At 60.5% G+C, this 114,689-nt stretch carries 102 protein-coding genes, 2 tRNA genes and 1 other RNA gene (1 of these 105 only partly in view); 46 read left to right on the forward strand and 59 right to left on the reverse strand.

Features of this window, described 5'->3' with window-relative positions; translation table 11 throughout:
• The 3 genes in view from ilvC to BLT85_RS12220 are tightly spaced (at most 48 nt apart) and all read right to left on the reverse strand, a layout consistent with a single transcriptional unit that may run on beyond the window.
• Nucleotides 1-497: the 5' end (the start) of a ketol-acid reductoisomerase gene (ilvC, locus tag BLT85_RS12210; protein ID WP_093395156.1), read on the reverse strand. The gene continues 520 nt to the left of window position 1, outside the view; only the first 497 of its 1,017 coding nucleotides appear in the window; its start codon is at nt 495-497; its stop codon lies beyond the left edge, outside the window.
• Between the two features lie 48 nt (nt 498-545).
• Nucleotides 546-1,037, reverse strand: coding sequence for an acetolactate synthase small subunit (gene ilvN, locus BLT85_RS12215; protein WP_093395159.1), 492 nt, complete (start codon nt 1,035-1,037; stop codon nt 546-548).
• Nucleotide 1,038: 1 nt separating this feature from the next.
• Nucleotides 1,039-2,763 (reverse strand): acetolactate synthase 3 large subunit, encoded by a 1,725-nt coding sequence (locus BLT85_RS12220; RefSeq protein WP_093395161.1) that lies wholly within the window; start codon nt 2,761-2,763, stop codon nt 1,039-1,041.
• A gap of 433 nt (nt 2,764-3,196) precedes the next feature.
• Here BLT85_RS12220 and BLT85_RS12225 point away from each other — a divergent pair, with 433 nt between their 5' ends.
• Nucleotides 3,197-3,628, forward strand: coding sequence for a DUF4124 domain-containing protein (locus BLT85_RS12225; RefSeq protein WP_093395164.1), 432 nt, complete (start codon nt 3,197-3,199; stop codon nt 3,626-3,628).
• A gap of 7 nt (nt 3,629-3,635) precedes the next feature.
• Here the strand turns inward: BLT85_RS12225 and BLT85_RS12230 are convergent, their stop codons facing one another.
• The 3 genes from BLT85_RS12230 to mrcB are packed head-to-tail and all read right to left on the reverse strand — an operon-like array spanning nt 3,636 to nt 6,977.
• Nucleotides 3,636-3,968 carry a YqcC family protein gene (locus BLT85_RS12230; RefSeq protein ID WP_231701476.1) on the reverse strand — a complete coding sequence of 111 codons (333 nt, stop codon included), beginning with the start codon at nt 3,966-3,968 and terminating at the stop codon, nt 3,636-3,638.
• The gene (locus BLT85_RS12235; RefSeq protein ID WP_093395167.1) at nt 3,965-4,633 is read right to left on the reverse strand and encodes a tetratricopeptide repeat protein; all 669 of its coding nucleotides are present in this window, start codon (nt 4,631-4,633) and stop codon (nt 3,965-3,967) included. The genes BLT85_RS12230 and BLT85_RS12235 overlap by 4 nt, the downstream gene beginning before the upstream one ends.
• A 19-nt stretch (nt 4,634-4,652) precedes the next feature.
• On the reverse strand, nt 4,653-6,977 hold the full coding sequence (mrcB, locus tag BLT85_RS12240; protein ID WP_093395170.1) for a penicillin-binding protein 1B: 2,325 nt from the start codon (nt 6,975-6,977) through the stop codon (nt 4,653-4,655).
• 122 nt (nt 6,978-7,099) lie between these two features.
• Here mrcB and BLT85_RS12245 point away from each other — a divergent pair, with 122 nt between their 5' ends.
• From BLT85_RS12245 to BLT85_RS12255, 3 genes are all read left to right on the forward strand, one after another.
• A complete protein-coding gene (locus BLT85_RS12245; RefSeq protein WP_093395172.1) occupies nt 7,100-8,644 on the forward strand; it encodes a bifunctional aminoglycoside phosphotransferase/ATP-binding protein in 1,545 nt (514 codons plus the stop codon).
• A gap of 173 nt (nt 8,645-8,817) precedes the next feature.
• Nucleotides 8,818-9,093, forward strand: coding sequence for a TfoX/Sxy family protein (locus BLT85_RS12250; RefSeq protein WP_093395175.1), 276 nt, complete (start codon nt 8,818-8,820; stop codon nt 9,091-9,093).
• Nucleotides 9,094-9,271: 178 nt separating this feature from the next.
• Entirely contained in the window at nt 9,272-10,069 is a 798-nt protein-coding gene (locus BLT85_RS12255; RefSeq protein WP_093395177.1) for a cyclic nucleotide-binding domain-containing protein, read from the forward strand.
• A 159-nt stretch (nt 10,070-10,228) separates the two neighbouring features.
• On the opposite strand, the gene BLT85_RS12260 is transcribed toward BLT85_RS12255, so the two are convergent.
• Genes BLT85_RS12260 through BLT85_RS12270 form a run of 3 tightly spaced genes read right to left on the reverse strand, consistent with a single transcriptional unit; the run spans nt 10,229 to nt 12,885 of the window.
• Nucleotides 10,229-11,086 carry a ChaN family lipoprotein gene (locus BLT85_RS12260; RefSeq protein WP_093395179.1) on the reverse strand — a complete coding sequence of 286 codons (858 nt, stop codon included), beginning with the start codon at nt 11,084-11,086 and terminating at the stop codon, nt 10,229-10,231.
• 7 nt (nt 11,087-11,093) lie between these two features.
• Entirely contained in the window at nt 11,094-11,855 is a 762-nt protein-coding gene (locus BLT85_RS12265; protein ID WP_093395182.1) for a heme ABC transporter ATP-binding protein, read from the reverse strand.
• Entirely contained in the window at nt 11,848-12,885 is a 1,038-nt protein-coding gene (locus tag BLT85_RS12270) for a FecCD family ABC transporter permease (RefSeq protein ID WP_093395185.1), read from the reverse strand. Before BLT85_RS12270 ends, BLT85_RS12265 begins: the two co-directional genes overlap by 8 nt.
• Before the next feature lie 86 nt (nt 12,886-12,971).
• On the opposite strand from BLT85_RS12270, the gene BLT85_RS12275 reads away from it, so the two are divergent.
• Nucleotides 12,972-13,310 carry a Rieske (2Fe-2S) protein gene (locus BLT85_RS12275; RefSeq protein ID WP_093395188.1) on the forward strand — a complete coding sequence of 113 codons (339 nt, stop codon included), beginning with the start codon at nt 12,972-12,974 and terminating at the stop codon, nt 13,308-13,310.
• Nucleotides 13,311-13,316: 6 nt separating this feature from the next.
• Here the strand turns inward: BLT85_RS12275 and sfsA are convergent, their stop codons facing one another.
• Together sfsA and BLT85_RS12285 are read right to left on the reverse strand one after the other, a co-directional pair.
• A complete protein-coding gene (gene sfsA, locus BLT85_RS12280) occupies nt 13,317-14,018 on the reverse strand; it encodes a DNA/RNA nuclease SfsA (protein ID WP_093397733.1) in 702 nt (233 codons plus the stop codon).
• Entirely contained in the window at nt 14,018-15,196 is a 1,179-nt protein-coding gene (locus BLT85_RS12285) for a pyridoxal phosphate-dependent aminotransferase (protein ID WP_093395191.1), read from the reverse strand. The genes sfsA and BLT85_RS12285 overlap by 1 nt, the downstream gene beginning before the upstream one ends.
• Nucleotides 15,197-15,419: 223 nt before the next feature.
• On the opposite strand from BLT85_RS12285, the gene dksA reads away from it, so the two are divergent.
• The 11 genes from dksA (at nt 15,420) to BLT85_RS12340 (ending at nt 29,285) form a co-directional block, all read left to right on the forward strand.
• A complete protein-coding gene (gene dksA, locus BLT85_RS12290) occupies nt 15,420-15,860 on the forward strand; it encodes an RNA polymerase-binding protein DksA (RefSeq protein ID WP_093395194.1) in 441 nt (146 codons plus the stop codon).
• A gap of 62 nt (nt 15,861-15,922) precedes the next feature.
• Nucleotides 15,923-16,810, forward strand: coding sequence for a tRNA glutamyl-Q(34) synthetase GluQRS (gluQRS, locus tag BLT85_RS12295; protein WP_093395197.1), 888 nt, complete (start codon nt 15,923-15,925; stop codon nt 16,808-16,810).
• A gap of 104 nt (nt 16,811-16,914) precedes the next feature.
• Nucleotides 16,915-17,091 (forward strand): hypothetical protein, encoded by a 177-nt coding sequence (locus tag BLT85_RS12300; RefSeq protein WP_093395200.1) that lies wholly within the window; start codon nt 16,915-16,917, stop codon nt 17,089-17,091.
• Nucleotides 17,081-20,023: a sensor histidine kinase gene (locus BLT85_RS12305; protein WP_093395203.1), complete on the forward strand. Its 2,943-nt coding sequence runs from the start codon at nt 17,081-17,083 to the stop codon at nt 20,021-20,023. The genes BLT85_RS12300 and BLT85_RS12305 overlap by 11 nt, the downstream gene beginning before the upstream one ends.
• 25 nt (nt 20,024-20,048) lie before the next feature.
• Entirely contained in the window at nt 20,049-21,470 is a 1,422-nt protein-coding gene (locus BLT85_RS12310) for a sigma-54-dependent transcriptional regulator (RefSeq protein ID WP_093395206.1), read from the forward strand.
• Between the two features lie 757 nt (nt 21,471-22,227).
• Nucleotides 22,228-23,604, forward strand: coding sequence for a polynucleotide adenylyltransferase PcnB (locus BLT85_RS12315; RefSeq protein ID WP_093395209.1), 1,377 nt, complete (start codon nt 22,228-22,230; stop codon nt 23,602-23,604).
• Nucleotides 23,604-24,107, forward strand: a complete 504-nt coding sequence (gene folK / locus BLT85_RS12320) for a 2-amino-4-hydroxy-6-hydroxymethyldihydropteridine diphosphokinase (RefSeq protein WP_093395211.1) — start codon at nt 23,604-23,606, stop codon at nt 24,105-24,107. The genes BLT85_RS12315 and folK overlap by 1 nt, the downstream gene beginning before the upstream one ends.
• Before the next feature lie 97 nt (nt 24,108-24,204).
• Nucleotides 24,205-24,999 carry a 3-methyl-2-oxobutanoate hydroxymethyltransferase gene (gene panB, locus BLT85_RS12325; RefSeq protein WP_093395213.1) on the forward strand — a complete coding sequence of 265 codons (795 nt, stop codon included), beginning with the start codon at nt 24,205-24,207 and terminating at the stop codon, nt 24,997-24,999.
• Between the two features lie 3 nt (nt 25,000-25,002).
• A complete protein-coding gene (gene panC, locus BLT85_RS12330; protein ID WP_093395215.1) occupies nt 25,003-25,854 on the forward strand; it encodes a pantoate--beta-alanine ligase in 852 nt (283 codons plus the stop codon).
• A 207-nt stretch (nt 25,855-26,061) separates the two neighbouring features.
• Nucleotides 26,062-28,002, forward strand: a complete 1,941-nt coding sequence (gene acs, locus BLT85_RS12335) for an acetate--CoA ligase (protein WP_093395217.1) — start codon at nt 26,062-26,064, stop codon at nt 28,000-28,002.
• Between the two features lie 101 nt (nt 28,003-28,103).
• Nucleotides 28,104-29,285 carry an acetyl-CoA C-acetyltransferase gene (locus tag BLT85_RS12340; protein ID WP_093395219.1) on the forward strand — a complete coding sequence of 394 codons (1,182 nt, stop codon included), beginning with the start codon at nt 28,104-28,106 and terminating at the stop codon, nt 29,283-29,285.
• Between the two features lie 15 nt (nt 29,286-29,300).
• Here BLT85_RS12340 and BLT85_RS12345 read toward each other — a convergent pair whose 3' ends face one another.
• From BLT85_RS12345 to BLT85_RS12395, 11 genes are all read right to left on the reverse strand, one after another.
• The gene (locus BLT85_RS12345; RefSeq protein ID WP_093395221.1) at nt 29,301-29,693 is read right to left on the reverse strand and encodes a DUF2784 domain-containing protein; all 393 of its coding nucleotides are present in this window, start codon (nt 29,691-29,693) and stop codon (nt 29,301-29,303) included.
• 14 nt (nt 29,694-29,707) lie between these two features.
• Nucleotides 29,708-30,130 (reverse strand): lysozyme inhibitor LprI family protein, encoded by a 423-nt coding sequence (locus BLT85_RS12350; RefSeq protein WP_157718178.1) that lies wholly within the window; start codon nt 30,128-30,130, stop codon nt 29,708-29,710.
• Between the two features lie 48 nt (nt 30,131-30,178).
• Nucleotides 30,179-30,835, reverse strand: a complete 657-nt coding sequence (locus BLT85_RS12355; RefSeq protein ID WP_172829832.1) for an MOSC domain-containing protein — start codon at nt 30,833-30,835, stop codon at nt 30,179-30,181.
• Nucleotides 30,836-30,894: 59 nt separating this feature from the next.
• On the reverse strand, nt 30,895-31,254 hold the full coding sequence (locus BLT85_RS12360; RefSeq protein ID WP_093395227.1) for a DUF1622 domain-containing protein: 360 nt from the start codon (nt 31,252-31,254) through the stop codon (nt 30,895-30,897).
• Between the two features lie 98 nt (nt 31,255-31,352).
• The gene (locus BLT85_RS12365) at nt 31,353-32,342 is read right to left on the reverse strand and encodes a methyltransferase (RefSeq protein WP_093395229.1); all 990 of its coding nucleotides are present in this window, start codon (nt 32,340-32,342) and stop codon (nt 31,353-31,355) included.
• Nucleotide 32,343: 1 nt separating this feature from the next.
• Nucleotides 32,344-33,789: an iron-containing redox enzyme family protein gene (locus BLT85_RS12370; RefSeq protein WP_093395231.1), complete on the reverse strand. Its 1,446-nt coding sequence runs from the start codon at nt 33,787-33,789 to the stop codon at nt 32,344-32,346.
• Between the two features lie 122 nt (nt 33,790-33,911).
• Nucleotides 33,912-34,448: a DUF421 domain-containing protein gene (locus tag BLT85_RS12375; protein ID WP_093395233.1), complete on the reverse strand. Its 537-nt coding sequence runs from the start codon at nt 34,446-34,448 to the stop codon at nt 33,912-33,914.
• Nucleotides 34,438-35,337, reverse strand: a complete 900-nt coding sequence (locus BLT85_RS12380) for a cation transporter (protein ID WP_157718179.1) — start codon at nt 35,335-35,337, stop codon at nt 34,438-34,440. The genes BLT85_RS12375 and BLT85_RS12380 overlap by 11 nt, the downstream gene beginning before the upstream one ends.
• 86 nt (nt 35,338-35,423) lie before the next feature.
• Complete coding sequence (locus BLT85_RS12385) at nt 35,424-36,143, reverse strand: substrate-binding periplasmic protein (protein ID WP_093395237.1); 720 nt, start codon at nt 36,141-36,143, stop codon at nt 35,424-35,426.
• A gap of 117 nt (nt 36,144-36,260) precedes the next feature.
• On the reverse strand, nt 36,261-36,794 hold the full coding sequence (thpR, locus tag BLT85_RS12390) for an RNA 2',3'-cyclic phosphodiesterase (protein ID WP_093395239.1): 534 nt from the start codon (nt 36,792-36,794) through the stop codon (nt 36,261-36,263).
• A complete protein-coding gene (locus tag BLT85_RS12395) occupies nt 36,794-37,063 on the reverse strand; it encodes a hypothetical protein (protein ID WP_093395241.1) in 270 nt (89 codons plus the stop codon). Before BLT85_RS12395 ends, thpR begins: the two co-directional genes overlap by 1 nt.
• 289 nt (nt 37,064-37,352) lie before the next feature.
• Here BLT85_RS12395 and BLT85_RS12400 point away from each other — a divergent pair, with 289 nt between their 5' ends.
• The gene (locus BLT85_RS12400) at nt 37,353-37,940 is read left to right on the forward strand and encodes a hypothetical protein (RefSeq protein WP_093395243.1); all 588 of its coding nucleotides are present in this window, start codon (nt 37,353-37,355) and stop codon (nt 37,938-37,940) included.
• Nucleotides 37,941-37,977: 37 nt separating this feature from the next.
• On the opposite strand, the gene BLT85_RS12405 is transcribed toward BLT85_RS12400, so the two are convergent.
• The 16 genes from BLT85_RS12405 to rlmE all read right to left on the reverse strand — a co-directional run bounded on the left by BLT85_RS12405 (nt 37,978) and on the right by rlmE (nt 53,879).
• Entirely contained in the window at nt 37,978-38,661 is a 684-nt protein-coding gene (locus BLT85_RS12405) for a thiol:disulfide interchange protein DsbA/DsbL (protein WP_093395245.1), read from the reverse strand.
• A 117-nt stretch (nt 38,662-38,778) separates the two neighbouring features.
• Nucleotides 38,779-40,887, reverse strand: coding sequence for a polyribonucleotide nucleotidyltransferase (gene pnp, locus BLT85_RS12410; protein WP_093395247.1), 2,109 nt, complete (start codon nt 40,885-40,887; stop codon nt 38,779-38,781).
• 84 nt (nt 40,888-40,971) lie between these two features.
• Nucleotides 40,972-41,241 carry a 30S ribosomal protein S15 gene (gene rpsO / locus BLT85_RS12415; protein WP_093395250.1) on the reverse strand — a complete coding sequence of 90 codons (270 nt, stop codon included), beginning with the start codon at nt 41,239-41,241 and terminating at the stop codon, nt 40,972-40,974.
• A 125-nt stretch (nt 41,242-41,366) separates the two neighbouring features.
• Nucleotides 41,367-42,287, reverse strand: coding sequence for a tRNA pseudouridine(55) synthase TruB (gene truB, locus BLT85_RS12420; RefSeq protein WP_093395252.1), 921 nt, complete (start codon nt 42,285-42,287; stop codon nt 41,367-41,369).
• Nucleotides 42,288-42,289: 2 nt separating this feature from the next.
• On the reverse strand, nt 42,290-42,676 hold the full coding sequence (gene rbfA, locus BLT85_RS12425) for a 30S ribosome-binding factor RbfA (RefSeq protein WP_093395254.1): 387 nt from the start codon (nt 42,674-42,676) through the stop codon (nt 42,290-42,292).
• 93 nt (nt 42,677-42,769) lie between these two features.
• Nucleotides 42,770-45,286 carry a translation initiation factor IF-2 gene (gene infB / locus BLT85_RS12430; protein WP_093395256.1) on the reverse strand — a complete coding sequence of 839 codons (2,517 nt, stop codon included), beginning with the start codon at nt 45,284-45,286 and terminating at the stop codon, nt 42,770-42,772.
• Nucleotides 45,287-45,346: 60 nt separating this feature from the next.
• Nucleotides 45,347-46,828, reverse strand: a complete 1,482-nt coding sequence (nusA, locus tag BLT85_RS12435; RefSeq protein WP_093395258.1) for a transcription termination factor NusA — start codon at nt 46,826-46,828, stop codon at nt 45,347-45,349.
• 51 nt (nt 46,829-46,879) lie between these two features.
• The gene (rimP, locus tag BLT85_RS12440) at nt 46,880-47,335 is read right to left on the reverse strand and encodes a ribosome maturation factor RimP (RefSeq protein ID WP_093395260.1); all 456 of its coding nucleotides are present in this window, start codon (nt 47,333-47,335) and stop codon (nt 46,880-46,882) included.
• Between the two features lie 114 nt (nt 47,336-47,449).
• A tRNA-Met gene (locus BLT85_RS12445) sits at nt 47,450-47,526 on the reverse strand.
• Between the two features lie 101 nt (nt 47,527-47,627).
• A tRNA-Leu gene (locus BLT85_RS12450) sits at nt 47,628-47,712 on the reverse strand.
• Between the two features lie 13 nt (nt 47,713-47,725).
• Nucleotides 47,726-48,112, reverse strand: a complete 387-nt coding sequence (gene secG, locus BLT85_RS12455) for a preprotein translocase subunit SecG (RefSeq protein WP_093395262.1) — start codon at nt 48,110-48,112, stop codon at nt 47,726-47,728.
• The gene (gene tpiA / locus BLT85_RS12460; RefSeq protein WP_093395265.1) at nt 48,112-48,870 is read right to left on the reverse strand and encodes a triose-phosphate isomerase; all 759 of its coding nucleotides are present in this window, start codon (nt 48,868-48,870) and stop codon (nt 48,112-48,114) included. The genes secG and tpiA overlap by 1 nt, the downstream gene beginning before the upstream one ends.
• Nucleotides 48,871-48,936: 66 nt before the next feature.
• On the reverse strand, nt 48,937-50,283 hold the full coding sequence (gene glmM / locus BLT85_RS12465) for a phosphoglucosamine mutase (protein ID WP_093395268.1): 1,347 nt from the start codon (nt 50,281-50,283) through the stop codon (nt 48,937-48,939).
• 30 nt (nt 50,284-50,313) lie between these two features.
• Nucleotides 50,314-51,165 (reverse strand): dihydropteroate synthase, encoded by an 852-nt coding sequence (folP, locus tag BLT85_RS12470; RefSeq protein WP_093395272.1) that lies wholly within the window; start codon nt 51,163-51,165, stop codon nt 50,314-50,316.
• Between the two features lie 5 nt (nt 51,166-51,170).
• Nucleotides 51,171-53,117: an ATP-dependent zinc metalloprotease FtsH gene (gene ftsH, locus BLT85_RS12475; protein WP_093397736.1), complete on the reverse strand. Its 1,947-nt coding sequence runs from the start codon at nt 53,115-53,117 to the stop codon at nt 51,171-51,173.
• Between the two features lie 141 nt (nt 53,118-53,258).
• Nucleotides 53,259-53,879 (reverse strand): 23S rRNA (uridine(2552)-2'-O)-methyltransferase RlmE, encoded by a 621-nt coding sequence (rlmE, locus tag BLT85_RS12480; protein WP_093395275.1) that lies wholly within the window; start codon nt 53,877-53,879, stop codon nt 53,259-53,261.
• A 79-nt stretch (nt 53,880-53,958) separates the two neighbouring features.
• Here rlmE and yhbY point away from each other — a divergent pair, with 79 nt between their 5' ends.
• Complete coding sequence (gene yhbY / locus BLT85_RS12485) at nt 53,959-54,273, forward strand: ribosome assembly RNA-binding protein YhbY (protein ID WP_093395278.1); 315 nt, start codon at nt 53,959-53,961, stop codon at nt 54,271-54,273.
• A gap of 21 nt (nt 54,274-54,294) precedes the next feature.
• On the opposite strand, the gene BLT85_RS12490 is transcribed toward yhbY, so the two are convergent.
• From BLT85_RS12490 to carA, 4 genes are read right to left on the reverse strand one after another with little or no spacing between them, the layout of a single operon-like run.
• On the reverse strand, nt 54,295-54,717 hold the full coding sequence (locus BLT85_RS12490; protein WP_331456721.1) for a DUF4149 domain-containing protein: 423 nt from the start codon (nt 54,715-54,717) through the stop codon (nt 54,295-54,297).
• A complete protein-coding gene (gene greA / locus BLT85_RS12495) occupies nt 54,714-55,187 on the reverse strand; it encodes a transcription elongation factor GreA (RefSeq protein ID WP_093395282.1) in 474 nt (157 codons plus the stop codon). Before greA ends, BLT85_RS12490 begins: the two co-directional genes overlap by 4 nt.
• A 2-nt stretch (nt 55,188-55,189) precedes the next feature.
• Nucleotides 55,190-58,405, reverse strand: a complete 3,216-nt coding sequence (carB, locus tag BLT85_RS12500; protein ID WP_093395285.1) for a carbamoyl-phosphate synthase large subunit — start codon at nt 58,403-58,405, stop codon at nt 55,190-55,192.
• A gap of 24 nt (nt 58,406-58,429) precedes the next feature.
• Nucleotides 58,430-59,566: a glutamine-hydrolyzing carbamoyl-phosphate synthase small subunit gene (carA, locus tag BLT85_RS12505; RefSeq protein ID WP_093395288.1), complete on the reverse strand. Its 1,137-nt coding sequence runs from the start codon at nt 59,564-59,566 to the stop codon at nt 58,430-58,432.
• Nucleotides 59,567-59,890: 324 nt separating this feature from the next.
• Here carA and BLT85_RS12510 point away from each other — a divergent pair, with 324 nt between their 5' ends.
• Entirely contained in the window at nt 59,891-60,652 is a 762-nt protein-coding gene (locus BLT85_RS12510; RefSeq protein ID WP_093395291.1) for a hypothetical protein, read from the forward strand.
• 59 nt (nt 60,653-60,711) lie between these two features.
• On the opposite strand, the gene dapB is transcribed toward BLT85_RS12510, so the two are convergent.
• The 4 genes from dapB to grpE all read right to left on the reverse strand — a co-directional run bounded on the left by dapB (nt 60,712) and on the right by grpE (nt 65,358).
• Nucleotides 60,712-61,515, reverse strand: a complete 804-nt coding sequence (gene dapB / locus BLT85_RS12515; protein WP_093395294.1) for a 4-hydroxy-tetrahydrodipicolinate reductase — start codon at nt 61,513-61,515, stop codon at nt 60,712-60,714.
• Nucleotides 61,516-61,526: 11 nt separating this feature from the next.
• Nucleotides 61,527-62,663, reverse strand: a complete 1,137-nt coding sequence (dnaJ, locus tag BLT85_RS12520; RefSeq protein WP_093395297.1) for a molecular chaperone DnaJ — start codon at nt 62,661-62,663, stop codon at nt 61,527-61,529.
• A 103-nt stretch (nt 62,664-62,766) separates the two neighbouring features.
• Nucleotides 62,767-64,689 (reverse strand): molecular chaperone DnaK, encoded by a 1,923-nt coding sequence (dnaK, locus tag BLT85_RS12525; RefSeq protein WP_093395300.1) that lies wholly within the window; start codon nt 64,687-64,689, stop codon nt 62,767-62,769.
• An 87-nt stretch (nt 64,690-64,776) separates the two neighbouring features.
• Complete coding sequence (gene grpE / locus BLT85_RS12530) at nt 64,777-65,358, reverse strand: nucleotide exchange factor GrpE (protein WP_093395303.1); 582 nt, start codon at nt 65,356-65,358, stop codon at nt 64,777-64,779.
• Nucleotides 65,359-65,546: 188 nt separating this feature from the next.
• Between grpE and recN the strand changes: the two genes are divergently transcribed.
• The gene (gene recN, locus BLT85_RS12535) at nt 65,547-67,214 is read left to right on the forward strand and encodes a DNA repair protein RecN (RefSeq protein ID WP_093395306.1); all 1,668 of its coding nucleotides are present in this window, start codon (nt 65,547-65,549) and stop codon (nt 67,212-67,214) included.
• Nucleotides 67,215-67,338: 124 nt separating this feature from the next.
• Here the strand turns inward: recN and fur are convergent, their stop codons facing one another.
• The gene (fur, locus tag BLT85_RS12540) at nt 67,339-67,743 is read right to left on the reverse strand and encodes a ferric iron uptake transcriptional regulator (protein WP_093397742.1); all 405 of its coding nucleotides are present in this window, start codon (nt 67,741-67,743) and stop codon (nt 67,339-67,341) included.
• A 94-nt stretch (nt 67,744-67,837) separates the two neighbouring features.
• Between fur and BLT85_RS12545 the strand changes: the two genes are divergently transcribed.
• Entirely contained in the window at nt 67,838-68,281 is a 444-nt protein-coding gene (locus BLT85_RS12545) for an outer membrane protein assembly factor BamE (RefSeq protein ID WP_093395309.1), read from the forward strand.
• A 30-nt stretch (nt 68,282-68,311) separates the two neighbouring features.
• Here BLT85_RS12545 and BLT85_RS12550 read toward each other — a convergent pair whose 3' ends face one another.
• The 3 genes from BLT85_RS12550 to BLT85_RS12560 are packed head-to-tail and all read right to left on the reverse strand — an operon-like array spanning nt 68,312 to nt 70,467.
• Nucleotides 68,312-68,629: an RnfH family protein gene (locus BLT85_RS12550; RefSeq protein ID WP_093395312.1), complete on the reverse strand. Its 318-nt coding sequence runs from the start codon at nt 68,627-68,629 to the stop codon at nt 68,312-68,314.
• The gene (locus BLT85_RS12555) at nt 68,622-69,056 is read right to left on the reverse strand and encodes a type II toxin-antitoxin system RatA family toxin (protein ID WP_093395315.1); all 435 of its coding nucleotides are present in this window, start codon (nt 69,054-69,056) and stop codon (nt 68,622-68,624) included. Before BLT85_RS12555 ends, BLT85_RS12550 begins: the two co-directional genes overlap by 8 nt.
• Before the next feature lie 7 nt (nt 69,057-69,063).
• Nucleotides 69,064-70,467 (reverse strand): sodium-dependent transporter, encoded by a 1,404-nt coding sequence (locus tag BLT85_RS12560; RefSeq protein ID WP_093395318.1) that lies wholly within the window; start codon nt 70,465-70,467, stop codon nt 69,064-69,066.
• Between the two features lie 115 nt (nt 70,468-70,582).
• Between BLT85_RS12560 and smpB the strand changes: the two genes are divergently transcribed.
• Together smpB and ssrA are read left to right on the forward strand one after the other, a co-directional pair.
• The gene (gene smpB, locus BLT85_RS12565) at nt 70,583-71,065 is read left to right on the forward strand and encodes an SsrA-binding protein SmpB (RefSeq protein ID WP_093395322.1); all 483 of its coding nucleotides are present in this window, start codon (nt 70,583-70,585) and stop codon (nt 71,063-71,065) included.
• Nucleotides 71,066-71,250: 185 nt separating this feature from the next.
• Nucleotides 71,251-71,607: a transfer-messenger RNA gene (gene ssrA, locus BLT85_RS12570) on the forward strand.
• 145 nt (nt 71,608-71,752) lie between these two features.
• On the opposite strand, the gene BLT85_RS12575 is transcribed toward ssrA, so the two are convergent.
• Entirely contained in the window at nt 71,753-73,831 is a 2,079-nt protein-coding gene (locus BLT85_RS12575; RefSeq protein WP_093395325.1) for an acyltransferase family protein, read from the reverse strand.
• A 506-nt stretch (nt 73,832-74,337) separates the two neighbouring features.
• Between BLT85_RS12575 and rfaH the strand changes: the two genes are divergently transcribed.
• The 18 genes from rfaH to BLT85_RS12665 all read left to right on the forward strand — a co-directional run bounded on the left by rfaH (nt 74,338) and on the right by BLT85_RS12665 (nt 93,747).
• Entirely contained in the window at nt 74,338-74,841 is a 504-nt protein-coding gene (gene rfaH / locus BLT85_RS12580) for a transcription/translation regulatory transformer protein RfaH (RefSeq protein WP_093395328.1), read from the forward strand.
• A gap of 282 nt (nt 74,842-75,123) precedes the next feature.
• Nucleotides 75,124-75,597: a hypothetical protein gene (locus BLT85_RS12585; RefSeq protein ID WP_093395330.1), complete on the forward strand. Its 474-nt coding sequence runs from the start codon at nt 75,124-75,126 to the stop codon at nt 75,595-75,597.
• A gap of 57 nt (nt 75,598-75,654) precedes the next feature.
• A complete protein-coding gene (locus tag BLT85_RS12590; RefSeq protein WP_093395333.1) occupies nt 75,655-76,845 on the forward strand; it encodes an outer membrane beta-barrel protein in 1,191 nt (396 codons plus the stop codon).
• A 123-nt stretch (nt 76,846-76,968) separates the two neighbouring features.
• Nucleotides 76,969-77,538: a polysaccharide biosynthesis/export family protein gene (locus tag BLT85_RS12595; RefSeq protein WP_093395336.1), complete on the forward strand. Its 570-nt coding sequence runs from the start codon at nt 76,969-76,971 to the stop codon at nt 77,536-77,538.
• Nucleotides 77,539-77,540: 2 nt separating this feature from the next.
• A complete protein-coding gene (locus BLT85_RS12600; RefSeq protein ID WP_093395339.1) occupies nt 77,541-79,766 on the forward strand; it encodes a GumC family protein in 2,226 nt (741 codons plus the stop codon).
• A 37-nt stretch (nt 79,767-79,803) separates the two neighbouring features.
• Nucleotides 79,804-80,532, forward strand: a complete 729-nt coding sequence (locus BLT85_RS12605; protein ID WP_231701478.1) for a tyrosine-protein phosphatase — start codon at nt 79,804-79,806, stop codon at nt 80,530-80,532.
• A gap of 74 nt (nt 80,533-80,606) precedes the next feature.
• Nucleotides 80,607-81,356, forward strand: a complete 750-nt coding sequence (locus tag BLT85_RS12610) for a hypothetical protein (RefSeq protein WP_157718180.1) — start codon at nt 80,607-80,609, stop codon at nt 81,354-81,356.
• A 2-nt stretch (nt 81,357-81,358) separates the two neighbouring features.
• Nucleotides 81,359-82,750 carry an undecaprenyl-phosphate glucose phosphotransferase gene (locus BLT85_RS12615; protein ID WP_093395345.1) on the forward strand — a complete coding sequence of 464 codons (1,392 nt, stop codon included), beginning with the start codon at nt 81,359-81,361 and terminating at the stop codon, nt 82,748-82,750.
• Between the two features lie 100 nt (nt 82,751-82,850).
• Nucleotides 82,851-84,203, forward strand: coding sequence for a UDP-glucose dehydrogenase family protein (locus tag BLT85_RS12620; protein ID WP_093395348.1), 1,353 nt, complete (start codon nt 82,851-82,853; stop codon nt 84,201-84,203).
• Entirely contained in the window at nt 84,190-85,581 is a 1,392-nt protein-coding gene (locus BLT85_RS12625; RefSeq protein ID WP_231701479.1) for a lipopolysaccharide biosynthesis protein, read from the forward strand. Before BLT85_RS12620 ends, BLT85_RS12625 begins: the two co-directional genes overlap by 14 nt.
• A 31-nt stretch (nt 85,582-85,612) precedes the next feature.
• The gene (locus BLT85_RS12630; protein WP_093395351.1) at nt 85,613-86,770 is read left to right on the forward strand and encodes a glycosyltransferase family protein; all 1,158 of its coding nucleotides are present in this window, start codon (nt 85,613-85,615) and stop codon (nt 86,768-86,770) included.
• A 60-nt stretch (nt 86,771-86,830) separates the two neighbouring features.
• Nucleotides 86,831-87,955, forward strand: coding sequence for a GDP-mannose 4,6-dehydratase (gene gmd / locus BLT85_RS12635; protein ID WP_093395354.1), 1,125 nt, complete (start codon nt 86,831-86,833; stop codon nt 87,953-87,955).
• 2 nt (nt 87,956-87,957) lie between these two features.
• Nucleotides 87,958-88,932 carry a GDP-L-fucose synthase gene (fcl, locus tag BLT85_RS12640; RefSeq protein WP_093395357.1) on the forward strand — a complete coding sequence of 325 codons (975 nt, stop codon included), beginning with the start codon at nt 87,958-87,960 and terminating at the stop codon, nt 88,930-88,932.
• A gap of 1 nt (nt 88,933) precedes the next feature.
• The gene (locus tag BLT85_RS12645) at nt 88,934-89,398 is read left to right on the forward strand and encodes a GDP-mannose mannosyl hydrolase (RefSeq protein ID WP_093395360.1); all 465 of its coding nucleotides are present in this window, start codon (nt 88,934-88,936) and stop codon (nt 89,396-89,398) included.
• Between the two features lie 114 nt (nt 89,399-89,512).
• Complete coding sequence (locus BLT85_RS12650; RefSeq protein WP_093395363.1) at nt 89,513-90,787, forward strand: hypothetical protein; 1,275 nt, start codon at nt 89,513-89,515, stop codon at nt 90,785-90,787.
• Complete coding sequence (locus tag BLT85_RS12655) at nt 90,750-91,523, forward strand: glycosyltransferase (RefSeq protein WP_093395366.1); 774 nt, start codon at nt 90,750-90,752, stop codon at nt 91,521-91,523. The genes BLT85_RS12650 and BLT85_RS12655 overlap by 38 nt, the downstream gene beginning before the upstream one ends.
• 50 nt (nt 91,524-91,573) lie before the next feature.
• Entirely contained in the window at nt 91,574-92,323 is a 750-nt protein-coding gene (locus BLT85_RS12660; protein WP_093395370.1) for a WecB/TagA/CpsF family glycosyltransferase, read from the forward strand.
• The gene (locus tag BLT85_RS12665) at nt 92,320-93,747 is read left to right on the forward strand and encodes a mannose-1-phosphate guanylyltransferase/mannose-6-phosphate isomerase (protein ID WP_093395373.1); all 1,428 of its coding nucleotides are present in this window, start codon (nt 92,320-92,322) and stop codon (nt 93,745-93,747) included. The genes BLT85_RS12660 and BLT85_RS12665 overlap by 4 nt, the downstream gene beginning before the upstream one ends.
• A gap of 92 nt (nt 93,748-93,839) precedes the next feature.
• Here BLT85_RS12665 and BLT85_RS12670 read toward each other — a convergent pair whose 3' ends face one another.
• Entirely contained in the window at nt 93,840-94,898 is a 1,059-nt protein-coding gene (locus tag BLT85_RS12670) for a glycoside hydrolase family 5 protein (protein WP_093395376.1), read from the reverse strand.
• Between the two features lie 188 nt (nt 94,899-95,086).
• Here BLT85_RS12670 and BLT85_RS12675 point away from each other — a divergent pair, with 188 nt between their 5' ends.
• On the forward strand, nt 95,087-95,875 hold the full coding sequence (locus BLT85_RS12675) for a WecB/TagA/CpsF family glycosyltransferase (protein WP_093395379.1): 789 nt from the start codon (nt 95,087-95,089) through the stop codon (nt 95,873-95,875).
• A 9-nt stretch (nt 95,876-95,884) separates the two neighbouring features.
• Here the strand turns inward: BLT85_RS12675 and BLT85_RS12680 are convergent, their stop codons facing one another.
• Both BLT85_RS12680 and BLT85_RS12685 read right to left on the reverse strand, forming a co-directional pair.
• Complete coding sequence (locus tag BLT85_RS12680; protein ID WP_093395381.1) at nt 95,885-97,261, reverse strand: O-antigen ligase family protein; 1,377 nt, start codon at nt 97,259-97,261, stop codon at nt 95,885-95,887.
• A gap of 136 nt (nt 97,262-97,397) precedes the next feature.
• A complete protein-coding gene (locus BLT85_RS12685) occupies nt 97,398-97,619 on the reverse strand; it encodes a hypothetical protein (RefSeq protein WP_093395384.1) in 222 nt (73 codons plus the stop codon).
• 88 nt (nt 97,620-97,707) lie between these two features.
• On the opposite strand from BLT85_RS12685, the gene ggt reads away from it, so the two are divergent.
• The 3 genes from ggt to BLT85_RS12700 are packed head-to-tail and all read left to right on the forward strand — an operon-like array spanning nt 97,708 to nt 101,192.
• Complete coding sequence (gene ggt, locus BLT85_RS12690; protein ID WP_093395387.1) at nt 97,708-99,474, forward strand: gamma-glutamyltransferase; 1,767 nt, start codon at nt 97,708-97,710, stop codon at nt 99,472-99,474.
• Between the two features lie 33 nt (nt 99,475-99,507).
• Nucleotides 99,508-100,512 carry an amidoligase family protein gene (locus BLT85_RS12695; RefSeq protein WP_093395390.1) on the forward strand — a complete coding sequence of 335 codons (1,005 nt, stop codon included), beginning with the start codon at nt 99,508-99,510 and terminating at the stop codon, nt 100,510-100,512.
• The gene (locus BLT85_RS12700) at nt 100,509-101,192 is read left to right on the forward strand and encodes a gamma-glutamyl-gamma-aminobutyrate hydrolase family protein (RefSeq protein ID WP_093395393.1); all 684 of its coding nucleotides are present in this window, start codon (nt 100,509-100,511) and stop codon (nt 101,190-101,192) included. The genes BLT85_RS12695 and BLT85_RS12700 overlap by 4 nt, the downstream gene beginning before the upstream one ends.
• Here the strand turns inward: BLT85_RS12700 and recD are convergent.
• The 3 genes from recD to recC are packed head-to-tail and all read right to left on the reverse strand — an operon-like array spanning nt 101,168 to nt 110,350.
• On the reverse strand, nt 101,168-103,237 hold the full coding sequence (gene recD, locus BLT85_RS12705; protein WP_093395396.1) for an exodeoxyribonuclease V subunit alpha: 2,070 nt from the start codon (nt 103,235-103,237) through the stop codon (nt 101,168-101,170). The genes BLT85_RS12700 and recD overlap by 25 nt on opposite strands.
• The gene (gene recB, locus BLT85_RS12710; RefSeq protein ID WP_172829833.1) at nt 103,227-106,898 is read right to left on the reverse strand and encodes an exodeoxyribonuclease V subunit beta; all 3,672 of its coding nucleotides are present in this window, start codon (nt 106,896-106,898) and stop codon (nt 103,227-103,229) included. The genes recD and recB overlap by 11 nt, the downstream gene beginning before the upstream one ends.
• The gene (recC, locus tag BLT85_RS12715; RefSeq protein WP_093395401.1) at nt 106,868-110,350 is read right to left on the reverse strand and encodes an exodeoxyribonuclease V subunit gamma; all 3,483 of its coding nucleotides are present in this window, start codon (nt 110,348-110,350) and stop codon (nt 106,868-106,870) included. Before recC ends, recB begins: the two co-directional genes overlap by 31 nt.
• Before the next feature lie 241 nt (nt 110,351-110,591).
• Here recC and BLT85_RS12720 point away from each other — a divergent pair, with 241 nt between their 5' ends.
• The gene (locus BLT85_RS12720; protein ID WP_157718181.1) at nt 110,592-112,073 is read left to right on the forward strand and encodes an OmpA family protein; all 1,482 of its coding nucleotides are present in this window, start codon (nt 110,592-110,594) and stop codon (nt 112,071-112,073) included.
• A 45-nt stretch (nt 112,074-112,118) separates the two neighbouring features.
• Here the strand turns inward: BLT85_RS12720 and BLT85_RS12725 are convergent, their stop codons facing one another.
• Both BLT85_RS12725 and BLT85_RS12730 read right to left on the reverse strand, forming a co-directional pair.
• Entirely contained in the window at nt 112,119-113,357 is a 1,239-nt protein-coding gene (locus tag BLT85_RS12725; RefSeq protein WP_093395407.1) for a saccharopine dehydrogenase family protein, read from the reverse strand.
• Between the two features lie 44 nt (nt 113,358-113,401).
• A complete protein-coding gene (locus BLT85_RS12730) occupies nt 113,402-114,499 on the reverse strand; it encodes a carboxynorspermidine decarboxylase (RefSeq protein ID WP_093397751.1) in 1,098 nt (365 codons plus the stop codon).
• Nucleotides 114,500-114,689: the final 190 nt, after the last annotated feature.

Below are 114,689 nucleotides of genomic sequence, written 5' to 3' on the forward strand. Positions count from 1 at the left end.
GAAAGGGCCAGATTCTTGGCATTGCCGGACGCGTCCTGGAAGATTGCAATCAGGTCGGGAATACCGCCACCCTTGACGAACTCGGAACGAACGGTGTGACCCGGCGCCTTCGGCGCGATCATGATCACGTCGAGATCCTTGCGCGGCACGATCTGGTTGTAGTGGATCGCGAAACCGTGAGCGAATGCCAGCGTGGCGCCCTGCTTCAGGTTCGGCTCGATCTCATCCCTGTACAACTGCGACTGGAACTCGTCCGGAGTCAGGATCATGACGACGTCAGCGGCGGCGACAGCTGCCGGCACGTCACTGACCTTCAGACCATGGTTTTCCGCCTTGGCAACGGATGACGAACCCGGGCGCAGGCCAACGGTGACATCTACGCCGGAGTCTTTCAGGTTGCAGGCGTGAGCATGGCCCTGCGAGCCGTAACCGATAACGGCTACTTTCTTGCTCTGGATGAGGCTCAGGTCGCAATCTTTATCGTAATAAACGTGCATGTAATTCCCCTGTTACTGTGCGGGCCCACCCGGGCCCGTGCTGGCAGATTAAATACTCAGGACCTTCTCGCCACGCGCGATGCCTGAAACCCCGGTACGGACAACCTCGAGCACTGTCGTCGGCCCGATCGCTTCGATGAAGCTGTCGAGCTTGTCCGACGTGCCGGCGAGCTGCACGGTATAAACACTGCTGGTGACGTCAACGATCTGGCCACGGAAGATGTCGGTGGTGCGCTTGACCTCGGCGCGTTGGGCGCCGGTAGCTTTGATTTTCACCAGCATCAACTCGCGCTCAACGTGTGCGCCCTCGGACAGATTCACCAGCTTGACCACCTCGATTAGCTTGTTCAGATTCTTGGTGATCTGCTCGATGACTTCGTCCTGGCCGATTGTGGTCAGAGTCAAGCGCGACAGCGTCGGATCTTCGGTCGGCGCCACGGTCAGCGTCTCGATGTTGTAGTTGCGCTGGGAGAACAACCCCACGACACGAGACAGGGCACCTGGTTCGTTTTCCAGAAGTACGGAAATGATGTGTCTCATATCAGGTGCGCTCCGTCTTGCTCAGCCACATGTCACGCATCGAACCGTCCTTGATCTGCATCGGATAGACGTGCTCGCTTTCATCGACGCGAATGTCCATGAATACGAGGCGCTTTCGATTGGCGAACGCTTCTTCCATCGCCGGCTTGAGGTCCTCAAGCTTTTCGATTCTCATCCCAACATGACCGTAAGCGTTGGCAAGCTGGATGAAATCAGGCAGCGATTCCATGTACGAATGCGAGTAGCGACTGCTGTATTGCATATCCTGCCATTGCCGAACCATGCCGAGGGCCTGGTTGTTCAGGCAGATGATCTTGACCGGCAGGTCATACTGCAGACAGGTCGACAACTCCTGGATGTTCATCTGGATGCTGCCTTCGCCCGTGACGCAGGCAACTTGCGAATCGGGATAGTGGAGCTGGACGCCCATGGCAGCCGGCAGACCAAAGCCCATGGTGCCGAGACCACCGGAATTGATCCAGCGATTGGGCTTCTCGAACGGATAGTACTGGGCGGCAAACATCTGATGCTGACCGACGTCCGAAGTGACGTATGCGTCGCCCCGAGTGACTTCGTACAGCGTTTCGATAACCGACTGCGGCTTGATGATCGAACCGTCGCCCTTGTCATACGAGAACAGACCGCGACTACCGCGCCATTCCTCGATCTGCTTCCACCAACTGCTCAACGCTTCCTTGGAAGGACGCAGCTGGAACTCCCGACAGGTGGCGAGCATCTCGGTGAGAACATTGTCGACCGGGCCTACAATCGGCACATCGGCACGGATGGTCTTCGAGATCGAAGCCGGATCGATGTCGATATGAATGATCTTGGCGTTCGGGCAGAACTTGCTCGCGCCGTTGATTACCCGGTCATCGAAACGTGCTCCGACAGCCAGAATGACGTCGCTATGATGCATCGCGACGTTGGCCACATAGCTGCCATGCATACCCAGCCACCCGACGTACTGCGGATCAGTCCCTGGGAATCCACCCAGACCCATCAGCGTGTTGGTAACAGGTACGCCAAGCTCCCGGCCCAGATCCGTAAGTTGTGCCGCAGCCTGCCCAAGGATGACGCCGCCGCCCGCATAAATGATCGGGCGCTTGGCCTCGGCAATGAGATCCAATGCTTTGCGAATCTGACCGGAGTGACCGCGCACGGCAGGGTTGTACGAGCGCAGCTTGACCTTCTTCGGGTAGCTGTACTCGAACTTCTCCGCCGGATTGGTCATATCTTTGGGGATGTCGATGACTACCGGACCGGGTCGACCGGTCTCCGCGATATAGAAAGCCTTCTTGATGACTTCCGGAATTTCGCGCGGATCCTTGATGATAAAGCTGTGTTTCACGATAGGACGGGAAACGCCGACCATGTCGGTTTCCTGAAACGCATCGGTGCCAACCGCAGTACTAGGTACCTGGCCGGAAATGACCACCATGGGAATGGAATCCATGTAGGCGGTCGCGATCCCGGTCACGGTATTCGTCGCGCCCGGACCCGACGTCACCAGCACGACGCCGGCTTTACCGGACGCACGCGCGTAACCGTCAGCCATGTGCGCCGCAGCCTGCTCGTGACGCACCAGAATATGCACGACGTCGTCCTGGCGGAAGATCGCATCATAGATGTGCAGAAGGGCACCGCCCGGGTACCCGTAGATATATTTAACCCCTTCGTCACGCAGTGAGCGGACGACCATCTCAGCGCCGGATAAAAGCTCCACTTTTGAATCACCTCTAGCATGCCACCCGCCTGGCGGGCAGCAGAGTACCTGTTTACTGCTCGGCAGAGCATTGGCAACGGTGGTCGCCATGCATCAGCTTGACTACGTGCATCGGAGGCTGAGTTCCACGGGTTACCGGAACCGCCTCACCCAGCGCGAGGTAGCGCGTGCGGGTGCCAGGCCAGGAGTGGGCGGGGTCTCGCCTCCTGGAGTGAGCAACAAAGCTGGCTACCTCGGATGCCGTGTGGGCTCCGACGACAGCGGGCTTTTGTGAACCCCGAATTGTTTACACTCGGACAAGACAAGTCAAGCGAGTTAGACAAAAGCATGACTTGCTCTGCAGGCCCCGCAGCGCCGTATACCGGCAACGCGCCGTTTCGATATAGTAGGTCCACTTCAGCCATCGGACGCCCGAAACAGGGACGGGGACACCATGTACAGATTAATCATCGCGCTGACACTGACGCTGTCGGCCACGCACGGCATAGCCGAAACCATGTACCAATGGACAGATGACAAAGGTGGACGTCAGTTCGGTCAGCATCCGCCGGCGGATCGTGCTTATCAGCGCGTGGACATTCGTGCGGCGCCTTCTCCGGGCGCTCAAATCCGCAGCGCCGCGCAGCCAGTGACAGAGAAGAGCGAACCTGCGCCCGCAGACGAGAACGCGAGCAAAAGGGAACAGGAAGCCAAACGACAGGACACCTGCGCCAAGCTTCGCGAGAATCTCGTGACCCTGAGCAACAATCCGCGCCTGAGCCGCAAGAACGAGGCTGGCGAGGTTGAGCGAATCGGGGAAGAAGAGCGGCAGACAATGATCGCCGAAGCGAAGCAGAACCTCGCGACCTACTGCCAGAACGACTGACCGAGCGTCAGGCCAGTCGCGAGGCCAACCGGTCGATATCGCCAAGCACCTCGATCAACCGGTATCGCTGCCGACCCAGATGGGCGAAGGCTTCTTCGCCCATAGGCTGGATGTTGCAGGCGCCAGGCATTCCCTCGCCTTGCTCGATGATCTCGACCATTCGCGGGATGAAGATCCATTGCAACCACTGATCGAAGCTGAGCGTATCGACGCAGAAGGGAGCGCTGCTCGACAACTGCTGCGCCGAAGGGGAATCACCCTGCCACATCGCCGCCATTCGCAGTTCCTGCTCAAGCGACAGAATGGCATCGGCCAGTTCGTGCCAGGTACGATCTATCACGAAGTGACCCGGGCACGTTGGCGAGCTTCGGCAGCACCTGCCGCATTACCCTGACGCTCTCGTGCCTGAGCGATCAGCTCCCATAGTCCAGCCTGCAATGTCGGGCGCCCCGCAGCGTAGCTCAAGCCACGCTGCGCCAGCTGTTCAGCCTGCGCGGCGTCGCCTTGCGACAGCCTTACCTGCGCCAGCCGGTAGAGCACCTGCGGCTCGCGTGGAGCAATCCGCATTGCCCGCTCCAGGCTCGCCGAAGCACTACCCAGATCCCCGCGCCCTTCCTGCTCGCGGGCAACCGTGAGCAACGCCAAGACCGGGCCATCCAGCTGCTCGTCTGCCTGCAAACCTCCGGATTGCGGCTGGCTCGGCGCGCCAGCAGGCACCTGAGGCGCATTGCCCTCACGAAGCGGTGGCTGCGAGTCGAGCGGGTAGGACTCGATCGCACGCGAGCCACCGGCCTCGTCAGGCACCATCACGACGACACCGCCGTCGGCGGGCCGGGACTGAGCCGGACTGGGTTGCTGCTGAGGCGTGCGGCCGGCGCCGACCCGCAGCTCCTCATTGGAGACCGCCCTGCCGGCGTCCGTCACCGGAACCGAACCACCAGTACCTGCGCAACCGGCCATGGTCATCATCAAACCAGCCAATGCCGCGATTCGTCTGCAATCCATGTTCATCTTCCTCGTCATGTCACTCAAGCCAGCCGCGAATCGTGTCCATCACCCGGTTGGCCCCTTCTTTAACTGCTTCGGTATCGATCAGCGATCTGCAACCCGGGCCGGGCAACGGCGCATAACCCGCTCGAAACGCGACCTGGACACTGCCGTCACAACTCGGGTCGCTGCCTTCTCCAGTAGAAGGATCGACCCATGCCAGCTCGACGCCTTCAGGCCGTGCGGTCGACAGCGACTGCGGATGCGCCTGTCCCATGAAAGCTGCCCACACCTGTAGCGCTCCGGTAGCCCCCGTAAGACGCGTTTGACCATTATCGTCACGACCTATCCAGGCGACTGCCAGCAGATCGTCGGAAAAACCGGCGAACCAGCTGTCCCGCAAATTGTTGGTCGTTCCTGTCTTGCCGGCCACGCGTATATCCGAGGGGATGTAATTATAGGCCGATCGCCCGGTGCCTTCGGTCATGACCCGCATCATCGCTTCGCGAATCAGATAGATAGAGGCCGAGTCGAACCGCTGCTGCACTTCGAACGGGTAGCGCTTGAGCGGCTCCCCATCCGTGGCAAGCACGTTGCGGATGGCCCGCAACCGCGTGCTGAAACCACCGTTCGCCAGTGTCTGGTACATATCCGTCACCTGCATCGGCGTCATCGCTCCGGACCCCAGCAGCATCGCGGGATAAGCCGGCCAGCCATGCTGCACGCCCATGCGCTCGACCGTGCGCAATACCTGCGGCACGCCTACTTCGATACCCAGACGGACCGCTGCCTGATTGTAGGAACGACTGAGGGCCTCATGAAGCGGGACCAGCCCATGGCTTTGCCGATCATAATTTTGCGGTGTCCACTTCACGCCCGGCTCAGCGTCGATCGTAATCGGCGAATCATCGATCGGCGTGATCAGTGAGTACTTCGCCGGCTGCTCCAGCGCGGTCAGGTAGATAGCTGGCTTGACCAGCGAACCGATCGGACGCGATGCGTCCAGGGCTCGGTTGAAACCGGTGAAGCGCGGGTTGCTGCCACCGACCAGGGCGAGCACCTCGCCAGTTTGCGAGCTGGTGACGACCATCGCACCTTCGAGCGGCACGTCCTTGGTAGCCGGCCCGATCCGTTTGAGTGTGCCTACCACGGACTCCTCTGCCTTGCGCTGCAATAGCGGGTCGAAGCTGGTGAAGATGCGCAAGCCCTCGCTAGTCAGGTCCTCGTCACGATAGTCGTCGCGCAACTGGCGCTTGATCAGGTCCATGAACGCCGGATAATTGGTATTGGCCATGGTTCCGCGAGCGGCGACGTCCAGTGGCCGAGCCTGGGCCTGCTGGGCTTGCTGTTCACTGATCATGCCCTGCTCGGCAAGCATCTGCAGCACCAGATCCCGGCGTGTTTTCGCCCGTTCGGGATGGCGCCGAGGGTTGTAGTACGAAGGACCCTTGACCATGCCGACCAAGAGCGCGACCTGATGCACCTCCAGCTCCTGGAATGGCTGGCCGAAGTAGTACTGGCTCGCCAGACCGAAGCCATGCACGGCGCGATTGCCATCCTGTCCGAGGAAGACTTCGTTCAGGTAGGCCTCGAGAATTTCCTCCTTGGAATAGTGAAGCTCCAGAAGGATCGCCATGATCGCTTCGCGCGCCTTGCGCACCAGGCTGCGCTCGTTGGTCAGATAGAAGTTCTTCACAAGCTGCTGGGTCAGCGTGCTGCCGCCCTGCACCACGTCCCCTGCCGTCAGGTTGACGTAGGCCGCCCGCGCTATGCCTTTCGGCGACACCCCGAAATGCTGGAAGAACTCGCGATCCTCTACCGCCACCAGCGCTTCGACAAGATACGGCGGAGTCTGGTCCAGGCGAATGAGAATCCGGTCTTCGTTATGCGCGGGGTAGATGCCGCCAATCATCAACGGCTCAAGTCTGGCCATGACCAGATCACCGCTGCCATCCAGCGCCGCGACGCGCTGGCCGTCGAACCGTACACTGATGCGCTGCGCCGGCTCGACGCCTTCGTAAAAATGGAAGCCGCGCGTGTGCACATCCACTCGACCGCCGCCAACCGCCATCTGACCCGGCGCGCGCACGCTGCTGACCGAGCGGTAGCCGAGCGCCGTGAGTTCAGTGACGAAGTCGTCACGACTCAGATTCTGGCCTGCGTACAGTTCAAGCGGACGCGCAAATACTTTGGCCGGCACGGCCCAGCGCTTGCCTGAGAACTTTTCTTGCACCACCGCATCCAGATAGATCACCAGACCGGTCAGCAGTACCAGAGCAACCAGCCCGAGCTTGATCAGCCATCCGCGCGAGCGTTTCCAGAAGCCAGACTTGCGGGCACGTACCTTGCGTTTCTTTCCCATAATGTCCTACATGATTCCTGACGTTTCGCCCGCGGCTCAGTTGACCGGCTCCGGGGTGAGGTTGGCCTGGCGGCTGCCAGGCTTCATAATGCCCGGATTGCCAGCCCAAGCAAGGATACACCGTGAGCCAGACCCTGTTGAACGCACTGCAAGACCCTGCTCTGTTCGATCACCCGGTGACCGGATTCACTGTGATGGAAACCCATATATCCTGGGTGCTGCTGACCGGCGATTACGTGTACAAGATCAAGAAGCCGGTCGACTTCGGGTTCATCGATTATTCCACGCTCGATCGCCGTGCCCATTTCTGCGAAGAAGAGGTCCGACTCAACCGTCGCCTTGCGCCCGAACTCTACCTCGGCGTGGTGCCGGTCCGGGGCAGCGAGTCGGAGCCATCCCTGAGCGGCGATGGACCGATCATCGAGTACCTGGTCAAGACCCGCCAGTTTCGCCAGGATGACCTGCTCGGCAATAAACAGCGAGCCGGTAAGCTGCAACCCCAGCATATCGACAGCCTCGCAGCCAAACTGGCGGCGTTCCACAGCCAGGTCAATCGCGCCCCGGTTGAATCGTCATGGGGCGCACCAGATCAGCTTCATGCCCCGGTCGCTCAGAATTTCGAGCAGATTCGCCCGCTACTGAGCGATGCCGGGGATCTGGAACAACTCGAGCAGCTCGAACTGTGGGCGCATACTACCTTCGAGAGACTGATTCCCCAACTGGCACAACGTAAATCGGAAGGATTCGTTCGCGAATGTCACGGCGACATCTATCTGGACAACGTGACCCTGGTGGACGGCGAAGTGACGCTCTTCGACTGCATCGAGTTCAATGAAGCGTTTCGCTGGATCGACGTGATGAGTGATGTGGCGTTCATGGCCATGGACCTGGAAGATCGAGGTCTGCGCGGACTGTCGCAGCGCTTCGTCAACGCCTACCTCGAACAGACCGGCGACTATGCCGGGTTGCTGGTGCTGGATTACTACAAAGCCTATCGTGCCATGGTACGGGCGAAGGTGGCATTGCTTCGGCTGACCCAGCCGGGAGTCAGCGACGTCGAGCGCGAACAGACCATGCAGCGCTACCGTGGCTACGCTCACCTGGCCGAGCGCTATACCAATATTCCGCAACGTTTTGGCCTGCTGACCGTCGGCGTATCAGGCTCGGGCAAAAGTACGCTCTCCGCAGCCCTGGTCGATGAGTTTGGCGCCATCCGCCTGCGCTCGGATGTCGAACGCAAGCGTCTGTTCGGCGACGGTAAGCCTGCGGCAGTACCAGACCTTTACTCCGCCAGCGCAACCGAGCAGACCTATGACCGCCTCGGCACGCTGACCTCGACCATTCTTGCCGCCGGTTATCCGGTCATTATCGACGCGACCCACCTCAAGGCCGGGCAGCGCCATGCGATGCGCGACCGTGTAGAACTTCAGGGAGCACCTTGCCTGATGCTGCACTGCCAGGCGCCGATCGAGGTTATCGAATCCTGGATCAACGAACGGCAGACCGAAGGCAGCGACCCCTCCGACGCCGATATTGACGTGGTGAAAGCGCAGCTGGAACAGTTCGAGCCATTTACGGCCGACGAACAAAGCTGCTGTCTGGAAGTACGTACTGACCGGCCCGATAGCGTTGGAAAGCTGCTCATCGACCTGCGCAGGAAGCTGTAACTTTCCAGCGACTGTACGGAACAGTCGCTGGACACTACACTGGCTCCGGGAACCAATAAAAAGAAGCCCGACCATGTGCCAACTTATCACCAGCCGGCTGACTCGCCGGCGCTCCGTCATTGCGGCCTTGCACGCCGGTCCGCAGCCCCTCGCCCGCTGCGCGCGAGGTGCTCATGAGTGATGAACTCCTCGAATTGCGAAACCTCGGCAAAACCTCAGCACAGTGGTTGCACGCCACCGGCATTCACAGCCGCGCGGAACTGCAGCGACGGGGCCCCGTAGGTGCCTATTGCGCGGTACGCGCCCGCGGCTTTCGGGCCTCGAAGTCGCTGATGTTCGCGATCGCTGGTGCTTTGCAGGATGTTCACTGGAATGATCTTGATCCCCGATACAAGGCCGAACTGCTGACACAATTGCAGAGCCAGGAGCAGCTCCAACGCAGCGGATAGTGACGCAGATCACACTCGACGAGAATCGTTGTGCGAGGTTGGCAGGCGCTACATTTTCCGTTGGCGGGAACCAGCCGCACTGCAGTATTGTATGCAGGTCGCCGAAGCCTCCCAGCAGGCTGCGCCAAGCTCGGCTTGCGCCAGGGTGAATCAGGACAATTCAAAAGGAATTCAGGATATGTACCTTTTAGGTGACCAGCCCCCCTACGCGGAAAAACTGATCAGCACACTGCAACGCATCCCCGAGCAGTTGCTGGATGGCCTCGAGCCCTGTGACAAGCTGTTGCAGCTGGATTCAGTCGATGATCTCTATGCAACGATCAGCAGCACCCGTCTGTATCTGCTCAAGACCGGACTGCTTCATGCACTGATCGAAGGCAAGCCGCTGTTCTACATGCAGGAAGGCGATCTGATCGGACTCCGCCAGGGGCTGAACACCGCGCCCTGCGTGTACACCAGCGATGAACCGTTGGAGTTGATCCCTTATGATCGGGAAGCGCTGTTCAAGCACATTCACGCTAACAGCCAGCGCCAGGAGCAGTTCACCCAGTATATCCTCGGCCAGGCGGCGCTGATGTCCGATGCGCTGGCTCACAACAAGCCGGCCGAGATCCGGCCTGTCACCGGCTTCCAGCATTTTGCCCCGGGGGTCGAGCTGATCCGCCAAGGTGACGAAGCCGATCACGTGTTCATCATTACCGAAGGTCACGCTGAAGCGTTCGTCGAAGGCATCAAGGTCGGCGACGTGCAAAAGGACGAGATTTTTGGCGCCATGGCGCTGTTCACCAGAGAGAAGCGCTCCGCGACAGTGATCGCCAGCACACCCACTACCGTCATGATGATCCCCAAAGACCAGTTCCTCGCTCTGATGCAGAGCAATCCGCGAATTGCCCACAGCCTTATCGAAAGCATGGCTCGCCGGATCGACCTGATGAACAAGGAACTGACGCACTACAAGCAACTGGCGCAAAAATAATCGGTCGATTGCCTTGACATGCAAATGATAACGATTACTATTAACACAAGTCATCGCGAGATGGCTTGGATAACGGATTGTCGCGAGGCAAGCGGTTATCTCCTCATCAGGCTAATCACGGATTAGGCCCGCTCACTGAGCGGGCCATTTTTTTGCCCGTTACCAACCCTCGCAATAATCCTCTTCCGGCATCGCCGGCGTCACCCAGACATAGTCCGCCTGCTTCGCCGACGGCAGCTCGCCGCCCGCCTCTGCCAGCATGATGACCGCCAGAGTTTTATCCTCAGGCCAATGCAGGGCTACCCCGAGATCCCGACGAGCGTGAAAACTGCCGGCGATCAACAGCGCCGGAGCCGGCGCATCGCTCAACGAAGCGGCCATACGTTGGTCTCGTGCGTACTGAATCGCGAGCATCGAAGACACCTGTTCTGGCGGCAGTTTGCCGCAGTGCGCGTCGACGATGGTCCGCTGGAGAAAACTGCGAGTGTCCTCGTCGTACTCCGGCATTGGCGGGGCTTCACCGCGGTAAAGCTCGAGGATCTCATCGCGGCCGAGATTCGCCGGAAGCAATCGTTGCGGCTCGCGCAGCCCCCAGCGCAGCAGCTCGCCGTACAGCGCCCATGGCCAGCCTGCGTCCCAATCCAGCCGACGCTGCAGCGTCTGATCGTCCATCTGATCTGGCTCGGCACGTACATCTCCGATCTTCGCCTCTTGCGCTGGAACAAGCATTTCCAGAAGCAGCGACTGTTGTGGGCGCCGCGCATGCAGCTGCTCAAGAAGCCATTGCTGCAGAGCGTGATGATCAGGATTGTCGTGTTTCTCGCCAACTACTACATAGGGCGCGGAGGCCAGCCGATCGACGAGCTCTACCGGGTCGATCCACGCTCCAGCGCGCGTTTCCAGGATTTGACCGAGCCGTGGGTGGTCGCGCTGCTCCGGAGCGGTCCAGGGTGGCAGCTCAGCCATAGCGAGTAACGGGGCCAGACACAGGGCCAATACGTAGAATGCTCGTTTCATGATGTCCTCATGTGATGATCAGCGGACAGTCGAGTGTTGGATGCGTCTGCACCTGGACGCGGACGCCGTACACGTCCCTGATGCGATCGGCCTGCAACACTTCCCAAGGCGTTCCCAGCGCTGCGACACGGCCCTGATCGAGCAGCAGCACCTGATCAGCATAGCGCGCAGCGAGATTCAGATCATGCAAGGCCACCAGCGCCACCCCGCCCCGCTGAGCCACCCTACGTGCGGCCTCAAGCGTCAAATGCTGATGGGCGATATCCAGCGCAGCGGTCGGCTCGTCCATCAAGAGGCAAGGCTGTGGTGCGTCCCAGATTTGCGCCAGCACCCGGGCCAGATGGATGCGCTGCTGCTCGCCGCCGGACAGATGCAGATAGTTGCGTTCCGCCAGATGCAAAGCGTCGGCCTGAACCATAGCCGCTGCAACGATTTCACGGTCCACAGCGGCGCCACTGCGGTGCGGCAATCGTCCGAGCGCTACGACCTCCCGGGCGCGGAAGCTGAACGCCAGGGTGGATGCCTGCGGCAGCATTGCCAGTCGACACGCCCGGACGGCGGGCGGCACACGTCCGAGTGCCTGGTCATCGAGCCGCAACTCGCCCGAAGCCGGCCGAATGTCGCCGGCCAGGGTCGCGAGCAAGCTGCTCTTGCCCGAACCATTGCCCCCCAGTACTGCCAGTACCTCTCCGGCCCTGAGCGAAAACGAGACATTGCTCAGCACTTGCCTACCGCTGCGGAGCACTGTCAGAGCGACGACTTCAATCATGGCCGGCCCCTGCGCGCATCCGCACCAGCAAGGCCAGGAAGAATGGTGCGCCAATCACGGCGGTGAGGATACCCAACGGCAACTCTGCAGGCAGCAGCAGCAGGCGCGCGGCGATATCGGCGAACAGCAACAACGATGCCCCGATCAACATCGAAGCCGGTAGTACCCGGCGATGATCAGGACCGAACATCAACCGGGCGAAGTGCGGCACCATAAGCCCGACGAAGCCGATCAAGCCGGCTGCAGCGACGCTGGCCGCGACACCTAGCGCAGTCAGCACGATCAGCTCGAACTTCAGCCGCTCGACCGGGACCCCGAGATGGTGCGCTTCCGATTCGCCTAGCAGCAGCGCGTTGAGTGCCTTCGCTCGACGCGGCAGTCGCCACCAGACCAGTGCGCAACAGATTGCCAGCATCGCGACACGCTCGTAACTGGCGTGCGCCAGCGTGCCCATGTTCCAGAACGTCAGGGTGCGCAGCATGGCGTTATCGGCCAGATAACCGAGCAACCCGATCAGCGCGCCGCTCAGGGTGGTGATCGCCACGCCTGCCAACAGCATGTTGGCCACCGAACCCCCATGCAAAGATCTACCCAGCCGATAGACCAGCACGGTGCTGAGGACGCCACCGACGAACGCGCCAAGTGCCGTCAGATACGGTTCCAGGCCTCCAGGCAGCACGGCGACCAAACCGCTGCCAAGGACGATTATCAGCGCCGCGCCCAGTGCCGCTCCGCCCGAGACGCCGATGAGGCCCGGGTCAGCCAAGGGATTGCGAAACAACCCCTGCATGGCTGCGCCGGTAAGCCCGAGCGTCGCGCCGATTATGGCGCCCATCAGGGTACGCGGCAGCCGAATCTGCTCGACAATCATCTGCTCGGTCGCCGCAACGTCAGACTGGCCAGTCCAGGCGAAGAGCGCCTGGACGACGTCCGCTGGCGCGATGGATACCGCACCACTGGCCAACGAAGCGAGCATGCTCAGCAGCAGCACTATGATGAGTAGTCCGATCACTATTTCAGGCCGCTTCATGCGTGACTCCGCCGCCTGCCCTTCAAGTCCCGCCGACACGTTGCGCCCAATTGGCAAAGCACCACGTATAAGCAGATAATCTGCTCATGCCAACCTCTCCCAAACCCCAACCCGTCGCGCTCTGCCGCCTCGATGATCTCGCCGACCCCGGTAGCCGCGGCGTCGTGCACGCTGGGGAATCGCTGCTGGTGGTACGGCAGGGCGCGAACGCGCAGGTCTTCGTCAATCGCTGTCCTCATCGAGGCATTCCCCTTGAATGGGTTCCGGACCAGTTTCTCGACAGCTCCGGGCGTTTGATTCAGTGCGCTACCCACGGCGCGCTGTTTCTGCCCGACACCGGCGAATGCGTGAGCGGGCCCTGTGCAGGCCAGCACCTGATCAGGCGCGACAGCCACGTGAAAGACGGCCTGCTCTGGCTGGACTGAAACTGATCATGCCCGCACCGGCAACTGACCGCGGACTTCCAGCCCCAGAGGCGTAGGCCATACCGAGCAGGCGATGACCTCCACGCCCCTGTCGATCGCCTGGCGTAATACCCGCCCGTAGGCGGGATCGATCTCATCAGCTGGCCGCACGTGATCTATCCCGCTATGCATGACGCAGAACAGCAGGCAGGCGCGTCGCCCCGAGTCGGCGATATCCATGAGCTCAAGGAGATGCTTCTGCCCGCGCACGCTCACCGCGTCAGGAAAAGCGCCCTCCCCCGCGCCCATGCCTAGGGTCACGCTCTTGACCTCCACCACGCATTCGCCAGGCTCGCTCAGCAGGAAATCGAAGCGGCTCTTTCCCCGTTCCAGACAGACTTCTGCACGCTGCACTGCATAGCTCGCCAGTGGCTCGATCAGCCCGGCCTTCAACGACGCGGCGACCACCTTGTTGGCGCGGGCACTATGTACGCAGGCCAGCGCTCCATCGTCCGTTTCGACCAGCTCCCAAGTGCCGGGCAGTTTGCGACCCGGTCGATCTTGCAGGCTGACCCAGACCCGGCTGCCAGGCGCTCCGCAGCGCAGCATGGAGCCGGTGTTCGGACAATGAACGGTCACCTCTCGACCGTCGTCAAGCGCGACATCGGCAAAGAACCGTTTGTAGCGTTTGACCAGCCGTCCCGGGAGGAGCGGCACCTCGAATGGAATCAACATCCGCGCCATGTCTCGAGCCCCTGCTGCAAGCGCTCGACGCCTCGCTCCAGATTCTCCAGCGAGGTGGTATAGGCGAACCGGACATGCTGATCGGCGCGGTAATGACCGAAATCCAGGCCAGGCGTCACCGCCACGTGCCGGGTTTCGATCAGATGACGGCACAACTGCGCACTGTCGCCACCCAGGACGCTGGTGTCTGCGTATAAATAGAAGGCGCCTTGCGGCGTCACAGGGATATGCAGACCAAGCTCGCGCAAGCTGGGCAGGAGAAAGTCGCGCCGCATGCCGAACGCCTCCCGGCGGGCTTCGCAGATCGCCAGCGTGTCTTCTCTGAACGCGTCGAGCGCTGCCTGCTGAGCCATGTGCGGAGCGCAGATATACAGATTCTGCGCGAGCCGTTCGAGGTCTGGCACGGCTGCTTCCGGAGCGATCAGCCAGCCGAGCCGCCAGCCGGTCATGCCGAAATACTTGGAGAAACTGTTCAGCACGAACGCATCGGGATCGACTTCCAGCGCCGAAGAAGCCTGGCAGTCGTAGGTGAGACCATGATAAATCTCATCGACGATCAGATGCCCGCCCTTGCGACGCGTGGTAGCAGCCAGCTCGGCCAGTTGCTGACGATCGAGCAGAGTCCCGGTGGGGTTGGCTGGCGAAGCCGCCATCACCGCGACGCAGGCGTCATTCCAGTGCCGCTCGATCAACTCAGGTGTCAGCTGGTAGCCGGTTTCCGGGCCGACCGGAACCAACTCGGCAGCGCCTTCGACCAGACGCAGGAAATGTCGATTACACGGGTAGCCGGGGTCGGCCATCATCACCCGCTTGCCAGGGTCCACCAGCAGGGCGCTGACCAGCAACAGTGCCGCTGACCCACCGGGAGTGACCACCACCCGGCGAGGATCGACATTCACAGCATATTGCCGGGCGTACCAGCCGGCGATCGCTTCGCGCAGGGCGGGAAGCCCAAGCGCCGGCGTATAGCCGGTCTTGCCCGCCGCCAGCGCAGCCTGACCGGCGCGCACGATCGGCCCGGGCGTGGTGAAATCCGGCTCGCCGATTTCCATATGGATCACGTCGTGACCCTGCGCTTCGAGGGCTCGCGCCCGGGCCAGTACCGCCATCACATGAAAGGGTTCGATGTCCCGCGCACGGGCGGCCCGTTGATAATGCTGCATGTCGACTCCGGTCCGGCAAAAGGACGGATCATACCGTCTGGGTACGCTGAACGTGCCAAATTCACACCCCTTGACAGTCCCACCGGCGCTTCTGGCGGCAAACAGTAGCGCCGCGATAAAGGTTCTGGTAGTTTTGCCGGCTTGCGGGCCACCGGGCCGCATGCCCAAGGTCAGATGCGGTGGCGCCTGGCAAAGGATGATGAGCACATAGTGAGGCGGTTCTATGCCCAGCAATGCCAAAGAAAAAAGTTCAATGCTGCGCGGTTTTGTTCCCTACAAGGAACAGAAAGGTGAAGAGTACATGAACGAGCGTCAGCTCGAGCACTTCGCCAACATCCTCAACAACTGGAAAAAGGAGTTGATGGAAGAGGTCGACCGTACCGTGCATCACATGCAGGACGAAGCCGCCAACTTCCCCGACCCGGCCGACCGCGCCAGCCAGGAAGAAGAGTTCAGCCTCGAGCTACGCGCGCGTGACCGTGAGCGCAAGCTGATCAAGAAGATCGACCAGACTCTGCAGCGGATCGAAGAAGACGATTACGGCTTCTGCGACTCATGCGGCGTGGAGATTGGCATTCGTCGTCTTGAAGCGCGGCCGACAGCAACCCTGTGCATCGACTGCAAGACACTCGCTGAAATCAAGGAACGGCAGATCGGCGGCTGATCGCACCTGCTCCCGGCGGCGAAATCTTCGTCGCCCTCCTTTCCTCCCGAGGCCAAGCTGCCATGCATGCCCAGCCTTACGTTGGACGTTTCGCTCCCACTCCCAGCGGTCACCTTCACTTCGGCTCCCTTGTCGCGGCACTCGCGAGCTTTCTTGACGCCCGCCACCAGCGGGGCGTCTGGCTGGTACGTGTCGAGGATCTGGATCAACCGCGCGTGGTATCCGGCGCCACCGAGCACATCCTCCGCACGCTGGAATGTTACGGGCTGGAATGGGACGGGGAGATCGTCTATCAGAGCCAGCGGATCGAACGATACGAATCCATCCTCGCAAGCTGGCTGGTCGAAGGTAAAGCCTACCATTGCGACTGTTCGCGCCAGCAGATAGCCGCGTACGGCGGCGTCTACCCGGGGACCTGCGCCAGCCGCGGGCTGGTTGCAGCGGGCGATCGCGCCATACGGGTGCGGGTACCCGCTGAACCGTTAGGCTTCGTCGACCGGCTCCAGGGGCCTGTCTCGCAGAGCCTGCAGGACGAGGTCGGCGACATAGCAGTACGTCGCCGCGACGGAGTCATCGCGTATCAACTGGCTGTGGTAGCCGATGACATCGCCCAGGGCGTGACCGATGTGGTGCGCGGCGCCGATCTGCTCGACTCAACCCCTCGGCAGATCTGGTTGTACCATTTGCTGGGGGAGGCGCTACCGGCGTACTTGCATGTCCCGCTGATCATGCGACCCGATGGCGAAAAGCTCAGCAAACGGCTGGGCTCGGCTCCTCTCGAGCCGCAGCGTACCGCGATAACGCTCTGGCGCGCGCTGGCTGCATTGCGGCAGGCACCGCCTCGCAGCCTGCACGGAGCAGGCGTGAAGGAATTGCTCGCGTGGGCCATTGCCAACTGGCGGGTTGAAGCCATTCCTGCGACAGCCCACATCCTTGAAGACAGCATCTAGCTTGGCAAGCACGCTGCGCCTGATTACCATCGGGGCACAGCGGGTCGGGCGGCGTCGCCAAGGCGACTGCGCCCGGGTCCGCCCTCATACGATACGGAAATGCCATGTATATCTACCGACTGGTACTGCTGCTGGTCATCGGTATCTACCTGTTCTCTCCGGCAATCATGGACTGGTGGATCGAGCCACAGGGAGCCTGGTACCGGCCCTACGTGCTCTGGCTAATCCTGATCATTGCCGGCATCCTGCTGCAGAGTCCGCGAGACGCCGATGAGCTTTGACCTGGGGCTGTTGGTCGCTACCAGCGTCATCTATCTGCTAGCCCTGTTCGGCGTAGCCTGGGTCACCGAGCGTGGCCTGCTGCCGCAGGCGCTGCTGCGCCATCCTGCGGTGTATACGCTATCGCTGGGCGTCTATGCCAGTGCGTGGGCGTTCTACGGCACAGTAGGCCTGGCCTATCAGTACGGCTATGGCTTTCTCACCTACTATCTAGGGATCTGCGGGGCGTTTCTGCTGGCGCCGGTGTTGCTCAACCAAATCCTGCGCATTACCCGAACCTATCAGTTGTCCTCGCTCGCCGACCTGTTCGCCTTTCGCTTTCGCAGCACCTGGGCGGGCACCCTGACCACCCTGTTCATGCTGATTGGCGTGCTGCCGCTGCTCGCACTGCAGATTCAGGCGGTCGCCGACTCGGTTCAGATCCTCACCCGCGACCCGACCCAGCATTCGATCGCCTTCGGCTTCTGTATTCTCATCATCCTGTTCGCCATCCTGTTCGGCGCCCGGCATATCTCCACTCGAGAGAAACACGAGGGGCTGGTGATCGCCATCGCCTTCGAGTCCCTGGTCAAACTGATCTCGATTGGCGCCATCGGGCTATACGCGCTGTACGGCGTATTCGACGGTCCGGCCAGCCTTGAGCTGTGGCTGAACAACAATCAGCAGGCATTGCGTACGCTGCACACGCCGCTTCAGGAAGGCCCGTGGCGCACGCTCCTGCTGGTGTTTTTCGCTGCGGCGATCGTCATGCCACACATGTACCACATGGCCTTTACCGAGAACCTCAATCCCCGGGCAATGGCCACCGCGAGCTGGGGCCTGCCGTTATTCCTGCTACTGATGAGCCTGGCCGTCCCGCCGATCATGTGGGCAGGCCTGCATCTGAACGTGTCGACCAATCCCGAGTACTTCACCCTGGGCCTCGGCGTGGCAGCCGGAGCCGACTGGCTGACGCTGCTGGCGTATGTCGGCGGTCTCTCGGCAGCCAGCGGACTGATCATCGTGGTGACCCTCGCATTGTCGGGGATGGTGCTGAATCATCTGGTGCTCCCGGTTTATCAGCCGAGCGCTGATAACAATATCTACCGCTGGCTGCGCTGGACCCGGCGTAGCCTGATCGCGGCGATCATTCTGGCCAGCTACGGCTTTTACCGGTTGCTCGGCGCCGAACAGGATCTGGCCAACCTTGGCATCGCCTCGTTTGTCGCTACGGTGCAATTTCTTCCCGGTGCGCTGTCGGTGCTGTACTGGCCGCAGGCCAATCGGCGCGGTTTCATTGGCGGTTTGATTGCCGGTATGACGGTTTGGGCAGTTACTTTGCTGTTGCCGCTGGTGACGGAGACCAGCAGCCTGCAGCTGTTCGGGATTTCGCTGAGTTTCAATGAGGACACCTGGCACGTGGCGGCAATCGCCTCGCTGGCAGCGAATATCATCGTGCTCACACTGGTGTCGCTTTTCACCCAGCGCTCCAGCGAAGAGCGCGGCGCGGCAGAAGCCTGTTCGGTGGACAACGTCAGCCGCACCCAGCGCATGGAGCTGGTCGCCAATTCTCCGCAGGAATTCGCCCAGCAACTGGCCAAGCCTCTGGGCAACAAGACGGCCCAACAGGAAGTCGAGCAGGCATTGCGCGACCTTAAGCTGCCGTTCGATGAACGCCGCCCCTACGCCCTGCGCCGACTTCGTGACCGGCTCGAGGCCAACCTGTCCGGCCTGATGGGACCGGCCGTGGCCCAGGAGATCATCGAAACCTTCCTGCCTTTCAAGCTCGGCCGTGAGGGTTACGTCACGCAGGACATCCACTTCATCGAAAACCGGCTGGAAGACTATCATTCGCGGCTGACCGGTCTGGCTGCCGAACTGGATGCACTGCGCCGCTATCACCGCCAGACCCTGCAGGATCTGCCGATGGGCGTCTGCTCGCTGGCCAAGGACAACGAAGTGCTGATGTGGAACCGCGCCATGCAGTCACTCACCGGCATCGTCGCCGACAGCGTGATCGGTTCGCGCCTGGCTAATCTGCCGGCACCGTGGAACGAGCTGCTGGAGCGTTTTGTGGAAGACCAGTCGGCGCACCTGCACAAGCAGAAGCTGATGGTTGACGGTCGCACGCACTGGCTGAACCTGCACAAGGCAGCCATCGACGAGCCGGGCAATGTGGGCAGCGGCCTGGTCCTGCTGATCGAAGATCAGACCGAGACGCAGATGCTCGAAGACGAACTGATCCACTCCGAACGCCTCGCATCGATCGGCCGCCTGGCCGCTGGCGTCGCGCATGAAATCGGCAACCCGATTACCGGCATTGCCTGCCTGGCGCAGAATCTTCGCGAGGAGTCGGATCAGCCGGAGTTCAAGGAGATGGCCGAACAGGTGCTTGAGCAGACGCGGCGGGTGTCGCGTATCGTGCAATCGATGGTCAACTTCGCTCACGTCGGCAGCCGGCACAACAACGCCAACGAAGAAGTCGATATGCAGGCCTGCGCGGGTGAAGCGATACATTTGCTGTCACTCAATCGCAAAGGCCCCGAGGTCAGATATGTTAACCTTTGCGACCCGGACCATCTGGTCTCTGGCGACAGCCAGCGGCTCGTGCAGGTACTGATCAATCTGCTCGGCAACGCCCGGGATGCCAGTAGTAATGGCGATACCATCACGGTATCGACGCGGGAGGACGAGCACCGCGTGCTCCTTCTGGTCGAAGATCAGGGCAGCGGTATCGACCGCGAAATCATGGACCGTCTGTTCGAGCCGTTTTTCACCACCAAGGAGCCAGGGACAGGTACCGGGCTCGGATTGGCACTGGTTTACTCGATTATCGAAGAGCATTATGGCCAGATCACCGTAGATAGCCCGGTCGATCAGGCAACCATGCGGGGAACACGCTTTACCATCACTCTTCCCCGCTACAGCGCAATAGGTAACGGCGTTGCGACCTGAACAGTCGCCGCCGCACGAGGTAGCTATGTCACACATTCTGGTTGTTGAAGACGAAGCCATCATCCGTTCGGCACTCCGACGGCTGCTGGAGCGCCACCAATACCAGGTTAGCGAAGCGGGTTCGGTGCACGAAGCGGTCGAGCGTTTCACGCTGGGGGATTTCGATCTCATCATTAGCGATCTGCGTCTGCCCGGCGAGCCGGGTACCGAACTGATACGCAAGGCGCCGGACACTCCAGTTCTGATCATGACCAGCTATGCGAGCCTGCGCTCGGCGGTCGATTCGATGAAGCTCGGCGCCGTGGACTATATTGCCAAGCCCTTCGACCACGACGAAATGCTCCAGGCGGTAGCGCGGATCATCCAGGATCACAGCAAGCGGCGCAGCCAGGCGCCGGCCGCTCCGGCAGCAAAACCTGAAGCGACAGGTGCCGGTCAGCCCGCCACCGGCAGCGACATGGGGATCATCGGCTCCAGTCCGGCGATGCAGACACTTTTCAAGCGCATCAACAAGGTCGCGCCGACCGACTCGACCGTGCTCATCCAGGGTGAATCGGGCACAGGCAAGGAGCTCGTTGCCCGCGCACTGCATCAGAATTCCCGGCGTACCAAGGCTCCCTTGATTTCGGTCAACTGCGCCGCGATTCCCGAAACGCTCATTGAGTCGGAGTTGTTCGGCCACGAAAAAGGCGCCTTTACCGGGGCCACGGCCGGTCGGACCGGGCTGGTCGAGGCGGCCGACGGCGGCACCCTGTTTCTCGATGAAATCGGCGAGCTCCCGCTGGAAGCGCAGGCCCGGTTGCTGCGTGTGCTGCAGGAAGGCGAGATTCGCCGGGTCGGTTCGGTGCAGTCGCACCGCGTCGATGTGCGTCTGGTCGCGGCCACGCACCGTGATCTGAAGACCTTGGCGCGCCAAGGCCTGTTTCGCGAAGACCTTTATTATCGATTGAATGTCATCGAACTTCGGCTGCCGCCGCTGCGCGAACGCGGCGAAGACGTGATGTTGATCGCTGAAGCCCTGCTCCAGCGCGCCGGCGGGAACATGAACATCGACGATCTGCATTTCAACCGCCAAGCAGTTGCCGCAATCCGCCGCTACCCTTGGCCAGGCAACGTACGCGAACTGGAAAACGCGATCGAGCGCGCCGCGATCCTGTGCGACGAGTCAGAGATTTCGCTCGATCTGCTGGGCATTGACGTGGACGCGGAATACGAGCGCGCTTCCGAGGCGGCCAGCGCCCTGGAAACCATGCGCCACCCAAATAGCGAAAGCCAGGAGCCGACCGAGGATCTGTCGCTTGAGGACTACTTCCAGCATTTCGTTCTCGAGCACCAGGAACACATGACCGAGACCGAACTGGCGAACAAGCTCGGCATCAGCCGTAAATGTCTATGGGAAAGACGCCAGCGTCTGGGCATCCCACGCAAGAAAACCGCCAACTCCTGATCGCCGCCGTGGCGTTACCGCCCGCTCTGTTACCGGTGTTACCGCTCCGTTCGAGGCAAACTGTTACCCTCCGGAAGCGAGGCGTAACACCTGGACGGGGCGAACGGTAACGAATCCCCACCAGCTACCCGACCCACATCCTGCCGGTTTTTCTCAAGTCATTGAAAAACAAAGATTTTCAATTGTTGGCACGGCAAATGCTTTATATCTGGTACAACAACAATAAAAACCAAGAAACGAATAACAAAAATAATATCGGCTTCACACACAATAAAAATAAAACCGTGCAAGCGTAGCAAACTGATTTTTTTGGAGAATGGGTCGACAGTCGGACAGCAATGTTCGCGGACATGAATAAGAATAAAAGTTGCCAAAGCAACCCGACGCGTCCGAGCTCACAAGGCACTGCCTGATACCTAAGCTTCCAAAGCAATCCGTTTGTTGTTGAAAACCCGGGATGGGTCGATACAGGCGACATTGTCGCCTTGCCTAACAACAACAATAGCTCGACAGAGAACAACAATAAAAAACAACGCCATTAGGGGGAGTAACTACTCCCCTTGAGCTTTCCCCCTCCTTTATTACAATTTCCCGCGCGTTCAGGCTAGAATGGTCGCCTTTATTACAGGCAGCACTGTTTGAGACAGCTTGTCACTTCAGCGTCTCCGCGCCTATCTTCGCACAGTGATCTGCCAGACTCGCCATGGTCCTGTATCCCGTGGATATGACGGGCACTGCCGGTGGAACGCCTGCTTCTATGATTCGAAAGTTACTACAGAAAATTCCCTATCCTTTCGGGCGTGCCGCCCATCGCCGAACCACGCCTGCGATCATTCCGGCCAGCCAGCACACATTGCGCCGCGAGCGGCTCAGCCGAAATGCCGTCAATGTCGTCGAGCGTCTGCAACAGGCCGGCTTCGAAGCCTTCGCGGTGGGCGGTTGCGTTCGCGACCTTTTACTCGATCTCACGCCAAAAGACTTCGACGTCGCGACCAGCGCGACGCCGGAAGAAGTCCGCGCGACGTTCCGCAACGCACGCCTGATTGGCCGCCGCTTCAAACTGGTTCATGTGCACTTTGGCCGCGAAATAATAGAGGTCGCCACCTTCCGTGCCAGCCATGGTGACGATAGCGACGAAGGCACGGTCAGCGAACAGTCCCGTCAGAGTGAATCCGGCAGGCTGCTTCGCGATAACGTCTATGGGACACTGGAAGAAGACGCGCAGCGTCGCGACTTCACCATCAACGCGCTGTACTACAACGTCAGCAGCGGCCAGATCCACGACTTCGCCAACGGTCTGCATGACATTCGCAACCGCCAGGTACGCTTGATCGGCGACCCCGTTCAGCGTTACTCGGAAGACCCGGTTCGCATGTTGCGTGCGGTGCGTTTCGCGGCCAAGCTGGATTTCGATATCGAGCAGCATAGCGCGGCCCCGATTCGCGAGATGGCTGACCTGCTGCACGACATCCCGGCAGCGCGGCTGTTCGACGAGGTGCTCAAGTTGCTCATGAGCGGCCAGGGTGAACGCACCTTCGACCTGTTGCTCAAGTACGATCTGTTCGGACCGCTGTTTCCCGATAGCGACGAAGCCATCGAACAGAATCCCGAATACGCGCTCAAGCTGATACGCCAGGCTCTGCGTAACACCGATGAACGGGTCAACGAAGGTCGTCCGGTCACGCCGGCATTTCTGTTTGCCGCGCTGCTCTGGCCGGCCCTGCCGCAGCGATTGGCAGAGCTGGAAGAGCGTGGCATTCCGACGATACCGGCGCAGCAGCAGGCAGCGCAGGAGTTGCTCGCCGAGCAATGCCGCCACACCGCCATACCCAAGCGTTTCAGTATTCCGCTCCGCGAGATCTGGGATTTGCAGCCACGACTGGAGCGGCGCTCCGGCCGGCGTGCCGATCAGATGCTCGAGCATCCGCGATTCCGTGCAGCGTATGACTTCCTGCTGTTGCGCGAAGCGGCTGGCGAGCAGACCGATGGACTGGGTCGCTGGTGGACGCTGTATCAGGACGCCGGCGAGGAGCAGCGCCGCAAGATGATCCGCGAATTGAGCGCAGACAAGCCCGGCAGTGCCAAGCGGCCCCGGACTCGCCGGCGCCGCAAGCCGCGCACGCAGGGCGACTGATGAGCCTGCGGTGTTTCGTCGGACTTGGCAGCAATCTCGCCGAGCCCGAAGCACAAATCCGTGAGGCATTGTGCGCGCTCGACCGGGTACCACGCACCGAGCTACAGGCGGTATCGAGTCTGTACCGCAGCCCGCCGCTGGGGCCAGCGGAACAGCCCGATTATCTGAACGCGGTGGTCTCGTTGCACACCGCTCTGGAAGCCGAGTCGCTACTGGACCATCTGCAGGATATCGAGCGTGCCCAGGGACGAGTCCGCAAGGCCGAACGCTGGGGGCCTCGCTCGCTGGATCTGGATATTCTGTTGTTCGGCGATCAGATCGTCGACACGCCCCGCCTCACGGTGCCTCACTACCACATGCATCATCGTGCTTTCGTGCTGTATCCTCTCGCGGAGCTCGCTCCGGAGCTGGTGATGCCTGACGGAACACCACTCAGCGCGTTGCTCGAACGCTGCCCGCGCGCGGGACTGGAACGTCTTGTCGACGCCGTGGGCCGAGGCTGAATCATGATCCTCCGTTGCAGTCCAAACAACCAACTGACGTTATGCGAGGCGGCTTTTTTCGAAGAGCCCGCCCCTTGTGCAACCATTGGAAGCTGCCATGCCTGATGTAACCCTGACTACGCTGAACAAGCTAAAGCAGAGCGGTGAAAAGATCGTCTGCCTGACTGCCTATGACGCCACCTTCGCGCACCTGGAGTGTCAGGCCGGCGTCGAGGTGATCCTCATCGGCGATTCGCTGGGCATGGTGCTGCAAGGCCACGACAGTACCCTCCCGGTTACTGTCGATGACATGGTCTACCACACCCGGTCCGTGAAGCGCGGCAACCGGGGCGCGCTGATCATGGCCGACCTGCCGTTCATGAGTTACGCAACACTCGAACAGGCTGTATCGAGCAGCACCGCATTGATGCAGGCCGGTGCACACATGGTCAAGCTAGAGGGCGGCGGATGGCTGGCGGACACCGTCACCACCCTGACGCGCAACGGCATCCCGGTTTGCGCACACCTGGGGCTCACGCCGCAGACAGTCAACGTACTCGGCGGTTACAAGGTTCAGGGTCGCGACGAGGCCCAGGCGAAAGCCCTGCTGGATGATGCGCGCAAGCTCGAAGCGGCGGGCGCTGCCATGCTGCTGCTGGAGTGCGTACCCAGCGAACTGGGTGCGGAAGTCACCCGCTCGGTGCAGGTGCCCGTCATTGGCATCGGCGCCGGGAGCGATACCGACGGACAGGTGCTGGTCGTCCACGACCTGCTCGGATTGTCCATCAGCGGCCGCCTGCCGCGCTTCGTGAAGAATTTCATGGCTGGTCAGCCCGACGTCCAGTCGGCTGTACGCGCCTATGTCGAAGCGGTCAAGCGCGTCGAATTCCCCTCGGCCGAACACGAGTTCTGATCGATGAATACCCTGCATACCATTGCGCAGCTTCGCGCAGCTGTTGGCCGTGCCCGTGAAGAAGGCAAGCGGATTGGCCTGGTACCCACCATGGGCAACCTGCACGCCGGACATGTGGCGCTGGTCGAAAAAGCGCTCCAGCGCACCGATTACGTGGTCGTCACCATCTTCGTCAATCCGTTGCAGTTCGGCCCGAACGAAGATCTGGACAGCTACCCCCGTACGCTTTCAGACGATCAGGCCAAGCTGCTCGAGGCCGGGGCACATCTGGTATTCGCGCCCAGTGTCAACGAGATGTATCCCGAGGGCATGCAAGGCCACACCATCGTCAGCGTACCAGTCGTGTCCGAAGGCTTGTGCGGCGCCAGCCGACCGGGTCATTTCAATGGCGTATCCACGGTGGTATCCAAGCTGTTCAATATCGTCCAGCCGGACCTGGCCATCTTCGGGCAAAAGGACTACCAGCAGCTGGCAGTGATTCGCAAGATGGCGCTGGACCTGTGCCTGCCGATTCAGATCATGGGCGAGCCTACCGTGCGTGCCGAAGATGGCCTGGCGCTGTCGTCACGTAACGGTTACCTGACCGCCGCCGAGCGGCAGGTGGCGCCGCGGCTCTATCAGACGCTGCGCCAGGTGGCGGCTGACATCCAGGCCGGTCGACGGGATTTTCCGGAGGTCATAGAACAGGCGCGCGCGACACTCGTTCAGGTCGGGATGCGTCCCGATTATCTGGACCTGCGCGACGCCAACTCACTGCAACCCGTCGACCAGACCACGCGACACATGGTGGTCCTGGCTGCTGCCTTCCTGGGCAAGACCCGCCTGATCGACAATCTCTGTTTCGACCTCGCCTGACCTGTCGCGGAAGGTCTCCCCTTCCGCGATTCTTCCCCTGCCACACCCTGCCCGCACGCGACATATCAGACCAAAGAAGGGTTGTCAGACCTGCCCTGATGATCAACGCTTAGACCATTCTGCAGGTCCGCACGTATCACGTCAGACGTTCGCTGTTCACCTACACTGTTAGGGCCTGCTTCGACCAATAACAAAAGAGGGCCAACCATGTACAAGATCGAGAACCACAAGGTTACGGACGCCGCACGCAGCCGCACGCATATCGATGAGGCGGGCTACGAAAGGCTCTATCGCCAGTCGATCGACGAGCCCGATACGTTCTGGTCGGATCAGGCCAAGCGCTTCCTGACCTGGGACCAGCCCTGGTCCAAGGTTCACGAAAGCGACCTCAGCCAGGGTCAGGCCGCATGGTTCATCGATGGCAAACTGAACGTCAGCGTCAACTGCATCGATCGGCATCTGGAAACTCGCGGCGACCAGGCTGCGATCATCTGGGAAGGTGACGAGCCCGACCAGGACAAGCACATTACCTACCGCGAACTGCACGAGCAGGTCTGCCGGCTGGCCAATGTGCTCAAAGAGCGCGGCGTCAAGAAAGGCGACCGAGTTTGCCTGTATATGCCGATGATTCCCGAGGCGGCCTATGCGATGCTCGCCTGCGCCCGCATCGGCGCCGTGCACTCGGTAGTGTTCGGCGGGTTCTCGCCCGACGCGCTGCGCGATCGCATCAACGACGCCGACTGTCAGGCCGTGATCACCGCCGATGAAGGCGTGCGCGGGGGCAAGCGCGTTCCCCTCAAGCAGAACGTGGAAAAGGCCCTGCAGGAATGCCCCAACGTGCACACGGTAGTCACCGTCCAGCGTACCGGTGGCGACATCGCCTGGGATAGCCAGCGAGACGTCTGGTATCACGAGGCGTGCGCGAAAGTCGACGCCGATTGCCCCCCCGAGCCGATGGATAGTGAAGATCCGCTGTTCATCCTGTACACCTCCGGCTCGACCGGGAAGCCGAAGGGCGTGCTGCACACCACCGCCGGTTATCTGCTCGGTTCGGCGATGACCCATCACTACGTATTCGATTATCAGGATGGCGAAGTCTACTGGTGCACCGCCGACGTCGGCTGGATCACCGGTCACTCGTACATCGTCTATGGCCCGCTGTGCAACGGGGCGACGACGCTCATATTCGAAGGTGTGCCGACCTACCCTGATGCCTCGCGCTGCTGGCAGGTGGTCGACAAGCACAAGGTCAATATCTTCTACACCGCGCCGACTGCCATCCGCGCGCTGATGGCCCAGGGCAACGACCCGGTTACCAGCACCTCGCGCGCCAGCCTGCGTCTGCTAGGCACCGTTGGCGAGCCGATCAATCCCGAGGCATGGGAGTGGTATTACCACGTGATCGGCGAGACGCGCTGCCCGATCGTCGACACCTGGTGGCAGACCGAAACCGGCGCGATCATGATCACTCCGCTGCCCGGCGCAACCGATCTGAAGCCCGGGTCGGCCACGCGGCCATTCTTTGGCGTCGAGCCAGCGCTGTACGATCCCGAAGGCAACGAGCTGGAAGGCGCGACCAGCGGCAACCTGGTCATAAAGCGTTCCTGGCCGAGCCAGATCCGCACCGTCTATGGTGATCATCAACGGCTGATCGATACCTACTTTTCCACTTACAAGGGTGTGTATTTCACGGGCGACGGTGCGCGGCGCGACGAGGACGGCTACTACTGGATCACCGGTCGGGTCGACGACGTGTTGAACGTGTCCGGTCACCGCATTGGCACCGCCGAAGTTGAGAGCGCCCTGGTTCTGCATGATGCGGTCGCTGAAGCTGCGGTAGTCGGCTGCCCGCATGACATCAAGGGGCAGTGCATATATGCCTTCGTCATGCCGATGCGTGGCGTCACGCCCAGCGACGACCTGATCAAGGAACTCAAAGCCTTCGTTGCCGAACAGGTTGGTTCATTCGCCAAGCCGGACTTCATCCAATGGACCCCGGGGCTGCCGAAGACCCGATCCGGCAAGATCATGCGCCGCATTCTGCGCAAGATCGCCTGCGACGAGCTCGATTCACTCGGCGACACCTCGACCCTGGCCGATCCGGCCGTTGTCGAAGAGCTGATCGCCAACCGGCAGAATCGCGGCTGAGCGAAGCGTCATGGCGCGCCGCCCGGCGCGCCATGTGTTGTCCTGCGTGACCGCTACCTCTATCCTAGTTTGTCTTCCGAACGAGACATGAGGAGCCGTTCATGCGAGACGTCGTTATCGTCGCTGCCACACGCACCGCCATCGGCAGTTTTGGCGGCCAGTTCGCCACCCTTCCCGCCCACGAATTAGGCGCAACGGTTATCCGGGCTTTGCTCGAGAAGACCGGCATCGACCCCGCCAGCGTCGACGAAGTGATGATGGGCCAGGTGCTCACAGCCGGCGCCGGGCAGAATCCGGCGCGCCAGGCCGCCGTACTCGCGGGCCTGCCCTATAGCGTACCGGCGATGGTGGTGAGCAAGGTCTGCGGGTCCGGCCTGAAAGCACTCCAGCTGGGGACCCAGGCTATTCGCAGCGGAGATGCCGACATCATCATCGCAGGCGGTCAGGAATCCATGAGCCTGGCTCCGCACGTACTGCCCAACTCACGTACCGGCTTGCGCATGGGTCATGGCCAGTTGGTCGACAGCATGCTGCATGACGGCTTGTGGGATGCCTTCAATGGCTATCACATGGGCATCACCGCCGAAAACCTGGTCGAAAAATATGGCATTACCCGTGAAGAGCAGGACGCATTCGCTGCCAACTCCCAGCGCAAGGCAGTCGCCGCGCAACAGGCGGGACGCTTCGACGAGGAGATCACTCCGGTGCTGGTGCCTCAACGCAAGGGCGAACCAGTCAGCGTGACGACCGACCAGGGCCCACGAGCCGAAGCGACCGGCGAGTCCCTAGCCAAACTGCGCCCGGCGTTCAAGAAGGAAGGCAGCGTAACGGCCGGCAACGCATCAAGCATCAATGATGGCGCCGCGGCAGTAATGTTGATGAGTGCGGAAAAGGCCGCTCAACTTGGCCTGCCTGTGCTGGCTCGGGTCGCCGGCGCAGCCAATGCCGGCGTCGATCCGGCAATCATGGGCATTGGCCCGGTCTCGGCAACGCTACGCTGCCTCGAGCGCGCAGGGTGGCAGGTCGGCGATCTGGATCTCATCGAGGCGAACGAAGCTTTCGCGGCGCAGGCACTGGCCGTGGCGCACGAGCTCAAGTGGGATATGGAGCGGGTGAACGTCAACGGCGGCGCGATAGCCCTCGGGCATCCCATCGGGGCGTCAGGGTGCCGCGTACTGGTCACCCTGTTGCACGAGATGATGCGTCGCGATGCCAAAAAAGGCCTCGCCACCCTGTGTATCGGAGGTGGTCAGGGCGTGGCACTAGCGCTAGAGCGCAGCTAAGCCATCAGGTTCTCTCTAGGGTTTCCGTCGCCAACGCGGCGGAAACCACCACCAGCTGAGCACTACCAGCGAACCGAATACGGTGTAGACCAGCGTGAATACCCAGCCAGGCGCGTCGTAATAGAGCGCGCGCTGCAACCAGTACTCGATGAAACCTCCGGCATAGCCCGTCTCGCCTGCCTGAGCCCGCAGCCAGTGTTCAAGCGTAGTCAGCGGGCAGACGATCCCCAGCCAAGCCTCGGCTACTACAACGGCAATGGTCAACAGGTGTAACAGGCGGAACATGGGACTATTGACCCAGCGCCAGCCCAGCAGGTTGCCCGCTACGATGAGTAACAGGCCGACCACTACAAACAAAACGGTCAACACATGCACCGTAAGAACCAGATCGGCGAGCACCTGGTACATGTCTATTCGTCGGCTCAGTGGGAAGCGGAAGCTGGAAGAGGCGGCTCGGCGAGCACACCACTGCGGTTGTCAGGGGTAGACAGGTAGACGCTCCAGATATCATGCGTCCGGCGCTGAGTAAGTTCCAGCAGGCAGGTCGCCAGCTGCGCCCCGCGCAGGCTGCCATCGGCCCACAGGTCGTAAACGGCGAAGCAATGGCTGTCACGATAGCGCAGCCAGGCGCCATGGGCCGCTTCCATCGAAACGACCGCGTCAGACGCATCGGCATGTCGCGTACGACTGGCCTCGAGATACCGGTCAAGTTCGTCTTCAGCCATGGCCACCTCGCGATGCAGGCAGGCGTTGATCTCGACGGTCTCTTCCAGATCGTCGCACGGCGCAGCGAGCACCGCGTTCGATGCCAGCAGCGCGCCTAGCGCCAGCCAACGATGCTTCATGTCATATCCTCGGGTCGATCGCACGAACGTCATGCTATCAGCTTGCCGTTATACCGGCGAGAAATCCGCCAGCCGCCTCACTACACGCTCTCTGACGCGTTCGGCCAAGGGCGCCTCGAGCATGCGAAGCAGAAGACTCTCATCAGTGCCCAGACCGTACCAATAGCGAAAGACTTCGGCTACGGTCGGCCAGGCGACAGGCGCCGGGGTGACGACTATCGGGTCACCTGACCGCACGATGCCCGGGCGCAGTACGCGCGCGTAAGCGCCTGAGCGTTCGGCCTTGATGAAGGTACGAAGGAAACCCGGCATACCGACGCGTGCCTCCAGCGTGGCGCAAGGCGTACGTGGAGCGGTGATCTCGAGCAGCACATCGCCCACTGCTACTCGGTCACCTATGCGTGGTTTGGTCCACCAGTTGGTGATGGACAGGTTTTCGGCGAAGAAACCCGGCCCCAGTCGGCGCTGCAGCAGCCGCTCCCACCAGGCGACGTCTTCCATGCTGTAGAGATAAATTGCCTGATCCGGACCACCGTGGTGCCGCACATTGCCAATGAAGTCGCCCGGCACACCTACCGCAGCGATGAGTACCGGGCCCGTGATCGGTCGCTTGAAGTGGCCGGTCGTGACCAGACGACGTCCAACTTTCAGTCGGCTCGAAGCCGCGGCATTGATCGATACCAGTACCGGCGTTGCATTTTCCATCCGGGGAACGCTTCCTACCATCGAGTGCTGTTTAATTGCTGACACGGGCCGGCCAGGCCCTACTCTGCTTCCCGCTTCTTTTCCCACGGCCACCGTCCGGTCAGTTCGACCTCCAGTGTGAAGCTCAGATAGCTTCGGATCAACACTATGACCACCAGCATCCCGACCGTTTCGAACGAAAGCTCGACTGCAACCGTCAGCATGATGTCGGCAGCGATAAGAAATTCCAGGCCCAGCAAGATGCCGCGCCCCAGACGCTGGCGAACCTCGTTGAAGACCTCGGCTGTGTCCGCGTCGTGACGGATCAGATGCCTGCAGGCGGCAAACAGCGAGTAAATCGCCATGAACAAAATCAGGGCGATGCCGAGGGCCCCCAGGATTCCAGCACTCCAGTTCGCGAACGGGTGGATGTAATCCATTGCTCCTCCTCAGTTGGCTTGTCGAGCGACGAGACGCTCCGCAGCGCAGTGGTTGGTCTCTCGACGCAACGCACTGGCCGTCCGGGATGATGGGTATTTCAGACCTGCAGCGTCAAGGCGACCACTGCGATGCGCTCGACTTCGTCGTAGATGGGTTTCAGCAGCTCCTCTCCAAACACATCCGGATCGAGCTCACGGTAGCGCCAGTTGCAGGGAAGACTTGATAACCGCTGTTGCAGAGCCTGCAAAAACGGGTCACGACCATTGGTCATCGCCACGCCTGTGTACAGTAACAGCGTACCGCCAGGTGCCAGCCGGTTAAGCGCCGCATCGACGATTTTCAGCGACAGTCCCGCTCCCAGCGGGCCGCCGCCGTGGCGGTAGGCTCGCTGCTGCGGATCGAGCATATACGGGGGATTGGCGACGATAAGGTCGAACTCGCCGTCGACATCCTGGAGCAGGTTACTGTAGACCGGCGCAACGTTATCCAACCCGCCCAACGCAGCATTCACCCTGGTCAGGTGCAAGGCCTGGCGATTGATATCGACGCCGATCACTTCGGCGGCCGGACAGGCTTGAGCGATGAGCAGCGCGCCCGCACCCGAGCCACAGCCGATATCTACCGCTCGACGCACGCCGCCGGCATGGCGCTCAAGGTAACCATCGATGAGTTGCGCGAAGCGATAGGTGTCTGGTCCAAAGAACACCGCTTCCGCGGCATCGGTAGGATACGCCGAATGCACACAGAGCAGACTGCCAAGCGTGGACCAGCGCACCTTGCTGCGCCACAGATCACCCTGCGGCGCCAATACCCCGGCTGCCTGCATCAGCTCGAACTCGAACGGTGTCACCGCCTCGCTGGAAAACGGACGACTCCAGCCGAAAATGTCTCGCAGGTCTCGGGCGGTACCGTTTGCCGCACGTTGGTTGTTATAAGCATGACTCAGCGGGGTGATCGCCACATGCTGATAGCCGGTGGCTGCCAGATAACGGCCGAGTTCGACCAGTGCCTGATCCGCATCGGCCGATTCGCTAGGAACGGCTGCCTCAAGAGGCGTCAGGTCTGCAAGTCCCTTGTTAGTCGTCATCTCATCCTCGATCCATCAAATCAACGAAAAGCCGTGTTGCGTAAAGTCCTGCCGCGGTCGCGTGGGTGCCCGGCGACATCAATTCAATGAGCCGCCGGGCCCGCTCATCGGGGCTCAGCATGGACAGTTCGGTTTGCAATTGCGCCACATCCGGGTCTGCCCCGGTCCCACCACGGGCGTCCGGCTCGCCAACGGGATCCGTTCGGAACGCTGCTCCACGCTTGCGCCTCGAAGGACGAAACGCAGCGGGCCGCGCGCTGCCGCTCGAACTGGCCCTGCTCGGCTCGCCAAACCAGCCGTCGGCGATCCAGTCGTGCAGCAGCTGCCTCTCAAACGGACTGAAGACGCCGAACATGAGCGCGTCCTGACCGTCGATAAGGTTCCAGAAACGGCTGTTACGGGGATCTTCACCACGCTTTATCCACCCACGCTTCTGCAGTGCTTCCAGGAACGGGCCGGCCAGACCCGGCTCAGCCAGCCACTGATTGACCGTGCGCCCCTCGATCCGACAATAATCCGAATGCATGTGCTGCCCGAAAACGCGCTTGCGCTCGAGCATGTCGATGAGCTCCTGATCCAGATCGAACGCCTCGATCAATGCGGCCGACCCCACGCCTAGATCGTTGAGCTTGTAGCCGTTATTCACGCGTTCGAGGAAAACTTCGCTGTCGCCGGCGACCGGCATGCTGTCGATCACTGCCTGCACCGCCTTGCGCGCGTGGCCGGTACTGCCGTTGTCGATGGTTACGTGCAGAGTGAAGTAGTAGGGGTCGATATCCAGCTCGTTAAGCTCGAATGCGGAGATCAGCAGGTGCAGGGGGAGCTGCTCATAACCAAGGTTATAGCCGATCAGCTCGGGCAGGAATTCTTCCGCATGGTAGCCCAGCGCCAACTGCACAGCGCCCTGCACGTAGCGTTCATCGGCGAGATCCGGTAGCGGGTCACAGCCGGTTGTCGCCAGAAGCTTGCGATACAGCACGACATGGTTCTGGGCCGGATCGCCATCGCCGAGTTCTTCCAGATACGTGCGCAGCAGCGGGTGGTAACGGCTGTCCTGCCAGTGCTGCAGCACACCGTAGAGCCAGGCGCCATCGACCAGCTTGGTCGGGGCGACCTGCTGCAGGAACCATAGCGCGTGCGAGCGGCAGCTGAAGAAGCGCCGCGGATGTCCCGCCTTGCGCTGCTCCAGATAATCGGCGTACTGCTCGCCAACCTTCTGCGCACGAGTTTCCATCCAGCCGAACAAGGCAGCTGGGGCACTGGGCATGTCATCATCCAGATGCGCGGCACGCTGAAGCTGCTGCTTGAGGAATTCGCGTGACTCGCTCTGGTTTTCCACGTCAGCTGGGTTTTCCAGAACGCTCTGGTACAACGAGCGGACATACCCGCCCGTACAGTCGGTTCGAACAAGCTCACTATGGCCGGATACGGAATAAAGGCTCGACATCTGCACTCCCGGTCTAGGGCAATACGCCCAATTGAAGATGAGCCGGGGTGAAACGACTCATCAGCACCTAAGTGAGATTGCCCCGGGCATGGAAAATTCCTTCTATCTGACGAAGCGAAGCTCTAGCCGACGTCGCTGTGGTCGCCGTCCGGGTGGCCGCGCACGTCGCATAGGGTAGAGAGTCCGTCGGCGGCCACCTTGCCCAGAACGTTGAGGCTGCCGTCGGTTTCCAGCACGACGGCGTCGACCTTTTTCAGGTCGGCATACCCGCTGGAACGGGCAACGGCGAGAATCTCTTTCTTGGTCACCCGTTCGCGGCGTAGCGCTTCCTCGATCCAGCCGCCCCGGTAATACAGCAAGCGAGGCTCGGATTTGACGATGCTGCGCACCCATGCGGAGCGCACCGAAAGCGCGGTGATCACGTACTGAGCAAGAATCAGCACGGCGAACCCGGCCGCTCCCTCGACCAGCGGAACGTCCTTGGACAAGAGCACTGTAGCGAGTGTCGAACCAAGTGCGACGGTGACGATCAGGTCGAAGGCATTCAGTTTGGACAGCGTGCGCTTGCCCGAGACCCGCAACAGCAGCAGCAAGCTCAAGTACGCCAACGGACCAACGGTGAGGGTGCGGATGACTCCGTCCCATGATTCAAAGAACATTACTGGACTCCTTTGTTGCGGGCGTCAGTGCTTCAAGTGAAGTAACCGGCATGACCACCAGATCGTGCAGGCGCCAGTCGAGCGTCAGCGCATGAGCGGTGAGACGCTCGGCGCTCACGTCAAAGTCGACGCCTGGATGGAACACAACGAACACCTCTCCGGCGACGAGATAACCCTCTTCGCGCAGACGCACGTTGACTTGCGCGACCTGCGGCCAGGTCGCAAGCCGTTCTTCGACAATACGTTCCAGCCCAAGCGGCTCTCCAGTGACCACATCGGCCGGCCGATGATCCATCAGATCATCCATCGCACGACGAACGTTGCGACAACCATCGTGCAGCACGTCCAGACCAATGACTGCGGCCGCCACGGCATCGGCCCACCAGAACCCCAAGCCGATACCGAGCACACCGAACACCGCAGCGGCCGCCGTCATCCAGTCGGCCTTGTTCATCGTCGCGTCAGCGTGCAACGTGCTGTCATGGAGGTCTGCCGCCAGCGGCAGCTTCATGCGTCCAAGAATGAGAGGAGGCAGGAGACTGTAGATCAGCGCGCCGATCATCACCCAACCAGCCCAGATACCCCACTGCGTGCCGAGAAGATGAAAGTGGCCGATCGTCGGACGTTCACGACTGACCAGGGTGTGCCCGGCGTCGTAGAGAATGAAGAACCCGAGCATCAGAATGGCGACGGAAGCCGCTAGAAAGGCAAGCAACGTCGCGCGACTGAATCCATAGGGAAATTCAGCAGTCGGGGCACGGCGCCTCACTCGATTGGCCAACAGAAAGGCAACCGGTGGAATCAGGCTGAGACAATCCTCGATCAGCGCCGCCTTCATCGCCTGGGAAGCGCCCATGGTCAGATACATCACCAGAATGATCGTCGACATGAAGAAGATCGTTAGCCATTCCAGGACCACGACCCGGCGCAACTTCCGCTCGCGGTCAGGTGGCAACCGGTATTTCGGGCGCAGTCTCACTGTCGAGACGTCTCCCAGATCAACCGATCCATGTCGTGCGATTCGACGAACTCGGCGAGGAATCGCTCGAGCTCCATCAACAAGGCGTTTTCGCCGCGTGGAATAGCCATGACATGGTGACGCTCCTGCAGCACGATATCGCTGGCTTGATAGCCAAGACCTTTTATCTCCCATTGCCGAGCCGCAATGGCTCCAGTCGATGCGGACAATTCGGGAACGCGCTTCACCTCGGCTCCGTGCCGGCGCAGTTCGTCGTAAAGATGACTGCCATGGGGAATCCATACGGTGAGACCTTCGGCATCGTCTGGAATCGGCTCGCCCTGCCGCACGGCAATTGCGACTTTGCCGGTGTAGTACGGGGCGGTGAAGCCGACTTCGCTGTGCCAGGGGCTCTCCGTGGTCAGCCCGCCGATAATGAGATCCAGCTCGTGATGGCGCAGCGAGTCGAACCGCTCCTGTTCGCTACCCCATTGGGTTTCGAGTCTTGCCTCTTGCCGTCTTGCGAATTCGCGGACCAGCCTACCTTCGACGCCGCCGGCTGCACCCGGCGCACCTCCCATGACCCAGGGAGGTCCGTATAGCACGCCAACTCGCAGGGTGCCCCGCTCGTGGACGTGCTGGAGCGACTCACCCGGATCACGCGGAAAGGGTTCACAGCCGGCCAGCAAGCCAAGCAGGACGAGGCACGCGGATAACAAGACGAAGGGCTGGCACATCAAGGCTCCGTGGCAAACCCGGAAAACGGGCGATCTGCCTATTCCGACCGAGCCGATACTCGTCGGTTCCGGGACCACGGCAGGCTGCCGGATGCGTGGGTCAGGTCCCTCCAGAGCTCAGGAAAGGCCATAGCGACGGATCGTGTTGTAGCGCGAACCGGCCGCAGAGGGAACGCTCGCGACGAGTGAAAAGCTGGCTATCTCGGCCGGCCTTGAGGCTAGCCCGGCATACCGGGTCAGCCAGCCGGTCGCGTCAGCTGCAGGCGGGCGCAAGCGCGCAAGGGTAACGTGCGGACGAAAATCGGCATTGTCAGCCACCAGGCCCAGCGGGAGCAGGTGCGTATCGATGCATGCTCGCAACAGCTGCAGCGGCTCGGTTGGCCAGACGCCCGCCCAGAGTATGCTGGGCGACCTGACGCTGCCGAAGCACCCTACCCCTTTGATTGCCATCTCGAACCGCGGCACGTCGACCGCTTCCAGAGCATTTTCCAGCTCGGCCAAACGCTGTTGAGGAAGGTCTCCCTGAAACCGCAGCGTGAGATGCAGTTGCGAGGCCTGCTGCCAACGTAGCGCGGGGTAATCGGCGCAGGCGCCGAGCGCCGAGGCCTTCAGCGACTCGGGTAATTCGATGCCGACAAACAGGCGTGGCATCAGTCAGCTTCGGTTGCACAGGGATCGCACACTGCATCGATATCCACCCGCCATGACACCCAACCTTGCTCTGCAAGCATCTCGGTTTGCTTGGCGTCGAGTTGCAAGCCACTCGCTTCGACCTGCTCCCTCGACACAGGAAAAGGCTGACCCTGCTCGATGGCATCGAGCTGCTCTTCGGTAAGATCGATGATGTCCAGCCTGACACGCACGTGCTCCAGGCAATCGCGGTCAGTCGCATCGTTGCAGCAGATAAAGTAATCCGGCATAGCTATTCCCCCAGTTGAAGGCAAGCCGCTTGTACGAAGCAGCCCGAATTAACACTCGTTTGCAAGTCTAGAAGGTGATTACTCTCACTGCACACCCTCGGTTTAGGCGCCGCCGAGAGGCTCAAAACTGGGCCTGTCACTGTTTTTGTGCGGCTGCCCGAGTCGTCCGGCGCAGCGCTGGACAGCCCGGGAATCGCGGTTCGAGGTGGAGATTTGCGGAATGAAAGCCGGTCCCCAGGGTCGAAAATGGAACGGTTACTGATACTGAACCATGTTCGGAGGTAATGTCATGAGCACCATCATAGCGGCACTGATGCCCGACCAGGACCATGCCTTGGAAGCTATCGCCGCGCTGCGCGACGCCGGGTTTCCGACCGATCGGATGACGCATTTCTACGTCAATCCGAACGGGCAGCATGACATTTACCCGATTGGCGGCGATGAGCGCGCCTCCCCCGGCTCCAGAGAGTCGGGCAAGGGCGCATTGGCTGGCGGAGGCATCGGAGCTGTGGTTGGCGCCGTGGCTGGCATAGCCGCCACACCGGTCGCGGGTCCCCTTGGGGTACCTATCGGTGCAGGTATCGGTGCGTACACCGGCTCACTGATGGGCGCCATGAAGCGCACCGACAAGGATTCGGAAGCCGACGAAGTGGTGGAAGAAAACGCCAGCGTACACGACGGCGACGTGACCGAGCGCAAGGCCGGCATTCATGTCGCCGTGCAGACTGACGGTACGGACCAGGGCGGCGTGGACCGAATCGTCCGTACGCTGCGCACGCATGGTGCCATCGAACTGGAACAGGCCGACGGCCACATCAGAAACGGCAGTTGGGAAGACTTTGACCCAAACGCGGTGGTCACCGTTCTTCCCCGCTGAGCGCGCGCGGCGCCCTCAGGGCGCCGCCGCCATTCGCTCAGTCTTCGGCCTGCGCCCTGGCCACCAGAGCGTCGACTATTTCCACAGTTCGTTCCGGCCCTTTACCGCCCACAACGAACCGCCCATCCACCACGAGGGTCGGCACTCCGCGGGACTGGGTAGTCTGGAATACTTCGTATGCCTTGCGCGTCAAAGACTCGGCCGACTCGTCATGTACCCGGCCAAAGGCTTCTGCGGGCACTTCAACGCCCTGCTCGGCGTAGAACTGACGAACTTCCCCGGCGTTGGCAAAAACGCGACGTTCCTCATGCAAAGCATGGAAGACCGGCGCATGGACCTTCGCTAGTTGATCAGCGTTCCCTTCCTCTTCGAGTACCTTTTGCGCCGCGTAAAAGGCCGTCGTCGGCGCGACACTGTTCTCGCTGAATGGCAGCGGGTACCGGACAAGCTCGACCTCATCTTCATTCTTTTCCAGCCAGGCCTCGAGAGGCCCTTCCAGATGATGGCAGTGCGGGCAGCCATAGGCGAAAAACTCCTCGACCCTAACCACACCATCCCGGGATATGCCGTCGCCCGATTGAATGACCTGATAGTCGGCGCCTTCCTCGATCGGTTCGGCGGCCCAGGCAAAGCTGCTCGCGCCGAGGGCCAACATGGCCATAGTACGTCCTGCGCCGACCAACCAGCCACGGCGGGGCGATGATTCGATGTGCATTGTCATGTTCTTCTCCTATCCAGAGCGCCCATGCTGCCTGTTTTCAGGCAAGCCGCCAAGCAGTGGATTTTCGGGCATAAAAAAGCCCCGGACGAGCCGGGGCTTAGATCGTACAACGCTAGATCAGACGCCGCTGATTTCGGCTGCTTCGACGTCTTTCATGGAAAGCTTGATTCGACCGCGGTTGTCGACGTCCAGTACCAGCACGCGAACTTCCTGACCTTCCTGCAGCACGTCGGTCACTTTCTCGATACGCTGGTTGGCGATCTGCGAGATGTGCACCAAGCCATCCTTGCCAGGAAGAATGCTGACGAACGCGCCGAAATCGACGATGCGCTCGACCTTGCCGGAATAGATCTTGCCGATTTCCGCTTCGGCAGTGATGCCGTCTACGCGCGCCTTGGCAGCGTTGGCAGCATCTTTGCTGGCGGCGAAAATCTTGACGGTGCCGTCGTCGGTGATGTCGATCGAGGCGCCGGTCTCTTCACAGATGCCGCGGATGGTCGCGCCACCCTTGCCGATCACGTCACGAATCTTCTCGGCGTCGATCTTCATGCTGATCATGGTCGGCGCGTTGGCAGACAGTTCCTTGCGCGATGCCGGCAGCACTTCGTTCATCTGCTTGAGAATGTGCAAACGAGCGTCATGCGCCTGGTGCAGAGCGATTTCCATGATCTCTTCGGTGATACCGTTGATCTTGATATCCATCTGCAGCGCAGTCACGCCCTTCTCGGTACCGGCTACCTTGAAGTCCATATCGCCAAGGTGATCCTCATCACCAAGGATGTCGGTCAGTACGGCGAATTTCTCGCCCTCCTTGACCAGGCCCATGGCAATACCGGCCACCGGCGCCTTCAGCGGCACACCCGCATCCATCAGCGCCAGCGACGCACCGCAAACCGAGGCCATCGAGCTCGAACCGTTCGACTCGGTGATTTCCGACACAACGCGAATGCTGTAGGGGAACTGGTCCATGTCGGGCATCACGGCGGCAATACCGCGGCGAGCCAGACGACCGTGGCCGATTTCCCGGCGACCGGTGCCACCCATACGACCTGCCTCGCCTACCGAGTAGGGAGGGAAGTTGTAGTGGAACATGAAGGGGTCTTTGCGCTCGCCTTCGAGCGTGTCGAGCAGCTGTGCATCACGTGCGGTACCCAGCGTGGTAACGACCAGCGCCTGGGTTTCGCCACGAGTGAACAAGGCCGAACCGTGAGTGCGCTTGAGCACACCAACTTCGATATTCAGCGGACGCACGGTCTTGGTATCGCGACCGTCGATGCGCGGGTTGCCATTGACGATGCTTTCACGAACGGTACGGTATTCGATCTCGCCGAAGGCGTCCTTGACGTCACCCTTGGACGGCTTGCCTTCCTCGTCGCCGGATAGCTGAGCAATCGCCTGATCACGCAACTCGCCGAGACGGGTGTAGCGGGCCTGCTTGTCGGTGATGGTGTAGGCCTCGGAAATGCCCGAGCCGTAACCGCTGCGAATGGCATCCAGCAAGCTGGTGTTTTCCGGCGCAGCCTGCCAGTCCCATGCGGGCTTGCCAGCTTCAGCGGCCAACTCCTTGATGGCCTGGATGGCCGGCTGGAATTCCATGTGAGCGAACAATACAGCACCCAGCATCTGGTCTTCGGTCAGTTCCTGCGCTTCGGACTCGACCATCAGTACCGCTTCTTCGGTACCGGCGACGATCATGTCCAGGCGCGAGGCCTTGAGCTGCTCGTAGTTCGGATTGAGCATGTAGCCGTTGTTTTCGTCGAAGCCCACTCGCGCGCCAGCGATCGGGCCATTGAACGGCAGGCCGGAAACAGCCAGCGCAGCCGAGGTGCCGATCAGCGCAGCGATATCGGGATCGGTCGTCTTGTCGGTCGACACGACGGTACATACGACCTGAACTTCATTCATGAAGCCTTCGGCGAACAGCGGGCGAATCGGGCGATCGATCAGACGCGAAGTCAGTGTTTCCTTTTCAGTCGGGCGGCCTTCACGCTTGAAGAAGCCACCAGGGATACGGCCGGCTGCGTAGGTCTTTTCGATGTAGTGCACCGACAGCGGGAAGAAGTCACGGCCTGCGTCGGCACCCTTGGCGCCAACCACGGTGCACAGAACGCTGACTGCGTCATCGATGCTGACCAGCACGGCGCCAGTGGCCTGGCGGGCGATGCGGCCGGTTTCCAGAGTAATCGTGCTGTTACCCAGCTTGAACTGTTTGATTACAGGTTTCACTTGTCTTCTCTCTTTTCTTGCCTTCGGGCGGAATCCTGGGCATGGCGGGGTATCGGCCCGGCCATGTCCAAAGGGGGCGGTCGCTTAGCGACGCAGACCCAGACTGCTGATCAAGCTGCTGTAACGAGCCAGGTCCTTCGACTTCAGGTAATCCAGCAGCTTGCGGCGCTGGTTGACCATGCGAATAAGACCGCGACGGGAGTGGTGGTCCTTCTTGTTGTCCTTGAAGTGACCCTGCAGCTTGTTGATGTTTGCGGTCAACAGAGCTACCTGGACTTCCGGAGAACCGGTGTCGCCTTCCCCACGCTTGTACTCGTTTACGATTGCAGCTTTATCTTCGACGCTCAGTGCCATGACAGCTTTCCTCTGAGGTAACAGGCCGGGACTTAATCCCGTGTTTTAAATCGAGGTATGACCGTGCCTGTTAACAGCCACCCTCGTTGTGACCCGATCGGGTCAACTTCTCTTCGATCCCTAGATCAGGGCTCGAATCGCATGAGGCGCCGAGGCGCAACACGCGCATCATCAGTCATCTCGCCGATGCCGATGAACAATTCATTCTGGTCATACAGCCTGACCATGCCGAATGCAGGGCTACCCGGCACGCGAACCGCCTGTCCATGGTTCAGATAATAAGCAGTCTGCTCGGTGAGACGGACGATCGGCCAGTCCTCCAGGCCGCTGTCGCTGGGCAGCAACAGCGTGTCGAGTGCCTCGGCACCATCGTCGGCATGCGCGGCTTCGAGCGACTCGAGCGTGACTGCACGAGTGAGATCGAACGGCCCGGCCTCGGTACGTCGCAATTGCGCGACATGAGCTCCACAGCCTAGCGCTGCGCCGATATCCTCGACCAGCGTACGAATGTAAGTGCCCTTGCTGCAATGGACTTCCAGCTGCAGTCGGTCACCGTCCAACCCCAGCATTACCAAGCGATGTATGGTAACAGATCGCGCCTTGCGCTCCACTACCTCACCGGCTCTGGCCAATTTGTACAGCGGCTGACCATCATGCTTGAGTGCCGAATACATGGGAGGCACCTGTTCGATGTCACCCGTGAATCGCGGCAGCAACTGCTGGACGTCCGCTTCGGTCACCGCCACCGGATGCGTCGCCAGCACATCGCCTTCGGCGTCGCCCGTGGTCGTGGTCATGCCCAGCCGCGCTTCGGTAACGTAGACCTTGTCCGCGTCGAGCAGGAACTGCGAGAACTTCGTTGCCTCGCCCAGGCACAACGGCAATACGCCGCTGGCCAGCGGGTCCAGACTGCCGGTGTGGCCGCCCTTCGCCGCGTTGAAGAGCCAGCGCACCTTCTGCAACGCTGCATTCGAACTCATGCCGAGCGGTTTGTCGAAGATCAACACACCACTAATATCCCGCCGCTTGCTACGCGAACCCGCCACTGTCACTCCTTGTCGTCGTTCTGATGCTGACGATCCTCGGCTACTGCACGATCGATCAGCGAAGACAGATGAACGCCACGACGAATGCTCTCATCATAATGAAAGTGCAACTGCGGGACGCTGCGCAGCTTCATGACCCGCCCAAGCTGCATGCGCAGGAAACCACCGGCCTCGTTGAGGATTTCACGATTGAGCGCTACGTCTTCGTCGGAGTCCTTGCCCAGAAGCGTGAAGAACACTTTGGCATGAGCCAGATCGCGGCTGACGTCCACCGCAGTAACGGTAACCATGCCCAGGCGCGGATCACGCACTTCCCGCTGGATGAGCAAGGCGAGCTCGCGCTGCATCTGGTCAGCGACTCGTTGGGTACGACTGTATTCTTTGGCCATATCTCTACACTCGAAAACGCAGGGAGCGAAAAGTCAAAAGCTGGAAGCCACCTATGCAGCTCCCAGCTTCCGACGTTCAGCTTCCGGCTTGTATTACAGGGTACGCGCTACCTGGACGCGTTCGAACACTTCGATCCGGTCGCCGACCCGTACGTCGTTGTAGTTCTTCACGCCGATACCGCATTCCATGCCGTTGCGTACCTCACCGACGTCGTCCTTGAAGCGACGCAGCGACTCGAGCTCGCCTTCGTAGACCACCACGTCTTCACGCAGCACACGGATCGGGCGGTTGCGATAGACGGTGCCTTCGATAACCATACAGCCGGCGACGGCACCGAACTTCGGCGAACGGAACACATCGCGCACTTCGGCCACCCCGAGGATCTGCTCGCGAACATCGCTGCCGAGCATACCGGAGAGCGCCTTTTTGACGTCGTCGATGATCTCGTAGATCACGCTGTAGTAACGCAGGTCGAGGCCTTCGTTCTCGATGATCTTGCGTGCAGTGGCATCAGCGCGGACGTTGAAACCAAAGATGACCGCATTCGAAGCCAGTGCCAGGTTCGCGTCGGTTTCGGTGATGCCACCTACGCCACCCGAGACGATCTTGACCTGCACTTCATCGTTGCCCAGATCGGACAGAGAGCCTTGCAGCGCCTCGAGCGAGCCGCGCACGTCCGCTTTGATAACAATGTTGAGCGTCTTCTTCTCACCCTGGCCCATGTTGTCGAACATGTTCTCGAGCTTGGCCGACTGCTGACGAGCGAGCTTGATCTCGCGGAACTTGCCCTGCCGGAACAGTGCAATCTCGCGCGCCTTCTTCTCGTCCGTGACGACGGTGAGTTCGTCGCCCGCATCAGGAGTACCGTCCAGACCGAGAATCTCGATAGGAATCGAGGGGCCGGCTTGCTTGATCTGTACGCCGTTCTCGTCGTACATCGCCCGCACGCGGCCGTAGTTCACGCCAGCGAGGACGATATCGCCCTGGCGAAGCGTGCCGTTCTGTACCAGTACGGTTGCTACCGGACCGCGGCCCTTGTCCAGACGTGATTCAACCACAACGCCGCGACCGGGGGCCGAAGGCTGCGCCTTGAGTTCGAGAACCTCGGCCTGGAGCAGAACTGCTTCGAGCAGTTCGTCGATGCCGGTCCCGACTTTTGCAGACACGTGCACAAACTGGGTATCGCCGCCCCACTCTTCCGGGATCACGTCGCGTGCGGCCAGGTCGTTCTTGATGCGGTCCGGATCAGCGTCTTCCTTGTCGATCTTGTTCACGGCCACGACCAGCGGGACGCCCGCAGCCTTGGCATGCTGAACAGCTTCTTCGGTCTGCGGCATGACGCCGTCATCCGCCGCCACCACCAGAATGACGATATCGGTAGCCTTCGCACCACGGGCACGCATCGCGGTAAACGCGGCGTGGCCAGGGGTATCCAGGAAAGTGACCATGCCACGATCGGTTTCGACGTGGTATGCGCCGATATGCTGGGTGATACCGCCCGCTTCGCCGGAGGCAACCTTGGCCCGACGAATGAAGTCGAGGAGCGACGTTTTACCATGATCGACGTGACCCATCACGGTCACCACCGGGGCGCGACTGACTTCCTCGCCTTCGTGCTGCATGGACTCGACCAGCGCATCTTCAACCGCGCTCTCGCGAACCTGCTTGACCTTGTGGCCCATGTCTTCCGCGATGATGGTAGCAGTGTCCTGATCCAGCACCTGGTTGATGGTCACCATGTTGCCGCTCTTGAACATGTACTTGATGACCTCGGCCGCTTTCACCGACATCTTCTGCGCCAGTTCGGCAACCGTGATCGTCTCACCAATGACTACTTCTCGCACTATCGGTCCTGTCGGCTTTTCGAAGCCGTGCTGGTTACGTTTTTTGTGCGCCTTGAGCTTGCCACCGCCGCCGCGACGGCGCGCCATGCTTTCGTCTTCTTCAGTGACGCGAGGCGCGGTCCGGGCCTTGTCTTTCCCACCACCGGCACGACGACGATTACGCTCGTCCTCGTCTTCCGCTCGCGTGGGCTTGCGGCGATGTTCTTCTTTCTTCTTCGGATGCTCGGAAGGCGGCGGGGCCGGAGCCACGACCGGTTCAGAAACAACCGCCGGCTCAGGAGTGACCGCAGCAGACGCGACTGGTTCAGCCGAAGCTGCAGCGGCCTGCTCCTCAGCAGCCTTGCGCTGGGCTTCTTCCGCCTGACGGGCAGACTCTTCGGCCTGACGGCGCGCCTCGGCCTCTGCGGCAACCCGAGCTTCCTCGGCCAGACGCAATTCCTCGAGCTCCTTCTGCCGCTCGGCTTCCGTATCGGCTTGATCGCGCTTGACGTAGGTACGCTTCTTGCGGACCTCGACGTTGACCGTCTTGCTGCCAGCGACCTTGAGGGTACTCATGGTCTTGCGCTTGAGTGTGATCTTGCGCGGCTCTCCGGCCGAGTCGCCATGAGCGCTCTTCAGATAGGCCAGCAGCGCCTGCTTCTCGTCGTCCGAGACCGGCTGCTCGGGACTGGTTTGCTTCAATCCGGCTTCCTGCATTTGTTGCAGCAGGCGCTCAACCGGAGTGCCTACCACCTGAGCCAATTCTTTGACCGTCACTTCCGCCATTCACTTCTCTCCTCAGTCGGGTCCGTGCGTTTCCGCAGCGTGGTGTAGCTCGCCGACCGGTTATTCAAACCAGGGCGCCCGGGCAGCCATGATCAGCTCGCCGGCACGCGCTTCGTCCATACCTTCGATTTCGAGCAGGTCATCGACCGATTGCTCTGCCAGGTCTTCCATCGTCACCACCCCTTTGGCAGCGAGCTGGAAAGCCAGCGCACGATCCATACCTTCCATGTTGAGCAGGTCATCAGCTGGCTGGGCCTGCTCGAGTTTCTCTTCGTTGGCGATGGCCTTGGTCAGCAAGCGATCCTTGGCCCGCGCCCTCAGCTCATTGACGATATCCTCGTCAAAGCCATCGATATCCAGCATTTCTTCCATCGGCACATACGCGATCTCTTCGAGGGAGGTAAAACCTTCCTCGACAAGCATCTGCGCCAGCTCCTCGTCTACGTCCAGCTCGTCGACGAAGTTGCGCAGGATGTCGCCGGTTTCGGCTTCCTGCTTCTCGCGAATCGCCTCTTCGGTCATTACGTTGAGCGTCCAGCCAGTCAGCTGACTGGCCAGGCGGACGTTCTGGCCACTGCGCCCGATAGCCTGCGCCAGATTGTCTTCGGCTACAGCTATATCGATCGTGTGCGTGTCCTCGTCGAGGATGATCGACGCGACTTCGGCCGGCGCCATTGCGTTGATGACGAACTGAGCCAGATTGTCGTCCCACAGCACGATGTCGACGCGCTCGCCACCGAGCTCACCTGAGACGGCCTGTACGCGAGATCCGCGCATGCCGATGCAGGCACCCTGGGGATCGATGCGCTTGTCCTTGGAGCGGACCGCGATCTTGGCCCGCGAACCCGGATCACGCGCCGCGCCCATGACTTCGATGAGCTCTTCGGCGATTTCAGGCACTTCGATGCGGAACAACTCGATAATCATTTCCGGGCAGCTGCGTGACAGCACCAACTGCGGACCGCGGTTCTCGGTGCGAATATCCTTGAGCAGCGCGCGAATGCGGGTACCAGTACGGAAGGTCTCGCGCGGGATCATTTCTTCACGCGGCAACACCGCTTCGGCGTTATTACCCAGATCGACGATGACGCTGTCCCGGGTAACCTTCTTTACCGTACCGCTGATAATTTCCCCGAGCCGATCGCGGTACGCGTCGACGACTTGCGCGCGCTCCGCTTCACGAACCTTCTGCACGATGACCTGTTTGGCAATCTGCGCAGCGATCCGACCGAACTCGACCGAGTCGACTTTCTCTTCGATGACATCCCCGTACTTCAGCGACTCGTCCCGGGCCTGCGCCTGGTCCAGCGTCAACTGCATGTCGGGTTCTTCGAAGTCCTCATCGCGCACCACAGTCCAGCGGCGGAAGGTGTCATAGGCGCCGGTGCTGCGGTTGATCACCACATGAACGTCGACTTCGTCTTCGTAGCGCTTCTTGGTGGCCGTAGCCAACGCCAGTTCCAGGGCTTCGAAAATCACCCCGGGCGGTACGCCCTTCTCGTTGGAAACGGATTCCACAACCAGCAGCACTTCTTTGCTCATCGTATGCCTCGCCTAACGCCATCCATTGGGGCCACTGGAGCCCAACTATGCTCAAAACCGCGGGATGATATTGCTCTTGTCGATCGAGTCGATGGGCAGGAGGTACTCATGATCCTCAACCTGCAGCACAACTTCGTCGCCTTCTACACCGCGTATGACACCCTGAAAATTCCGTCGCCCCTCGTAAGGGGCACGCAACTTGATCTTGACCTGCTCACCCGTGCTTTCGGCGAACTGCTCAAGCGTAAATAGTGGACGGTCCATCCCCGGAGAAGATACTTCCAAGGTGTAGTCACCTGAAATCGGATCTTCGACATCGAGCACAGCGCTGGCTTGGCGACTGACCGCGGCACAGGCTTCCACACTGATGCCTTCCGGATGATCGATATACACCCGCAGCAACGTGTGTCGCCCCTGGGACAAATACTCGATACCCCAACAACGATAGCCCAAAGCCTCGACAATCGGGGCCAACAAGGCCTCCAACTCGGATACTTTGCCGGACAAGTTCACCGTCCTTTCATTGCATGAATAAAAAATGGGCCTAAAGCCCATCCTGGTTCTGGCCACTCCGATGGAGTCCAGACAGCTAACAAAAAGCCCCTGAAAAGGGGCCTTGACTGGTTGCGGGGGCAGGATTTGAACCTACGACCTTCGGGTTATGAGCCCGACGAGCTACCAGACTGCTCCACCCCGCGTCGAATCTAGGGCATGAATTATACGCCCCGCTGTCAAACAAGACAACCGGCATACTGGCCCGAAAAAAAGCAGGGCCTGCACGAGGCAGGCCCTGTCTGATTGGTGCGGAAGATGGGACTCGAACCCATACACCCGGAGGCACTACCCCCTCAAGATAGCGTGTCTACCAATTCCACCACTTCCGCAAAACTGTGAGGCTTACTCGACGGCAGGTACATCGTCCGTCAAAGGCGCCTGAGGAGCCTGCTCTTCAAGAACAGGTACATCTTCGCTGACCACCGGTGCAGCCGGAGCTACCGGTGCGCTTCGCAAAGCCGGATCAGGTAGACCGGCATCACGAACCTGAGTCGCCTGGTGACTGGCGTAGTAGGCCAGGCCCAACGAAGTCAGAAAGAATACAGTCGCCAGCACGGCTGTCAAGCGGCTCAGAAAGGTAGCCGAGCCCTGACTGCCGAAAACCGTGCCAGACGCACCGGAGCCGAAGGATGCGCCAGCGTCGGCACCCTTGCCCTGCTGCATCAGCACCAGGCCAACCAGGGCAATCGCCACCAACAGGTGCACTACCACGACTACGGTTTCGATCATTACACTCGTCCTGCGGCGCGAGCGATCGCGCCAAAATCATCTGCGTTCAGAGAGGCTCCACCAACCAGCCCCCCATCGATATCCGGCATGGCAAACAGGGCGTCGGCGTTATCCGCCTTGACACTGCCACCGTAAACAATCTGCACACACTGAGCCTGCTCATCATCGAGCATCGCCAGTCGGGCGCGGATCATACCATGGACTTCCTGAGCCTGCTCGGGCGTCGCGGTCAATCCGGTACCTATGGCCCAGACAGGCTCATAAGCGACTACTCCCTGTGCCAGGCCACCCACTCCGAACGCGTCTAGCACGATCTGAAGCTGACGCCCCACAATATCCGCGGTCTCGCCGGCGTCGCGCTGCTTGCGAGTTTCGCCGACGCAAAGGACCGGCCTCAAGCCACACGCCAGCGCAGCGGCAAACTTCTGCCGCACTTGCTCGTCGGTCTCACCGAAAAGAGTGCGCCGCTCCGAGTGGCCCACCAACACATACTCGCAGCCAGCGTCTCGCAACTGAGCTGGGGATATTTCGCCGGTCAGCGCGCCAGGCTCGGCCTGAGCTGCGCAACTTTGCCCGGCCAGGCGTATCGGCGAACGTTCGAGCGCCTCACGACATTGCTGGATGAACAGTGCTGGAGGAGCGATCATCAGATCGACGTGTTCCGGCCATTCCTGCTGGTTCAACCCAGCGAGCAGGGACTCCACTGACTGGCGCGTCCCATACATTTTCCAGTTTCCCGCGACCAGCAAACGTCGCATGCCTAACCTCTCAGCCCAAGCGGGCGCCAATGTTAACCAAGTTGCCCAAGTGAAACAATGACTTTTTCAGGTCGCCGCAAACAGCTCGCGGACCTGGTCAGCCAGCCCTTCTGCCTCCTTGCAGACCTGCTCCGAATCTTGCCCTTCGACCATCACCCGGATGACCGGCTCGGTTCCGGACAGGCGCAGCAGCACCCGCCCCGTATCGCCCAGGCGCGCCTCGGTGTCACTCACGGCCTGCTGCAACCGGGGATCCGCCAAGGGCGATTGCGTGCCCTTCTGGTAGCGCACGTTGATCAGCTTCTGCGGACATTTCTGCATGCGCTGACATGCTTGATCCAGACGCAGCCCTGAACGCTGCAAAGCTTTGAGCACCTGCAGCGCGGCGATAATGCCATCCCCGGTGGAAGTATGGTTGAGGCAGAGGATGTGCCCCGAGGACTCACCACCTATCAGCCAGCCCCGCTCGCGCAAATCGGACATCACGTAGCGGTCGCCGACCTTGGCCCGAACAAATTCGATCCCCAGCTCGCGCAGGCCCAGCTCGAGACCAAGGTTGCTCATGAGGGTTCCAACCACGCCGCCGGAGAGCAGGCCGCGCTCCTGCATATCACGAGCGATGACGTAAACCAGCTCATCTCCGTCGACCTCGATACCATGGCAGTCGACCATCATGACCCGGTCCCCGTCACCATCGAATGCGATACCCAGATCGGCACCGGTGTCGACCACCCGCCGACTCAACGCTCGCAAGTCGGTGGAGCCGACCTCGGCATTGATATTCAGTCCATCCGGCTGAGCGCCTATGACATCGACCTCCGCTCCGAGTTCGCGGAACACGTTCGGCGCCACTTTGTACGTCGCACCGTGGGCGCAATCGAGTACCAGGCGGAACTCGCGGAACCGGGTGCTGGTGGGTACGCTGCTTTTGCAATACTCGATGTAACGCCCGGAAGCGTCTTCGACTCGAGCGACCTTGCCCAGCTCATCGGAGCCGACCAGCACCATGGGGGCCTCGACCAGACGCTCGATTTCCAGCTCGAGATCATCCGGCAGCTTGCTGCCATCCACCGAGAAGAACTTGATGCCGTTGTCGTAGAACGGATTGTGCGAAGCGCTTATGACGATGCCCGCGTCGGCCTGGAATGTGCGTGTGAGGTAAGCGATCGCCGGCGTCGGCATCGGACCGAGCAATTGAACCTGAGCGCCAGCGGCGGACAAGCCGGCTTCCAGCGCCGATTCGAACATGTAGCCGGAGATACGCGTGTCCTTGCCGATCAATACGCGGCACTGTCCGTGTCGCTTGAATGCCATGCCGACCGCCCAGCCGAGCTTGAGCATGAAATCCGGAGTAATGGGATATTGCCCGACGCGGCCTCGTATGCCGTCGGTACCGAAATAGCGCTTTTCCATTTCGCTGTCCTGTAACTGTTGCTGTGGTGGTTAGCGGGCGGACAGCACCGCTTCGATCATACGCACTGCGTCGACCGTTTCGGCAACGTCGTGTGCGCGGATAATTTTAGCCCCTTTGGCGACCGCCAGCGCAGCGAGCGCCACGCTTCCGTGTAGTCGCTGCTCGACCGGACGATCGAGCACCTGGCCGATCATGCTCTTGCGCGATACGCCGACAAGTATCGGCAAACCTGGGGGACGCAGCGTTTCGATTCCGGCAAACAACTGCAGATTGTGGTTGAGGGACTTGCCGAAACCAAACCCGGGGTCCAGAACGATACGGGAGCGAGCGATGCCAGCTGCTTCACAGGCTGCTATTCGTTCTTCGAGAAAGGCACTGACCTCGTCGAGCACCGACTGGTAAACCGGTGCGGCCTGCATCGTTGCCGGCTCGCCCTGCATGTGCATGATGCAAACCGGCAGACCCGAGCCAGCAGCAGCCTCCATGGCGTCATTGCGCCGCAGTGCGCGGATGTCATTGATCAGCCCCGCACCTGCCGCAGCGGCTTCGGTCATGACCTCGGGGGTGCTCGTGTCGACCGAAACGATCACGTCGAACCGTGCCGCGATCGCCTCGACCACAGGGACGACACGATCGAGCTCCTGTTGAGTGGATACCGAAGCGGCGCCGGGTCGTGTGGACTCGCCGCCGACATCGATCATCGCCGCGCCAGCTGTGCACATGTGTTCCACATGGCGCAGGGCTGCCTCCAGCCGGTCGTAGCGACCGCCGTCGGAGAACGAGTCGGGAGTGACGTTCAGGATGCCCATGACATGGGCCCTGGAAAGATCAAGCTCCCGGCTGCCGCATGGCAACCGGGAGCTTATTGGAGCGGACTGCATGGAGGTCAGTGTTCTCCGGCTGGTCCGCCGATTACCCCGCCATCAGCGGGCTTGTCACGGCCCGGCCGCGGCTCGTCTGCCGGATCTTCGGCCTGCACAGCTGCGCCCGGACCCTGACGATCGTCGCCGTTCCATCCCTTCGGCTCACGAGGCGGCCTGCCGGACATGATGTCGTTGATCTGCTCAGTATCGATCGTCTCGTACTTCATCAGCGCTTCGGCCATCAGATCGAGCTTGTCGCGGTTCTCTTCCAGCAGTCGCCGCGCGGTGGTGTAGCAATCATCAATGATGCTGCGAACTTCCTGGTCAATCATCTTCGCCGTTTCGCCGGAGATGTTGCCGTTCTGACCACCGCCTGCCCGACCGAGGTAACCCTCATTTTCGTCCTCACCGTACATCAGCGGACCGAGCTTCTCCGACAGGCCCCACTTGGTCACCATATTTCGTGCCAACTGGGTGGCCCGCTGGATGTCATTCGACGCACCCGTGGTGACGCCTTCGAAGCCAAGCGTCATTTCCTCGGCGATACGACCTCCGAACAGCGAACAGATCTGGCTGTTGAGGGCACGCTTCGACAGGCTGTAGCGATCCTCTTCAGGGAGAAACATGGTCACACCCAGCGCACGGCCGCGCGGAATGATCGACACCTTGTAGACCGGATCATGCTCGGGGACCAGCCGCCCCACGATGGCGTGGCCGGACTCATGGTAAGCAGTGTTGAGCTTCTCCTTGTCCGACATGACCATGGATTTGCGCTCGGCGCCCATCATGATCTTGTCCTTGGCCATTTCGAACTCGTTCATCTCGACCAGGCGCTTCCCGGCGCGGGCGGCGAACAGCGATGCCTCGTTGACCAGGTTAGCCAAATCGGCACCGGAGAAACCGGGGGTGCCTCGGGCAATATTGCCAGGCACGACATCGTCACCCAACGGCACCTTGCGCATGTGCACCTTGAGGATTTGCTCACGACCGCGAATATCAGGCAAACCGACCACCACCTGACGGTCGAAGCGACCAGGCCGTAGCAATGCGGGATCCAGCACGTCCGGACGGTTGGTAGCGGCAATGACGATGATGCCGTCGTTTGCCTCGAAACCGTCCATTTCGACCAGCAACTGGTTAAGCGTCTGCTCGCGTTCATCATGACCGCCGCCCATGCCGGCCCCACGATGGCGGCCGACAGCATCGATCTCGTCGATGAAGATGATGCACGGAGCGTGCTTCTTGGCCTGCTCGAACATGTCGCGGACGCGGCTGGCGCCGACACCGACGAACATTTCGACGAAGTCCGAGCCGGAGATGGTGAAGAACGGCACCTTGGCTTCGCCAGCAACTGCCTTGGCGAGCAACGTCTTACCGGTACCGGGCTGACCAACCATCAGTACGCCGCGCGGAATATGGCCGCCGAGACGCTGGAATTTGCCCGGGTCGCGCAGGAAGTCGACCAGCTCGCTGACCTCTTCCTTGGCCTCGTCGCACCCGGCGACGTCGGCGAAGGTGGTCTTGACCTGGTCTTCCGACAACATCCGTGCCTTGCTTTTGCCGAAGCTCATCGGACCACCACGCCCGCCACCGCCGCCCTGCATCTGGCGCATGAAGAACATGAAGATAGCGATGATGATCAGAATCGGGAAGCTGGCGATCAACAGCTGGGTCCAGATGCTCTGCTGCTCTGGTTGCTTGCCTTCGATGATCACTTCGTTTTCGAGCAGATCACCGATGAGGCCGCTGTCCTGAATGGCAGGACGGATGGTCGTGAAGGTGGTGCCGTCGCGACGGCGGCCGGTAATTTCATAGCCATCAACGGTGACGCGCTCAACCTGACGATCCTCGACCAACTCGAGGAACTGCGTGTAGTTGAGAGTGTTGGGCTCAGCGGGACTGCTGAAGTTGTTCATGACCGTGACCAGCACGGCGGCAATGATCAACCACAGGATGAGGTTCTTCGCCATGTCGTTCAAATTGCTACCCTCTTGCTTCGCCGCCTGGACGACTGAGCCTGACTGAAATCATAGAAATATGACACGTTGTACCTTACACCAGTTTCCAGTGGGGCGGCAGATTCGCCTCTGTAACGCCCTGTGTCGCGCGACCTATCGCTTGAAACCGCGAGCCAGCAAATAGGTTTCGCGGGAGCGATCCCTGGAAGCTCCTGGCTTTCGAGTCACCAGCTTGTCGAATTGATCCCTGATCTGCCGGAAATACTCGTCGAAGCCTTCACCATGGAAGACCTTGATGAGGAAATCTCCGCCCGGGCGCAACGTCCGAGACGCCATGTCCAGCGCCAGCTCGCAAAGATACATCGCGCGCGGCTGATCGATTGCGGGCGTACCACTCATATTTGGGGCCATATCGGAAATTACAAGGTCGACCGGCTGACCGTCGATCGATGCAAGGATGGCTTCGAACACGGCATCGTCGGTAAAGTCACCCTCGATAAAGGTCACGTCGGCAATGCTGTCCATCGGCAAAATGTCCGAGGCGATGATCCGGCCTTTCTCGCCAATCAGACGACTGGCCACCTGCGACCACCCGCCGGGAGCTGCGCCAAGATCCAGCACCGTCATGCCCGGGCGCAGCAGGCGGTCTTTCTCCTGAATCTCCAGAAGCTTGTAGCTGGCCCGGGAACGGTAACCGTCCTTCTGCGCCTGCTTGACGTATTGATCGTCGAAATGTTCTTTCAGCCAGCCCTTGCTGGTCTTGGATCGTGCCACGGATTACCTCGTGCAGCGGGCCTTGCCGCCAGTTAAACTATCGCCATCACTCCATCGAACGGGAACGCATACATCCATTATGGCGCTCAGCTCTGAACAGAAGAAAGCCTACAAACGTATTGGCCACCATTTGAAGCCAGTGGTGTTGGTCAGTGAACAAGGAGCCAGCGAAGGTGTGCTGGCCGAGATCGAGCGGGCGCTGAATGATCATGAACTGATCAAAATTCGCCTCAGCGTCGCCGACCGGGAGACCAAGCAGGCGCTGATCGAAGAGATCTGCAAGCAGACCAAAGCCGAGCTGGTGCAGGTTATCGGCAAGATGGCGATCCTGTTGCGACGCAACAAGAAGGCCAATCCCAACCTTTCGAACCTGGTTCGCTACAAGGACCTGTGATGGTCGAGAGAGTCCGCCCGGTTAGTGGGCGGACTCATCAGGACGCGGCTGCAACACCAGCACGAAGCCGGCAAAACACAGCAGCAGAAAGCTGAACATCCCCCAATAATCGGCCGCCAGCCACCAACTGGCTACGAGATGCACCCCAGCCGAAAGCAATACCAGCGCTAGCACCTGGCCACGGCTATCACGCCACCAGCGCGAACCCAGCGCGTTCCAGCATATCAACGCCTGCAGCAACGCACAGATCCCGGCGAAACAGGCGACCAGCGGGCGCATGAACCCGCCAATTTCCTCGACGAGAAACGGCGCCAGTCCGAACCGCTCGAGTGCCGGCAACAGGACAAAATGCAGCATCCAGGCACCGCCGACCCACAACGTCTGGGCCAGCTGCCAGGCTACCCGGCCGCTACGCACCGCCGTAAGCGGAGCAGAGGCAGTCACAGGTGACGCACCTCGACGATTTCGTACTCGACCACACCACCTGGTGTCTGAACCGCTACCACATCGCCTTCTTCCTTGCCGATCAGCGCGCGGGCGATGGGCGATGTAACGTTGAGCTTGCCGATCTTGATGTCTGCCTCGTCCTCGCCAACGAGCTGGTAGACCACTGCCTCGTCGGTATCGACGTTGGCGATTTCAACCGTCGTGCCGAAAATAACCTTGCCGGTATGGGGGATCGTAGTCACGTCGATCACCTGGGCATTGCCCAGGCGCCCTTCGATATCACGGATGCGCGCCTCGACCATGCCCTGCTGCTCGCGGGCAGCGTGGTACTCGGCATTTTCCTTCAAGTCGCCCAGCTCCCTCGCTTCGGCGATTGCCTGAGTAATCTGCGGGCGCATCACCGTTTTCAGATGCTTGAGCTCTTCTTCGAGCGCCTGAGCGCCCTGCTTGGTCATCGGATATTTCATGTTCAGATTCCTGCGTGCAGATCCTGAAGACGGCGAACCGCGCGTTCAGGACCGAATTTCAATGCCATGCAGATTGCCTGTCCACCAGCCAGTGTGGTGGTGGAATAGACCTTGTGCTGCAGGGCGTTGCGACGAATCGAGTACGAGTCGGCGATCGACTGGCGGCCTTCGGTGGTGTTGATCACCAGGCGCACCTCGTCGTTCTTGATCATGTCGACGATATGCGGACGCCCTTCGGTAACCTTGTTGACGCGGCGAACCTTGAGCCCGGCCGCCTCGATCACACGCGCAGTTCCGCTGGTAGCGACAACTTCGAACCCAAGCTCGATCAGGTCGCGCGCCACATCGACGACGAACGGCTTGTCGTCCTCGCGCACGCTGAGGAACGCGTAGCCCTCTGTCGGCAGCACCTCACCAGCGCCCACCTGCGATTTGGCAAAGGCTTCGGCGAAGCTGTCGCCCACGCCCATCACTTCGCCAGTGGACTTCATTTCCGGGCCGAGGATCGGGTCGACGCCGGGGAACTTGGCGAATGGGAACACGGCTTCCTTGACGCTGAAGTATGGCGGCACTACTTCTTCGGTGAAACCGACCTCCTGCAACGTCTTTCCAGCCATGACGCGAGCCGCGATCTTGGCGAGCGACTGGCCGATGCACTTCGACACGAAGGGCACCGTCCGCGAAGCACGCGGGTTGACCTCGATCACATAGATGGTGTCGCCCTGCACCGCCATCTGCACGTTCATCAAGCCCACCACACCCAGCTCGAGCGCCATCTTGCGCACCTGTTCGCGGATCTCGTCCTGAACCGCAGCCGGCAGTGAATAAGGCGGCAATGAACAGGCCGAGTCGCCCGAGTGCACGCCTGCCTGCTCGATGTGCTGCATGATTGCACCGATGACGACGGTCTTGCCGTCAGACACCGCATCAATGTCGACCTCGATCGCGCAATTGAGAAAGTGGTCGAGCAATACGGGACTGTCATTGGAGACTTTCACAGCGTCGCGCAGGTAGCGCTTGAGCTCGTCTTCCTGATACACGATCTCCATCGCACGGCCACCCAGCACGTAAGACGGACGCACGACCAGCGGATAGCCGATCTTGTTGGCTGCACGCACCGCCTCTTCTTCGCTGCGCACGGTCGCGTTGGCTGGCTGGATCAGATTCAGCCGCTCGACCATTTGCTGGAACCGCTCACGGTCTTCTGCCCGGTCAATCGCCTCGGGGCTGGTACCGATAATCGGCACACCGGCCTCCTCCAGCGCACGCGACAGCTTCAGCGGGGTCTGCCCGCCGTACTGGACGATGACACCCTTGGGCTGCTCAACCCGAACGATCTCCAGCACGTCTTCCAGGGTAACCGGCTCGAAGTACAGGCGGTCCGAGGTGTCATAGTCGGTCGACACGGTTTCCGGGTTGCAGTTGACCATGATGGTTTCATAGCCGTCTTCGCGCATCGCCAGGGCTGCATGCACGCAGCAGTAGTCGAACTCGATGCCTTGACCGATACGGTTCGGGCCACCGCCCAGAACCATGATCTTGTCGCGGCCGCTCGGGTTGGCCTCGCACTCCTCCTCGTACGTGGAGTACATGTAAGCGGTATCGGTGGCGAATTCGGCCGAGCAGGTATCCACCCGCTTGTACACCGGTAGCACATTGAGCTTGTGCCGATAGCGGCGCAGGCTCTTCTCGCTGACGGCGAGCAAATGCGCCAGGCGCGCGTCGGAGAAGCCCTTGCGCTTCAGGCGGTACATCAGGTCGTAGTCGATATCACTGAGGCTGAGCGTCTTGACCCGCTGCTCGTCCTTGATCAGATCTTCGATCTGCACCAGGAACCAGGGATCGATTCGCGTCAGCTCGAAGATCTGTTCCATGGTCATGCCGGCACGGAACGCATCACCGATGTACCAGATGCGATCTGCGCCAGGCACGGTCAGTTCACGAGTGATCGTGGTCATGGCGTCGCTGGCGTCAAGCTCAACGCGCGAATCGAAACCGCAAGCGCCAACCTCCAGGCCGCGCAGAGCCTTATGCAACGATTCCTGGAAGGTCCGGCCGATAGCCATGACCTCGCCTACCGACTTCATCTGGGTAGTCAGACGGGCGTCGGCATTGGGGAATTTCTCGAAGGCAAAACGCGGAATCTTGGTCACCACGTAGTCGATCGCCGGCTCGAATGAGGCCGGAGTCCGCCCGCCGGTAATGTCGTTGGACAGCTCGTCCAGCGAATAACCGACAGCCAGCTTGGCTGCGATCTTGGCAATCGGGAAACCGGTGGCCTTGGAAGCCAGAGCGGACGAACGCGATACACGCGGGTTCATCTCGATGACCACCATGCGGCCGTCGACCGGATTGATGCCGAACTGCACGTTGGAGCCGCCGGTTTCGACACCGATCTCACGCAGCACCGCCAGCGAGGCGTTCCGCATGATCTGGTATTCCTTGTCGGTCAGTGTCTGCGCCGGCGCAACGGTGATCGAGTCGCCGGTGTGAACGCCCATCGGATCGAAGTTCTCGATGGCGCAAACGATGATGCAGTTGTCCTTGCGGTCACGGACAACTTCCATCTCGTACTCTTTCCAACCGATCAGCGATTCGTCGATCAACAGCTCCTTGGTCGGCGACAGATCCAGACCGCGGTTGCAGATTTCCTCGAATTCCTCGCGGTTATAGGCGATACCACCACCCGTACCACCCATGGTGAAAGACGGGCGGATAATGCACGGGAAGCCGACCTGATCAAGCACGCCATAGGCTTCGCTCATATCATGGGCGATACCCGAGCGCGGGCATTCCAGGCCGATGGACTTCATGGCCTTGTCGAACCGCGAACGGTCCTCGGCCTTGTCGATGGTGTCGGCGTTGGCACCGATCATCTCCACGCCGTATTTGGCGAGCACGCCGTGACGCTCGAGGTCCAGCGCGCAGTTCAGTGCAGTCTGGCCGCCCATGGTCGGCAACACCGCATCAGGGCGCTCCTTCTCGATGATCTTGGCAACGGTCTGCCACTTGATCGGCTCGATATAAGTCGCGTCCGCCATCGACGGGTCAGTCATGATGGTGGCCGGGTTCGAGTTGACCAGGATGACGCGGAACCCTTCTTCCTTGAGGGCCTTGCAGGCCTGGGCGCCGGAGTAATCGAACTCGCATGCCTGGCCAATGACGATGGGGCCGGCACCGAGGATCAAAATGCTTTTAATGTCTGTACGTTTTGGCATAGTCGTCTTGGAATCCTTGGGAGCTCAGCGGCGCTTGGCCATTGCCTCGATGAAACGATCGAACAGCGGGGCGACATCATGTGGGCCCGGGCTGGCCTCGGGATGACCCTGGAAGCTGAAGGCCGGCTTGCCGACGATCTCAATGCCTTGCAGGGTACCGTCGAACAAGGACTTGTGCGTCGCCCGAACACTGGCCGGCAACGTCGCCTCTTCAACAGCGAAGCCATGGTTCTGGCTGGTAATCATGACCTGTCCGGTCTTCGTGTCCTGCACCGGATGGTTGGCGCCATGATGTCCGCTGGGCATCTTCACCGTACGCGCGCCGGCGGCCAGGGCAAGCAACTGATGGCCTAGACAGATACCGAACATCGGCGTGTCGGTTTCCAGCAGTTCCTGAATCGCACGAATCGCATAGTCACACGGCGCCGGGTCGCCGGGTCCGTTAGCCAGCAGAATGCCATCCGGCTTCAGCTCCAGAGCCTCGCTGGCCGTGGACTGCGCTGGCAGAACCGTCACGCGGCAACCGCGGGCCACCAGCATCCGCAGGATGTTGTATTTGATGCCGTAGTCGAACGTCACCACGTGATACGGCAACTGCTCGGCCGGAATCTCGTCATGGCGGTTGGTGTCCAGACACCATAGGCTCGAGCGCCACTCGTAGCGCTCCTTGACGCTGACCTCTTTGGCCAGGTCCATGCCCTTCAGGCCAGGGAACTCGCGAGCCAGGGCCAACGCCTTTTCTTCGGTGGCGCCTTCACCTGCAAGGATGCAGCCGTTTTGCGCGCCCTTTTCCCTCAGGATGCGGGTCAGGCGTCGGGTGTCGATCCCGGCAATGGCCACGGTTCCGTTCGCCACGAGGTACTCGGTCAGTGACTGCTGCTTGCGCCAGTTGCTTGCGAGCAGTGGCAGATCACGAATGACGAGACCGGCCGCCCAGACCTTCCATGACTCGGCATCATCTTCGGTCGTGCCTGTGTTACCGATATGCGGATAGGTCAGAGTAACGATCTGTCGGGCATAGGAAGGATCGGTCAGGATCTCCTGATAACCGGTCATGGCCGTATTGAACACGACCTCACCAACGGTGTGACCGTCGGCGCCGATGGCCTCACCACGGAAGATGCTACCGTCGGCAAGGGCGAGAATGGCTGGCTTGGACAAGAAAACCTCCGAAAGGCTGACACGTTTTAGCTAAACGCGGGCTGCACAAAAGCGGGAATGAGGTGTACGAAACACTTCATCCCGCTTCAAGGCATTGTCAAATGCGCTGGGTAGAAAGATTAGCGCGGTAGTTTACCGGCTCGACCTGCAAATATCCACTGCGAGTCAGCCGAGTGTTCCCGCTGGTTCCGTCCTAAGGCGTATCCGAATGCTTCAAACTGCATAATAACTGTGATAAAACCGCAGATGAAAAGGATTGCAGCTGCGTCGCGGTCGCCTTTCGCAGCGGCACAACAAAAACAAAAAGTAGTCAGGGACATCACCATGAGATCGCACTTGAAAAGCTTCCTTGTGCTCGTATTGCTGTGCATGGCGGCACCCTTCGCCCATGCTGATCTACAACGTCTGCAACACGTCCACGAATTTCGTAGCGAAGGCTACGTTGCCGCCACCTACATGTTGATCGACAACAACCTGTTCGAGCGGGTGCGCGAACCAGGCAATCGCGAAGCCTACAATGACGCCCTTGCCAGCATGAGTGCGTTGCTGCGCCAAGCAGGCAACCCGACCGAACTGCAGTCCGCCTACGATGAGTTCGTTGCGCTGATCCGTCAGCTCGAAGGCATGAGCGGCGAGGAAGCGCACTACCATCTGGCGACCGTCAACCAGATCATGCAGGCGCATGGCCGGATGGACAAGCTCGCTGCGGCGCTGTATCAGGAACTGTCGACCGAAGCACCCGAGAAGCTGCTTGCCCTGCATCAGCAGAGCCTGGAGACCCATCAGATCTTGCTGCTGTATCAGAACAACATGTTCAGCTCGGTCGGGGTGTATTTCGTCGAAGCCGGCGACAATATGTTCGCCAACATGAATGAGCGCATCGTGGCGCGCGCCGTGCAGCTCCGCGGCCTGTTTCCCGACCTCAGCGGCACCTTCAACAAGCTGGACAAGCAATACAGCTTCATCCAGCCGCGCCTCCTGAACTACGCGTCCGACTGGGTTCCGACAATCGCCGCGTTCTACCTGCTGCGCAATACCGAAACCCTGGACAGCCTGGCCCGCGAGCAGATTCTCGGCGCGAGCTGACCTCACAAAAAAGCCGGCGACCGCAATGTCTGCGACGCCGGCTTTTCTTTCGCTGGTTGTTAGCGCAGCGCCAGGACATCCTGCATATCGAACAATCCCTTGTCCTGATCTGCCAGCCACATGGCCGAGCGCACTGCACCCCGCGCGAACGTCATCCTGCTCGAAGCCTTGTGGGTGATCTCCACGCGCTCGCCTTCGCTGGCAAACAGTACCGTATGATCGCCAACGACATCGCCGGCACGGACCGTGGCAAAGCCGATGGTCTGCCGATCCCGCGCGCCGGTCTGGCCTTCGCGACCGTACACCGCCACTTCGCTCAGCTTGCGACCCAAGGCATCGGCAACCACTTCACCCATACGTAGCGCCGTACCCGACGGGGCGTCGACCTTGTGGCGGTGATGCGCCTCGATGACTTCAATATCGGACTCCTCACCCATGACCTTCGCCGCCATGTCCAGCAGCTTTAGGCAAAGGTTCACTCCAATGCTGAAGTTAGGCGCGAATACGATCGAAATATCCTTCGCCGCTTCGCTGATGAGATCCTTTTGCGCATCGGTAAAGCCGGTCGTGCCGATGACCAGCGCCTTGCCAGCCGCACGACAAACCGCCAGGTTGACCAGTGTCGTGGTCGGGTGGGTAAAGTCGATCAGTACGTCGAACTGCTCTACCGCCTCCTCCACGCTACCAGTCACAGGAATGCCCAGTCGTCCGATGCCGGCCAGCTCACCGGCATCAGCCCCGAGCAAGGAGCTCTCCGGACGCTCGATGGCAGCCGCCAGCACAGCGCCTTCCATGTGATTGACCGCTTCGATCAAAGTCTTGCCCATGCGGCCAGCGGCGCCGATTACTGCGATCCGTCTCATGTCAGCCCCGGTCAAAATTTCATATCCTCAAAGAAGTTCTTCACCCCTTCGAACCAGCTCTTGGCCCGAGGAGACTGGTTGCTACCCTCGACCTCTAGCGTTTCGCGCAACTCTTCGAACAGCTCGCGCTGCCGCTTGGTAAGGTTGACCGGCGTCTCGACGACGACCCGGCAAAGCAGGTCGCCGGCCGAGCCGCCACGCACCGGCGTGACGCCCTTGCCGCGCAGGCGGAACAGCTTTCCAGTCTGCGCTCCGTCCGGAATTTTCAACTTTACCCGACCGTCCAGCGTGGGCACTTCCAACTCGCCACCCAGAGCAGCATCAGCGAAGCTGATCGGCACCTCACAATACAGATTCTTGCCGTCACGCTGGAATATCTTGTGCTCGCGCACCGACACCACCACATACAGATCGCCGGCGGGCCCGCCGTTGACGCCAGCCTCGCCTTCGCCAGCCAGCCGGATGCGGTCGCCAGTGTCGACACCAGCCGGCACCTTGACCGACAGCGTCTTCTGCTCTTCCACGCGGCCATGACCGTGGCAATCATTGCACGGGTCGGCGATCATCTTGCCGGTACCGTGACACCGCGGACAGGTCTGCTGCACAGAGAAGAAGCCCTGCTGCATACGCACCTGACCATGACCACCACAGGTCGTACAGGTGACCGGAGCAGTGCCTTTCTTGGCACCGCTGCCTTCACAGGTCTTGCACGCCACCAGCGTCGGTACACGAATGGTCACCGAGGTGCCCCGCACCGCTTCTTCGAGGTCCAGCTCCAGCGTGTAACGCAAATCGCTACCACGCTGCACGCTGGACCGGCCGCGGCCACCCGCGCCCCCGAAAATATCGCCGAAGACATCGCCAAAGATGTCCGAGAAGTTTGCACCACCGAAGCCGCCAGCGCCGCCGGCACCCATATTCGGATCCACCCCGGCGTGGCCGTACTGATCGTAGGCGGCCCGCTTGTTCGGATCGGTGAGTACCTCGTACGCTTCGTTGGCTTCCTTGAAGCTGTCTTCGGCTGCCTTGTCATCCGGATTCCGGTCCGGATGGTATTTCATCGCCAGGCGCCGGTAGGCTTTTTTCAGCTCGGCATCGCTTGCGCCGCGCTCTACGCCCAGCACTTCGTAATAATCACGCTTGGCCATCGTCTCGCTTTCCTTCCCTTTCAGGGGCTCGGGGCACAAACGACGACGCGGGAGTAGCTCCCGCGTCGCCTGCAGTCAACTGCCGTTGCCCACCACCAAGGACTTACTTGTTGTTGTCCTTGACTTCTTCGAACTCGGCGTCGACCACGTCATCACCGCCATCCTTGCCGGACTCATCACCAGCCTCGCTGCCTTGAGCGGCCTGGGCCTGATCGGCGTACATCTTCTGAACCAGCGGGCCAGAAGCTTCGGACAGAGCGTTGATCTTGGCTTCGATTTCAGCCTTGTCGTCACCCTTGACCGCCTGCTCCAGGTCAGCCAGCGCCGACTCGATCGCAGTCTTCTCGGCTTCGGTCGCCTTGTCACCGGCTTCCTTCAGAGTCTTGCGCGTCGCATGTACCAGTTGGTCACCCTGGTTACGGGTGGTGACCAGCTCCTCAAACCGGCGATCTTCCTCGGCATTGGCTTCGGCGTCACGCACCATCTTGTCGATCTCGTCGTCCGACAGGCCAGAGGATGCCTTGATGACGATCGACTGCTGCTTGCCGGTCGCCTTGTCTTTGGCCGACACGTTGAGGATACCGTTGGCATCGATGTCGAAGCTGACCTCGATCTGCGGGACCCCACGCTGTGCTGGCGGAATGTCCGCCAGGTCGAAACGACCCAACGACTTGTTCTGCTGCGCCTGCTTGCGTTCACCCTGCAGTACGTGGATGGTCACGGCAGTCTGGTTGTCGTCAGCGGTCGAGAACACCTGCGACTTCTTGGTCGGAATGGTGGTGTTCTTCTCGATCAGAGTAGTCATCACGCCACCCATGGTTTCGATACCCAGCGACAGCGGGGTCACGTCCAGCAACAGAACGTCCTTCACGTCGCCAGCCAGTACCGCACCCTGAATCGCTGCGCCGACGGCAACCGCTTCATCCGGGTTGACGTCCTTGCGCGGCTCCTTGCCGAAGAACTCGGCCACGGTGCGCTGCACCAGCGGCATGCGGGTCTGCCCGCCGACCAGAATCACTTCGTTGATATCGGAAACGTCCAGACCCGCGTCCTTCATCGCAACGCGGCACGGCTCGATGCTGCGCTTGACCAGTTCTTCGACCAGCGACTCCAGCTTGGCACGGGTCACCTTGACGTTCAGGTGCTTGGGACCGGATGCGTCGGCGGTAATGTACGGCAGGTTGACGTCGGTCTGGTTGCTCGAAGACAGCTCGATCTTGGCCTTTTCCGCCGCTTCCTTCAGACGCTGCAGCGCCAGCGGATCGTTGTGCAGATCAACGCCATTCTCCTTCTTGAATTCGTCCGCCAGATAGTCGATCAGGCGCATGTCGAAATCTTCACCACCCAGGAAGGTGTCCCCATTGGTGGCCAATACTTCAAACTGGTGCTCACCATCCACCTCGGCAATCTCGATCACCGAGATGTCGAAGGTGCCGCCACCCAGGTCATAGACCACGATGGTGGAGTCACCACGTGACTTGTCCATGCCATAGGCCAGCGCCGCCGCGGTCGGCTCGTTGATGATGCGCTTGACGTCGAGACCGGCAATACGGCCGGCGTCTTTGGTCGCTTGACGCTGACTGTCGTTGAAGTACGCCGGGACAGTGATTACCGCCTCGGTGACCGGCTCGCCAAGATAGTCTTCGGCGGTCTTCTTCATCTTCTTCAGCACTTCCGCAGAGACCTGCGGAGGAGCCATCTTCTCACCCTTCACTTCAACCCAGGCGTCGCCGTTGTCGGCCTTGATGATCTTGTACGGCACGAGCTTGATGTCTTTCTGTACGACACCTTCCTCGAACCGACGACCGATCAGACGCTTGACCGCGTTCAGTGTGTTCTGCGGATTGGTCACCGACTGACGCTTGGCTGACTGGCCAACCAGGGTCTCGCCGTCCTTGGTGTAGGCGACGATCGAGGGAGTGGTGCGAGCGCCTTCGGCGTTCTCGATCACCTTGGCCGAGCCGTTTTCCATGATAGCGACGCAGGAATTGGTGGTCCCCAGGTCAATACCGATAATTTTGCCCATCTACATACTCTCCGAATCTGTTTGCCGCACGCGTAGGCGGCGAAGTTGACTGACGATGAACCCTAGATTGGGTCGACTGGATCGATTTCAAGCCTTCTCGTCGATCGAAGGCGATTCCGGTCGGTCGCTGGCCGGCTTGCTGACCACGACCATCGCCGGGCGCAACAGGCGGCCACTCAGGGTGTAGCCCTTCTGGAAAACGCGAATCACCGTATTCGGCTCGACGTTGTCCCGCTCCTCCATCGCCATCGCCTGGTGGAGGTCGGGGTCGAAAGGCTCGCCATGCGGATCGACAGCGACGATCTGAAAACGCGCGAGCGTGTCGGTGAACATCTTCAGAGTCAGCTCCATCCCCTCGCGCATCGGCTTGATGGCCGGGTCGCTGGGGTCCGACAGCTCCATGCCACGCTCCAGACTGTCGAGTAGTGGCAGCAGCTCGGTAGCAAAGCGCTCCAGCCCGAACTTGTGGGCCTTCTCGATCTCCTGTTCGGCGCGGCGACGCGCGTTCTGCACGTCAGCTGCGGCACGCAGCGCCTGATCCTGCGCAGTAGCCAATTGCTCTTCCAGCGCGGAAACGCGAGCGGTCAGGTCCTCGTCAGCAGCACTTCCCTGCTCCGGACTGGTGGCCGGCTCCTGCTCGTTTAGATCCTGTTTCTGTTCGTCCGCCATGTAGGTCTCCTGTCGAATCTGTAAAGGCGTTTACACCACGTCGGGTTAGCTTGAAAGCTACAGTGCTCCTGTATATGGGGTCGTTCCGGGCAGGTTCAAGGGGTTTGGAACAGTGCGAGCGGGGGCGCTTGAACAGCCGAGCGAGAGTACTGTATAAATAACCAGACAAACGTAATCGGGAGCCTGTCATGCTCATGCACCTCGCGGTAAACAACTATGCGATCGTCGATCATCTCGAGCTCGAGCTGAACGGAGGCATGACCGTTGTGACCGGCGAAACCGGTGCAGGGAAGTCCATCATGCTGGACGCGCTCGCATTGACACTCGGCGACCGCGCCGACAGCGGCGCAGTTCGCCCCGGCGCAGACAAGGCCGACCTCCTCGCCACGTTCGACATCTCGGATATTCCGGAGGCCCGCGAATGGCTGGACGAGCGCGATCTGGCAAGCGAGGATCAGGTGATTCTGCGTCGCGTCGTGACCGCGGAAGGGCGCTCGCGCGGGTACATCAATGGCAGCCCCTGTCCGCAGCAGGACCTGAAAGCGCTGGGCGAGATGCTCATCGACATCCACAGCCAGCACGAACACCAATCGCTGCTCAAACCCGATACGCACCGGCGGCTGCTCGACGCGTTTGCTGGCGCCGGCGAACTGGCCCGACAGGTTCAGCTCGCCGCCCAGCGCTGCCGACAAACCGAGCAGGCGCTGCAACAGGCCAGCCAGGACGGTGACGAGTACACATCTCGCGTGCAATTGCTGACCTATCAGCTCGAAGAGCTGGATAACCTGAGCCTTCAGGACGGCGAACTGGAACAGCTGGAAGATGACCAGCGCCAGCTGGCGAACGCCGAACATATCACCCAGTCGTGCCAGCAGGTCATCAACCTCTGCAGCGAGAGCGACAGCGGCAGCGTGCTCCAGGCATTGACGGCCAGCCTTCAGCGGCTAAATGGATTGACGACGCACAACCGCAACCTGGATGAAGCAAATAGCCTGCTGGCCAGCGCACAGATTCAGGTCGAGGAAGCGGTCGGCGAACTGACGCGCTATCTCGATCATTTCGAGGCTGACCCGGAGCGGCAGCAGCAGATCGAAGAGCGTCTTGGCGTCATCTACGACCTGGCTCGCAAACATCGGATCAATCCGGACGAGCTGCCTGCCTTGCAACAGAGATTGATCGACGAACTAGAAGGATTGCAGCAACGGGGCGCGGATACAGAAAAGCTCGCCGAAGAACTAGAGGCTTATCGGGCTCATTATCGCGAACTTGCCGGCGACCTGTCGGAACAGCGAAGAGAAGCCTCGGCCCGCCTTTCCGAGGCCGTGACTGATGAAATTCAGCAGCTCGGCATGCCTGGCGGCAACATCGTCGTACAACTCTCTCCAACCAAACCAGGCAGCTACGCGCCGACCGGTATGGAAACGGTGGAGTTTCTAGTCAGCGCCAACCGGGGCCAGCCGGCGAAGCCGCTGGCCAAGGTCGCATCGGGGGGCGAACTCTCACGCATCAGTTTGGGCATTCAGGTCGTCACTGCTCAGACGTCGCGCGTGCCAACGCTGGTCTTTGATGAAGTGGACGTGGGCATTGGCGGCCCGACCGCTGAAATCGTCGGCCGACTGTTGCGCCAACTTGGCGCACGAGGTCAGGTGCTGACCGTCACCCACCTGCCACAGGTAGCCGCACAGGGGCATCAGCATCTTTTCGTACGCAAGGAGCAAAGCGAGACATCGACGCGTACACGGATCGATCAGCTGGACGAGGCAGGCCGGGTACATGAGGTAGCTAGAATGCTGGGCGGGATCGATCTGACGGAGGAGTCGCTGGCGCATGCGCGCAAGCTGATTTCAGCGATTTGATGGCGGCGCCCGGGCAGGCGCAGCTTGAAGAGCAGCGCCTGTCGGGACTGAGCTCGTTACTGCCGAACCTCCGGCAACGAGAGCCCTGAGCGGACACCGGAAAGGCACCGCTCCGCCTGGTTCATCAGGCCTTGCGCTTCACGTAGAGCACCAGATTGTGGTCAACGAGCTCGTAACCGTGCTCCTTGACGATCTCGCGCTGGCGACGCTCGATTTCCGGATCGAAGAATTCGATGACTTCTCCGGTGTCCAGACAGACCATGTGGTCATGATGGTCGCCGTCGGCCAGCTCGAACACCGCATGGCCACCGTCGAAGTTGTGACGCACTACCAGCCCGGCAGACTCGAACTGAGTCAGGACGCGGTATACCGTCGCCAGACCTACGTCTTCGCCCGCGTCCATCAACGCCTTGTAGACGTCTTCGGCACTCATGTGCCGGTCCTGGGAACTGTCCAGCATCTGCAGGATCTTAACGCGAGGTAGCGTCACCTTCAGACCGGCCTTTCTAAGTTCTTGATTCTCTACCATTGCTAGTTTCTCGCTCAGCGCTTCGCAGGGCTGGATCTGTCGGGTATGATTCAAGGCCATTCAGCCAATTCACGATAGTGGATGTTACCACGCGATGCCAAACAGTCTGAACCGAATCCTCTGTATCCTCTTGTGTCTCGCCACCGCCACGCTTGCCGGCTGCGGGTTTCCCGGCGTCTACAAGATCGACGTTCAGCAAGGCAACGTCGTGACGCAGGAGATGGTCGACCAGTTGCGCCCAGGCATGACCACTCGACAGGTCCGCTATATCATGGGCGCGCCCTTGATTCAGGACACCTTCTCTCCGAATCGCTGGGACTACCTGTATAGCCTACGCGCCGGCCACGCACCGCGTCAGCAGGAACGTATCACGCTATGGTTCGAAAATGATCGGCTCGCCCGCCTCGCCGGCGATTTCGTTCCAGGCACCAGTCGCGACGAAGCCATCATGGGTCAACAAGGCCGAGACGCGACCGAGGAGCCCGGCACCCAAAGCTACCCGATCGATCTGGGCGCCCCGCTCGGTACCGGCGAGTAATCACGACGAGGCGGCACGGCCCGCCTCGCCTTATTCCGTTGTCTGTTTGTCCGCCTTGGCCTTGGCTGCCGCCCGTTGCTTGCGCACTTCCTTCGGGTCGGCGATAAGCGCTCGATAGATTTCAACCCGCTCGCCGGGACTGATTACCCGCTCGGCGGGTTTCGCGACGGCCTTGCCGAATATCCCCATCGGACTGGTCTCGATATCCAGCTCAGGAAAGTGTTCCCCTATCCGTGAGAGACGCACCGCCTCCAGGACACTGGTACCCTCCGGCACGACCAGACTGACGATCTTCTGCTTGTGCGGCAGCGCGTAGGCCACCTCTACGGCAATCGATTGCTCAGCCACCGTACAACTCCTTGGCACGCTGCGAGAACGCGTCCACCAGCGTATTCGCAGCATGGTTGAACAGCGGGCCAAGTGTCGCCCGGATGATTGGCCCGGAATATTCGAAGTGTAAATCGAGACTGATCTTGCACGCCTGCTCGCTGAGCGGCTTGAACTCCCACGTACCCTGCAGATTGCTGAAAGGGCCGTCTTCCAGCTGCATTTGAATCTGCCGGCCGGGCACCAGCACATTACGCGTGGTAAACGATTGACGCAGTCCGGCCTTGGCCACGGTCAGGCGAGCACGCATGGCATCGTCGGTCTCCTCGAGAACATGCGCTTCGGAGCACCAGGGCAGGAATTCGGGGTAATGCTCGACCCGATTGACCAGGTCATACATCTGCTCTGCCGTGTAGGGCAGCAACGCCGAGCGTTGGATATGCGTCATAGCGGATTCACTTGAACAATTCGGTTACGAAAACGACGATCACTCCCGCAGGAGCTACATAGCGTAGCAGGCACAGTATCATCGGAAACAGCCACGGATGCTTCAGAGACAACTCCTCGCGCAGCGCATCCCGGCTCAACACCCAACCGCCGAACAGGCAAAATGACAGCCCTCCGAGCGGCAACAGGATTCGGCTGGTCAGGTAATCGATACTCTCAAAGAAAGTCCGTCCGCCGGAATCTGTCCAGGCGAACCAGTGCCATCCCGTGTCGTCGGTGACCATGAACCGAGCGTCAGCCAGCACGTTGAATGACAATACCGTCCCCATTCCCACCAGCCAGCACAGTGCCGCAATCACCGCTGTCACGCTCGGGCGCGACCAGCCCGATCTTTCGACGCCATAGGCGACAGCAGGCTCCAGCATGGAGATCGCCGAGCTCCAGGCTGCGATCGCAACCAGCAGAAAGAACAGCAGGCCGAACACCTCGCCCAGCGCAATGTTGCCGAAAGCAATCGGCAAGGTCACGAACATCAGGCCTGGTCCCGCGCTTGGCTCCAGGCCCGCGGCAAAGACCACTGGAAACAATGCCATCCCGGCGGTCAACGCCACCAGCGTATCGAGCAGGGCCACGGTGATGACCGTCCTGCCAATCGACGCGTGCCTGGGCATGTAAGCGCCAAATACCATGATCGAACCGACGCCAACGCTCAACGTGAAAAAGGCGTGCCCCATGGCCGCGAGAATACCGGCAGGCACCTCCGCAAGGTCGAAGTGGAACAGGAAGCGCACGCCTTCCATGAAATGCCCGGTCGAAAGGCTGTAGCCAAACAGCACGACAAGCAGCACGAAAAGCATCGGCATCATGATGCGTAGCGCCTTTTCCAGCCCTGCCACGACGCCGCGAGCAATGATCAGCGCGGTTATCAGCATAAACAGGCTGTGCCAGCCGGCGAGACGCCAAGGATCATCGGTCAGGCTGGAGAAACGAGCTGCCGCACCCTGCCCGGAGATTCCAGCGAACGCGCCCCGACCCATGCCAAGAATGTAGTCGAGCGCCCAACCGGCCACCACGCTGTAGAAAGAAAGAATCATCAGCGCCGCGATCATGCCGATCATCGCGGCCCAGGCCCACCGCGGCGAGGCGTTGGACGCCTGCGCCAGGCTGCGTAGCGAATTGACCGGACTCTGACGCCCGCGTCGACCCAGCACGGTCTCGGCAAGCATGATCGGCGCGCCAATCAGCGCAATACAGACCAGATAGACCGCGACGAAAGCGCCTCCCCCGTATACACCGGCCATGTATGGGAATTTCCAGATATTCCCCAACCCGACCGCCGAGCCGGTGGCAGCGAGGATAAATACCCAGCGGCTCGCCCAAACGCCGTGAATCGACTGCTGCTCGTTTGCCATGGCGCCGCTCCGGCTCCCGAAAAAGGCCCGCATTGTCCCGCCTTTGGCTGGCTGTCTCAAGTCGCAACGCCACGGCGATAGCGGAACAGGCGGTGGCCCCCTATAATACGCCGCCATGAGCAAACCAAAGAAGCAACAGTCCAACAGCGGCACCATTGCGCTGAACAAGCGGGCCAAACACGAATATTTCGTTGAAGACCGATTCGAAGCAGGCCTTGCCCTGACAGGCTGGGAAGTCAAAAGCCTGCGCGCGGGGAAAGCACAACTGATCGACAGCTACGTCCTGCTCAAGGATGGCGAAGCGTTTCTGTTCGGCGCCCACATCGCACCACTGCAGACAGTCAGTACGCACGTGGTCGCCGACCCGATCCGCACCCGTAAATTGCTACTCAAGGCACGCGAGCTCGACAAGATCATCGGTGGCGTCCAGCAGAAGGGCTACAGCTGCGTCCCGCTCGCCTTGTACTGGAAGAAGCATCTGGTCAAATGCGAGATCGCGCTAGTACGCGGCAAGAAGGACTTCGACAAGCGCGAAACCGAGAAACAGCGTGACTGGGAACGGGAAAAGCAGCGCATCGTGCGGGAAGTCAACCGCTAGCTCGACAGGTGGAACTATCTGCTGTCTCAGAGTCGAATCAATTGATGCGTCATTACTCCTGCGCATCCATCAAGGTTGAAGCTACTTTCCAATGCCCCGCACTGCGGGGTATTTTTTGATCAGTAGCCTGTATTAAATGCCGCATGTGCAGTACAATCTCCATTGCTTTACAGCACCACGGTTTTGGGGCCGATTAGGATTCGACGGCGGTTACAAAACTTGAGGGGCATGCCGAGCTGGTAGCAGAACTCGTAAATTCGCTGCTGCAAACTTATAGTTGCCAACGACGACAACTACGCTCTAGCCGCTTAAGTCGGCTAGCTGACCCTAGGGGATGCCTGTAAACCCGAAGATTTGGTCAGTCATATAGAACAGGATCGCCGTGAAGTTTGCTGTAGACGTAGCGGCTAAAACTCATACAGCTCGCTCCAAGCACCCTGCCACTCGGGCGGCGCGGAGTTAACTAAGTAGAGATGGCTAAGCATGTAGAACCGAGAGCGGAGGACCGGCGGACGGGGGTTCAAATCCCCCCGGCTCCACCAAATTAAAAGAGACGCCCCAGGGCGTCTCTTTTTTTTGCTGTTCATTTTGTAGCACGTCATCGCAAGGCGACATCCCCAAGGACGGCCCGGCCTGGCAGGGCTCGCATTCAACGAGCGCCTGCGCACGGCGAACTTCCAGGCCGGCCTAGTCGGAGCGGGCCTCCTCTGCCCCGAGCGATCCGGCATTGCCGTCATCGTAGGCCAAAGGCATTCCCTGCTCGGTGACTGCCGCCAGTCTGCGACGTATCATCGGGCCTGACAATCTCGCTGCCTCAACCGATGGGTGGGAGAACGCATCGCGATAGAGGATCTCTCCATTGGCCGCGCGATAGTTACAGGTTTGCCCAGGACAGAAGACGTCGATCAGGTCGACGACCACTACGTCGCGCCGTTGCGCCAGGTCGCGCATGGTCTCGTCAAGCCTGGCCCGCCGCTTCAGCGTTTCAGCGCGGCTCAGGAAAGCACATAGCCGCCCTTCAGGCGCGTACCATTGCGGCACCACTTCGGCGGGATCGCACCGCGCTTCTCGCGCGAAGGGATTGCCGTGCAGAACCGCCAGCTTCACTCCCCTACCTTGCAGTTCCACAGACAGGCTTTCGATGCCGGTCTTGAGCTGCGTCAGTCGAGCTTCGGACGTCTCGCTCGGTGCGGCGGGAGAAAACGAAGCTAGGTCGCTAGCGATGAACACCCAGTCGCCAGGACGCAATCGATCCATCAGACCCGGCGCGACAACCTGCCAGTAATAGTCGTTCGCCTCGCTCCATTCACCGGTGTTCGGGACCTCCCGAACAGGCGATGCACCCCATGAGGAGGTGATGGTGACAGCGAAACCATCTTCAGTTACCAGCTGATCGAACGCGGCAACCAGCGACGCAGCGAATGAATTACCAAGCACCAGCATGCGTGTCTCGGCAGTGTCGAAATCGCCAAGGGTGCAGTCCGCCAGCGGGATCACCTTGCCAACTTCTGTGTCGTCGGCGAGCACACAGGGCTCGCCTTTCCAGCGATACCGCGCGTCTGGCAGGACGTATTCGTGCACCAGCGATTCAACACCGATAGCCGCCATGTTCGGCCTGTCCCCGGCATAAAGACGACCGTTCATCGGCCAGGCAATAAACGCCACGAGCGCCGAAGCGATACAGGCACTGCTCATGCCATAGCCGATCGAGACCAGCCGATGCTTCGACCAGGTAGCCTTTCGCAGCGGCGTTTCAATGTAGTGGTAGGAAAGCACAGCCAGCAATAACATCAATCCGATCTGCGCCGGCGCAGTCCAGGCGCTGATCCCGACCGTCCAGCGACTCAACGACAACACTGACCAGTGCCATAGGTAGAGCGAATACGAGATCAGACCGATGTAGACGACGGCACGATTGCACAGCAGGCGGGAGCTTGCGCTACTCGCATTGGTAGAACACAGGATGAACAGGCTGCACAGCGCAACGACCAGCACGGTCGCAACGGCAGCGTTCTCCTGTGCCAGCCACAGCGACGCGACCAGCATTACCAGAAGCGGCGTGGCCAGACCGGCAATCCGCCGAGTGTCGACGCGCGTAGACAGAACGAATATCAGGGAGCCGGCCGCCAGCTCCCAGAAGCGGGTCGGGGTGAAGAAATAAAAGGAATGCTTGCCGATATGGTTCCAGTAGATGAACCCCGCTAGCGATATTAGCGAGATAAGCCCCAGCGTGGTAACGAACGCCCTGACACCAGGCGTCTTGCGACCGAAACCAGTCAACCAGATGATGAACGGAAACAGTAGATAAAACTGTTCTTCGACGCCCAGCGACCAGGTATGCGTGAACGCATTCAGATGCGCCGCCCCGCCGAAGTAATCGGTCGCCTTGATCTGCAAGTAAATGTTGGATAGCCCGAACAGCGACATCAGGCCAGTCTTCAGCGACTGCGAGGGGTCAGGGTTGAATAACGACAGGAGTACTCCGGTCACCAGCACGAAAACCAGCAGGGCCGGGACCAGCCGCTTGACACGCCGGACATAAAAATCCCCAAGCAAGTCGCCAAGGCTGCTATAACGGCGGTAATAGAGTGACTGGGTTATGACAAAACCGGAGATAACGAAAAACACGTCTACGCCGAGATAGCCGCTCGGCAGCAACTCGCTGTTGAAGTGATTGATGATGACTGCGACGACGGCAAGCGCCCTTAAACCATCAATTTCCCTGCGATACACCGGTTGCCCGGCATGGTGAAAGGTAGGTTGCATAGTCCAGACCTGTAACCATGGGACGCACGAAAGCCCATCCGGCAGACGGGTGCCGGTGGCGGCGCGTCCGAAAATTTATTGTTTGAGGATCGACTGCATTAGCTGCACGTCGATGGCGCCAGCTTCGGAGCCCAGGGACGAGCGTAGTTCAAATTCGTGGCCTTACAAGCCTTTAGCCAGCACCCGAAGGACAGGAAGCGGCCGGGGAAGTTCCGCGGCACGCCCTGAGTGTCGGCACTGCCCGGCTTGGAAACGCGCGCAAGGCCTATCCCAGACACGCCGCCCGCCTCGCCGCGACTCGAGCGATTGTGCCGGCCTTTTGTGCTTCGCGTCATGTTACGCGCGATTCGGTCGGAACCCTGATCTATGGCAGGGAACTCTCACCCCCGCGGCGGGTCTAGTTGTCGTAACAGTCGTCAATTGATAGCAATATAATATTTCAGCTGACGTCTCTAACAGCATCAGGAACCTGTTCGGCGGTATGTACCTCAAGGCTAGGAGGGCTTATGAACAATCAGATGGAGTTGATGGATGCCGCCTGGTATTTGCTTCAGTGCAAACCTCGCCAGGATGCTCGCGCCAACGAGCACCTTAACCGCCAGGGTTTTGAATGCTTTCATCCGACCATGCAAACGGAGTCAATCCGAGGTGGGAAGATGACCACGCATTCACAAGCCTTGTTTCCGGGTTATCTGTTCATCCGTATCCCAGCTACAGCCAACTGGACCACGCTGCATTCCACGCGTGGCGTTTCGCGTGTAGTGGGCTTCGCCGGCCAGCCATGCAAGGTAGCAGACCATCTGATCGAACATCTGCGGCGCCGGTGCGAGTCGATCGGCACGCAGGTACGGTTCAGCCCGGGCGACACGGTGCATATCAAGGTTGGTCCGTATGCCGAACTGGACGCCATTTTCGTGGCAATGGATGGCGAAGAACGGGTAATGCTGTTGTTAAACGTACTGAACCGGCAACAGCCGGTGCGGGTGCCTCTCACTCACTGCCGGGCCTAGGCATGAATGTTGCAGATAGTCATCTCAGCTTCACCAACGCCCTACAGAGTGGAAGAGCGCATCCTGTTCAAGAACCGTGCAGTAGTGGACAAGGTCGACACAATGTATCTGCAACCTTCTTGGGGAGCTATCCCCGGGGCGGTAGCGTGCCTGGACAGTCGAGTTTCCTATTGCACCAATATGATGCTAAACCTAGGTTGACGTGCCGGACGAGGGCGAATGCCCTACCAGAACGACTGACTGCTTCGGCAGGGTTCGGCTTCAACAAGGAGATAGTTGAACATGCGTAGAACATTGATTGCATCCTCCATCAGCCTGGCCCTTGCGGCTTTTTCCGTTACTTCTGTCCAGGCGGCCTCCAGCGATGCTGGCAACTGTCAGGCTTCCATCGAACAGCAGATGGGCGCCGCGACCGATGAAGCAGCCGTCAGCCTAGCCGTCCGCCAGCAGATCACCGAGTGCACGCAGCCCGCGCCCGACGTAGTGACCCGCGCCATTCAGTCTCGCCCCGATCAGGCAGTTGTCATCGTTCGGGCGGCAGTCGAGGCGGCACCGGACCAGCTCCACGCCATTGTCGAGGCAGCGATCGCCGCTGCGCCAGACCAGGCGGAACTGATCGTAAGCGCCGTTACAGACGCAATGCCGACGGCTGCCGGCTCGACCGGTGACTCCCCGACACCCAGGAAACCCGACAGCCTGCCTTCTGGCGGATCCGGTGGTGGCGCAGGCGGTGGAACCACCGCCAGCTCCAGCTGATACGTACGTAGTCAGCACTCCAACAAACCTATCGAAGCGATAAGGAATTCTGCAAATATGAAGTATTCCAAGTTACTGGCTGCATCACTTGTCAGCTCCGTATCTGCCTATGCCGTGGCAGACGAGCCGCGCAGCATCTACCTGCGCGGCTTCGAACTCACCCCGACGCTCCTGGTTGGTGAAAGCTATGACGACAACTACCGGGGCCTTGATCAGGACGAGCGCGCATCGTGGATTACCAGCATCGAGCCAAGCCTGTTGCTGTCGGCAGAGACGCGTAACGCCGGGTACCAGCTGCGCTACACGCTGAGCTCCGACATCTATCATGACGATTCGGATGCGACCAACACCGACCATATCCTGGCGCTGAAAAGCATCATGGAGCTGACGTCACGCCATCGCGTGAACTGGAATCTCGGCTACAGCCGCATCGAGAACACGATCAACGACGATCGCACGGTGACCGACACCGGCGGGGTCGAGGAGCTGCTCGAGCGTCGCTTCCAGAACGAACGGTATGACCGCGCCGTTGCCGGTGTTGGCTATACCTTCGGCGCACGCACCGCGCCGAACCAGTTGGAGTTCGGCGCCGAGTACCAGCGTCTGCGCTACCGCGACGACTTCAACGAAGACCAGGATCGCGACACTGTGGCGCTGGGCACCACATGGTTTCATCGTCTCGGCGCGCGCACCCGTACGCTAGTCGAACTGCGCCATGCCGACCACAGCTACGAGCAGAGCACATCGCTCCGCGATAGCACCAACCTGGCGGCACTGGTCGGCGCCACCTGGGAAGCGACAGCCAAGACCACCGGCACACTCAAGGCCGGTGCCGAGCGCAAGGACTTCGATAGCGATACCCGTAGCGACTACACCAGTCCTATGTGGGAAGCCGGCATCGTCTGGGCTCCGCGGACCTACTCCAAATTCGACCTCACCTCTCGCCGCGCCTTTGACGAAGGCGATGATGGCGCGAGCACCGTGCAGGACATCAGCACCGTGCTGAACTGGACCCACGAATGGAACCCGTGGATTAGTTCCGAACTCGAATACCGCATGGCTGACCGCGAGTACAAGGCGACAGAGCGCGAAGATGACCTTCAATCGTACGGCATTGCGTTGACTTATTCGCCGGACCGTTGGATCGATTTCACGCTGGGTTACCGCTTCGTGGAGAATGATTCCAACCTCTCCATCGCAAGCTATGACCGCAACGTCTACATGCTGACCGTCGACATGAGCCTGTAACGCGCAAGCGAAGCAAGGTACTTACACCCAGACCGCCCGACAGCTGCCGGACCTACCGGCCGGCAGCGCCGGAGCCGCCAATGGCGGACTCCACGGGCAATTAGATAAAGGAGAGAAAAAGGTATGTCGATCCAACCTATTCTCAAATTCTTTTCCCTGGTCTTTCTGCTAGGTCTGACCTTGCAGGCTAGCGCACAGAGCCCGCAGCCGCAGGTCGGCGCAGTGTCCAAGGGGTCATACGAGCTGAGCTCGGGTGACGTACTACGCATCAGTGTTTACGGGGAACCGGACCTGAGCTTCGAAGAGATTCGTCTCAACGATGCCGGCACGTTTTCCTATCCGTTTCTCGGTGAAGTGAATGCCGCCGGCAAGACTCCGCGTCAGGTCGAGCAGGAGATCACCGAGGAACTCAAGAACGGCTATCTTCGCGACCCCCGGGTGTCGATCAGCGTGATCAACTATCGGGAGTTTTACATCAGCGGCGAGGTCAAACAGCCCGGCGGTTATCCATACCAGCCCGGCCTGACGCTTGATCGCGCTATCGCGCTGGCCGGAGGCCTGACCGAGCGAGCATCGACCCGACGCATCACCATCGTTCGTGGCTCGAGTGAGAGCCGTGAATCGGAGCGTGCGACGCTCAGCACCCTGGTCAAGCCAGGCGACACCATCACTATCGACCAAGGATTCTTCTGAGCATGAACAGCTCCATACGACCTGACCGCACCTGGCCGCCCATGCCATCCAACGACGATGACCCGGATTACGTCGATCTCAAGCGGATCTGGAACGCACTCTGGTCGCGCAAATGGAGCATCATCGCACTGGTGGTGGTTGTCACCATGCTGACGACCCTCGCCGTCATGCAGATGACCCCCGTCTATACCGCCAAGGCGACGATGATGATCGAAACCAAAAGCGATCAGCTGGTAGCTTTCCAGCGGGTGGATGACAACAGTCGAACCGTCAACGAGTACATGCAGACGCAGCTCGGCCTGATGACCAGCCGGGGTGTCGCCGAGCGCGTAGTTCGCGAACTCAATCTCACCGAGCATCCGGAGTTCGACCCGCGCCAGCAGGACGAGCCATTGATCGATCTCCGCGGCATGTTGAGCCGGGCCAAGGCGAGCTTCCTGGGTGATGATCTGTCCGAGGCGGCCACGCCTCTCACCGAAGCGCAGATCATGGACGCAGTGACCCGCGACTTCATGTCTCGAATCAGCGTCGGCGTCGAAGGCAAGAGCCAGTTGGTTAGCATCCGTGTAGCGATGGCAGATCGTCTCACCGCAGCGCAGGCAGCCAACGAGCTTGGCGAAAGCTTCATCGAGAGCCAGCTCGAAGCGCAGATGGAAATGTCGATGTCGGCGACCAGCTGGATGAACGAGCGCCTCACGGAGCTGCGCGCCTCGCTGCAGGAAGCCGAAAATCGACTCCAGGCCTACCGTGAGCAGGAAGGTCTCGTCGACGTGGACGGCGTTCAGACGGTCAGCGCCAACGAGCTGTCACTCACCGGTGACCGCATGATCGACGCACGTCGCCAGCGCGCCGAGGCCGAAAGCCAGTGGCGCCAGGTCCAGGCGTCGAAGGACCAGGGCTGGGAGCGTCTGGCCAGCATCCCGGCGGTACTGGGTCATCCGTTGATCCAGCAGTTCAAGGCCGAGCAGGCACGTGCCCGCTCCAAGGTCGAAGAACTGTCACGCCGCTATGGCAACCGTCACCCGGCAATGGAAGCAGCGCGCTCCGACCTGGCTGCTGCCACGGCGAGTCTGCGCGGACAGGTCGAGCAGGTTATCGCCGGCATCGAGCGCAACTATCAACTGGCAGTCGCCAACGAGAACTCGCTGCGCAATTCCTTCGAAGCGAACAAGGAACAGATCCAGGACATTTCGCGCAAGGAATTCCGTGTCCGCGAACTGCAACGCGACGTCGAGAGCAACCGTCAGCTGTATGAGACGTTCATGACGCGTCTGCGGGAGACCACCGCGACTCAGGACCTGAACACTGCCAACGCTCGTATCGTCGATACCGCCTTGCCCCCAGCCAGGCCTTCGGCGCCAAACACCAAGTTGCTGATCTTGATCGCAGCCTTCGTGTCGCTGATAGCAGGCGTTGCCTTCGCACTGATCTCCGACATCCTCAACAACACGTTCAAGAGCACCGAGGACGTCGAGAGCAACCTCAACCTGCCAGTGCTCGGGATCGTGCCGCTGGTGGCCAGGAAGCAGGAGAAGCAAGTCCCACACCTGTTCGAGCGCGGCGACGATTTGCGCTTCTGCGAGGCGATTCGAACCATTCGCACCAGCGTCATGCTGTCCGACATGAGCCGCCCACAGAAGGTCATCGTGATCACCTCCTCGGTACCTGGCGAGGGCAAGAGCTCGGTCGCCGCGAACATGGCGTTTGCCCTGTCGCAGCTGCAGCGCGTTCTGCTGATCGACGCCGACCTGCGTCGTCCCACTCTGGCGCGGAATTTCGATTTCCCGGTTGGCACACCAGGTCTTGCAAACCTGATTTCCGGTACTGCCAAGGTCGAGGATTGCATCCAGACAGTGGACAGCCAGCTCGATATGCTGACCGCCGGTGCGGTGCCGCCCAACCCGCTGGAACTCCTGGCGTCGCCACGCTTTGCCAAGTTCCTGGAGCGAGTCAAGGATCGTTACGACCACATCCTCATCGACTCTCCGCCGACTCAGGCAGTCAGCGACGCGGTGCTCATGGCCACCCACTCCGATTCGGTTATCTACGTGATCAAGTCCGAGTCCACGTCGATCTCGATGGCTCAGAAAGGTGTCGGTCAGTTGCTTCAGGGCGGTGCGTCCATCGTCGGTGTTGTGCTGAACCAGGTCGACGTGAAAAAAGCTGCCAAGAAAGGCGAGTACAGCGGCTACTACGATCACTACGGCTACAGCGAAGCCAAGGCCTGATCCTTCCCCACCCCAGTTCGGCTGGCAGGTGACTAGCATGATGATCGATTTGCACAGTCACCTGCTTCCGGGCATCGACGATGGTCCCGAAGATCTCTCCACCGCGCTGGACATGGCGCGGTTGGCCGTGGCAAGTGGCACCACCCACCTTATCTGTACTCCACACATCCACCCGGGCCGCTATAGCAATGACGCTGCAAGCATCAAACTCGCCTGGCAGGCATTCGACAAAGCGTTGAAATCGGCGGGCATCCCTCTTCGTACCGGGTTTGCTGCCGAGGTTCGCTTCGGCAGTGAACTGTTCACCTCGATAGGTGACGGAACGGTCCCATTCATGGGCGATTGGAATGGACGTAAAGCCGTGTTGCTGGAATTCTCCCACGCCGATGTACCCTTTGGCGCCGAACGGATGACCGAGTGGATGCTGGCTCAGGGCGTAGTGCCGATCATCGCCCATCCAGAGCGCAACAAGGGCATCATGCGCCATCCCGCCCGGCTCAAAGCCTTTCTGCAACAGGGCTGTCTGCTGCAGGTCACGGCTGGTTCGGTAGCCGGCAAATTCGGTGAGCGGGCACGCAAGCTCGCTCACTCGCTGCTGCGCGAAGGCGTCGTCAACATACTCGCCAGTGACGGGCACAACCTGGGTAAAAGACCGCCGGACATGCGTCACGGTTTACGTGTCGCCAGCGAGATTGTCGGGGAACGCCAGGCAAAACATCTTGTCCTAGATACGCCATGGAAAATTGTCCATGGCCAACTTGTCTGACTCTACCCGACCGCGGACGGCCGGGCATGTCACGCCGAGCTTTTTGATGTACGGCGCCATCAAGGACGGAGACCATGACTGCTTCAGTAGTACTCAACCCTAGTAATGATGACAGGCGAGCGAGGCAGCGATCACGCACGGCACCATCACGACTGCAGGCGGCTGCCTGCGGTCTCGGCCTGGCGTTGGGCGTGTGTGGAGCAGCGGTTGCTATTCCTCTCGTTCAATCCGGTGTCGCTGCCTTCCAGACCGAACGCGTTCTGGTCGCCTGGAGCGAGAACGATCACCTGCCACCCGGACACCTCTGGGACCAGCTACTGCAACGCGCGGATCAGGCTGTCGCCGGCTACCCCGCCGCGAGCGGCGAGTATCTCGACCGCCTCGGTCGCGCGCACCTCTGGGGCGCAATCATTTATCCCGAAGATGCTACGCACTGGCAGCAGGCTGCGGCATCGTTCCGCGCATCCGTCACTGTCCGCCCTGACTGGCCATGGTCCTGGCTACGCCTCGCGCACGCCAAGCTGCAAGGCAGCGAGCTCGACGATGAATTCGATCACGCGCTGCGGCAGGCATTCCTGCTCGGCTCTGGCCGACTGGAACTCAACCAGGATCTGGCTCGCATGGGGTTCAGCGTCTGGCGCGAATTGACCATTGAACAGCGCGCTCTGGTGTTGCAAGCCGCAGAGCGGGTTGTCGCACGCAGTGAAAATCACGCAAAAGCTATGCAACAGGTGGCACAGGCCGCCGGTATCGGATCGGCGCTGTGCTGGGCAGTCGACTCGTCAATAAAGACCCGACACCACATTTGCAAGGAGGACGGTTAACCATGATCGCCAAGCGAACCAATCCCGCTGTAAACCGCCGCGGCCTGACTTTCTGGGGCCAATGGTTATGTGGAGTGACGCTTGTCAGCGCCCTGCTTTGCTACTTGGTCTTTGAACAGTTCGGCATGGTCTCGACACAGTACAGACTGCTGATCGTGATCACCGTGTTCTGCTCTGTACCGGCATATATGCTGCTACACGTGTACCACAAGAAGCATTCCTATCTCACCGGCCTGGCTCACCTGCTGGCCGGCTGGGCGACGCTGTTGGTCGGACTGTTCGTCATCGCCTTTCTCAGTGACAGCATGCATCTCTTTTCTTCGGAGGTGCTGTTGAACTGGGCGCTGTATGGTTTCCTGGTGCAGGGCCTGGCTTACATTCCGCTGCGCTATTTTGCCAACCGTCATTCGAGCCGGCTGCGTATCGAGCGCACCTCAGTCATCATCGGTTCCGGCCCTGCCGCCTATGAACTGGCCGAGCGGCTAACCGGATCCAACCGTGTTCCGCTGATGGGTCTGATCACGTCCAGACCCGATGTGCAAACGCGCGACGGACGCTTTCCGGTCCTCGGCGATCTGTCCACCGTGCGCGAAATCGTCGAGCAGTATGGCATTCGTCGCGTGTATATCGCTTTGAGCCTGGACGAAGTCGCCTTCATCGAAGAGTTGTACCTGACGCTGCTGGACATGAGCGTGGACGTCGTCTGGATTCCCGATTTTGGGCGCATGCCGCTACTCAACCAGTCAATTTCGCAGATCGAACAGATGCCCGCCATCTACCTGAACGAGACACCCGTCAGCTCGCACCCGGCTTCGGTTTTCAGCAAGGAATTGATGGACCGCAGCATCGCGTTGCTGGCGATCATCGCGCTGAGCCCGATCCTCATTGCCTCGGCGATCGGCGTGAAGCTGTCCTCCCCTGGTCCGGTCCTGTTCCGCCAGCCGCGTCATGGGTGGAACGGTGAGATCATCCACGTGATGAAATTCCGTTCGATGCGCCAGCACGACGACGGCCAGGTCAAGCAGGCGACACGAGACGATCCCCGCGTGACCCCGTTCGGCCGCTTTCTACGTAAGAGCTCTATCGACGAACTGCCCCAGTTGTTCAACGTGCTCAAGGGCGAAATGTCTTTGGTGGGGCCGCGCCCTCACGCCGTCACCCACAATGATTATTACAGCGACAAGATCATGGCTTACATGGCGCGCCATCGGATCAAGCCGGGCATCACCGGCCTGGCGCAGGTGACTGGTCACCGGGGCGAGACCGAGACGCTGGAAAAGATGCAGCAGCGCGTCGAGAAGGACCTGGCCTATATCAACAACTGGTCGCTGTGGCTGGACATCAAGATACTCATCAAGACGCCCTTCACACTGTTTTCGAAGGACGTCTACTAGGACGGTGCCGGAGCAGGCTCCGGCACCGGGCGGATCAACGCTCGCAGCGGCTCAAGGCCCTCGAGCAAGTGCAGATTCACGCTCAAATTAAGGAATAGCTATGAACATAACTGTCGTTGGAACCGGCTACGTCGGACTTGTCACTGGAGCCTGCATCGCGGAAATGGGCAACACCGTGTATTGCGTCGACGTGAACCGGGACAAGATCGAAAACCTGAAGAAGGGCATCCTGCCGATCTACGAGCCAGAGCTCGATACCATCGTCGTGGAAAACCATGCCGCAGGCCGACTGCAGTTCACCACCTCGCTCAAGGAAGCGATGGCTGAGACAGACGTGTACTTCATTGCCGTCGGCACCCCGCCCGGCGAGGACGGCTCGGCTGACTTGCGTTACGTACTGGATGTCGCCCGTGAGATCGGCAGCCTCATGGAACGTCCCTCGGTAGTCATCAATAAGTCCACGGTTCCGGTTGGCACCGCAGACAAGGTTCGCGATACGGTGCGCCAGCAGCTCGAAGCGCGCGGCGTGGACATCGAGTTCGATGTGGTATCCAACCCTGAATTTCTCAAGGAAGGCGCCGCGGTGGATGACTTCATGCATCCAGATCGCATTATTGTCGGTACCGACAGTGCTCGTGCCCGCCAGATCATGGACGAGCTGTACGCCCCGTTCATTCGCAACCATCCCCGTATGATGTTCATGGGCGTACGCGATGCGGAAATGACCAAATATGCCGCCAACGCCATGCTCGCCACCAAAATTTCCTTCATGAACGAGGTCGCGAGTCTCTGCGAGCGTCTGGGTGTGGATGTGGAAAACGTTCGCCTGGGCATCGGTTCGGATCAACGCATCGGCTTTCATTTCATCTACGCCGGCTGCGGCTACGGCGGCTCCTGCTTCCCGAAAGACGTAAAGGCTCTGATCAGCATTGCTCATCAGAACGACTTCGAGCCCAAGCTGCTGCAGGCCGTCGAAGCGCGTAACGATCTGCAGAAGCACTCGTTGTTCAACAAGGTCTCGGCGCACTTTTCCGGCGATCTCGAAGGTCGCACCATCGCGGTTTGGGGTCTGGCGTTCAAGCCGGGCACCGACGACATGCGCGAAGCGCCCAGCGTCGTGCTGATCAACAGCCTGATCAACGCCGGAGCCAAGGTCCGCGCCTTCGACCCGGTCGCCCATGAAACCGCACCACGCGAGTTTCCTGAAGAGTGGTTTACCGAGAAAAAGCTGGAAATCGTAGATGGCCAGTATGAAGCCGCCATCGATGCCGACGCGCTGGTGCTGGTCACCGAATGGAAGCCCTTCCGCCGTCCGGACTTCAAGGCACTCAAGAAGCTGCTGCGCACACCGGTGATCGTGGACGGACGCAATCAGTACGATCCGGCACAGACTCAGCGGGCCGGCTTCCATTATTACGGTATCGGGCGCATGCCAACACATGCCGCAATCTGAACTGGCGAACCCCGGCATGGATCAGCGCACTGATAAGCCGAACGCCGGAGGCGGACGGCTGCGCGAATTCAGCCAACGTATGTTACGCAACAGACTGCTGCGCAACATAGCTACCGTAGTCTCCGGAACCGCGGGTGCCCAGGCGTTGACACTGGCGTTCATGCCAGTAATAACCCGCATCTACGGGCCGGACAACTACGGTGTGTTGGGTGTGTTCATGGGTTTGGCGATGATGCTGATCCCGGTGGCGGCGCTGTGCTACCCGACCTCGGTCGTGCTGCCTCGCCGGGATAGCGATGCGCTTGGCCTGGTCAAGCTGTCTCTTCTGATGGCAGGACTGACCTCCTGCGTACTGGCGGCATTCCTGCTCATAGCCGGGGACTGGTTCGCCGCGACGGTCAGCGTCGAGGCAGCTGCGCCTTTTCTGTTGTTGCTGCCCGCCGTCACCTTCGCTGGCGCCGCGCTGGAAACTGCGCAGCAGTGGCTATTTCGCAAACAGCTGTTCCGGGTCACTGCGAAGGTTTCGGTGCTGTACTCGCTGATGCACAACTCCATCCGCAGCCTCGCCGGGCTCCTTAGCCCGACAGCTGCTGTGCTGGTGGTCACCACCGGCTTTGGCCCGGCGCTTCATTCGCTGATGTTGCTGGTGGGCATCCGGAAGGGCCCACCGCTTCAAGTGAAGCCGGATGTGGAGAAGCGCGAGGCACCAACCCGCCTACGTGATCTGGCGCACCGCTATCGTGACTTTCCGCAGTTTCGCGCACCGCAGATGCTTATCAACACCGTATCGCAAAACCTTCCGACGATCGTGCTGGCTGCCTATTTCGGTCCCGCAGCGGCGGGATTCTTCGCGTTGTGCAAGCAAGCCCTGACCATGCCGACACATCTGATCGGCAAGTCCGTGGCGGATGTGTACTATCCCAAGCTGGCTCGTTCCATTGACAAGGGAGAGCCGATTACCGGGACTGTCATGAAAGCGGTCGCCGGGCTGGCAGCCGTGGGACTGATTCCTTTCGCGTTGGTTTTCGCCATCGGTCCGTGGATGTTCGCCACAGTGTTTGGTGACGAATGGCGCAGTGCAGGTGAGTTTGCCCGCTGGCTGGCGCTGGGCGAATACGTCGTTTTCATGTCGCGTCCGTGCACCGTGGCGATTCCGGCACTGGGATTACAACGCCTGTCGCTGATCTTCGAGATCTGCAGTACCACCTTGCGAGTAGCGGCGCTGTTTTTCGGCGCAGCGGTGCTCAATGAACAGATCGGAACCGTTATGGCTTTCAGTGCAGCGAGCATCGTCATTTATTTTGCACTCATCCTGGTTGTATTCATCCAGGCGCGGAAGTGGCATGCCAATCTGCGCAAAGTGGATCGAGTCGCTTGAAAACGGACTTCTATTGAATGGTAGTAACACTATGACATCTGCGACACCTACCATCATCGTGGTCGGCTACAACCGCCCTGACAGCCTGCGGCGACTGCTGGGATCGCTTATAAAAGGGCATTATCCGCCCGGCAACGTCCGGCTTGTGATAAGCCTGGACGCATCCAACACGCCAGAGCCACGCAAGGTAGCCGAAGCCTTCGATTGGCCATTCGGCGAAAAACGTATAGTGGCCGGAGATGAGCGCAAGGGTTTGCGCAAACACGTACTCAGTTGTGGCGACCTGACCGAAGAGTACGGCGACGTTATCGTGCTCGAGGACGATCTGTACGTGTCGCCCTACTTTTACGAATACGCGACGCGCGCGCTAGCCTATTATGCGGATGCCGAGGACGTAGCCGGCGTCAGCCTGTATAGCCTGAATTTCTGCCAGACGGCCAACCTGCCGTTCATCCCAGTGGACAACGGCAACTCGGATGTCTATTTCCTGCAACTGGCAGCTTCGTGGGGCCAGGCCTGGTCCGCCAAACATTGGCGCGGCTTCCGCCAGTGGCTTGCAGCGAATGGCACGGACATTTCGAATATACGGAACATCCCGCCAGACGTCCGCGCCTGGCCTGAGTCGTCATGGTTGAAGCTTTACAACGCTTACATCATCGACCAGAACAAATTTTTCGTATATCCGTACTGCGCCCTGTCGACCAACTTCGGCGATCCGGGACAGCATTTCACCATGGCCTCCTCGCGCTTTCAGGTCGCGGTCCAACAGCAGAGCAAAGAACATCGGTTCACCAGCCTCGAAGACAGCCTCGCGGTCTACGACGCGTACTGCGAGCTGCTGCCACGGAGCATCAAGCGACGCAATCCGAAGCTCGCCAATCACGAATTCGTGGTCAACCTCTACGGCCACAAGCAGCCTCCAGCGGGCCTGCAACTAACCCGTACCAGTCAGCGTGGAGTGCTGAACTTCGAGTTTTCCATGAAGCCCATGGAGCTCAGCGTGCTCAACGATATCGAAGGTCAAGGCATCGCGTTGATCGATACCAGCGAGCTGGACACGCAGGCGCAGAATTCTGCGCAAACCGAATACGATCTGTACCGCTTTTTCTACAAGTTTCCTTCGTTGAAGGTGATCGGCTTCGGCATAAAAGAAAAGATCAAACTGGCGCTCAGCGGCGCTCGACGCTAGAGCATGCCGTGAACCAACTCACTTCCCGTGTGGATTTAACCCCGACTACAGGTAAATAAAATGGAACGCAAAAAAGCACTCATCACCGGCATCACAGGTCAGGACGGCTCATACCTGGCAGAATTTCTCCTGGAGAAGGGCTATGAAGTCCACGGCATCAAGCGTCGCGCCTCGCTATTCAACACCCAGCGTGTCGACCACATCTATCAGGATCCGCATGTCGAGAACAAGAATTTCGTTCTGCACTACGGCGACCTGAGCGATTCCTCGAACCTCACCCGCATCATCCAGGAAGTGCAGCCTGACGAGGTCTATAACCTTGGTGCACAGTCACACGTAGCGGTCAGCTTCGAAGCCCCGGAATACACAGCCGACGTCGATGCCATGGGTACCCTGCGTATCCTCGAAGCAATCCGCCTGCTGGGCCTGGAAAAGAAGACCCGCTTCTATCAGGCCTCGACCTCCGAGCTCTACGGTCTGGTGCAGGAGATCCCGCAGAAGGAAACCACGCCCTTCTACCCGCGCTCACCCTATGCGGTGGCCAAGCTGTACGCCTACTGGATCACCGTGAACTATCGCGAAGCCTATGGCATGTACGCCTGCAACGGCATCCTGTTCAACCACGAGTCTCCGCGCCGCGGCGAAACCTTCGTTACCCGCAAGATCACCCGCGGCCTGGCGAACATTGCCCAGGGTCTGGAAAACTGCCTGTACATGGGCAACATGGATGCGCTGCGTGACTGGGGCCATGCCAAGGACTACGTCCGTATGCAGTGGATGATGCTGCAGCAGGAGACCCCTGACGACTTCGTCATCGCTACCGGCGTTCAGTACTCGGTCCGCGAGTTCATCAAGTGGTCCGCCGCAGAACTGGGCATCACCCTGCGCTTCGAAGGCGAAGGCGTGGAAGAAAAAGCCATCGTCGAGAAGATCGAAGGCGACAAGGCTCCAGGCCTGGCTACAGGTGACGTGATCGTTCGCGTCGACCCGCGCTACTTCCGCCCTGCAGAAGTGGAAACCCTGCTCGGCGATCCGAGCAAGGCCAAGGACGTCCTCGGCTGGACCCCGGAGATCACCGTGCAGGAAATGTGCGCAGAGATGGTCCGTGAAGATCTCAAGGTCGCTCAGCGCCACGCGCTGCTCAAGGAGCACGGCCACGAGATTCCGGTCAGCGTGGAGGGTTGAGCATGGCGGCTGACTTCGACCAGCGCATCTTCGTAGCCGGCCATCGCGGGATGGTCGGCTCGGCGATCGTCCGGCGCCTCGAGGCGCTGGGCTATCGCAACATTGTCACACGCAACCGCAACGAGCTGAACCTGCTGGATCAGCACGCTGTAAATGAATTCTTCCAGACCGAAGGCATCGACCAGGTGTACCTGGCCGCAGCCAAGGTCGGGGGCATTCACGCGAACAACGAGTACCCCGCCGAGTTCATCTACGAGAACCTGATGATCGAGGCCAACATCATCCACGCCGCGCATAGCGCCGGTGTGGAGAAGTTGCTCTTCCTCGGCTCCTCGTGCATCTACCCCAAGCATGCCGAGCAGCCGATGCGTGAAGAGGCCTTGCTCACCGGCATTCTCGAGCCGACCAACGAGCCCTATGCGATCGCCAAGATTGCCGGTATCAAGCTCTGCGAAAGCTATAATCGCCAGTACGGCCGTGATTATCGCAGCGTGATGCCGACCAACCTGTATGGTCCGCACGACAACTACCACCCGGAAAACAGCCACGTCATCCCTGCCCTGCTGCGCCGCTTCCACGAAGCGACCCAGCGCGGCGATGAAGAAGTGGTGGTCTGGGGCAGCGGCAAGCCGATGCGCGAGTTCCTGCATGTGGACGATATGGCCGCGGCCAGCGTGCACGTGATGAACCTCGACACCGAAACCTATCAGCAGCACACCCAGCCGATGCTCTCGCACATCAACGTCGGCACTGGCGAGGATTGCACCATTCGCGAGCTGGCCGAAACGGTCAAGAAGGTCACCGAGTTCCCCGGCAAGCTGACCTTCGACGCCAGCAAGCCTGACGGTACGCCGCGCAAGTTGATGGACGTCTCGCGTCTGGAACGGCTCGGCTGGAAGAGCAGCATCAAGCTCGAGGAAGGGCTGCGTGATGCGTATCAGTGGTTCGTTGAGCACAAGGACGACGCCCGAGGCTGATATGTACTTGGACAAGAATACGTTTCGGAGCGTGGTGGCCCACGCTCCGCTGGTCTCGCTCGACCTGGTGGTTCGAAATGCCGAAGGCGAGATTTTGCTTGGCCGACGCGTGAACCGCCCCGCGCAGGGTGACTGGTTCGTGCCAGGGGGGCGCATCATGAAGAACGAGCGTCTCGACGATGCCTTCGCACGCATAACCGAGGCCGAGCTCGGCCAGTCCTTCGCCCGCTCGCAGGCCCGATTACTCGATCTGTACGAGCACTTCTACGAAGACAGCGTCTTTGGCCCGACGCCAGATACACATTACGTTGTCGCTGGTTACCTGTTGGATCTGCCGGCAGGTTGCTCACTTAGCCTGCCGAAAAGCCAGCATGATGGATTCCGCTGGTGGACCGTCGCCGATATGCGCAGCAGCACTGCTGTGCATGAGAATTCCCGCGCATATCTGGCAGCCGTCGATCGCTGATCGACGGTTTGTTCAGTCTCTCTCGGAACTGTCCGAGCAAATTCGTGCCAAAGGGTGTTATAGGACCGGATCGGTCGATTTCGACCAAGTCTAGCAGACCGAGGGATTGAGACGTTGCTGAAGAATTTACTCGCCTACCGAAACCTCCTTTTCATCGTTATTTTCCTGAACACGGGTGCCCTGTTCCTGAGCGATGACAAGAAGTCCGGCATATTGTTTCTACGCGAGGTGTACCTGCTAGGGGTAGTAGCCGCGGCCTTTATGCTGTGTCTGATCTGGCGGCGTGTGTATCAATCGAAGGCGGCGCTATGGATCCTGCTTTTCGGGGTCTTCATTCCTGTGTTTTCCGCGCTGCTGGCATACCTCAATTTTGGCCAACCGTTGATATACGGTCTGCTCGAGGAGCGCCGTAGTCTGGCCTGGCTATCGTTTTTCCTCGTTCTATTTCTTTTGATCAAGACGAAGCCCGAGCAGAAGCACATCGAAGCTTTTTTCATGACATCGGCCGTGCTCGCCACGGTCGTAGGCTTCATGTACTACTTCAGCATCATACCCGATAACGCTATTCCTTCATTTGCCAAGGATGTCAAGGACACCGGCGACTTGCGACCGAACCGATATCGTATAGGGGCCGGCGCCGTCACCCTCGGGGCATACATACTGCTCTATCGGCTGCGCGACCGTTTGTCACTGAAAAGTTTGGCTCTGCTGCTGTATTTCGCCGCCTATCTCTGGCTGGTCGTTCAGACTCGTTCGACGATGCTGATCTGGGCTCTCGCAGCTGTGTGGGTCTTCCGCAAACGACTGGATTCGGCTGCCAAGGTGCTGGTTACCGCCGGCATTCTGCTGGGGATGTCTTACCTGTTGTTCCCCGAGTTCTATGCCATGCAGTACGAGAAACTGCTGCTGATGTATGACGAGGCCATCAACAGCCCGGGCGTGCGCGACGACACCATCGCTACCATTCTCGATGCCCAGGCGCGGAATAATCATATCGGGATGGGTGCGTTGTCACTGCAATGGAATGGCGGCTTCGGCGCGCTGTATGACCCGCACTTCTATCTCTCGGACGTGGGCATCATCGGCGTGTACTACCGCTTCGGTTTCCTGACGCCGCTGATTGCGCTGATCTTCTACGGCGGCTTCATCTATTTCATGCGCCAAGTGCCGAACAAGAGTCCCCTGCTCAAAGCGTTTCAGCTGGGGTTCTGGTTCAGCATGATCAACATGTTCATGTCCAATTCCATCATGTACGGGGGGGACACCCTCGGCATCACGCTGGCGTGCTTCCTGTACTTCGCAAGAATGCAGGCGAGCGAAGCGGCTCAAAAGCAATATGAGCGAGTAAATCATGACCCAGTTCACTATCGTCACTATAAATTGGAATAACCTGGCCGGTCTGCAGAAGACCTACCAGAGTGTCGCCAGCCAGACCTATCGCAACCTTCGCTGGATCGTGGTGGATGGCGCTTCCAACGACGGCGCAGCGGAATGGCTGCAGACCATCGATGAGCCGTGGGCGGAGATTACCTCCGAGCCTGACAACGGCCTGTACGACGCGATGAACAAAGGGCTGGAGAAAGCCGTCACCACACCTGGCTATACGCTGTTTCTGAACAGCGGCGACTGGCTGTATGACGAGCGGGTGCTGGAACTGGTCGCGAAAACCATCGAACAGGCGTCCGTGGCTCCGAAGTACGTCTATGGAGACTTCGCTCGCTTTACCGGCGCCGGTCGCCTGCACCAGTTTCCAGGCAAGCCGATCGAGCGTCTGTTCATCGGCATGCCTTCGAGCCACCAGGCGATGTATTTCGAGAACGAGCTACTCAAGACCGTGCGTTTCAGGGATTCGTACAAGCTCTCCGCGGACTACTGCATGCTCATCGAATTCGTCAACCAGATCGAGTCGCGCGAGCAGATTGTGCATATCCGTCAACCGCTATGTGTATTCGATAACACTGGCGTGTCGGTACAACGCCGCTTCGAAGCCCTGAAGGAAGACGTGCACATTCGTCGCAAGCATCTAAAGCTGTCGGCGTTTCGAAACTACGGTCTGTATGCGCTGCATTACGTGCATACCCACGTCAGAAACCTGCAAGCTGCGCTGGAACGCAAAACAGCTTGAAAAACCGACTCAGTCAGATTGGCGTTATGCAGTTGCCAAGGAGATAGCAATTGAAAGCGTTCAACATCGAGTTCTATACGGGTAGCAAGGACGAGCTGATCGCAGAGATCATTGAGGCCAGTACGGGGCAATACGGCTATATCGTTACGCCCAACGTCAATCATGTGGTGCAACTGGAGCATAGCGCTCCCTTGCGCAATGCCTACAGCTCAGCCAGTCACCGTATCTGTGACAGCCGCGTTTTGCTGCCATTCGTCAGGGCGTTCAAGGTGCCGCTACCCGAGGCGATTCCCGGCAGCACGCTGACCGCCGAGCTGATCGAACATGCGGACGCAGAGCAATGGGATGTATGCATCATCGGCTGTGAGCCGGCCAGCGTCGCACGATTGAAGGAACGCTATCCTGGGCTGCGGGTCCATCACTACTACCCCCCCATGGGGTTCATCACCGATCCAGATGCCGTGCAGACTTGCGTCAATTTCATCAACCAGCACCCATCGCGCCTGATCGTTTATGCGGTCGGCTGTCCAACCCAGGAGATCCTCGCGCTCAAGGTTCTTGAAGGCGGACAGGCCACCGGCGTCGGACTCTGCGTCGGCGGCTCGCTGAATTTCCTTTCCGGCGCCGTTCCGCGTGCCCCGGCGTGGGTTCAACATCTGGCACTGGAATGGCTCCACCGCGTGTGCACCGAGCCGCGCAGGCTCGGCAGCCGGTACGCAAGAGACGCCTGGCGGTTTCTGCCGATTGTCATGCGGCATTACCGCAACACCCCGAATTGTCTAGAAGGAGCAAAGCAATGATCCCTATCATCATGTCAGGCGGTACCGGTTCTCGGCTCTGGCCGCTTTCGCGCCAACTGAACCCCAAGCAATTTCTGCCGCTGGCTGAGGCTTCCTTCTCGATGCTTCAGGCTACCATCATGCGCTTGAAAGGCCTGGATATGCAGCAGCCACGGCTGATCTGCAACGAAGAACACCGCTTCCTCGCGGCAGAGCAGCTGCGCAAGATGGGTATGGAAGATGCTTCGATCATGCTCGAGCCAGCGGGCCGCAATACTGCCCCGGCGGTCGCTCTCGCTGCCATCCAGGCCCAGGAAAACGGCGACGATCCGGTGCTGCTGATCCTCGCAGCCGACCACCTGATCCAGGATGAAGCGGGCTTTCGCGCCAGCGTGAACAAGGCCTTGCCGCAGGCTGAGGCAGGCAAGCTGGTCGCCTTCGGCGTCGTCCCTACGCACCCGGAAACCGGCTACGGCTACATTCAGCGCGGTCAGTCTGCGGGTGACGATGCGTTCGCGGTACAGCGCTTCGTGGAGAAGCCCGATAGCGATACCGCACGCGAATATCTCGAATCCGGCGAGTTCTTCTGGAACAGCGGCATGTTCATGTTCCGCGCCAGCCGCTATCTCGAAGAGCTGGAAAAATTCCGCCCGGATATCCTTTCAGCCTGCCGCGCAGCGATGACCAATCGCGAAGCTGACATGCACTTCATCAGAGTCGATCGTGAAGCCTTCCTCGCTTGCCCCGAGGACTCGATCGATTACGCAGTGATGGAACGTACCGCCGATGCGGTCATGGTTCCGCTCGACGTGGGCTGGAGCGATATCGGCTCTTGGTCAGCGCTGTGGGACGTGAGCAAGAAAGACGAACAGGGCAACGTATTCAAAGGCGACGTGATGGGTGAGCAGACTGCGAACACCTACGTCCACGCCGAGCACCGCCTGGTTGCCACCGTCGGACTGGAAGATCTGATCATCGTCGAAACCAAGGACGCGGTGCTGGTCGCTCACAAGGACAAGGCGCAGGACGTCAAACGCATCGTCGAACAGCTCAAGGCGGAGAAGCGCTGCGAATATCTCAACCACCGTGAGGTCTACCGGCCGTGGGGCGTTTACGACTCGATCGACAATGGCCAGCGCTACCAGGTCAAGCGGATCACCGTTAAGCCTGGAGCCAAGCTGTCGGTACAGATGCACCATCACCGGGCTGAGCACTGGATTGTGGTCTGCGGTACTGCACGGGTTACCAACGGCGAGGAGACCTATATGGTCACCGAGAACGAGTCGACCTATATCCCGATTGGCCAGGTTCATTCGCTGGAAAATCCTGGCGTGATCCCGCTCGAGTTGATCGAAGTGCAGTCAGGCTCGTATCTGGGCGAAGACGACATCGTCCGTTACGCCGACAACTACGGGCGAGTCAGCGACAAGACGTCCGTGGCCTGATCCGGAAGCGGCCGGGCAACCTTGCCAGGCCGCTACCACCGCTACCAGACGTACCGTGAATGGCACCGGCTCTCGAGCCGGTGCCATTTTTTTCAGGAGTCCTGCTTGACCGGGCCGTAGCCCTTGCAGCCCCCTTCTCCTATGAACTTCTCCAGCACCGCCATCTGCGGGCGGTCCTTGCCGTCTTTCGGCTCGATCGACAGCCGATACTTGCCCCACGAGGGGCCGGCGGCCCAGTAACTGACGGGAATGCAATGTTGCTGGAGGTAACTGAGCAACTCCTCTGCCGCTTCGTTCCACTTCGGATGATCGTCGGGAATGCCGAACTCGCCGATATGTCCTCGCTTGCCATGCTCCTGCAGCCATTCGATAAAGGGCTCCGCCCGCTTGACGCCTACCGATGTATCGAAGTTTTTGGTCGGCTTCTCCTTGTATCGCCCGCTAGCATCGTGGTCGATGTACAGGTGCGCGGAGAACACGATGTTGTCTGCCGGGTCCTTGAGATCGAGCAGCGGCTCCGCATACTTCTGCCAGCGTGCCGCGCTCGACCATGAGTTGCCCTCTATATAAAGGGGTCGCTTGCGGTCATGCGCGCGGATACCATCAATGCCGGCCTGGGCCGCTTCAGGCCAGTTGTCTTCGGCATCGCCGTAGGGCTCGTTCATGATGTCATAGGCATAGAGCGCTGAATGGTTGTGCCAGCGCTTGGCGATGCGCGCCATGAGATCTTCGTAGGCGCCGAATGGCACTGCCTCGCTGCCAATGACGTCGCCGCGGTATCGTGCGTAGTTATGCACGTCGAGAATGATGTCCATGTCATGCCTGGCGGCGTCGTCCAGCATCGAATCGATCAGTTCCGCGTAGGTTTCGTCCAGCTCACCGTTGAGTGACGGCTGCAACCGCTCCCACTTCACGGGAAAGCGCACATTGCGAATACCCTTGTCCTGCCAGTACTTGAAATATCCCTCATCGGGGAAAAAGTAGTGGGTCCCGTGCTTACCCGGCAGCTCCTTTGAGGTGAACTCCGCTCCGGCAACATTGATTCCTATCAGTTCGAAGTCATCGGCATAACTCTGACCACCGGCAATGGCGAGACTGAGGCCGACAAAGGCACCCCAGCTCCGCAGACCTCTTGCTGTCACTCGTTTCATAGCGCCTCCTGTGTTGCGGTGCGAAGCACCTCAAATCCTGTGCATTCGAAATTTTGGCACGTTCTTTCTCACGCCCTCGGTGGCTTCCGACATCCATTTCCTCGATTAGTTGGCGTTCTCAAGGGAACCAAACGGCCCGATCACCCGCCTAACCAATGGATATGAACACACTCATGAAGAGGCCGGCGATGACAAGCTCCGCTCCAAAACGCCAGGATCCGCTTATTGGCAAACTCGATCTGATCGAACCCAGCCAGACGCAGTCGCTGATGGAAAACCTGTCCGCAGTCAAGGCGCCCGTCACCGTCGCCTTCATGAACCAGCATGCGTACAACCTCGCTCAGCAAAACCCAACCGTGCGTGACCAGTTCTCGAAGATGAGCTATCTGCTGCGCGACGGCATCGGTATCAAGATAGCCTGCCAGGTGAATGGACGCGCGCCGCGCGCCAACATGAACGGCACCGACTTTATCCCCAAGCTGCTCGACCACGTGATCAAGCAGGACGAGGGGCAGTACCGTTATCTGGCGCTGGGCACACGCGAACCCTGGCTGTCAAAAGGGGCTCATCGATTGTTTCAGGGCAAGCCGTTCGAAGCGATCGACGGGTTTCAACCTGTAGAGGCCTATGTAGATTTCGTAAGAGAGCGTTGCGCCGATGGCGGCATTCCTGTCGTCGTGCTTGCGATGGGCATGCCGAAGCAGGAAGAAGTAGCACTGCGCATCAAGCGCGAACTCGACTGCCCGGCGCTGTTGATATGTGGTGGAGCAATCGTCGACTTTTCCGCTGAACGCTTCGCACGAGCTCCCGTGGTCTTCCGCAAGATGGGGCTCGAGTGGCTATACCGTCTGGGCAAGGAACCGCGGCGGCTATTCAAGCGCTATGTGATCGGTATCCCGCAGTTTTTCTATTACGTCGCTCGTAACAGCGGTTCCGTTGGCGCTCGCCAGAACGAGCGGCGCGCCTTCGAACAGTAAGCAGTAGCATCAACTGTCGGCGATGCGCTCATCGTCGACAGGCCGGTTCGGGCCGACGCGGTGGTAGTTGGCCGCCACCGCCAGAGCGCATAGAACGATGTAGGTCGCGGCATTGGCCGGAATCTGAAGATTGAAGTCCGTACTCGAGTGAATCATCAGCGACAGGATCCCTATCGCTGCTCCGAATCCCACCCCACTGCGATATAGCGATTTACGTTGGCGCATCGCCTTGATTGCGTAATGCATCGACAACCCCACGAACAGCACCAGCGGCAGGCAGCCGATCAACCCGAACTCGATGAAGAACTGCAGAAAATCGTTATGCGCATGATCGTAATGCAAAGGTATTTCGCGTCCGGCAAAGCGCGGAAATACGGCCTCGAAACTACCCGCGCCCTGTCCGATGATGGGATTTTCCTTAGCCAACGGTAGCGCATGCTCGACGACCAGGCCGCGATACTCGTTTGCTTCGAGAATCACATTGCCGTCCACCACTACGTCATTCAGACGCGTATTGACCAGCCGCTCCTTCAGCTGGTCCAGCCCGAAGTACTGGCTGATGATGAATATGTCGATGAGCACGATGCTTGCCAGGATGAGACTGTTGCGTAGACGGTTTTCCCGGTCGATCAGCACGAACGCCCCGCCAACGATCAACAGGCTGGCAAAAAATGCCGTGTTGCCCATCCGCGAATGACTCATCACCAGCGCAATCACCATGATCACCAGGCCGAGACGCACCCGCATCTTCGGCCCCATGATGGTCTCGACCAGCCGCGCCCAGCGAAAGCGGCCACCGTCGCGAAGCGCCATCAGCAGACCGATGCCGGCAGCCATGGACAGCTCCAGATAGCCCGCAAGATGGTTTCGATTGACGAAGGTCCCCGTCGCGTGACCAACGTGAAACCGTTTGGCTTCGAGCACCAGCCATTCCACGCCGGAGAGCGTCATGAAGGTGCCGAAAAACGCCTGGAACACCCCACTGAAAACCAGCACACCGAGCAGCAGGGAAATGCGCCGGCGCGTCCTTGCCATTCCCGACACCAGCAGATACAGCAGGCAGTAGCCGATCCCCAGCATCAGGTATTGGAACGTGCTACCCGGATCCCGGCTGATACCGCCCAGCCATTGAATGAGGACCCACAGCTGGGCAAGCAGAAGCAGGCCCAACGGCAGCAAGGCTCGGCGGAAACCCGTTCCGAGCGACTCCTTGCGGACCAGCTGAATGATGCTCCAGCCGATGCTCAGCGCGCCAACCAGCAGAATGAACAGGCCAACCGCCCAGTCCCTATTGCTCCCCATGGGCAGCGGAAGCCAGACGAGCGTAGCCAGCAAACCGGCGAACAGGCATTTTTCGGCTATATCCAGCCGCGGATGGTCGATCATGATGGCGCTTCCTTGCTTCTGCGAGCGATGGGAATACTTCCGCCGGAACGCTTGGGTCGGCTGACGTTACTTCCGCGCCCGGTTCATGCGTCGCGAGAGGGACAGACCACTGCATCAACCGTCGGGCAACGGGGCTTCAAATCCGGCGCGTGCTTCGACCGTCGGACGCGTTAGCGGACATGCCGAGCAAAGCGAGTACGGTCGAGGCGGAAATCCCGTACTCCTTCATCAGAGCTTTGAGCTCATCGCTGAAACTGAGCTCCTGCTGCAATCCCGCGTCGCGCTTCATCGATTCCAGCTGGGCAAGCTGTTCGGCCAGACGCCGTTCCGCGGCCCGAAATTCGGATAGTTTACTCATGAGGTGCTCGTGACGAGTCGAAACGAAGGATTCTACACTATCGCGTCCTGGTTAGACGCTGCCCTCATCTGCGACTAGCCTTTGATTCATGATCGAATCCTCCGTCACTATTCATCGTTTGTCCGGAACTCAGCGATACGTCCGCATGCTGCTCGCAGGGTTGGCCCTGCTTTCGCTCGGCTCCTGCTCCGGTACCGACCCCGCGACATCCAACCCCTCCACGCAGCCACTCGAAGAGCGACAGGCAGAGCGGTTCATGGTATCGGCCGCGCACCCCGCCGCCGTCGAGGCGGGGCTGGACATGCTTCGACGCGGAGGCCATGCCGTCGATGCAGCCATCGCCGTGCAGATGGTCCTGGGGTTTATCGAGGCGCCAGAAACCGGCATCGGCGGCGGCGGCTTTCTGCTGTTGCATGATGCAGACTCGAATGAATCCATCATGTACGACGGCCGTGAGAAGGCTCCGCAAGCTGCCACGCCCGAACGATTCCGCCGCCTCGGCATCGCGCTTCCGAAGGCGGTGGCCATTCCCAGCACGTCTTCGGTAGGTGTCCCCGGGCTGGTCGCCATGCTCGGAGCCGCGCATGAGCAATACGGTCGACTGCCTTGGGCCGAGCTGTTCGAGCCGGCCATCCGCCTGGCCGAAACGGGCATGACCATGCCTCCGCGCCTGCAGACCCAGATTGAGCAGGACTGGTCTCTGCGCCTGTTTGGCGATACGCGTGACTATTTTCGCGCCCAGGCTTCCGATGACCCGCCGCGCCTGCGTAATCCTCTGCTGGCCACTACCATGCGCGAGATCGCCGAGAACGGCCCGGACAGCTTCTACCAGGGGGACATCGCCGACACATTCGTTGCCCGCTTACGCCAGGGCCGCTGGGGTCTGGACGATCTGACGCTCGAGGACATGGCCGGCTACCGTGCCGTCGCGCGCGAACCGGTCTGCGGCACCTATCGTGAGTGGACGCTCTGTGGCGGCGCGCCGCCCAGCTCCGGTGGGCTGACAGTACTGCAGGCGCTGGGCATTCTCGAACACTTCCCGCTGGGCGAGATGGACCCGGAAGACCCGGTGACCTGGCATCTGATCGCCGAGGCCAGCCGGCTGGCCTATGCAGATCGCGACTACTACATCGGCGACCCGGACTTCGTTGACGTGCCGGTCGAAGCGCTGCTCGACAAGGACTATCTCGTCGCACGCAGCCAACTGATCGACCCGCAGCGAGCGATGACCGAAGTCACCCCGGGCGAACCTTCTACAGTCCCGGTACTCGAACAGTCACAATGGGGGCCGGATCCTGACGGTACCGGAACCTCGCATTTCAGTGTGGTCGACGCAGACGGCAACATGCTGGCGCTGACCAGCTCCAACGAAGCCCCATTCGGCAGCCGCATGATGAGCCAGGGGTTCGTGGTGAACAGTCAGTTGACCGACTTCAGTTTCAGGCCGAGCATCGACGGTCGCCCGCACCCCAACGCGGTAGGGCCAGGCAAGCGCCCGCGTAGCTCGATGTCGCCCTTCGTGGTGTTCGATGCCGAGGGCGAGCCAAAACTGGTCATCGGTTCGCGCGGGGGCAGCAGGATCATTGGCTACGTGTTGAAGACACTGATTGGCGTACTGGACTGGAATCTCGATGTTCAGCATGCAATCGCCCTGCCGAACATGGTGGAACGCGGGCAGGGAATCGAGATCGAAACCGGTACCGAGCTGGAAGCCTTGGCTCCACGACTGGACGCGCTGGGTCATGAAGTCCGAATTGTTCCCATGACCAGTGGTCTGCACGGCATAGAGCGTACAAACAGCGGCTGGCGAGGCGGCGCCGATCCACGCCTGGATGGTGTGGCGCTCGGCGACTGAACCAGCCGGCCCTTGCATCGCACCGGAGATTACATGACAGGCAATCAAATCGAGCCCGGGCTGCCGCCGGTGCAGCACACCGCCGAGGGCAAGCTGCGCCGGGTCGGCGTGGAACTGGAAATGAACGGGCTGGAGATCGGCGAGCTGGCGAAGCTGACCGCCGATTTCTTCGGACTGCAGGTTGAAGAAACCAGCCGCTATGAGCGCACCCTCAAGGGCGATCCGGCTGGCGACTGGGTCGTGGAACTGGACTTTCGTCTGCTGAAGCAGCTCGGACGGGAGCATCGCGTCGCCGACGACATCGGTGACGAACTGAAAACCTCCGCCGAAGAACTGTTGAAGTGGGCTGCCGACTCGCTGGTGCCGGTAGAACTGGTCAGCCCTCCACTACCCATGGGACGGCTAACCGAGGTCAACGACCTGATTGTCCGGCTGCGCGAAGCCGGAGCCAAGGGTACCGCGGACCGAATGACCAACGCATTCGGCATGCAGTTCAACCCGGAAGTGCCGAGCAGCAACCCGGAAACCATCGCGGCGTATCTGAAGGCATTCTTCTGTCTGTTCGACTGGATCAGCGCACGCGCCAAGATCAACATGACCCGGCGGCTCACCGCGTTCGCCGAGCCGTTCCCGGGCGCCTACATACGCCACATGGTCAACCCGTTCTACTGGCCAGACCTGCCGACCCTGATCGAGGATTACCTACATCACAATCCCACCCGCAACCGGGCGCTGGACATGCTGCCCCTGTTCAAGCACCTGGATGCGGACCGCGTGGCAGCACATACCGGTGACGAGTTGATCAAGTCGCGCCCGACGTTCCACTATCGCCTGCCGGACTGCCGCATCGATCAGCCCGGCTGGGGTCTGCACATTGCCTGGAATGACTGGCTCGAAGTGGAGCGACTGGCGGCCGACCGGGAGCGGCTCGATCTCTGCTGCCGCGCCTACTGTGCTCACCTTGACCACCGTCTGGGACGTTTGCTCACGCGCTGGGTCGACCAGGTTGAAAGCAACTGGCTCAGCGGCGCCTCATGACACGACCTGTCGTAGCCATCACCGGGCCGATGCGCGGCGCGTTCGGTCCCCGCTTCATGGTTGCCTGTGCGGTACGCATGTATGGTGGCAAACCGTTACAGGTCCGTCCTGGCGACCCTATCGCCGAGCTGAGCTACGACGCGGTGGTGGTCACCGGCGGCCACGACATCAACCCCGTTCTGTACGCTGCGGAGCCCGAAGTTCAGCCCAAATACGATGCCGAGCGGGACGCACTCGAGACAGCGGTGATCGACGACGCCCTGGCCCGCGGCCTGCCGCTGCTGGGTATCTGCCGTGGCGCACAGCTGCTAAATGCCAGGCGCGGCGGCAACCTGTTCCAGGAGCTGAAGTCGCACCGCAAGATGACGTCCAACCGCTGGACCATTCTTCCGTTGAAAACCCTCTGTCTGGAATCCGATAGCTGGCTCGCCAGTCTGCTGGCTGCGCCCACGTGCAAGATCAACAGCCTGCATAATCAGGCAATCGATCGGGTCGGAGACGGGCTGCGCATCGTTGGCCGGGACCTGGACGGCATCATCCAGGCGGTCGAGGACCCGTCCCGCCCGTTTCTGCTCGGTGTGCAGTGGCACCCGGAGTTTCTGCTCTTCCTGCGCCGGCAGCGGAGGCTGTTTTGCGCTCTGCTGCAAGCCTGTCGTCAGCCCCGCTCCGGAAGCGGCTGAAGGTTCAGCCCACTGAAGCGCCGCACCCGACGCTTCACCGCCTGCTCAAATACTTCCGGACGACTTTCCAGCAGCGTGAAGTGTGCGCTCGCGCGGGTAATCGCCGTGTACACCAGTTCCTTGGTCAGCACCGGATTGCGAGCAGCCGGCAATAACAACGCGGCGTGCTCGAACTCCGAACCCTGGGATTTGTGCACGGTCATGGCGAACACCGTGTCGACCTCGGGCAGACGGCTGGGTAGCACGAAACGGACACCACCGGCACCGTCATTACGCGGGAAGGCGACCCGCAGAGCAAATTGCTCGCTCTCACCGGTGTGCAGCGCGGGCTCACGAATCCGCAAGGCGATGCCGATATCACCATTCATCAATCCGAGACTGTAATCGTTGCGCGTGATCAGCACCGGGCGCCCCTCGTACCAGCCATGCTCGGCCGGCAACAGGCCGCGTCGATGCAGCAGGCTCGCCACTCGCTGGTTGACTGCCTCGACGCCCCAGTCGCCCCGGCGCACGGCACAGAGCAGACGGAAACGATCGAAGGCAGTCAGGATGGTCCGCGCCCAATCGATCCATGCGTGGTCATCGGCAGGAGCGGTCGCCGCCGGCCGGCCGTCGCGCAGGACGCTCAGATAGCTGGCGTATCCGGCCGGGTTCGCATCCAGCCCTGCCACCAGCGCAGCGAAAGCCGGGTCACCTGCATGGGCGAGCTGACGCTGCCGGATGTCGGCGAACGCACCGCTGCGTAGCAGAGCGCGGGCCGCTTCGGCATCACAGCGGTTTACCGCGCGCGCCAGCTCGCCAATGCCGCTGTCGCGCCCGAATCGATGGGAGTGGCGGAGCATTGCGGTCTGCTGCTCGAGCAGATGCTGGTCACTGTCACCGGGCTCAAGCTCTGCAGCGTCAAGCGACTGACCACTGACCTGCTCCAACCATGCACGCGTTTCGGCAGAATAACGGCCTTCGTCGGCGTGCGCGCATAGGTCGCCCAGCACCGCCCCGGCTTCGACAGAAGCCAGTTGATCCTTGTCTCCAAGCAAAACCAGCCTGGCACTGACCGGCAAGGCCGTGAGGACACACGCCATCATTTCCAAGTCGATCATCGACGCTTCATCGATCACCAGCACATCGAGCGCCAGCGGATTACGCGCGTTATGACGAAAGTGCCGGCTGTCCGGGAGGCTGCCAAGCAGTCTGTGTAATGTGCTGACCTCGGTGGGAATCTCGGTCCTGATGGTCGCGTCTACCGGCAATGCGCCGACCTGGCGGCCGATCGACTCGGTCAGGCGCGCGGCGGCCTTGCCGGTCGGCGCGGCCAGCCGAATCCGCAGCGGCCGCCCTGCCTCGACCGCCGGTGCCTGCAATAGCGCCAGCAGCCGGACCACAGTCGTAGTTTTTCCAGTACCCGGGCCACCGGTGATGATACTGAAGCGCCCACGCGCGGCCAGCGCGCAAGCCAACCGCTGCCAGTCAGGGCTCTGCTCGCTGCCGGCGAACAGAGCCGCCAGGCGCTCGGGCATATCCGCCGAAACCGGGAGAGGCTGGCGCAGACGCTGACCCAGCGTGTCGACAACCTGCCGCTCATATTGCCAGTAACGGCGCAGGTACAAGCGTTCGCCAACCAGGACCAGCGGACGACTGCCCTGTTCGGGCTGATCACTATCGACTACCGCACTGGTGATCAATGCCGCCTGCCAATCTTCCAGCTGCAGGCCGCCCAGCAGCTGCGACGGCAGCAGGGCGGCGCCCGTTTCTTCCCCCTCCGGCGGTAAGGACAGCGCCAGGTCGGGCTCTTCCAGTGTCGCGCGCAGGTTGAGGCAGACATGGCCATGGCCAAGTTGATGGCTCACCAGGGCTGCTGACAGCAGGACCTTTGCCGGACAGGCGGGCTCCTGCTCGAGCAGAAACGCAGCCAAGGCGCGATCCAGCGCGCGCAGCCAGCCATTGTCCTGCCACTGATCAAGCAAAGACATGAGCTCACGGCTGTCGAGCAGCGCCGGTAGCGGCTCTACTGTCGCCTCCAGCAAATCGAGCTGGTCACCCTGCATGGATCGCCTCCTTCACCGGCCGGCCTGCGAACAGGTCATCCAGCGTTTCAATCAGTTCTCGAGGCGGACAGTCGTGCCACAGGCCCCCTCCGTCGGCCTCGACCCCACGCACGAACCAGTACAGCGCGCCACCGATGTGCCGGTCATAGTCATAGTCGGCCAGCCTCGCTCTGAGTTGTCGATGCAGGGCCAGCAGATAGAACACGTATTGCAGGTCGTACCGGTGCTCGAGGACCGCTCGCTGCATCGCCGCAGCGGTGTACTCCGACGGTCCCTGCCCCAGCCAGTTGGATTTGTAATCGAGCACGTAATAGCGTCCCTGATGCTCGAATACCAGGTCGATGAAACCCTTGAACAGCCCGTTGAGCTGATCGCGCTCCAATGCCGGACGCGGTTGTTCCTCAAGCGTCGCAGCGCGAACCAGCCGGTCGATTCGCTGCACATCCACCCGGCTGGCGCTGAACATGAACTCCATCTCGCTCTGATACTGCCGCGGCTGCAGCGCCGCAAGCGACAGATCGGTGCCGGGCACCAGGCCGGGACGGGCCAGGAGCGACGCCAGCCACTCACCCAGGCTATCGGCCCACTCGGCCCAGCCGCGACGCTGGCAGCGCGGGTAGAGCCACTCCCGGCAGCGCGTCGAATCGGCCAGACGGGCAAAGCCATCGTTGCCGGCAGATTCCAGCAAGCCATGTATGAAAGTGCCCGGCTGCGGTCCCCGCGGGAACCGGTGGATGGTCGGCGTTTCGCCCGGGCGCAGCGGCACGAAGCGACTGCTGCGCTCGTCATCCGCGAGATGATCCGAGAGAGCCGTCTCCGCTGCCTCGGTGCCGATTGCCAGAGCGCTATACGAGCCGATCCACCAATGCTCGAACCCTGCGTGGACCGGGCGCCGCTCGGCAAGCGTGGCGAGCGGCGGCAGTTCCGGCTCATAGACCATGTCGCGCGGCTCTGGAGCAGGCACGACGGACACCACCTGCCCGTCCGGCTCCCATCGCTGCAACCACGCCGCAAGCCCCTGCGGCTGCGATAAAGCTTCGCCTCCGCCCAGCAGGTAACCGACAGCGCTATGGTGCAGTACCGACCGATTGCTCTGGCCTTTCTTCAGATCGACCATGCCAACCCAGCACGCGTGCCGGGCCCGGGTCAGGGCGACGTAGAGCAGCCGTAAATCCTCGCCCAGACGTTCGCGGTCAGCCAAACGCACGGTTTCTTCGTCAGGCTGCAATTCCAGCCGCGATTCGCCAGCCATCTGAACCCGGACTGGCCTGCCTGCTTCGACCGGGCGCGCATGGCAGACAAATGGCAGGAATACCAGCGGGTACTCCAGCCCCTTGGACTTGTGAATGGTCACGACCTTGACCAGTTCGGCGTCGCTCTCCAGGCGCAACACCTGCTCTTCTACTGCACCAACCGAGGCCTGACGGATCAGCTCCGCCAGATAGCGAATCAACGCCTGCTCGCCATCCAGCTCACGCGCGGCGCGTTGCAGCAGCTCGGCCAGGTGCAACAGGTTGGTCAGGCGGCGCTCGCCATCGACATGTCGCAGCAGGCGCGCCGGCAGATCATGGTCATGCAGCAACCGGTGAACCATCGGCAGGACGCCCTGGCGCTGCCACAGCTTTCGATAATCGCGGAAGCGGTCGACGCATTGTTCCCAATGCCGCTCGTCCTGGTTCAGCTGATCGAGTTCAGCCCAGGACAGGTCAAGGGTCGGGCTGGCCAGCGCCGCGCGCAGCAGCCGGTCACTGCCCGGTTCGCCACAGGCTCGCAGCCAGCGCAGCAGATCGTTTGCCTCGAGCGTATCCAGCACCGAATCCTTGTCCGACAGATATACGCTGCGTACTCCGCGTTCTGCCAGGGCACGGCGGATCGCCTGGGCTTCCCGGCCAGTGCGTACCAGCACGGCCATGTCTGCCGGGCGAACCGGTTGCAGCGCCCCGTCGGCCTTGGCAAAGCCGACGCGCCGCTGTTGTCCGGCCTGCAGCATCTCGACCATGGCCGTCGCGCAGCGCTCAGCCATCGATTGCCGGTAGGCCTCCGCACTCAGCGCGTCGTCACCAGCAAGGTGCCAGGCGGTCAGCGCCGGAGCCGCCTGACCATCAATGCTCCAGATTTCCTGGCGGCCTCTGGCCTGCACCTGATGAAACGGCAACGGGTTACGGTCGTCCTCGCGGAACAGGAAGGCGGCTGACGGGAAGCGCTCTTCGGCCATCGCGAACACCCGGTTCACCGCATCGACCATCGTCTGGCTCGATCGGAAATTGGTGTCCAGATGTTCGTGCCGACCCTCGGTCGCCTCGCGAGCACTCAGATAGGTGAAGATATCGGCACCGCGGAAGGCGTAAATTGCCTGCTTGGGATCGCCTATCAGCAACAGCCCGGTATCAGGGTCATCCTGCCGCACGTGGTAGATGGTATCGAAGATCCGGTATTGCAGCGGATCGGTATCCTGGAACTCGTCAATCAGCGCTACCGGAAACTGCTGGCGGATCACCGCGGCCAGACGGTCACCGTTCGGGCCCTGCAGGGCTGCGTCCAGCCGGGTCAACATGTCGTCGAAGCCCATCTGCGCCCTGCGACGCTTTTCCGCCTCGAAGCGCCGGGCTATCCAGGCCGCAGCGTGGCGCAGGGAGGCCTGTTCTGGCCCGGCCAGCTTTGCCAGTGCCTGACGCAGCTCGGGCAAACGCCGGAGGGCATCGTGGTCAACCGGGTCGCCTTTTTTGCAGGCCTCCGCCATACCGGCTTCACAGAGGCGCGCCCAGGCCGATTCAGGCAGCTTCAACTCGAGTGATTCGTGATTGCTTGCCCAGTTGCGCAGAATTTCGCACCAACCCGAGTAATAGCGCTTCTGTATCTTGCGCCGGTCGACTGTGCCGTCAGCAACGGCCTTGTCCAATAACTGCTCCAGCTCGTCAGCCCAACTCGAACACGGCTGCTTGAGCAGCGCCAGCTCCTCGTCGGCGCGTGCCAATGCCTGGCTGATGAGCTCCTGAAGACTTTGCCCGGGTTCCGGCAGGGGCTGGTCGAGCAAAACCCGCGCCTTGACCAACAAAGCCACCGGCTGCTGCCAGTTCCTGTCGACCCAGGCCAGCGCCCGGCCGTGCAATGGGTAACAGTGCAAGCGCCAGTAATCACGCGCCACCTCGGCGAGCAGATCACGCTGATCGGTCTCCAGACTCTGCACAAACAGGCTGCCGCTGTCGAAGGCGTGCTCACGCAACATCCGCTGGCACCAGCTGTGAATGGTCGACACTGCCGCCTGGTCCATCCATTGGGCGGCGATGTCGAGCTTGCGCGCGCTGCTGGCCCATTGGCTTTCGTCAGTGTCGGCAAGCAGCCCGGCAAGGATTGGGTCCGGATCCGCCAGCTCGCCGCGAAATGCCCGGGCCGCCTCCACCAGGCGCGCGCGAATGCGATCACGCAATTCCTGCGTGGCGGCTTCGGTAAAGGTAACGACGAGAATCTCCGGTGGCAGCAGGTCGCGAATAAACCCGATCTCGCCGCCGTGGCCAAGAACCAGTCGCAGGTATAGCGCCGAAATGGTGAAGGTCTTGCCGGTTCCGGCGCTGGCTTCGATCAGCCGACTGCCGCGCAACGGACAACGCAGCGCTAGCGGCATTGCAGTACTCACGACTGTCCCTCCTCGACCGGCTGACATTCGAGCCAGCCCTCTTGCACCGCCTGCGCCAGCGGCCGATACAGCGCTTCGGCCCAACCCTCGAACTCCTCGGTCGCGAGCAGACTGGCAAAGGTCGGGTAGCTTCGCTGCATGGCCACGCTTTTGTGCACCTCCCCGAGGCTGAAATCCGAGCCGTCGTAATGATTGCGCGCCTTGCCGAGCGCCTTGGTTGAATCGTCTTCGGTCAGCATCACGAAGGCGGTCTCCACCGCGACGGGTAGAGGCCGGCGCAGGCCTTCCAGCCAGCCAAGCAGCCAGTCGCCAACGATCGCCTGCGCCTGATCCTGCTCAAGCGGTTGCAGGCGAATCGTAGCGTCGGCACTGATCAGCCAGGTGGTCAGATGGTGCCCGCTGGCCACCGCCAACACGTGTAGACACAGCTCGCCCAGCAACTTTCGCCAGCGCAGGCCCTTACCGCGGGCGCCAAGCAAGGTACCGGTAACCATCTGCAAGCGCACCTGACCCGGGACCTGACCAGACAGGCGTACCCCGGCCAGCCAACTACGCAATTCGATGCCCGGGGCGGACGCCAGCAGCGGCAGCGGATGTTCCAGCAGGCGGTCCCATGCTCTGGCCTGCTCGCGATAGCGAAGCAGTTGGTCACGCAAAGGATCGGTCAGCTGCTGCCGCGCCAGGTCGCCAAAACCGGCCAACGGCATTCTGCCGCGATGTTGCAGCCGTTCCGCCGCCGCCGAGAGGAGTGCGTCCGGATCAGCATCGTCGGGCGCATCCTGGGCCTGTTCGAGTAGCCACTGGCTCAAATGATGCCGCTCCAGCCCGTTGATCACGAAGGGTTCGTCGTCTTCGGCGACCCTGTCTTCGTCGCCCAGCCACACCTTCAGGCGGGCTGAAAAAAAGTGTTCCACCGGATTACGCAGGAAGCGTTGCAACGCGGCGAGATCGATCGGTGCATCCGGCTGCAGCGACAGAAGTGGCAAGTTGGCCTGTTCCGGCTTGGCCGTCTGGTGCAGCTTGAGCCAGTCGCCGGCGTAGCTGAACAAGTCCGAACTGCCATCGAAATAGGCCCGGCTGAACGGCTGCAACGGATGCTCGGTGGTCAGCGCGGCGAGCAGGTCATAATCGCCGTCGGGCTGCCAGCCGCTTTGCAGATGATCACGCAACTGGCCTATCAGGACCGACGGTGGCCGCTCGCTGTTGTCGCGGATGCTGCGACCCACCCAGCTGATGTACAGACCGTCCCGAGCCGAGAGCAAGGCTTCGAGCAGCAGGTAGCGGTCATCTTCTCGCCGTGAGCGGTCGCCGGGCCGATAATCTCGACCCATCAGATCAAAGTCCAGTGGCGGCTGGGCTCGCGGATAATCGCCGTCGTTCATACCCAGCAGACAGACCCGACGAAACGGGATCGCCCGCATCGGCATGAGTGTACATACGCTGACCGTGCCGCCGAGGAAGCGCTGGCTCAGCTGCGCTTGGCTGATCCCGTCGAGCCATGCCTCGGCAACCACGTTGAGCGGCAGCGACTCCTCCAGCTCGACCGCCTCGCACAGCTCCAGCCAGCCGGCCAGACTTTCCTGAAGCTGTGCCAGCAGCAATTGGTCACGCTCACTGTGAGCCGAGAAGAAATCTGCTAGCAATGCTCGCAGCCGTTCGCCCCAGACCGCGGGCGGCGCGGGGTCGGCTAGCGCCCGTTCGTGCTGATCGAGTCTCTGTAGCAGGTTGCTCAGCGGACCGATCAAGGCGGCGTCCAATCCGCCGATCTCATCATACGGCTCGATGCCGGCCCAGGCAGGGCTCTGCCCCGCGGCGTAACCCAGCAGCATTCGCCGCAGGCCAAAGCGCCAGCTGGTCGCTTCCAGGCCGGGCGGCATGCCCAGCGCTTCGCGACGCTGTTGATCGAGCCCCCAGCGGATTCCCGCGCCCTCGATCCAGCGCTGGAGGGTCGGCAGCTCCGCCTCACTCAGGCCAAAGCGCTCCCGCACGGCAGGCACATCGAGCAGATCAAGTACTTCGCTGACCGGCAGGCGGCTATCCGGCAACCGCAAGAGATGCTCAAGGGCGATCAGCAGCGGTTCCTGCCCGCGCTGCCCCTGATCGGCTAGCGAAAACGGGATGTGCCGTGGGTCGCCCGGGGGATACTGTCCGAAGACCGCCTGAACATGCGGCGCGTAACTGTCCACGTCGGGCATCATGACGATGACATCGCGCGGTTTGAGGGTCGGGTCACGATCGAACGCATCGAGCAGCTGGTCATGTAATATCTCGACCTCGCGCTGCGCACTGTGGGCGGTATGGAAGCGCACCGAGGCGTCGCGGCCCGGCTCAACGGCCGGCCACCGTTCGCGGGTTTCCCACAATGGCCGCAGATCGCGGATGTCGTCCTGCAACTGGCCCAGTAGCGTACCGGTGTCAGGCTGGTCGAACAGGTCGATCCGCCCGCCATTGATTGGTTCGAAGGCGGCACGGTAGTCGGCCTGATCATCGTGACTGTCGAGCAGATTGATATAGTCGCGCCCCTGCTTGCCCCATGCCGCCAGCAACGGGTGGGCATGTTGATGCAGAGTGTGCTCATCCAACTGAGCCGGGGCTCCGGGCCGCCGCGCCTGGCGCCGGTATTGATGTCGCAACAGGTCCTGGTCGGCGATGATATCGCCCCAGTGATGCTGGCAGGGGTTGAGTACACAGAGCAGCACCTGGCAGTGCCGGCCCATCGCCGCCAGTGCTTCGACGTACTGCGCCGGCAGAGACGATATCCCAAACACCACCACCCGGCGCGGCAAGCCCTCGGGTCGCTGCGCGGCCTCGCCAAGCGCAGCAACGAAGCGCGGATGGATACCCGCCCGGCTGTCGCTCAGGTGCGCTTCACCAACGTCCTCGAGCAGCGCACGCCACAGCGCCGGCTGCCAGAGGTCGGTGCCTTCGAGTGGACGGATGCCATCACGGGCCTGGCGCAGCTGGTCGCGGCCTGCGGCCCAGTCGGCCAGCCAGTCCGCCCGGTACACCTGGTACTGGTCGAACAGATCAGCGAGCCGCTCGGCAAGCTGATAGCGCTTGCGGCAGTCTTCGTCATCGCGCAGAAAACGGCGCAGGGGCTCGAACGCAGGCGAGTCTACCAGGGCGGGTAACAACCGCATCAATCGCCAGGTCAGCGGCTGTTTGTCCAACGGCGAGGTTTCCGGCACCGACTCGCTCCCCAACACGCTTCGGTACGCCTGCCACATGAAGCGCGCCGGTAGCTGAACGTCGATGGCCGCGGCGATACCGCAGCCGCCGGACTCATTCGCCGACACATCTGCGGCAAGGGCCTGTTTGAGCCATTGAGCGATGCCGTTGCTCTGCACCAGCATGATCTCGTTTTCCAACGGCGCTAACGGGTGTCGAGCAAGCCAGCTGACCACCAGATGGCGCAGCGACTCGAGACGGTTGCCGTGAACGATCATGAAACCGGGAACAGGGGAATCGGCCTCCTGCATGCAACCTCCAACGGGCAACGGAAAAAACTGAATGGCGCCGGGTTTTGCTAACGATGCCGCACAACAGCGACATTTTACGCCGCAGCAATGAACCTACCTGCGCCCTTCGGGTCCATTCCCTTTGGGATGGCACCCGAGCGGCTGCTGCAATGGTCTTTATCAGGCTCGTTGCGACGGACTTCGAATGGTTCAGCCGTCCCTCGTATATCCACACCAGGATCGGTCGTCGAAAGGATACCCAATGGTTCGCCTGATTGCTCTCACCTTTCTATGTGTCTGGTCAACGCTGGGCATAGCCCGGGAAGCTGACCACCCCCTTATCTCACGACCCACCGGCGCGACAGTACTGACCCATCAGCAGATCGCCTACGAGCGCTTCGAGCTCCCTGTCGGGTTGCCGGAGAACCAGCTGACGCTGGACTTTCCGGTCAAAACCGTCATCGGCGATCTGACCCGCCATGGCTATCAGGTTCGCGGCATGTCGAGTCTGGCACTGTACGAAACCTATCGCTCGCAGCTGAGCGAAGCCGGGTTCGAGATGCTGTTCAGCTGTGAACGCGACGATTGTGGCGATCTGAGACAGGTCCGGGCACTGGGCTCGAAGATCGCCATCGGCGAGAACCTTCTTGGCAGCTGGCGCCAGCCTTACTATTTGGCTGCCATGCACGAGTCCGAACAGGGAACTGTCCACGTAGGCCTCTTCGTTGGCGGTCAGGATGGCGAAGTCGTGGTTCACCAGGCCGTGGTGGACCCCGCCCCGGAACGCCTCAGCCTGATCAAGATAGACACCGCTTATCTACGCGAGGAGGCTGCCACACCGGTAGCCGAGCCGCAGATCACCGAGGCCGAGCGTGCTCGTGATCATCCACTGGTATCGCGTTATCCCGGCACGCGTATTCGCGACCGCCGCCATCGCGATTACGAAACCTTCCCGCTACCGATCAGCGGCGAGTCCCGTCTCAACATGGGGCTGAATTTCGAGCGCCTCGACCTGGTGGGCGAACTCACGCAACATTTCTACGAACTGAATGGCGTATCGTCGCTGCAGGTCTATGAAAACTATCGCGCTGCGCTGGATGCAGCCGAGTTCGAGATCCTCTTCGAGTGCAAACTCGACAACTGCGGCAACTCCGCTCAGGCCCGTGCACTGGGCGCGCAGGTCTCGCCGACCAATAACGTCTACAACTACTACCGCAAGCCCTATTACCTGGTCGGCAAACGCCGCACGTTGTCCGGGCCCGCCTATGTCGGGGTGTTCGTCGGCAGCTACAAGGACACCACCGCGATACAGCAGGTAGTGATCGAAACGCGTGAAGCAGAGGTCGATCTGGTCGCGGTGAATCCGGATCTCCTCCTGCAGGAACTGGAGGAAGCCGGCCGGGCCTCGATCTACGGCATCCAGTTCGATACCAATCAGGCGACCGTACGGGACGAATCCAAGCCGGCACTGGACTCGGTGGGCAAACTGCTTACCGAGCAGTCCGAGCTGCAGCTATACGTGGTCGGCCATACGGACGACACCGGCCCGGTGGAACACAATCTCAAGCTGTCCACGGCACGTGCGGAGGCTGTCGTGCAGCGTCTCGTGACCGATTACGGTATCGATGCCAAGCGGCTCCACGCCGCTGGCGTTGGTCCTTACGCGCCGACAGCCAACAACGCCACCGAAGACGGACGCGAGCAAAACCGGCGGGTGGAGTTGGTCAAGCGGCTGGTGCAGTAACAAGAAAGGCCTGCCGCGACGCGGCAGGCCTTATGCCGGCACTGTTCAGAAGCTGAGCGAGCGGTCTCCGTCAGCGTCCTTGATGCGCGTCGGTAGGCCCATCTCGTTCAGCAGATTGATGAACGGCTTGGGCGGCAGTTCCTCGACGTTCACCATCTTTTTCACATCCCACTCACCGCTGGCGATCAACAGCGCTGCCGCCACCGCCGGTACGCCCGCCGTGTAAGAGATGCCCTGACTACCGACCTCGGCATAGGCTTCGGCATGATCGGCGACGTTGTAGATGAACACTTCCTTGTCTTCGCCGTTCTTCTTGCCTTTGACGACATCACCAATGCACGTCTTGCCGGCGTAATCCGGGGCCAGCGACGACGGGTCGGGCAGCACCGCCTTGACCACTTTCAACGGAACCACTTCCAGCCCCTCGGCGGTCGTTACCGGCTGCTCCGACAGCAGTCCGAGATTCTTCAATACCGTGAACACGTTGATGTAATGCTCGCCGAAGCCCATCCAGAAGCGGATGTTCGGTACGTTGAGATTCTGCGACATCGAGTGCAGCTCGTCGTGCCCAGTCATGTAACTGGTCTGCATGCCGACAACGGGCAGATCATCGGTGCGCTTGACCTCGAACATCTGGTTTTGCTGCCACTGGCTGTCCTGCCACGACCAGACGCGACCCGTGAATTCGCGGAAATTGATTTCCGGATCGAAGTTGGTGGCGAAGTACCGACCATGGCTACCGGCATTGATATCGATAATGTCGATCGAGTCGACCGAATCGAAGTATTCGCTGACGGCCAGCGCCGCATAGGCGTTGACCACACCCGGATCGAAGCCGATGCCCAGAATAGCGGTAACGCCGTTCTCTTCGCAGGCCGCCTTGCGCTTCCATTCGTAGTTGGCATACCACGGAGGCGTTTCGCAGATCTTGTCCTGCTCTTCATGGATGGCCGTGTCCAGATAAGCGACACCGGTCTCGATGCATGCCTGTAAGACCGACATATTGATGAAAGACGATCCGACGTTGATGACGATCTGCGACTGTGTTTTGTCAATCAATGCCTTGGTTGCCTCGACGTCGAGGGCATCCAGAGCATGGGCTTGCAATTCACCGGCAACTTTCAGGCTGCCCTTCTCCCGTACGCTGTCGATAATCTGCTGACATTTCTCGACAGTACGCGAGGCAAGATGGATGTTGCCAAGCACGTCGTTGTGTTGAGCACACTTGTGCGCAACGACCTGAGCAACACCTCCGCCACCAATAATCAGTACGTTTTTCTTCATTTCTCTTCCTCGAAACGCCTCCTTGGAAAGGCTGGCTTGGTGCCTCAAGAGAGGCTATTGACGAAATCGTCGAAGTTGAATTGACGCACGAGCTCGACTTGCCCGTCGAGCTGGCGCACAGCGATCGATGGCATCTTCACGCCATTGAACCAGTTCTTCTTGACCATCGTATAACCGGCCGCGTCGATGAACGACAGGCGATCGCCGATTTTTAACTCCTGATCGAACTGGAACTCACCAAAGATATCCCCGGCCAGGCACGACTTGCCGCAGACCATATACGAGTGAGGCCCGTCGCACGGCTCCATCTTCGCAGGCTGCCGATAGATCAGCAGGTCAAGCATGTGCGCTTCGATCGAGCTGTCGACGATAGCCAGCTGCTTGCCGTTGTACAACGTATCCAGCACGCTCACTTCGAGCGAGCTACTCATGGTGATCGCCGCTTCGCCGGGCTCCAGGTAGACCTGCACGCCGAAGCGATCAGAGAATTTCTTCAGCCTGTCGCAAAACCGATCGATCGGATAGCCCTCACCGGTGAAATGAATGCCACCACCGAGGCTGACCCACTCGACACGTTCAAGCAGATGACCAAAGCGTTCCTCGATTTGCCCGAGCATGCTGTCGAACAATTCGAAATTGCTGTTCTCACAGTTGTTGTGGATCATGAATCCCGAAATCTGATCCATTACCTGCTCGACCTTCTGCGCGTCCCATTCACCAAGCCGGCTGAATGGGCGCGACGGGTCGGCAATGATGAATTCGGAACTGCTGACCTGAGGATTCAGGCGCAGCCCACGGACGTGCGTGGCCGAGGCATCGGCGAAGCGTTGCAGCTGACTGATTGAGTTGAAGATGATCTTGTCCGAATGGGCAAGCACTTCCTCGATTTCGTCGTCGGCGTAGGCCACGCTATAAGCATGGGTTTCACCACCGAACTTGAGCTTGCCGAGCTTGACCTCGTTGAGCGAAGACGAGGTGGTACCGTCCATGTACTGGTTCATGAGGTCGAATACCGACCATGTGGCGAAGCACTTCAGAGCCAGCAATGCCTTGGCGCCCGAGTGCTCCCGCACATACGCGATCCGTTCCAGATTGCGCAGCAGTTTGCTCTTGTCGATCAGGTAGTACGGCGTCTTGATCACCTTAGTCATACCCCTCTGGCCAACCCGAGATACCGGAACCAGCCCGGCGTTTCGAAAGCGCGCGATTATAGTGGAAAGGCTCCGCGGCTTCGAGAAAAAACGCTGTGTGCGGCTGCTTTCAGCCCGGAGATAGCGGACGAGCTACGGAGAGCCTATGGCGAAGCTACGGTCAGACTGGATGAGAAACGAG

It is taken from the genome of Halopseudomonas xinjiangensis, from assembly GCF_900104945.1.
GTDB classification, from domain to species: domain Bacteria; phylum Pseudomonadota; class Gammaproteobacteria; order Pseudomonadales; family Pseudomonadaceae; genus Halopseudomonas; species Halopseudomonas xinjiangensis.

What these genes read in the sequence shown, in the direction of transcription:
- ilvN (WP_093395159.1), bottom strand. Translation starts at nt 1,037, where the DNA reads ATGAGACACATCATTTCCGTACTTCTGGAAAACGAACCAGGTGCCCTG.
- BLT85_RS12225 (WP_093395164.1), top strand. Translation starts at nt 3,197, where the DNA reads ATGTACAGATTAATCATCGCGCTGACACTGACGCTGTCGGCCACGCAC.
- BLT85_RS12235 (WP_093395167.1), bottom strand. Translation starts at nt 4,633, where the DNA reads ATGGATTGCAGACGAATCGCGGCATTGGCTGGTTTGATGATGACCATG.
- mrcB (WP_093395170.1), bottom strand. Translation starts at nt 6,977, where the DNA reads ATGGGAAAGAAACGCAAGGTACGTGCCCGCAAGTCTGGCTTCTGGAAA.
- BLT85_RS12250 (WP_093395175.1), top strand. Translation starts at nt 8,818, where the DNA reads ATGAGTGATGAACTCCTCGAATTGCGAAACCTCGGCAAAACCTCAGCA.
- BLT85_RS12255 (WP_093395177.1), top strand. Translation starts at nt 9,272, where the DNA reads ATGTACCTTTTAGGTGACCAGCCCCCCTACGCGGAAAAACTGATCAGC.
- BLT85_RS12260 (WP_093395179.1), bottom strand. Translation starts at nt 11,086, where the DNA reads ATGAAACGAGCATTCTACGTATTGGCCCTGTGTCTGGCCCCGTTACTC.
- BLT85_RS12265 (WP_093395182.1), bottom strand. Translation starts at nt 11,855, where the DNA reads ATGATTGAAGTCGTCGCTCTGACAGTGCTCCGCAGCGGTAGGCAAGTG.
- BLT85_RS12270 (WP_093395185.1), bottom strand. Translation starts at nt 12,885, where the DNA reads ATGAAGCGGCCTGAAATAGTGATCGGACTACTCATCATAGTGCTGCTG.
- BLT85_RS12275 (WP_093395188.1), top strand. Translation starts at nt 12,972, where the DNA reads ATGCCAACCTCTCCCAAACCCCAACCCGTCGCGCTCTGCCGCCTCGAT.
- BLT85_RS12285 (WP_093395191.1), bottom strand. Translation starts at nt 15,196, where the DNA reads ATGCAGCATTATCAACGGGCCGCCCGTGCGCGGGACATCGAACCCTTT.
- dksA (WP_093395194.1), top strand. Translation starts at nt 15,420, where the DNA reads ATGCCCAGCAATGCCAAAGAAAAAAGTTCAATGCTGCGCGGTTTTGTT.
- gluQRS (WP_093395197.1), top strand. Translation starts at nt 15,923, where the DNA reads ATGCATGCCCAGCCTTACGTTGGACGTTTCGCTCCCACTCCCAGCGGT.
- BLT85_RS12300 (WP_093395200.1), top strand. Translation starts at nt 16,915, where the DNA reads ATGTATATCTACCGACTGGTACTGCTGCTGGTCATCGGTATCTACCTG.
- BLT85_RS12305 (WP_093395203.1), top strand. Translation starts at nt 17,081, where the DNA reads ATGAGCTTTGACCTGGGGCTGTTGGTCGCTACCAGCGTCATCTATCTG.
- BLT85_RS12310 (WP_093395206.1), top strand. Translation starts at nt 20,049, where the DNA reads ATGTCACACATTCTGGTTGTTGAAGACGAAGCCATCATCCGTTCGGCA.
- BLT85_RS12315 (WP_093395209.1), top strand. Translation starts at nt 22,228, where the DNA reads ATGATTCGAAAGTTACTACAGAAAATTCCCTATCCTTTCGGGCGTGCC.
- folK (WP_093395211.1), top strand. Translation starts at nt 23,604, where the DNA reads ATGAGCCTGCGGTGTTTCGTCGGACTTGGCAGCAATCTCGCCGAGCCC.
- panB (WP_093395213.1), top strand. Translation starts at nt 24,205, where the DNA reads ATGCCTGATGTAACCCTGACTACGCTGAACAAGCTAAAGCAGAGCGGT.
- panC (WP_093395215.1), top strand. Translation starts at nt 25,003, where the DNA reads ATGAATACCCTGCATACCATTGCGCAGCTTCGCGCAGCTGTTGGCCGT.
- acs (WP_093395217.1), top strand. Translation starts at nt 26,062, where the DNA reads ATGTACAAGATCGAGAACCACAAGGTTACGGACGCCGCACGCAGCCGC.
- BLT85_RS12340 (WP_093395219.1), top strand. Translation starts at nt 28,104, where the DNA reads ATGCGAGACGTCGTTATCGTCGCTGCCACACGCACCGCCATCGGCAGT.
- BLT85_RS12345 (WP_093395221.1), bottom strand. Translation starts at nt 29,693, where the DNA reads ATGTACCAGGTGCTCGCCGATCTGGTTCTTACGGTGCATGTGTTGACC.
- BLT85_RS12350 (WP_157718178.1), bottom strand. Translation starts at nt 30,130, where the DNA reads ATGAAGCATCGTTGGCTGGCGCTAGGCGCGCTGCTGGCATCGAACGCG.
- BLT85_RS12355 (WP_172829832.1), bottom strand. Translation starts at nt 30,835, where the DNA reads ATGGAAAATGCAACGCCGGTACTGGTATCGATCAATGCCGCGGCTTCG.
- BLT85_RS12360 (WP_093395227.1), bottom strand. Translation starts at nt 31,254, where the DNA reads ATGGATTACATCCACCCGTTCGCGAACTGGAGTGCTGGAATCCTGGGG.
- BLT85_RS12365 (WP_093395229.1), bottom strand. Translation starts at nt 32,342, where the DNA reads ATGACGACTAACAAGGGACTTGCAGACCTGACGCCTCTTGAGGCAGCC.
- BLT85_RS12370 (WP_093395231.1), bottom strand. Translation starts at nt 33,789, where the DNA reads ATGTCGAGCCTTTATTCCGTATCCGGCCATAGTGAGCTTGTTCGAACC.
- BLT85_RS12375 (WP_093395233.1), bottom strand. Translation starts at nt 34,448, where the DNA reads ATGTTCTTTGAATCATGGGACGGAGTCATCCGCACCCTCACCGTTGGT.
- BLT85_RS12380 (WP_157718179.1), bottom strand. Translation starts at nt 35,337, where the DNA reads ATGTCGACGATCATTCTGGTGATGTATCTGACCATGGGCGCTTCCCAG.
- BLT85_RS12385 (WP_093395237.1), bottom strand. Translation starts at nt 36,143, where the DNA reads ATGTGCCAGCCCTTCGTCTTGTTATCCGCGTGCCTCGTCCTGCTTGGC.
- thpR (WP_093395239.1), bottom strand. Translation starts at nt 36,794, where the DNA reads ATGCCACGCCTGTTTGTCGGCATCGAATTACCCGAGTCGCTGAAGGCC.
- BLT85_RS12395 (WP_093395241.1), bottom strand. Translation starts at nt 37,063, where the DNA reads ATGCCGGATTACTTTATCTGCTGCAACGATGCGACTGACCGCGATTGC.
- BLT85_RS12400 (WP_093395243.1), top strand. Translation starts at nt 37,353, where the DNA reads ATGAGCACCATCATAGCGGCACTGATGCCCGACCAGGACCATGCCTTG.
- BLT85_RS12405 (WP_093395245.1), bottom strand. Translation starts at nt 38,661, where the DNA reads ATGACAATGCACATCGAATCATCGCCCCGCCGTGGCTGGTTGGTCGGC.
- rpsO (WP_093395250.1), bottom strand. Translation starts at nt 41,241, where the DNA reads ATGGCACTGAGCGTCGAAGATAAAGCTGCAATCGTAAACGAGTACAAG.
- rbfA (WP_093395254.1), bottom strand. Translation starts at nt 42,676, where the DNA reads ATGGCCAAAGAATACAGTCGTACCCAACGAGTCGCTGACCAGATGCAG.
- infB (WP_093395256.1), bottom strand. Translation starts at nt 45,286, where the DNA reads ATGGCGGAAGTGACGGTCAAAGAATTGGCTCAGGTGGTAGGCACTCCG.
- nusA (WP_093395258.1), bottom strand. Translation starts at nt 46,828, where the DNA reads ATGAGCAAAGAAGTGCTGCTGGTTGTGGAATCCGTTTCCAACGAGAAG.
- secG (WP_093395262.1), bottom strand. Translation starts at nt 48,112, where the DNA reads ATGATCGAAACCGTAGTCGTGGTAGTGCACCTGTTGGTGGCGATTGCC.
- tpiA (WP_093395265.1), bottom strand. Translation starts at nt 48,870, where the DNA reads ATGCGACGTTTGCTGGTCGCGGGAAACTGGAAAATGTATGGGACGCGC.
- glmM (WP_093395268.1), bottom strand. Translation starts at nt 50,283, where the DNA reads ATGGAAAAGCGCTATTTCGGTACCGACGGCATACGAGGCCGCGTCGGG.
- folP (WP_093395272.1), bottom strand. Translation starts at nt 51,165, where the DNA reads ATGCAGTCCGCTCCAATAAGCTCCCGGTTGCCATGCGGCAGCCGGGAG.
- ftsH (WP_093397736.1), bottom strand. Translation starts at nt 53,117, where the DNA reads ATGGCGAAGAACCTCATCCTGTGGTTGATCATTGCCGCCGTGCTGGTC.
- yhbY (WP_093395278.1), top strand. Translation starts at nt 53,959, where the DNA reads ATGGCGCTCAGCTCTGAACAGAAGAAAGCCTACAAACGTATTGGCCAC.
- greA (WP_093395282.1), bottom strand. Translation starts at nt 55,187, where the DNA reads ATGAAATATCCGATGACCAAGCAGGGCGCTCAGGCGCTCGAAGAAGAG.
- carB (WP_093395285.1), bottom strand. Translation starts at nt 58,405, where the DNA reads ATGCCAAAACGTACAGACATTAAAAGCATTTTGATCCTCGGTGCCGGC.
- BLT85_RS12510 (WP_093395291.1), top strand. Translation starts at nt 59,891, where the DNA reads ATGAGATCGCACTTGAAAAGCTTCCTTGTGCTCGTATTGCTGTGCATG.
- dapB (WP_093395294.1), bottom strand. Translation starts at nt 61,515, where the DNA reads ATGAGACGGATCGCAGTAATCGGCGCCGCTGGCCGCATGGGCAAGACT.
- dnaJ (WP_093395297.1), bottom strand. Translation starts at nt 62,663, where the DNA reads ATGGCCAAGCGTGATTATTACGAAGTGCTGGGCGTAGAGCGCGGCGCA.
- dnaK (WP_093395300.1), bottom strand. Translation starts at nt 64,689, where the DNA reads ATGGGCAAAATTATCGGTATTGACCTGGGGACCACCAATTCCTGCGTC.
- grpE (WP_093395303.1), bottom strand. Translation starts at nt 65,358, where the DNA reads ATGGCGGACGAACAGAAACAGGATCTAAACGAGCAGGAGCCGGCCACC.
- recN (WP_093395306.1), top strand. Translation starts at nt 65,547, where the DNA reads ATGCTCATGCACCTCGCGGTAAACAACTATGCGATCGTCGATCATCTC.
- fur (WP_093397742.1), bottom strand. Translation starts at nt 67,743, where the DNA reads ATGGTAGAGAATCAAGAACTTAGAAAGGCCGGTCTGAAGGTGACGCTA.
- BLT85_RS12545 (WP_093395309.1), top strand. Translation starts at nt 67,838, where the DNA reads ATGCCAAACAGTCTGAACCGAATCCTCTGTATCCTCTTGTGTCTCGCC.
- BLT85_RS12555 (WP_093395315.1), bottom strand. Translation starts at nt 69,056, where the DNA reads ATGACGCATATCCAACGCTCGGCGTTGCTGCCCTACACGGCAGAGCAG.
- BLT85_RS12560 (WP_093395318.1), bottom strand. Translation starts at nt 70,467, where the DNA reads ATGGCAAACGAGCAGCAGTCGATTCACGGCGTTTGGGCGAGCCGCTGG.
- smpB (WP_093395322.1), top strand. Translation starts at nt 70,583, where the DNA reads ATGAGCAAACCAAAGAAGCAACAGTCCAACAGCGGCACCATTGCGCTG.
- BLT85_RS12575 (WP_093395325.1), bottom strand. Translation starts at nt 73,831, where the DNA reads ATGCAACCTACCTTTCACCATGCCGGGCAACCGGTGTATCGCAGGGAA.
- rfaH (WP_093395328.1), top strand. Translation starts at nt 74,338, where the DNA reads ATGAACAATCAGATGGAGTTGATGGATGCCGCCTGGTATTTGCTTCAG.
- BLT85_RS12585 (WP_093395330.1), top strand. Translation starts at nt 75,124, where the DNA reads ATGCGTAGAACATTGATTGCATCCTCCATCAGCCTGGCCCTTGCGGCT.
- BLT85_RS12590 (WP_093395333.1), top strand. Translation starts at nt 75,655, where the DNA reads ATGAAGTATTCCAAGTTACTGGCTGCATCACTTGTCAGCTCCGTATCT.
- BLT85_RS12595 (WP_093395336.1), top strand. Translation starts at nt 76,969, where the DNA reads ATGTCGATCCAACCTATTCTCAAATTCTTTTCCCTGGTCTTTCTGCTA.
- BLT85_RS12600 (WP_093395339.1), top strand. Translation starts at nt 77,541, where the DNA reads ATGAACAGCTCCATACGACCTGACCGCACCTGGCCGCCCATGCCATCC.
- BLT85_RS12605 (WP_231701478.1), top strand. Translation starts at nt 79,804, where the DNA reads ATGATGATCGATTTGCACAGTCACCTGCTTCCGGGCATCGACGATGGT.
- BLT85_RS12610 (WP_157718180.1), top strand. Translation starts at nt 80,607, where the DNA reads ATGACTGCTTCAGTAGTACTCAACCCTAGTAATGATGACAGGCGAGCG.
- BLT85_RS12615 (WP_093395345.1), top strand. Translation starts at nt 81,359, where the DNA reads ATGATCGCCAAGCGAACCAATCCCGCTGTAAACCGCCGCGGCCTGACT.
- BLT85_RS12620 (WP_093395348.1), top strand. Translation starts at nt 82,851, where the DNA reads ATGAACATAACTGTCGTTGGAACCGGCTACGTCGGACTTGTCACTGGA.
- BLT85_RS12625 (WP_231701479.1), top strand. Translation starts at nt 84,190, where the DNA reads ATGCCGCAATCTGAACTGGCGAACCCCGGCATGGATCAGCGCACTGAT.
- BLT85_RS12630 (WP_093395351.1), top strand. Translation starts at nt 85,613, where the DNA reads ATGACATCTGCGACACCTACCATCATCGTGGTCGGCTACAACCGCCCT.
- gmd (WP_093395354.1), top strand. Translation starts at nt 86,831, where the DNA reads ATGGAACGCAAAAAAGCACTCATCACCGGCATCACAGGTCAGGACGGC.
- fcl (WP_093395357.1), top strand. Translation starts at nt 87,958, where the DNA reads ATGGCGGCTGACTTCGACCAGCGCATCTTCGTAGCCGGCCATCGCGGG.
- BLT85_RS12645 (WP_093395360.1), top strand. Translation starts at nt 88,934, where the DNA reads ATGTACTTGGACAAGAATACGTTTCGGAGCGTGGTGGCCCACGCTCCG.
- BLT85_RS12655 (WP_093395366.1), top strand. Translation starts at nt 90,750, where the DNA reads ATGACCCAGTTCACTATCGTCACTATAAATTGGAATAACCTGGCCGGT.
- BLT85_RS12665 (WP_093395373.1), top strand. Translation starts at nt 92,320, where the DNA reads ATGATCCCTATCATCATGTCAGGCGGTACCGGTTCTCGGCTCTGGCCG.
- BLT85_RS12670 (WP_093395376.1), bottom strand. Translation starts at nt 94,898, where the DNA reads ATGAAACGAGTGACAGCAAGAGGTCTGCGGAGCTGGGGTGCCTTTGTC.
- BLT85_RS12675 (WP_093395379.1), top strand. Translation starts at nt 95,087, where the DNA reads ATGACAAGCTCCGCTCCAAAACGCCAGGATCCGCTTATTGGCAAACTC.
- BLT85_RS12680 (WP_093395381.1), bottom strand. Translation starts at nt 97,261, where the DNA reads ATGATCGACCATCCGCGGCTGGATATAGCCGAAAAATGCCTGTTCGCC.
- BLT85_RS12685 (WP_093395384.1), bottom strand. Translation starts at nt 97,619, where the DNA reads ATGAGTAAACTATCCGAATTTCGGGCCGCGGAACGGCGTCTGGCCGAA.
- ggt (WP_093395387.1), top strand. Translation starts at nt 97,708, where the DNA reads ATGATCGAATCCTCCGTCACTATTCATCGTTTGTCCGGAACTCAGCGA.
- BLT85_RS12695 (WP_093395390.1), top strand. Translation starts at nt 99,508, where the DNA reads ATGACAGGCAATCAAATCGAGCCCGGGCTGCCGCCGGTGCAGCACACC.
- BLT85_RS12700 (WP_093395393.1), top strand. Translation starts at nt 100,509, where the DNA reads ATGACACGACCTGTCGTAGCCATCACCGGGCCGATGCGCGGCGCGTTC.
- recD (WP_093395396.1), bottom strand. Translation starts at nt 103,237, where the DNA reads ATGCAGGGTGACCAGCTCGATTTGCTGGAGGCGACAGTAGAGCCGCTA.
- recB (WP_172829833.1), bottom strand. Translation starts at nt 106,898, where the DNA reads ATGTCAGCCGGTCGAGGAGGGACAGTCGTGAGTACTGCAATGCCGCTA.
- recC (WP_093395401.1), bottom strand. Translation starts at nt 110,350, where the DNA reads ATGCAGGAGGCCGATTCCCCTGTTCCCGGTTTCATGATCGTTCACGGC.
- BLT85_RS12720 (WP_157718181.1), top strand. Translation starts at nt 110,592, where the DNA reads ATGGTTCGCCTGATTGCTCTCACCTTTCTATGTGTCTGGTCAACGCTG.
- BLT85_RS12725 (WP_093395407.1), bottom strand. Translation starts at nt 113,357, where the DNA reads ATGAAGAAAAACGTACTGATTATTGGTGGCGGAGGTGTTGCTCAGGTC.